Here is a 112752-nt window from a genome sequence, read left to right on the forward strand (position 1 = left end):
ACGCAGCACCTGAACCAAATTCTTGTAACCCAGCTCCGATGCGGCGCCACGCCGATCCAACTCGGCGATTTTCTGCATCACCGCAGATTCGCGAACCCGGATTTCCGTCACCTCCGCGACGACACTGCGCAGCAGCTCGTCGGCGGACAGAAGTCGGGTTTCGCTCACGTGTTCCACTCTACCGCAAGATCACAAAACAATAACGACCCAAGGTGAACACAATCGAGTGAACCGAGCCGAACACCAATCCCAACGTGGCAAACCGGTAATGACGCAAGCCAACCAACCCAACCACGCACGCTTGCGATTGGGGCTTGACTTTGGGTGCGAGGTGCTACCTTTTTCGGATCGGGCGGGTGCGAAGCATCCGACCTTTTCCGCCCGACCAGCGCCTCGCAAGGGCCCCGAAGTCAAGCCCCAACGCAATCGTCGCGAAGCGGCGATGACGCAACCAAAGCCCGTCCGGCCACCCACGCAACCACGCTGGAACGCAACCAATCCGCAAAGCGCGACCAACCCCGCCGGAACCGCCGCCAGCCCACGCAACCGACCCGCACCCCGGTGGCGAACATCGGCAACATGGCCGAGACCTCGTCGAGCGTGGCCCGTTGCGCTTCGGTCAGCGTCACGTCCAACGCACCCAGGTTCATCTCGAACTGGTCGAACCTTCGGACACCGATCACGATCGAACTGACGCCCGGCCGTCCGGCTCAGCCAGGACAACGCCACCTGGGACGCGGGTACCCCTAGCTCCGCGGCCACCGCGTTGAGCGCGTCGATCAGTCACGGCGATGAACCCGACGCGCTCCGCCGGCAGAACGCATCCATCGTCCAGAAGTGACCAAGCCCTTGACGAACGGTGCCGCGAAGATCGGCACCACGGACGTGAGCTGCCGCAGCAGCGACTCAGGACACCAGCGACGTGCGCGACAGCAGGTCGATGGCCGCGTAGACGTGCCGCAACGTCGGCGCCGGCACGCGGGTCAGCGAGGCGATCTCCACCACCGCGCCGATGATCGCGTCGATCTCCAGCCGTTTGCCGGCTTCCAGGTCCTGCAGCATCGACGTCTTGTGGTGCCCGACCCTGCGGGCGCCGTCGATGCGCTTGTCGATCGAGATCTGCGGGTCGCAGCCGGCCGCACGGGCGATGGTCAGCGTTTCGGCCATCATCTGCGCGACGAGCGAGCGGCTGTCCGTGTGCTCGCAGATCTCCACCATCGTCGCGCGGGTCAGTGCGCTCAACGGGTTGAACGCCACGTTGCCCATCAGCTTGATCCAGATGTCCTCGCGGACGTCCTTCTCCACCGGGCACTTCAGCCCGCCCGCGATCATCGCCTCGCTCAGCGCCACGCACCGCGGCGAGATCGACCGGTCCGGCTCCCCGATGGAGAACCGCGTGCCTTCCAGGTGCCGGATCACGCCCGGCGACTCGATCTCGGTCGAGCAGTAGACGACACACCCGATCGCCCGTTCCATCGGCAGCACGGCCGTGACCGAGCCGCCGGGGTCGACGGCCTCGATCCGCTGGCCCTCCAGGGGATGGCCGGTGAGACCGTGGAAGTACCACCACGGAATCCCGTTCTGCGCGGCGATCACGGCGGTGGAAGGACCCAGCAGAGGCGCCAGCAGATCACCCGACGACGCGTACGAGTACGCCTTCAGGCCGAGGAAGACGTAGTCGACCTCACCCACTTCGGCGGGATCGTCCGTCGCATGTGGATGCGCGGTGAAGTCACCACGAGGACTCAGCACCCGCACGCCGTGCGCCCGCATCGCGGCGAGATGGGCTCCACGTGCGATCAGGTGGACCTCCACGCCCGCACGATGCAACGCCGCACCGACGTAGGCACCGATCGCCCCAGCTCCGAGAACAGCGATCTTCATGTCACGCCCCGCTCGTTTCAGGATTGCATACAGTATACGGACAACATGACCAAAGCTCCAGAAGTGCTTTTTGCATACCAAAAGCTGTATTCTGTCTGACATGACCTCTTTGCCCAGTGGCCGCCGAGCCGGCAAGGGCTCCCTCAGCGCCGCGGCGAGCCGCCGGGTCGAACGGCCCGCACCGCTGCGCCAGGCCGTCTACGACGCCCTGCTCGAGCTCATCGTCAACCGCACCCTCGCCCCCGGCCAGCACCTGGTCGAGGCCGAACTCGCCGAGTACCTCGGCGTGAGCCGCCAGCCGGTGCGCGAGGCCCTGCAGCGGCTCCAGACCGACGGGTGGGTCGACCTGCGCCCAGCCCAGGGCGCCTTCGTGCACACGCCGACCGAGGAGGAGGCCGACCAGCTGCTCGCGGTGCGCAGCGTGCTGGAGACCTACTCGGCCAAGCTCGCCGCCGAGCACGCCACCGCGCAGGACGTGAAGCAGCTCAAGAAGCTGCAGAAGGCCGGCGAGGACGCGTTGGCCGCCGCCGACGTGGAACGCCTGGTCCAGGCGAACGCCAACCTGCACGCGGCCGTTGCGGCGATCGGCCGCAACAAGGTCCTGTCCGAGATGATCGGGCTGGTCGACCGGCGGGTGCGCTGGTACTACACCCCGATCGCCCGCCCGCGCAGCCGAGACTCGTGGAACGAACACGCTGAGCTGATCGCGGCCATCTCCGACGGTGACGCAGAGCGAGCAGGCGAGGTCATGCACCGGCACGCGGAGCAGACGCGGCAGACCTACCACGACCGGAAGACGCCGGAGAACGCCACCGAGGGTAGCTAGCCCATTACGCTCAGATCACCCGAAATCGGTCATTTGGTGCCGCACGGGTGATCCGCGACACGATGGTCGTGGATTGCATACAAAACGCAGTATGCTGAATTTCGGCAGGGATGAGGTCAACGAGGACCCGCAGTGGGTACCCAGTGGAACGAACCCCAGCCGCAACCCTGCTACTCCCGTGCGACAGTGCTTGTCAGGCTTCTGCGCGCCCTGGGAGCGACCATCGACAGGAGGAAACCCATGTCCCGCTTGAAGAACTTCGCGCGCTCTCTGACCCAGCCGCGCGCCGGATTCTCCGCCGACGGCCGCCCGCTCGGCCTCGGCCTGGCCACCGCGCTGAACGAGCAGCACAAGGACGCCGAGGCCGTCGCGGCCGTGGCCAAGACGCTGCGCCCAGGTTTTGAGGGCAAGGACGCCGAGGGCCACACCATTCACGGCTGAGTGTCCTTCACCGGAGCGTCATCGCTGCGCTGCACGATCTCCGCACCCTCCACAGCGGACTGGGCGGCCCGCTTGGAGGTGTGCAGGCTCCACACCGTGGTGATGGCGAGCGTCACCACGATCACCCCGAGCGACACCGTGATCGGGATCTCCGGAGCCCATGTGACACCGTGGTGGTGCAGCGCCTCGAAGATGAGCTTGAGCCCGATGAACGCGAGCACCACCGCGAGGCCCTTGCTCAGGTGCACCAGGCGATCGAGCAGGCCGCCCACCAGGAAGAACAGCTGGCGCAGGCCCATCAGCGCGAACGCGTTGGCGGTCAGCACCAGGTAGGGCTCCTTGGTGAGCCCGAAGATGGCCGGGATCGAGTCCACCGCGAACAGCAGGTCCGTGGTGCCGACCGCGACCATGACGATCAGCATCGGCGTCACCACCCGGCGACCGTCGATGCGCGTCGTCAACGCCGCACCGTGGTAGGTCGTGGTCGCCGGCACGACCTTCTTCACCGCGCGCAACGCGGCGTTCTCGGAGAACTCGGCCTCTTCGGTTTCCTCCTGGCGCAACAACTTCCACGCCGTCCAGATGAGGAAGGCGCCGAAGAGGTAGAACAGCCAGTCGAACCGCGCGATCGCCTGGGCACCCAGTGCGATGAACACGGCTCGCAGCAACAACGCCAGGATGATGCCGACGATGAGCACCTTTTGCCGGTACTCCCGCGGCACCGCGAACCTGGCCATGATGAGCACGAACACGAACAGGTTGTCGACGCTCAGCGAGTACTCGGTGATCCAGCCGGCGAAGAACTCACCGCCGTGACCGGGCCCGGCCAGCACCGTGACGCCGAGTCCGAAGAGGACGGCCAGGCCGACGTAGAACAGCACCCAGTACAACGACTCGCGGAACGACGGCTCGTGCGGTTTCCGGGCGACCAAGTAGAAGTCGAACGCGATCACGAGCGCGATACCGCCCATGGTCGCGATCCACACCCAGACAGGAAGATCCAGCATTCTCGCTCCTCCGGCGGAAGGTCAGCGGGACGTGGTGGCAGCAGAGGTGCGCATGCGCAGCGCGATGCGCTCGTGCAGCCACAGGAAGCCGATCGCCCAGCCCATGCTCACGAGTCCTTGGTAGGCGAGGAAACCGGCCAGGTCCGAGGGCAGCCGGACCTGGCCGGTGAGCACCAGGCTCACGGCGATCTCGTGGATCAGCCTGGCCAGTGGGAACCCGACGAGCCAGAACAGCGCGACAGGGGCGAACCGCCCGCGTGGCAGCAGGCCCGACGCCACGAGCAGACCGAGAGTGCCGCCGAGCAGGCCCAGCGGCACACCGAGCGCGAGCATCGTGACCAACGCCCACGAGAGGGGCTGGCCGACCAAGGCCGCCAGCCCGCCCGCAACCACACCGGCGGCGAGCCCCACGGCCGCACCGGGCAGTGTTTCTTTCCACTGGGCTTCTCGGATGTCCATCAGTCCACCACGACGCCGAAGCGGATCAGGCTGTAGAACAGCATGCCGAGGTAGAACACGGCACCCAGCCCCACGACGATGTTCGTGATCAGCTTGGGCCGGATGGGTTTGGGCAGCATCCGGTTGTTCACGAGCAGCAACACCACGCAGTAGGCACCCATCGCGAACGTGGACAGGAACGCCAGGACGTCGAGGATGGCGCCCGGTCCCTTGGCCGGTCCCCACAGCAGGATGACGATGCCGAAGGTGATGACACCCCACAGGAATCCCGCGTAGAGGCGCGACATCCCGAACCGCTTCGCGCCGCGCACGAAGTGGTAGGTCATGTCGGCCTGGCCGCGGGAGAACGAGTCGAACAGACCCAGGGTGGCGTTCAGTCCGATCAACGCGATGAACCCGAGGAACACCGCGCCCAGCACGGGACCGCCCGCTGACGCGAAGGCGTCCGACATGCCGTTGAGCGCCGCTTCCCGTTCGCCGGACTCGATCAGCGCCTTGACGTTCGGGCTCTCCCGGTTCGCCGCCTGGGCGAGCACCGTGAACGAGATCGTGACCAGCATCGTGATGCCCCAGAAGAGCAGCAGCGCGTCGAACGTGACCCAGCGCCGCCAGCCCTTCCACTTCGCCATCTCGGTGGGGTCCGAGGTGTCGAACATGAAGCCCCGGCTGGGCATCTCCTCTTCCTTGCCCGCGTGCCGCAGACCGCGCACCTTGGGGATGTGCGAGCCCATGCCGGCACCGCTGTCCCGCAGGTGCAGCGTGTACCACATCTGCTGCATGCCGGACGGGCCCGCGAACGCGATCGAGCCGACGATGACCGGGAACCACGTGGCCGACAGGGCGTCGGCGGGCAGGTAGCCGAACTGGAACATGCCGGTCACCGTGGTGACCAGGTCCTGCCACGTGCCGACCATCGCCGCCACGACCGCGGTGCTGACGACGAGCAGTCCGATGAGGATGGACAGCAGGTTCTCCAGCAGGTTGTAGATGACCTTGGCCAGGCTGAACAGGATGCCGACCAGGACCAGGCCGACGCAGGCCGACACCGTCCACGGTATGCCGGTGATCCGCTCGAGCGCCGCCGCGCCCGCGGAGAGGTGGCCGGGCCAGATGTAGACGGCCATCGCCACGATGAAGAAGAACCACATGATCGGCTTGAACACGCGTGCCGCGCCGAAGAAGATGCTCTCGCCCGTCGCCATGGCGTAGCGGGCCATCTCCAGCATGACGACGGCCTGCAGGGTCACGCCGATCAGGAAGAGCCACCGGATGTCCGGCCCGAAGAGCAGCACGAGCCGGGGCCACATGTAGGCCTCGCCCATGCCCACGCCGAGTGCCACCAGGAAGACGGTGGGGCCCAGCAGGTGGATCGACGGTGGCGCGTCGGGCAGTTTCCTGATGGGCATCGCTTCCAGCCTGCCCGCGGGCCAGACACGCTCCTTCTCAGGTGGTGCTGACACTTCTGTGCGGGCGACCAGATTTGGATCATCCACGGTTAACAACCTCCAGAGGACCGGCTGTCTTCGTTGACCTCCCTGGCGGGTTCGCGACCGTGGGCGTGTCACGGTCGCGGACGGGCCATCTCTCCCTTACAAGATCTCGCTGCTAACCGAGCAGCCCGGCGGCCCTTGCCCACCGATACTTGGCGCCCAATACAGCGACAGGTTTCTCCGTTGTGTACGGATACGCAACTACCCCGTTCCGGTACAGGTACTCGCTGGCCTCCTCCACCTGGACGTCGCCGGCGAGCGATGCGACAACAGGTTTGTGGATGCCGTTCGCCCGGTACTCCTCCACCACGTCGACCACGAGCTTCGCGAACACCATCGGTGGCGTGACGATGGTGTGCCAGTAGCCCAGGATCAACGAGTGGATGCGCTCGTCGGCAAGGCCGAGCGCGATCGTGTTCCGGTACGTCGAAGGCGGTTCCCCGCCGGTGATGTCGACCGGGTTGCCGGCCGCGCCGAACGGCGGGATGAACTTCCGGAACGCCGCGTCCAGATCGTCCGGAATGGTCATGAGCGACAACCCGTTGTCCACACAGGCGTCCGAGAGCAGCACGCCCGAGCCGCCCGCGCCCGTGATGATGACGACGTTCTCGCCCTTGGGCGTGGCCAGCAGCGGGATGCCGCGCGCGTACTCCAGCAGGTCGTTCAGGCCGGGTGCGCGGATCACGCCGCTCTGCTTGAGGATGTCGTCGTAGACCCGGTCGTTGCCGGCCAGTGCGCCGGTGTGCGAACTGGCCGCCTTGGCGCCCTGGTCGGTTCGTCCGGCTTTCAGCACCACGACCGGTTTGCGAGTCGACACCCGCTTCGCCGTCTCCGCGAAGGAACGACCGTCCTTGAGGTCTTCCAGGTGCATCGCGACGAGCTGGGTGTTCGGGTCCTGCTCGAAGAACGTCAGCAGGTCGTCCTCGTCGATGTCGGCCTTGTTGCCCACGCCCACGATCGCGCTGACGCCCATGCCCGCGGAACGGCTGAATCCGAGGATCGCCATACCGATTCCGCCACTCTGCGACGACAGCGCGACGCCGCCCTTGACGTCGTACGGCGTGCAGAACGTCGCCGAGAGGTTCTCCGGCGTGTAGTAGTAGCCGTAGATGTTCGGGCCGAGGATGCGCACGCCGTGCTTGCGCGCGATCGCGACGATCTCCTCCTGCAGCTCGACGTTGCCCGTCTCGCCGAACCCGGAGGGGATCATGATCGCGCCGGCGACGCCCTTCTTGCCGACCTCTTCCAACGCCGCCGGGACGAACTTGGCCGGGATGGCGAACACCGCGACGTCGACGTCTCCTGGCACGTCGCCGATGCCGGCGAAGGCTTTCCTCTCCAAGATCTCGTCCGCCTTGGGGTTGATCGGGTAGATCTCGCCCTGGAACCCGCCGTTGACGAGGTTCTTCATCACCGAGTTGCCGATCTTGCCCTCTTCGTTCGAGGCACCGATCACGGCGACGGCGGCCGGCTTCATGATCCGGTTCATCGCGGTCAGGATCTCGTCCTGCGTGAACCGGTGCGGTTCCTTGGCCGCGTTCTCGTCCACCAGGATCCGCACGTCGACAGCGGTGGCACCGGAAGGAGTCGCCAGCACGGGGTTGAGGTCGACCTCGGCCAGCTGCGGGAAGTCCGTGACCAGATCCGACACCCGGTGGATCAGGTCGGCGAGCTTCGCAGCGTCAACTCCTTGCGCGCCACGGACTCCGCGCAGGATCTCGGCGGCCGCGATGCCGTTGACCATCGACAGCGCCTCGGACTCGCTCGTCGGTGCCAGGCGGAACGTGACGTCCTTGAGCACCTCGACCAGGATGCCGCCGAGGCCGAACGCGACGATCTTGCCGAACGTCTCGTCCGTCACCGCGCCCACGATGACCTCGTGGACCTCGTTCCCGGTCGGCAGCTGCTGCTGGACCTGGACCCCGGTGATCTCGGCGTCCGCCTTGTAGTTGCGGGCGTTGTTGATGATCGTGCGATAGCCCTCGGCGACCTCACCCGAGTTCTTCAACCCGACGAGGACACCGCCGGCCTCGGTCTTGTGCAGGATGTCCGGTGAAACGATCTTGAGCACGACCGGGTAGCCGATCTCCTCGGCGAACGCTACGGCGCCCTCCGACGACTTCGCCAGCGCCTCGGCCGGGGTCGCGATCCCGTAGGCGTCGCAGACCCGCTTGCCCTCCGGTGCGGTGAGCGACGACCGTCCCTCCGCCCGCACCTTCGCGAGTGCGTTCTCGACCGCGGCGCGGTCGTAGCCGTTGTCCGGCATGAGATTTCGTCTCCCTAGCGAATCAGATGACGCCGGCGGTGCGGAGCTCGGCGAGTCGTTCGGTGCTGTAGCCCAGTGCGCCGAGCACTTCGTCGTTGTGCTCACCGAGCAACGGCGGACGCTGCACCTCGGTGACCGAGTCGGAGAGCTTGAGCGGGTTGCCGACCGTCTTGAACGTGCCGCGCTCGGGGTGGTCGACCTCGACGACGGTGCCCAGCTGCGCCAGGGTCTCGTCCTCGATGATCTCCTTTGTGGACAGGATGGGACCGCACGGGATGTTGTGGGCGTTGAGCTTGTCCATCACCTCCCACTTGGTGTGCTTCTCCGTCCACTCCTCGATCAGCGCGAACGCCTTGTCCAGCTTGGACAACCGGACCTCCGGCGTGGCCCAGGCCGGGTCCTCGGCGAGCTCCGGCTTGCCGATCAGCTCGGTCAGCGGCTTCCAGCCGGGCGGTTGGATGATCACGTAGATGTAGTCGTTGGGGCCGCCGGGGGCACAGCGCACCGCCCAGCCGGGCTGGCCACCACCGGATGCGTTGCCGGAGCGGGGAACCTCGTCCCCGAACTGCTCGTTCGGGTACTCCCCCAGCGGCCCGTGGGTGAGTCGCTGCTGATCGCGCAGCTTCACCCGGCACAGGTTGAGCACGGCGTCCTGCATCGCGACCTGGACGCGCTGCCCGCGCCCGGTGTTCGTCCGCTGGTACAGCGCGGCCAGGATCGCGGCCACCAGGTGGATTCCGGTACCGGAGTCGCCGATCTGCGCGCCGGTGGCGAGCGGCGGTCCGTCCTCGAACCCGGTGGTGCTCATCGAGCCGCCCATGGCCTGCGCGATCACCTCGTAGGCCTTGAAGTCGGCGTAGCGGCCGGGCCCGAAGCCCTTGATGGACGCGTAGATCAGCCCGGGGTTGAGCTCGTGGAGCTTCTCCCACGGGTAGCCGAACCGTTCGACGACACCAGGGCCGAAGTTCTCGACGAGGACGTCGACGTCACCGACGAGCTTCTCGAAGACCTCTTTGCCTTCCGGGGCCTTCATGTTGAGCGTGATGCTCCGCTTGTTGCAGTTGAGCATCGTGAAGTAGAGACTGTCCACTTCGGGCAGATCACGCAGCTGGCCGCGGGTGATGTCACCACGTCCCGGCGTCTCCAGCTTGATGACGTCCGCACCCAGCCAGGCGAGCAGCTGGGTCGACGACGGTCCGGACTGCACGTGCGTCATGTCGAGGACTTTGACGCCCTCCAGGGCCTTGGTCTGAGTTTTACCCATTTTGGTCAAGCTCACCTACTTGTACATCGTCTGGTTCATGGTTCCGGGCGCGTACACGTCGGGGTCGATCCACACGTTGATCAGCGAGGGCTTGCCGGACTCGCGGGCGCGTTGCAGCGCCGGGCCGATGTCCTTGGGGTCGCGCACTTCCTCGCCGTAGCCGCCGAGCATCTTGGCGAACTGGTCGTACTTCACGTCGCCGAGCGTGTTGCCGACGCGCTCGCGCTCGAGGCCGTACTTGGCGGCCTGGCCGTAGCGGATCTGGTTCATGGACGAGTTGTTGCCGACGATGCCGACGAACGGCAGGTTGTAGCGGACGAGCGTCTCGAAGTCCCAGCCGGTGAGGCTGAACGCGCCGTCACCGAACAGCGCCACGACCTCCTTGTCCGGCCGCGCGAGCTTCGCGGCGAGCACGAACGGAATGCCGACGCCGAGTGTCCCGAGTGGACCGGGGTCCATCCAGTGGCCGGGCGACTTGGGCTGCACGACCTGGCCGGAGAACGTGACGACGTCGCCGCCGTCGCCGATGTAGATGGAGTCCTCGGTGAGGAAGTCGTTGATCTCGCTCACCAGGCGGTACGGGTGGATCGGCATGTCGTCGGAGCGCAGGTGCTCCAGGCGCTTCTGCCGGGCCTTCTCCTCGACCGCCTGCAGCTCCTCCAGCCACACCTTGCGGCCCATCGCGCCGTTGTCCTCACGGCCGGACGCGGCCTGCGCGACGCTGGAGAGCACCAGGTCCGCGTCGCCGACGATGCCGAGGTCGACGTCGCGGTTCTTGCCGACCGTGCGGTAGTCGAGGTCGATCTGCACGACCGTCGCGTTCGCGGAAAGCCTGCGACCGTAACCCATCCGGAAGTCGAACGGGGTGCCGACGATGACGATCACGTCGGCGTTGTCGAAGGCGTACCGGCGCGACAGCTGGAAGTGGTGCGGGTCGCCGGGCGGCAGGGTGCCGCGCCCCGCGCCGTTCATGTAGGCCGGGATGTTCAACGTCCGCACGAGCTCGATGGCCGAGTCCGTGGCGCGCGTCGTCCACACCTGGCTGCCCAGCAGGATCGCGGGCTTCTTGGCGTGCACCAACAGGTCTGCGAGCTTCTCGATGTCCCTCGGGTCACCGGCGCTGCGCGTGGAGGCGCGGTAGTGGCCGGCCTGCGGGATGCGGGCCGTGCTGAGGGGCACCTTGGCGTCCAGGACGTCGCGCGGGATCTCCAGGAACGACGGACCGGGCGCGCCGGCGTTGGCCTCGCGGAACGCCATCGACACCATGTCCGCGATGCGGGCGGTGTGCGGGACGTTCGCGGCGAACTTGGTGATCGGCGTCATCATGTCGACGTGCGGGAGGTCCTGCAGCGAGCCCATCTTGTGCTGGCTCAACGCACCCTGGCCGCCGATGAGCAGCATCGGGCTCTCCGCGCGGAAGGCGTTGGCGACGCCTGTGACGGCGTCGGTGGTGCCCGGCCCCGCGGTCACCACGGCGCAACCGGGCTTGCCGGTGATGCGTGCGTAGCCGTCTGCGGCGTGCGCGGCTACTTGTTCGTGTCGTACGTCGACGACGGCGATGCCCTCGTCCACGCAGCCGTCGTAGATGTCGATGATGTGTCCACCGCACAGCGTGAAGATGGTGTCGACGCCCTCAGCCTTGAGCGCTTTGGCGACCAAATGGCCCCCAGAGATCGACTCCGGCTCCGCGGAACTCGTCATCGGCGATCAGCCCCTTAGCGCTCGACTGTAGATTGCATACCGTATGAGGTAGGCATATCGTTACTCCGCTACCAACCGGATGTCCATAGATGGCCGCAAGTTTTCGGCGAGAGGACGCAGACGGTGGATCTTTTCGAACATGAGGCGCGGGACCTCTTCGAGCGGTACGGAGTGCCCGTCCCTCGCGGTTTCGTGGCCGGCACTCCTGAATCCGCGCGCGAGGCCGCCGCGAAACTGGGCGGCACGGTCGTCGTGAAGGCTCAGGTGAAGACCGGCGGACGCGGCAAGGCGGGCGGCATCAAGCTCGCTTCGTCGCCCGACGAAGCTTTCGCCGCGGCCGAGGCCGTCCTGGGGATGGACATCAAGGGCCACACCGTGCACAAGGTGCTGGTGACCGAGGCGAGCGAGATCGCGGAGGAGTACTACCTCTCGTTTCTGCTTGATCGTGCCAACAGGACGTTCATCGCCATGGCGTCGGCCACCGGTGGCATGGAAATCGAAGAGATGGCGCACTCGATCACTCGAATGCCAGCTTCGGCCTTCGGCGCAGCAGCGGTGTTCTCACCGTCGATCGCCGCCGAAGTGAACGCCGTCGCTTCCGCTTTGTGGAAGGTGTTCGTTTCCGAGGACGCCACGCTCGTCGAAGTGAACCCGTTGGCGCTCACCAAATCCGGCAAGATCGTCGCGTTGGACGGCAAGGTGACGCTGGACGACAACGCGTCTTTCCGGCATTCCCGCACCGATTCAGGCGCGGAGGGTGACCCGCTGGAGGTGCGGGCCGCCGAGAAGGGCCTCAACTACGTCAAGCTCGACGGCACGGTCGGCGTCATCGGCAACGGCGCGGGCCTCGTCATGTCCACATTGGACGTCGTGGCGCTGGCCGGTGCCGCGCCCGCGAACTTCCTCGACATCGGCGGCGGCGCCTCGGCCCAAGTGATGGCCGACGGACTCGACGTCATCCTCTCCGACCCGTCGGTGCGCAGCGTGTTCGTGAACGTGTTCGGCGGCATCACCGCGTGCGACGCGGTGGCCAACGGAATCGTGCAAGCGCTCGGGCTGCTCGGCGACCGCGCCGACAAGCCGCTGGTCGTGCGGCTCGACGGCAACAACGCCGAAGCAGGGCACCGCATCCTCGACGAAGCACGACACCCGCTGATCACCGTGGCGCACACGATGGACGACGCGGCCGGCCGGGCCGCCGCGCTCGCCGGCGCCGGTAAGGAGTCCTGATGGCGATCTTCCTCGACGAACACAGCCGCGTGGTCGTGCAGGGCATGACCGGGTCGGAGGGCTCCAAGCACACCCGCCGCATGCTCGCGGCCGGCACCCAGGTCGTCGGCGGTGTGAACGCGCGCAAGGCCGGCACGTCAGCGGGGTTCGACGACGTCACGCTCCCCGTGTTCGGCACGGTCGCCGAGGCGATGGAGCAGACCGGCGCGAACGTGTCGGTGCTCTTCGTCCCGCCCGCGTTCACCGGCGATGCCGTCATCGAGGCCGTGGACGCCGGCATCGGCCTGGCCGTCGTGATCACCGAGGGCGTACCGGTCCACGACACAGCACGGTTCTGGGCGCACGCCCAAGGCAAGTCGACGCGGATCATCGGGCCGAACTGTCCCGGCATCATCAGTCCCGGCAAGTCGAACGCGGGCATCATCCCCGCCGACATCACCAAACCGGGCTCGATCGGGCTGGTGTCGAAGTCGGGAACCCTCACCTACCAGCTGATGCACGAGCTGAAGGACTTCGGGTTCACCACGTGCGTCGGCATCGGCGGCGACCCGATCGTCGGCACCACGCACATCGACGCGATCACGGCGTTCGAGGCCGATCCGGAGACCGAGCTGATCGTGATGATCGGCGAGATCGGTGGGGACGCTGAGGAACGGGCGGCGGAGTACGTGCGGGAGCACGTGTCCAAGCCCGTGGTCGGCTATGTCGCGGGCTTCACCGCGCCCGAGGGCAAGACGATGGGCCACGCGGGCGCCATCGTCTCGGGGTCCTCGGGCACGGCGGAGGCCAAGAAGCTGGCCATGGAGTCGGTCGGGATCAAGGTCGGCAAGACGCCGTCCGAGACCGCTGCCCTGGCCAGGGCGATCCTGACCAGCTGACCGGCACGGGAAAACGCGCCGGGGTGCGGCCTTTCCAGGCCACACCCCGGTCGGTCAGGTGGGTCAGCCGCGCACCGGCTTCGCGTAGTCGCCACCGATCTGGAAGCTGGTCACCGAGTCCGGGTTCACCGAGACCCATTCCGCGTCCAGACCGCCTTCCTTGACGTCGAGCGCGTCACCGCGCAGCACGGCGATCCGGTCGCCGTCCAGCTGGAACCTGTCCACGCCGCCGGCAAGGTGCACGATTCCGGCGTCCAGGTCGCCCTCCTTCGCCCACAGGTCGCCACCCTCCGCGTAGGCGATGCGGTCGGTGTCCAGGTGGAACGCCGTCACCGAGTCCGCGTTCACGGTGACCCAGCCCGGACCGAGGTCGCCTTCCTTCACCAGCAACGCTCCCCCGGTCGTCTGCACCGCAACGCGGTCGCCGGAGAGCTGGTACGCCACGACGTCGTCCTCCTGGTGGAACGACTCCTCGTCGAGCGGCCCCTCCTGCGCCCACAGGGCGGTGCCCTCGCGGTACGCGATGCGCGCGCCGTGCAGCTGGAAGTCGGTCACGCCCTGCGCGATGTCGATCCAGCCGGGACCGAGGTCGCCTTCCTTGACCTGCAACACGTCGTCCGTGTTCAGCACGCCGACCCGGTCGCCCTCGATCTGGAAGGACTTCACGGCCGCGTCCTGGTGCACCATCTCGCCGTTGACATCCCCCTCGATGACGTAGAGGTCCTGCCCCTCGGTGAACGCGATGCGGTCACCGTCGAGCTCGAAGTCGGTCACCGAGTCGGGGTTGACCGTGTGCCAGCCGGGGCCGAGGTCGCCCGCCTTGACGAGCAAGGCACCGTCGTTGGTCAGCACGCCGACCCGGTCACCCTCCATCTGGTACTTCTTGACGTTTCCCTCCTGGAACTCCGGGGCGGCCTCCAGTTCACCGTCCATCGCCCACAGGTCTCCACCCTCGGTGTAGGCGATCCGGTCCGCACCCGGTGCCGGCTGGGACGACGTGCCACCGTGGAACAGGCGGGCCGCGCCGTAGTAGCCGCGGTTGGCGACGGAGGAGACCTTCACGACCTGGTTGAAGGTCGGCGCTTCCACCATCCACCCCTGGCCCAGGTACATGGCCGTGTGCCCGAGGTCGTTCTGCGGGTTGGTGCCGAAGAAGAGCAGGTCCCCCGGCAGCAGCGGGTCGAGGCCCTCCGCGGCGTAGAACCGGTCCACCACCCGGGAGTTGGGCCACTGGGTGTACGTGGTGCCGTTGATGATGTCCTCGCCGGTCGCGAGGTAGTAGGCGTACCGGGTGAGCCCGGAGCAGTCGAGGCCGCCACCGGACGGGCCGGGCTGGGGCCCGTGACCGCCACCCCAGACGTACGGGGTGCCGAGCTGGTCGCACGCCGCCTCGACCGCGGCCACGGCCTCGGGAGCCGCGCCCTCGGCCAGCACACCGCACTCCGGCGCCGCCTGCGCCGCGGGAGCTGCGGCCAGGTTGAGGGCCGCGGTGCCGAGGCCCACGGTGGCCGCGACAACAAGCCGGGCGAACTTCGATCTCACGTTCTTGGTGTCCATTGTGCTCAGTCCTCGGTGTGGGTCAGTTGCAGATGACGGCGCCGGGCAGCTCGCCGCCGTTGAAGTAGCGGAGCGCGGCTGCGAAGTCGTTGCAGCGCTGGGCATCCCGGTGAGGGGTGGGCTGGTAGCCGATGCCGCGGTTGACCTTGCCCATGTTCAGCTCGTCGGCCCAGGTGTTCATGGCCGGACGGGCGACGGTCCAGTACCAGCGGGCGATCGGGGCGCTGTACTCCAGCCACGCGGCCGCGTCCGGGTTCGCGATGAGGTCGTAGCCGACGAACTGGCCCGCCGGGCGGTAGTTGAAGTCGTTGGTCAGCTGGATGTAGCCGCGCCCCTTGTAGCGCTCGGGGTTCAGCATCTCGTGGCGGTCGTAGCGGAAGCCGCTCTCGTTGCGCAGCGTCGCGAGGAACGCGGCCTTGCGCGCCGGGGTGGTGATGCCGCCGTCGGCCATGGCCTGGTTGAGGCTCGGCAGGCCCTCCCTGATCGTGGCCTCCTCCGGCAGGAAGCCGTAGATGGCCGTGAGGTCCTCGAACGTCACGTCCTCACCGGCCGCGAACGGCGCGGCTTGGAGCTGCACACCCGTGGCGCTGTCCTCGTCGAGAGTCATCCAGCCGGGGCCCAGGTCGCCTTCCTTGACCAGGAGCTGACCGTCCTTGACGACGGCGACGCGGTCGGCGTTCAGGTCGAACGCGGTGATGCCCTCCTCCTGCACGAACGACTCGGCGTCCAGTTCGCCTTCCTGCGCCCACAGCACGTCGCCCTCGACGTACGCGATGCGGTCACCGTCCAGCTTGAAGTCGGTGACGTTGTTCGCGCTCACGGTCAACCAGCCGGGCTCCAGGTCACCGCCCTTGACGAGCAGCTCACCGTTGTTCAGCAACGCGCCGACCCGGTCGGCCTCCAGCTGGAACTTCTTGACGTCCGAGTCCTGGTGCACCGACGGCGCGTCCAGCGGACCTTCCTGCGCCCACAGGTCGGTTCCCTCGGTGTAGGCGATCCGGTCGTCGTGCAGCTGGAAGCCGGTGACGTTGTTCTCGCTCACCGTCAGCCAGCCGGGACCGAGGTCGCCCTCCTTGACCAGCAGGTGGTCGTCGGTCGTGATGATGCCGACGCGGTCACCGTCGATCTGGAACTTCTTGACGTTGTCCGCCTGGTGCACGATCTCGCCGCCCAGGCCGTCCTCGACGACGTAGAGGTCCGGTCCCTCGGTGAACGCGATGCGGCCGTCGCGGATCTGGAAGTCCGTCACCGAGTCCGCGTTGACCGTGTGCCAGCCAGGCCCGAGGTCCCCCTCTTTGGCGAGCAACGACCCGTCGTCCTTCAGAATCGCGACCCGGTCGCCGTCGAGCTGGAACTTCTTGACGCCGTTGTCCTGGTACTCCCACTCGGCGTCCATGTCCCCCTCCTTGACGAAGAGGGCGTCACCTTCGAGCACCGCGATGCGGTCGCCTTGCGGACCGTCCGCCATCGCCTGCGGCAGCGGCACCGCGGCCAACAGGCCGGCACCGACGGTCGCCGCCAGCACCAGTCGCAGGGATCTGGACATCGTGAATCTCCGTTCAGCTCAACGAGTTCTTGTTGAACCGAGACTGCCGACCGCCGATGACGCTGCCTTGACGCCGTGACGACTCCCGGCGTCATCGGGAGAAGAAGTCCGCGCACAGCAAAAGGTCGTGAGTGGACAGTCCACTCACGACCTTTACGCACCGCGATCTTCAGGGTTTGACTCGGCTTGCCAGCTCCCCTTCGAGCCACCCCAGCACACCGGGCATCGCCGACTCGATCATGCGGAGCACCTCGGAGAAGTCCTCCGGGCCGCCGTAGAACGGGTCGGGGACGCAGAAGTCCTCGACCACCTCCGGGTCGAACGTGCGGAGCAACCGCACGGCCGCCGTGTCCGCGACCAGCCTGCGCAACGTCCTGGCGTGGCCGGAGTCCATGGCCAGCAACAGGTTCGCGTTCAGGTGGTCGGGACCCAGCGGCGTGGCGACGTGCCCGGTCGGGTAGCCGGCGGCGGTGAGCACCGCGGTCGCGCGCCGATCCGCGGGCTCACCCGCCTGCCACAACCCCGTGCCCGCACTGGTGATGCGCACCCGGTCCTGCAGACCGGCCTGCACGAGGTGTTTCCTGGCGACAAGCGCGGCCATCGGCGAGCGGCAGGTGTTGGTGCTGGAGACGAAGCTGACGTGCACGTGGATCACCTGCTAGTGGTGTGGCCCGGAACGTTGCCGGGGTAATTCGCGGTCAGACGGGTGCATCGTGGTGCCGCCCCGCGTCCTCGTACTGGTTGTACGGGGGCGGTGCCGCGAGGCGCCCTGCTGAGCGCCGATGATTACCCCGTCCACGTTCTGGGTCACGCCGCTAGCTGAGCAAGCCCTCGCACGCCGTCAGCACGATGCTCTCGGTGCTGTCCGGCGACGCGGGGTGGGTTCCAGGCGGCGAGGGGCGGAACGGTGACGGCCACCCGTACGCGAGCTGGCCGCTGCCGTACCCGGCGATCCAGTTGTCCCCCTGGTTCCATCCCGCCTCGTACCCGAGGTGGATGCCCTCACCGGCCCACAGCAGCTGGTCGGACGGCACGTAGCACTGAACCTCGTTGGCGTACCCCATGATCCACAGGTTCCCGGTGCCGATCTGCTCGGCGTACTCCTTGATCAGCACGTGGTAGATGCCGACCACCTCGTGCGCCAGGGCCAGAATGGTCAGCCCCGAGCCGAACTTCCAGCACTGGATGGGCATCGGCACGTTGGACTCCAGCGTGCCGTTGTCGATCTTTTCGATCATGATCCGGGCGTGCCGGAGCTCGGCGTAGCCGTCCCAGCCCGGCGTGTTCGGGCCGTGCGTGCGCTCGACGTACTTCTGGCGCAGGACGGCGACGTTGTCGGGGTCGTCGTTGTCGATCCAGAACGGCAGGGTCACCTCGATCAGCTCCGTCCTGATCGGACCGGTCACCGGGTCGAACTGACCGTTCTCGACGAGGTCGACCACGGCGTCGGCGAGTCTCGCACCGAGGACGGCGGGCTGGTCGACGTTGTTGTCGTGGTACGCCTCCTGGTCGCCCGCGGTGCCGAGGAAGAAGAACGCCATCGCACCGAGCCGCTGCTCGATGAACTCCGCGGCGGCACCGCAGTACTCGCTGTCGAAGACGTTGTCCCGCTTGCGGCACACGGGATGCGCGGCGGCACCGAACAGAATGCACAGCAGCGTGTCGTCGGACGCCGCCCGCACCGTGAGCACCGGCACGACGTCGATCACCTCCGGCAGCCCGCAGCGGTTGTTCCCGATGTCCGCCGTGGTCTCGGCATAGGCCAGCTTCGCGGGGATCGGGGCCTCCTCGACGGTCCGCTTGACCAGCTCGACCACCAGGCCGATGAACATCCACGTGCTGTTGTTGATCGCGTCGACGTCGGCCGGCGCGAGGCCCATGATGACGACCGGGTCGGGGTGGGTGTCGCCGATGAACGGCCCCGAGTGGGTGTGGCTGGAGACGATCATGAAGTCGCTGTCGCCCACCAGGCCGAGCTCGTCGACCACCCGGCGCCGGATCTCCAGGTGCACGTCCCGCGGGATGCTCACCACGTCGAGCCGCAGGATGACGTTCTTCGACCCGCCGTCGTGGATGGCGAGGCAGTGCGCGGTGAGCGGGCGGTGCGGGACGTGGTTGACGTTGGGGTCGGGGCTGGCACCGCGTGGATCCCAGCCGTAGCCGCCCATCCAGAGACTGCCCCAGCCCTTGCTGACCTGTGGCGTGATGTCCAGGTGGTTGTAGGCGACGGCGTACCCGTCCGCCGCGGCGAAGGCCGCCGGTGCGTCACCGAAGACCTTGCTGGTGAACACCGCGGTCGCGGCGAGCAGGCCGCCCCGCAGGATGTCGCGGCGAGTGACTTCAGGCATGGTGATACTCCCCAATGTGTCCTGAGTGGAACGTCAGACCGGGTCGCCGGCGAGCTCGGCGGCGATCCGGGAGGCCACCACGTGCGGGTCGCCGCTGGGCGTGGTGGTGTGCAGCTCCTGTTGCCGGCTCCACGCGTCACCGCGGGTGTGCCAGTCGGAGAAGTCCGGCTCGACGCCGGAGGAGATGGTGCTGGGCAACGCGTTCAGGAAACGCACCCAGCGAGGCTTGTAGTAGCCGCTGAGCAGGCCGTGCCAGTCGCGGTTGGCGTACTCGTGCAGGGACGGCGCGGCGTCGATGCTCCAGATGGTGAGCATCGAGCGGGCGTTCCACTCGAGGATCGCACGTTCGTCGGCGTCCGAGCCCCACGCCTTGGCCTGCTCCAGCCACGGGCCGAGCAGCCAGTGCCGGTCGGTGGCGAGGATCTCCTCGGTGAGGTCGAGCGCGCGCAGGAAGCGCTGCGAGTGGTGCAGCACCGCATCGCGGTCCTTGTCCTGGTAAGCCTCCAGGATGCGGGTGCGCAGCTGCCTGCCCCGGTTCGCCAGCACCTGGCGGGTGACGTCGACGAGGTCGTACCGGTACGTCGGCAGGCTGCGCACGGCCGGTGCGACCTTCAGCATTTCCGGCAACGCCGGCATGAAGGCGTCCATGTCGTAACGCGGCCGGTCAGGTCCGAAGTTGGACGCCGAGCTGTCCGGGTTCAGCGTCGGCAGCATCGCGAACGGAGTCTCATGTGGACCTTCGCCGGTCGAGTGCCCGCTCGCGGCGAAGGAGTACGCGGTGTGCAGCAGGATTCGCCACGCCTCGGCGGCGTGCGGGTCGTCCGTGCCGTAGCGGCGGCGGGCGTAGGCGAGCACCCACGGCTCCAGGTCGACCGGGTCGCGGCGCCACGTCATCTCGCCGAGCAGGTCGGCGACTACGGGGTTGTTGTACGTGCCCTCCTGCACCCACGCGGTGCCGGCCAGGCGCTGCCGTTCCGGGGACCTGCGCACGTCCGGCAGGGTGCGGCCGGGCTCGACGAGGTTGCCGAACACGCCGAGCCTGCCGCCGAAGTTCCCGATCGTGCCCCAGCACCACGGCACACCCCAGTAGGCGTCGGTGTCCTGCCACTTGCGGCTGTCGTCGGAGTCGAGGTCGAGCACGATCACGCGCTTCTCGTCGACCGCGTTGAGCACGTCCAGCTGGGGGTTGTCCTGCCAGCCCTGCATCAGCCAGATCGCCCCCGGCACGGCGCGGTCGAGCTCGTTCTGCACGGCGACGGCGGCCTCACCGAGGTTCGCCCCGTCCAGGTAGCCGGGCAGCTCCTCCGTGCCGACCTCGTGGAACAGGTCACCGGAGTAGTGCGTCGTGGTGCCGAAGTGCTCGGACTGCGCCCGGTAGAAGCGTTGCGCCACCTCGGGATAGAGCGCCTCGGTGGTGTCCAGCCAGTAGGGCCGGGGGTGGCCCGCGTAGTCGTGCTGCGCCGGGATGTGCGTGTCCGGGTGGAGGTCGGCGAACGCCTGGTCCGGCACCTGCCCGGTGAACATCGGAAAGACCGGCGTGATGCCGAGCTCGCGCATCCGGCCGACGATCTTGCGGCCCAGCGCGACGCGGCGTTCGAGCAGTCCGACGCTGACCGGGCCGCTGAACCCGGACGCGTCCTCGTCGTAGCCGGTGATCTCGCCGTACCACTGCCACGGCTGGTGCGCGGGCTGCGCGATCCATTGGCGCACAGCCAGTTCGTCCATGCCGAAGTCCTGGAACGTGTCGTACCAGACGATCTCCTGGCCGATCAGCGCGAGCGCCCGGTTGGTGCCGCTCGCCGCGAGGAGGTCGAGCTCGCGCTCCCACTCGCTCCAGGTCCACCACGGACTGGTGTAGCCGAAAACCGTGAAGTTGTAGGCGTAGCGCTCGGCCAGCTCGGTGGACTGGCGGATGACAGCGCTGGGCGCGGGCAGGGTCGGAGGGAGCGCGACCCTGTCCGCGTTCGTGGAGAGGTGACCGTTCGCGACGTGCTTCAACCACCAGTGGAACGCCGACAGCGTGGCCACGGGGCTGGTGCCCGCCAAGGTGATGGCGCCTGGCGCGCCGCCGATCTCGAACGCGTCCGTCTCCCCCGTCCTCGGGGTGAGCTGACGCAGCGTGAACTGGTCCGCGGACCGGCCGAGGAGACGGGCGATCGCGGCGCGCACCGCCGGGGTGTCCGCAGGCACCACGGCCGACGCCACCCCGCGCACGCCGGTCGCGAGGAACGCGGTGGCGGCGGTGCCGAGCACGAAGTTGCGTCGCGAGAAGGTGCGCATTCCGGTTCCTGTCGTCAACGAGATCCTGCTGGTGACGACTCTGATCGCACGCGATGACGTCCTATTGACGTGCCGTTGACGCCAGCACGTCAAGCACCCTCATCGCTCGCTTCTGCCCCAGCTCGTCACCCGCCTCGCGCGCCGACTCCAGCGCCTTGACAACGTGCTGACCAGCGGATTCCCGCTCCTCCAAGGCCAGCTCGACCTCGGCGAGCGCGACCAGCGCCTGCGTCTCCCGCAACCGGAAACCGGTGCTTTCCGCGAGTGCCAGCGCCTGCCGGGCGAACGCCAGCGCGTCATCGGCGGCGCCGAGCACGCGCAGATCGGCGCTCAGCCCGATCAGCGCGGTGATCTCGCCCTGCCGGTAGCCGGCGTTGCGGCTGAGGGTCAGCGCGGTGGTGTGCTTGGTCCGGGCGTCAGCCGGGTTGCCGCCGCGCAGCTCGATGGACGCGAGGGTGTTCAGCGCGTCCGCCTCGTAGCGCAGGTTCCTGGTCTCCTGGGCCAGCGCCAGTGCCTGGCGGCAGTGCTCGACGGCCTGGTCGAGGTCGCCGGCCTCGCGGTGGGTGGCGGCCAGGTTCTGCAGCACTTCGGCCTCGTCGTGCCGTGACTGCAGCCGCCGGTAGACGGCGAGCGCGGCACGGTGGTGGCCGAACGCCTCGTCGATGCGGCCTTTGCGCAGGCACACGCCGCCCAGGTTGTTGCGGGCGGTCGCCTCGGTGTGCGTGAGCCCCCACCTGGCGGTCAGCTCCAGCGCCTCGGCCAGATGGGTCTCCGCGAGGTCCAGCTCGGCGCTCTCCAGGTGCATCGCCCCCAGGTTGACCAGCGCGGCTGCCTCGATGTGGGGCTCGCCGAGCTCCCTGGCCACCTCCAGCGCCCGCGTGGAGTGGTCGACGGCCTGCTTCAGGTCGCCCAGCTCGAGGTGGACGATGCCGAGGTTGCTCAGCGCGACGCTCTCGCCGCGCCGTTCGCCGACGGCCTCGTGACCGTCGAGTGCCCTGGTCAGGTCCGCGATCGCGGCCGGGTAGTCGCCACGGCTCCAGTGCAGCGTGCCGCGGCTGTTGTGCAGCCAGGCGCGGACGATGTGCTCCCCCGCTCGTTCCGCCGCCAGCAGAGCGGTGGTGGTCACGGTCATCAGGTCCACGTCGAGGCGCCGGGAGTGCAGGTAACCGCGGACGGCGTCGGTCAGGTGCCAGGAGAACTCGGGCGCGACCGCGACCGCCTGCTCGATGGCGGCCACCAGGTTCGCCCGTTCCGCCTGGAACCAGGCCGCGGCCTCCTCGTCGTCGGACAGGTGCGGCACCGCCGGCGGAGTGCTCGGAGCCGGTCTCTCCAGCCTCGCCAGGGTCGGGTTGAGCAGCTTGGCCGAGACGTCCGCGGTGTGCAGGTAGTGCTCGTACAGCCGCCGCAACGCCTGCTCGCGGATCGGCGGCTCGTCCTCCTCCAGGGCGATCGTGACCGCGTACAGGCGCAGCAGGTCGTGGAACTGGTACCGGCGCGGCTCGTACTGCTGGACCAGGCTCGCCGCGGCGAGCTGCTCGACCAGCCGGGTCGCCTCGCCGAACGAGGTGTTCAGCAGCGCCGCGGCCGTCGGCACGGTGAAGTCCGCGCCCGGTGCCGGCCCGAGCAGCCGGAACAGCCGGCGCGCCTCGGGTTTGAGCGCCCGGTACGACGGCACGAACGCACCCCGCACGGCCGCCGTCTCGTCACCCTCCACCGCGAGCGCCGCGAGCCGGTCGTCCTGCCGCAGCTCGGCGACGTAGTCCGCGACATCCGCCCGCGGCCTGCCGGACAGGTTCGCCGCGGCGATGCGCAACGCCAGCGGCAGTCGCCCGCACAGCTCGGTCAGCTCCGCGCAGTCGTCCTCCTCGACCGCCGCGATCCTGGCGATCAACGCCCGCGCCTCGCGTTCGGACAGCACGTCCAGCGGGATCCGCCGGGCACCCTGCAACGCGGTCAGGCCGCGCAGCTCGCTGCGGCTCGTCACCAGCACCGCGCAGCCCGGTTCCGCCGGCAGCAGCCCGCGCACCTGGTCCGCGTCCGCGGCGTTGTCCAGCAGCATCAGCACCCGCTTGCCGGTGAGCAGGGTCTGGAAGACGACCTCCTGCTCGTCCTGCTCCAGCGGGATCTGCTCGGCGGGCAGGCCGAGCGCGCGCAGGAGGTAGCGCTGGGCCTGCGAGACGGTCATGGTCTGCTCGGTCGAGTAGCCGAGCAGGTTGACGTGCAGCACGCCGTCCGGGAACTCGGGCCGCAGCCGGTGCGCCAGGTGCACCGCGAGCGCGGACTTGCCGACCCCGGGCGGTCCGGAGAGGACGACGATCGGCGCGGCCGTGGTGTTCTTCGTGCTGAGCAGCCCGGCGGCCGCGGCGATCTGCTCGGCCCGCCCGACGAAGTCGCCGATGTCCGGGGGCACGGTCGTGCGCAGGGGCGCCCTGGCCGGTGCCTGTTGGGCAGGAATGGCCAGCGAGGGGTCGTCGCGCAGGATCGCCTCGTGCAGCCGCCGCAGTTGCTCACCTGGCCGGAGCCCGAGATCCTCGGCGAGCAGCACGTCGAGGTCGCGGTAGACCTGCAACGCGTCCGCCTGCCTGCTGCACCGGTACAACGCCAGCATGAGGTCGGCCCAGAACCGCTCCCGGAACGGGTGCTCGCTGGTCAGCGTGCGCAGCTCGCCGATCACCTCGCCGTGTGCCCCCAGCTCCAGGTCGGCCTGGATGCGCAGCTCCAGCGCCACGAGCCGCTGTTCCTCCAGCGCGGGCACGGCGTCGCGGTGCAACGCGTCCGACGGCACGTCCGCGAGCGCCGGCCCCCGCCACAACCCGAGTGCCCGGTGCAGCAACGCCGACCGCTCGCGCGCCTCGCCGGTGCGCCGCGCCTGCGCGACGAGCCCGGCGAACCGCACGTGGTCGACCAGGGCCGGGTCGGCGTTCAGCAGGTAGCCGCCGTGCCTGGTGACCACGGCCTGCGGATCGCCGAGCGCCTGCCGCAACCGCATCACGTACGCCTGGCAGGTGCTCCGGGCGCCGGTCGGCGGGTCGTCGTTCCACAGGCTGGTGACCAGCTGGTCCACCGACACGACCTCGCCTGCCTGCAGCACCAGCGTCGCCAGCACGATCCGGTGCTTCGCCGCCGACAGCGTCAGCGGGACGCCCTCGCGGCGCACTTCCAGCGGCCCCAGGGTGCCGAACGCCCACTCGTCCATCCCAAGTCCTTCCCCCAGGACTCAGGATATTGCTGAACACGGCGAGCTCGGTCAACCGCTCCCGCCGTGCTCCAGGCGACCAGGCGATCCCGACCGGGTGACGTACAGGGGCTGTCGTCCAAAGTGGACGACAGCCGGTAGCCGTTCGGTCTCGGTCAGCAGGCCGATGTCATCTCGCCGGCGAAGCTGCCGTCGGCAGCTTCGCCTGCCCGCCCTGCGCCTGTTCGCCGATGACCGACATGGCCTGCTTCACGATCTTGAGCACTGCCTGCGCGCCCTCGACGAGCTTGATCAGGTTCTCGCCACTGGCCAGCAGCTCGCCCAGCTTCGCCGCGATCTGCGTGCCGCACTCGACGGCGATCTGCACGCACTGCGGGATCGCCACGGCGATGCTCTGCCCGAACGTCGCCGGTGCCGCGGCGATCGCCTGGGTCATGATCGGCACGATCTTGCCGACCGCCTCGGTGATCAGCCGGGTGACCTCGGCGACGACCTGTGCCACCACCTGGCCCGCCTTGATCAGCGCCGACGCGTTGGTCAGCGCGGTCTCCGCGACGGACAGCACGCCGTCGACGAGTTCCTTGCCGGTCTTGGCGTAGTCCTCGGCGCTCTGGCCGGACCAGTCACTGGTCTCGCTGCTCGCCTTGCCCTGGTAGTCCTGGGCGAGCGCGGTCGCGGCCTGGCCGGCCTTCTCGAACTCGCCCGCGCCCTGCTGGACGCCGTCCGGGTTGCCCTTGAGCTGGTTCAGCGGCTCTTCCAGGAACGAGATCATCGGCGTGAGGAAGCCGACGCCCGCACTGTCCAAGGCCTGCAACGGTTTCCCGTTCGAGCCCAACTCTCCGATGTCGGCCTTGGGAGTGGCGGCGAGGTCCCGCGACAACCACTCGTCGCCTGCGATGGCGTTCGTGGTGGTGCGGAGCTCGTTGAGCAGCGCGTTGATCGTGCCCGCGTCGGTCGTCGTGGTCATCGGCCGGCTCCAACCACCGCGGCGGCGTTGTCGTCATCGGTGCGCTGGTACAGGTCAGCCGTCCGCCGCATGCCTTCGCCCACCTTGTCCATTGTGGACGCGACGTGCGCGAAGGCGTTGAGGGTCTCCCCCATCGCGCTGCTCAGGCCGCCCGTGAGGAACTGGGCGAACGAGCCGAGCGAGCCCTGGCCGAGCTGGTCGGGCAGTTGGGTGCCCGTGGCGGACAGCTGGTCGGCGTATCCGGAGAGCGTTGCGGCGTGCTTGCGCAGCTGCTCGTGGTCGGCGGTGAACGTCATCGCACGGCCTCCGGCATGTGCGAGGTGATCTGGTGCAACGCGTCGCTTTCGCCGAGGTAGTTCGCCATCACCTCGGCCATGCGCGCGCTCGCGAGCCGTTGTGCTTCCCGTGCGGTGCTGACGATCAGCACCGCGAGCGTGTCGACGTCGAGCTTGCGTGCCGCCGGCGTCAACGCGACATCGCCGAGCACACCGCCCGCGTTGACCGTCACGGTGACCTCACCGCGTGGCGAGGTCGCGCTCGCCCCGACCTCGGCGAGGCTCGCGCTGGCACTTCGAGCGCTGTACGCCACCCGCTCCAGGCGTTCCTGGTAGTCCGCCAGCCACTGCGCTGGATCCACTTCTCCCCCTCTTCTAGGCTCGCGCCGTTGCGGCGAGCTCACCAATCGCGCGAACCAGGTCGTTGTGCCGCATGGGGTTCACGCTGACCCAGCCGTCACTGCTCACGTCGACCCTGACCCGGCCGCCCGCACTGTCCAACCAGGACACTTCCCGCCGTTCGCCGCCCCTGATCACCCCGGCCTGGCCCTGTCCGGTGACCTCCAGGTCGTGCGCCACGCCGGGCGGCAGCGTCAGCGGCATGATCTGCGCGGCCTTCAGCTGAGGCACCAGCTGCACGAGCTCGTCGGCCAGCGCCTCGGCCTCGACGTGCGTCACCCGGACCGTGCTGTCGGACTGCGTGCACACCAGTGCGTCGTTGCCGTAGACCATTGCCACGGCGCCAGTTCCAGGCACGACGAGGTCCACCACGGCGGTGTGCTCGTGCAGTGCCGTGACGAGTTCTTGTGCCATGCCGACCGGTCCGTGCGCTTCGGCCAGTCCGCGCGCCTGCAGCCCGTGCCCCGCCTCGGCGAGGAGGTGCGCGCGTTCGCTCGCCCGCGTGCCGAACGACGGCACCCGCAACGGGAACGGCCAGCGCACCCCGGCGTGCGTGGCGAGCAGGTCCATCTCCACCAGGTCGAAGGCGATCACCGGACCGCCTTGCGCGCCTGCTCGGCGTCGGTCTGGGTGTAGGTGGCCTTGATGTCCGCGAGCATCTGCTGGAACGCTCGCACCTCGCGTTCGGCTTCTTTGACCTCGTCCGCCAGTCCCGACCCGGCTGCCTTGAGCCGTTTCGACAGGTCCTGGGCGGGCGGCGCGGTGCCGAGCAACGGCTGCCGCTCGGCCAACCTGCTCGCGGTGGTCACCAGGTCGCCGGTCAGCTCGGCGAGCCTGGTCAGGGTCTTGATCCGGTCCTGCAGCTGGTCCGGTGCGACCTCGTAGCCGGTCACTGCTCCTCCCCGATGACTGCGGGCGACACCCGGTCGTCCACCACGAACAGGCCGTGGTCGAGAGTGGGCATCTGGTTCTCGTGCTCCTGGTCTTCGTCCTTGCGCGCGCCGCCCGCTCCCGGCGCCATCCCCGCGCCTTGTGCCGCCGACCGCGGTTCAGCGATCGATGCGCCGGTCACGAGCGGGGCGAAGGCCGGCCCGGTCATGACGCCGGTGCGCATGCCAGGAGTCAGCTGCTGACTGACCGGGGTGGCGGCACCGATGACCGCGCCGCGAGCCGCTCCTGACCCACCAACCAGCCGCTGCCACGGCACGCCGCCTGAACTGGGCGTCTTCACCGGCGGGGCGGCCACGCGGGCTGGTGGTGGGGCCGCCTGCGGGATGGTGCCGCGGGCGTCGTCGATCAGGCGGCCGCTGCCGTTGAGCCTCGACTCGTAGGTCTGCATGGCTCGGACGGCGTCGGCTTTCTGCTGGTCAGCCGCAGCGGCGCCGAAGTAGAAGTAGAAACCCGGCTGGGTCGGAGCACTCGGCAGCGCCATGGGAGCCGGTGCGCTCGGCAACGCGAACGGCGCTGCCGGCATTTGCGGAGCCGTGGGCAAGCCCGCGAACGCCGGCATCGTCGTCCCGTCCGGCGCCGGCATCGCAGCCCGCGCCGCCGCCAGCGCGTCCGCCGCGTCCTGCGCCGCCTTCTGCCCCGCCGCCGAGAACTCGCTGATCTTCTCGACCCGCTCGGCCAGCTTCGCGAGCCGAGCCGCGGCCTCCTCCGCCGCCGCGCCGTGCCACCCCTCGAGCAACGCGGCCCGTTGTTCCCGCAACACCTCAGCGTGCGTGTCCAGCGCCGCGCGGTGGCGCGTCCACCCCTCGGCGACCGTGCTCACGTCCGCGACGTCTGCGTCCTGCCACAGCATCCGGTGCAGCTCTTCATGGCTGTACGCCTCCCAGTTGATCCCGTCCACGCCGAAAACGATCACGGCTGGGCCGAACGAGAGGCCAGGCCAGACGACCGGCCACTTATGGCCGGTCGGTCTGATCAGCGCAAACGCGCGAAGTATTCCTGCAACCGGGCGTGCCGGAATTGATAGACGGCCCCGGCCCGCCTGAGCACGCCACGGCGGTACGCGTCGTCCAGGAACGCCGACAGACGCCACGGCAGCCGTCCGGTCAACGGCAGCCACACCCGTGCGAACACGACCCACTGCCCCCACGCGGTCAGGCTCAGCACGTACGCCAGCCCGCCCCCGATGCCGCCGACGAGCCCGAGCGCCAACGCCGTCGTCGGACTCCACACGACCTCGAACCGCAACGCCGTCAGCCCGCCCGCGACGACCCCGGTGGCCGCCGCGACGAACACCGCGAACACCGGCACGAAGAACGCCACCAGCTCGATCACGTGCCGGCGGTTGGCCTCGAGCAGGTCGACCGGGCTGCCCGCCGACCGCACGTCGAGCGGTGCCTCCAGCGCCGCCACCAGCCCGAAGACCAGCGCGGCGCCGAACCCGAACACCAGCCCGAACACCCCGACGTCGACCAGCACGCCCGCCGTCATCTCAAACCCAGGCGTGACCACCCAGAACGCCGCCGCCCGCGCCACCCCGTACGCGGCACCGACCCCTCCGCCGAACGCGAGCCCGAGCAGTCCCCGCGACCACACCTTCGCGTCGATCCGCCCTCTCAGCCGGATCCGCGTGCGCACAGGTTCGAGCGGCGCACCCCTCACGACGTACGAGTTCGCGAGCCCAAAGAACAACCCGGTGACAAGGCCGATCATCACCGCGAACAACAACCCTCTGACCGTCAGCGCCCCCACGACGAACGCCTCGACCACGAAGTCCGCGAGCCCGACCGCGGTCCCGACGGCGAGCCCGGTCACCTTCGCCGAGGTGCCGAACCGCCACCACGCCACGTCGTGCGTGCCGAGCCTGGTCAGGTGCTCGGCGAGGTAGCCGAGCCACGGCTGCACGCGCTCGGCCTCGGCCCCGTACACCGCGGGCACGAAGCTGCCGAGCAGATGCCGTTCGATCGCATCGGCTTCGTGGAACCGCAACAGCTCGGCGGGGTCGTGGTCCGGTGTGTCGCTGTAGATCCTCCGGGCAAGCGCGACCATCAACGGCGTCGTGAGCACCTTCGCGAGCGCACCGCCGTTGCGGATCTCGTCGAGCACGGGCGTCCACACGTTCTTGCGCGTGGTGCGCGGTAAATAGTCCGCGAGGTCGTCGACCGTCAGGTCCTGCAGCACCACCGCAGCAGCAGACGTCAACACGTCCGTGCCCTCTACTGCGTCCCGGTACTCGTCCACTCGGCTCGTGAGCAGCAACGGCAGAGTGGTGGTGTTCAACGCGTTGAGCGCCGGCCGGTGCAGCCCGGCCGCGATCTCGTCGAACCCGTCCAGCACCGGCAACACCCGCTGCGCGTCCACCAACGCCGACGCCAACGTCCCGCCGCTGGGCCCCGGCGCCACGAGGAACGGGTGGTCTCTGATCAGCTGCTCGGCCATCCAGTCGCGCAGCCCGATCCGTTCCGGATGCCACGACCCGAGCCCGAAGATCACCGGCACCGGGCCCTGGTCCTTGACCAGGTCGAGCACGAACCGCGTGGTCAGCACCGTCTTGCCGGACCCCGCTCGCCCGAGCACGACGAGGCGGCGTGACCCGACCTTGCGGTAGACCTCGACGACCTGGTCGAGCCGGTTCGCGAGGTCGACCTCACCGCCGATGTTGCGCCAGCTGTCCTGCAGGTCCGCGGGCGCGCCCTCCCACCGCACCGGCAACGGCACGGGGTCGTGGATCTGCCGTTGCTCCTCCTCGCGCCGCCACCGGGCCTCGACGGCGACTTTCAACGTCTCCGCGGCCTCGGCCAGCGGGTCGAATCGAAGAGTTTCCACTTGGGCGGGCTCGTCGCGTCCGGCAGCGGCGAACAACTCAGCGCGTTCGGCCCCGGTCAGCTCCAGCGCGTCGGCCAACGACCGCACGGTGCCCATACGTGGATCGGTGCGCTCGCCCGTCTCCAGCCCGCGCACGGTCCTGATGCCCACAGCCGCGCGCTGGGCGAGCGCTTCCTGGCTCAGTCCCGCCCGCTGCCGCCACTGCCGCAACAGCACGCCGAACTGACCCACCACGCCCCCTTCGTTGATCCACACCTTAGCTGGCACCGACCGTGGCCTGAGGGGAAGATCGAAAGGGTGCTGACCCAGTGGCTCCACACCGTCCCACCGCTACTGGTCTACGTCGTCGTTGGCCTGGTCGTCGGCCTCGAAAGCATGGGAATCCCGTTGCCGGGCGAGATAGTCCTGGTCGCCGCAGCACTCATGGCCTCACACCACGACGGCGTCTCCCCGCTGATCGTCGGTGCCGCGGCCTCGGCGGGCGCGATCATCGGCGACAGCGTCGGGTACGCGCTGGGCAAGCGGTTCGGCCCGCGCATGTTCTCCTGGGCGGGCGACAAGTTCCCCAAGCACTTCAGCGCGGACCGGATCGGCCGCGCCCAGGCGCTGTTCACCCGCTACGGCGCCTGGGCGGTGTTCTTCGGCCGGTTCGTGGCGTTGCTGCGGATCCTGTCCGGACCGCTCGCCGCCACGATGGGCATGCACTACGGGAAGTTCCTGCTGGCCAACGCGGCTGGCGGCATCGCGTGGGCCGGTGGCACGACGGCGGCGGTCTACTTCGTCGGCGAGGCGGCCGAGCACTACCTCGCCGAGTTCTCCTGGATCGCGCTGCTCGTCGTGCTGCTCGCGGTGATCGGGTTCAGCGTCCGAGCCCGGCTCCGCCGTTCACCCCGATGACCTGCGCCGTGATGTGCCCGGCCTCCGGTGAGGTCAGGAACGCCACCGCGGCCGCGACGTCCGCCGGTGTGCCGGCGCGCCCGTTCGCCGGGTTGCCGACGAGCTTCTTGCGCCGCTCCTCTGACAGAGTGCCGCCGAAGAACTCGGTGTCCTCGATGACACCGGGCGAGACCACGTTGACGGTGATCCCGCGGCCGCCCAGCGCGAACGCCAGATCAGCCGTCCACGCCTCGACCGCCGCCTTCGCCGCGCCGTAGGCACCCGAGCCGCGCCGGCCCGCGATCGAACCGAGCGTCACCACCCGCGCGTTGTCCGCCAGTCGCGGCTCCAGTGCCGTCGTGACGAGGACCGCGCTGATCACGTTGGACTCGTAGTTCGCGAACCAGAGGTTCCGCACGTCCGCCAGGTTCTCCGGCGCGGGCAGTCGCCGCGTCATGTTGCCGCCCGCGTTGTTCACGAGCACGTCCACAGAGGACGGCAGATCGCTGAGCGCCGCCTCCACCGCGTCCGGATCGGCCGCGTCGAACACCACCGCCCGCGCGCCGATCTCCTCCGCCGCCGCCTTGAGGACGTCCTCCCGGCGCCCCGTGACCACCACGTCGAGGCCCTGCTCCACGAGCCTGGCCGCCACCGCCTTGCCGATGCCCGTGCCGCCGCCGGTCACCACTGCTGTTCGCGTCATGCGATCTTTGATAACAGCCGAATACCCGCAGGTCGATCGGCCTGTCAGCCGATACCGGTTCACGTCTGTGACTAGGCTGTTCACACCACCGCACTGGGGAGAAAAACCAATGGCAACACACGTACTAGAGACCAATCAGGCAGCCATCACGTACGACGTCGAGGGCGAGGGCCGCCCGTTGATGATGATCGGCCAGCCCATGGACGCGAGCGGCTTCACCGCCCTCAGAGCACAGTTCCCGGACCGCAAGGTGATCACCTACGACCCGCGCGGCCTCGGTCGCAGCACGCGTTCGGACGGCCGCACCGACAACACGCCGGAAACGCAGGCCGCGGACGTGCACGCGGTCATCCAGGCGGTCGGCGGGCCGGTCGACCTGTTCGCGTCCAGCGGCGGCGCGGTCACGGCGCTGGAGCTCGTCGCGAGCTACCCGGACGACGTGGTCACGCTCGTCGCGCACGAGCCGCCGATCATCGACGTGCTGCCCGACGCGGCGGCCGCCCGGCGCGCGCGCAACGGGTTCATGGACGCGTACCAGGCCAAGGGCTGGGGCGCGGGCATGGCCGCGTTCATGCAGATGAGCTCGTGGCAGGGCGAGTACACCGACGAGTACTTCGCCCTGCCCGCACCGGATCCCGCGCAGTTCGGCATGCCGGCCGAGGACGACGGCAAGCGCGACGACCCGTTGCTCGGCACCTCCTCGCTCGCCATCACCGACTACTACCCGCGGGTCGACGCCCTGCGCGCGGCCTCCACGCGGGTCGTGCTCGCCGTCGGTGAGGAGACGGGCAACGCGTTCACCGCGCGCACGGCGGTCCACACCGCGAAGCTGCTCGGCCAGGAAGCCGTCGTGTTCCCGAGCCACCACGGCGGGTTCATGGGCGGCGAGTTCGGGTGGGCGGGCAAGCCGGAGGAGTTCGGCGTCAAGCTGCGCGAAGTGCTCGGCTGAGGATCACGTCGGCGGCGCGCACAGCACCGCCACCCGCGTCGATGGCGGCACGCATCCGGTCGAGGTTGGACCGGATCGTGTCGCTGGACGCGACCCGTTCGACCGCCGCACGCAACTCGGTGTGGTCGTCGACCCGTTCGCCCAGCCCGAGCTCGGCCACGCGGTCGGCGTTGGCGGACTGCTCCGGCGTCTGCGGCACGATCACCAGCGGCACGCCCTGGTGCAGGGCCTCCATCGTGGAGTTCATCCCGCCGTGGCTGATGAACACGTTGGCGTGCTTCAACACCGCGGGCTGCGGGAACCACGTCCGCACGTCGAAGTTCGCCGGAGCCTCGACGTCACGCGCGTTCATCGCCACGTGCCAGGTGCCGTCAGCGAACTGGTCGATGCACGCCCGGTAGAAAGCGGCGTCGCTCAGCACCGAGCCGAGCGAGACGTACAGCAGCGGCAGGTCGGTCCGGCGCGGCGACCACTCCTGCGCGAGCCTGCTCCCGAGCACCGGGCCGACGAAGTGGAACGTCTCGTCGAAGGTCTCGCCGTACGGCTGGAACTCCCGTGGCAGGAACACCACGCTGCACTCCTCCGGTGCCTCGACCGTGCTCCACGGATCGAGCTCCACGCCGTGTTCCGCCGCGAACCGTGCGGTGTCGTCGGTGAGATACCGGTCCAGGTCGACGTCCATCACCTTGTGGTGCTCGTTGGACGCGGTGTGCGGCATGGTGCGCACGGCCGGGATGCCGTACTTGCGCGCTACCAGCCGCGCGGGCCAGTTCGTCGCGTCGTAGCAGATCAGGTCGGGCCGGACGGTCTGGCAGCGGTCGAGCAGCACGGGGTAGGTCGCGCTCATCGCCTTGAAGTAGTGCTGGAACCACTCGTCGATCGGGTTGGGGCTGGTCGGCCGGAAGTCCGGCAGGGCGGGCAGTTCGACCCACCGCGCACCCGCCGCGATCACTGCTTCCGCGTGTTCGGCGCCGGTCGCGTAGTCGACCTCGGCGCCGCGCCGGACGAGTTCCTCGACCACCGCGAGAGTCGGTGTGACATGGCCATGTCCTGCGAGCGTGACGAAGAGAATCCCCATTTCCCCGATCTTGCCGAACAGGGTCAACCGCATTTCTCGGGTAGCGTGATGTTGATCAACCTGGGGAGGCTTGATGGCACCGCGGATCGTCGATGCGGGACAGGTACGGCTGTGGAGCGAGGAACTCGGTGACCAGGAGGGTGCGCCGATCTTCCTGATCATGGGCGCCAACGCGTCCGCGATGGGGTGGCCGGACGAGTTCGTCGGCCTGCTGCTCGACGGCGGGCACCGGGTGATCCGGTACGACCACCGCGACACCGGGCAGTCGACAACGGTCGCGGACGCCACCTACGACTTCGCTGACCTCACTCAGGACGCGCTGGCGGTGTTGGACGCACACGGTGTGGACAGCGCGCACGTCGTCGGGGTGTCGATGGGCGGTCTCATCGGTCAACTGCTGGCCGTGGACCACCCCGAACGGGTGCGCACGCTCACCCTCGCCCTCACCGGCGCCCTCGACATGGGGTCCACGGAGGAAGCGCCGGACCACGGCGAGCGCATCAGCCGGATGATCGCGCTGGCCGAGCCGGGTGCGGACGAACAGTCCGAACTGGACCGTCGCGTGGCGCTCTGGCGGGAGTTGCACGGCGACGTGCTGCCGTTCAACGCCGCCGAGTACCGGCGGCTGGAGGAACGTGCCATCGCGCACGCGGGCACGTTCCTCCCGGCGACCGGACATGTGCGGCTGGGCGCCTCGACGTTGCCGCATGGCGCTGATGACCTGCGCGAGGTCGACACGCCGACGCTGATCCTGCAGGGCAGCGAGGACCCGTTCTACCCGCTCGGTTTCGGCCGCCACCTGGCCGGACTGCTGCCGAACGCGCGGCTGCGGGAGTTGGAGGGCCTCGGTCACAGCATCCCGGCCGTGATGCACTCCGTGCTGGCCGAGGCGATCCTCGACCACGTCCGCGAGCACTAGCGCAGAAAAGCCTCGATCACCTCGGCCACGCGCAGGCCGCTGTCGAAGTTCGCCAGGTCGCGCGGGTGCTCTCCCCGCACGGCCTGCGCGAACAACGTGAGCCGCGAGTAGTCCGAACCGGTCTGCCGCAACGGCACCGGCACCCACGGACCACCGTCCGAAGTGGACAAGTCGGCCCACTGGTCGAGGCGCAGCGAACGTTCGGTGCCCCACACCGTCCACTCGTAGACCTCGGGTCCGGCGAGCCCGGAGAACGCCGACACGTGCACCGGCACGCCGCTCCCCCGCAGCACGCCGCGTGCCGCCACCTCGGCGGCGCCGGCCTCGGGGAAGTCCGCCGACACCGACTCCACGGTCAGCGGTCCGAGCAGCCGGTCCGTGAGGTAGATGAAGTGCGACAACACCTCGCGCACGAACCCGCCCTGCTCGCCGTGCGCGAGCCACGCCGCCTCTGCCTGGAACGCCCGCGGCCAGCGCGGGAACTGCAGCCTGATCTCCACGCCCCGCAGCGCGCCCAGCTCGAGCAGCTGCCGTTCGATCTCGATCGTCGCCACCATGTCCGACAGCGCGAAGTTCACGGCGTTCGGCCGTCCCTGCGCGGCTTCGGCCATCGCCCGCGCCTCGTCGAGGCCGACGGCGAGCGGCTTCTCGCAGAACACCGCCTTGCCGGCCGCGAACGCCTTGAGCGCGAGCGCGGCGTGCGTCGCGGGCGGGGTCGCGATGTACACCGCGTCCACATCGGACAGCACGTCGTCGAGTGAGGTGACGACGGGGACGTCGAGCGTGCGGGGTGCGACGTCGACGCCCGCGACCACGGTGTAGCCGGGGTGCGCCTGCGCCGCCGTCAGCATCCGGGTGCCCATGGCGCCCAGGCCGACGACGGCGAGGCGAATCGGATCAGCGATCATGGCCCTATTCTGCAGGTGCCCAGGCTCGCGACAGCTTGACCCGCGCACCGGTCTGCAGCAACGACCCGGTGTAGAGCCGCGAGGCGACCAGCAGGATCACCACGACGGTCGCCGCGAGGATGCTGAGCGAGAGCAGCGCCTCCCACGGCTCGGCCTGTTGGGCGAACATCCGCACCGGCATCGCCACGCCCGCCGTGAACGGCACGAACGACAGCACGGCGAGCACCGCCGGGTTCTCGAAGAAGAACTGCACGCCGAAGTACGGGCCCATCACCGCGAGCATCACGAGGCCCATGGTCGAGCCGAGGTCCTCCTGCCGGCTGACGAGTGCGCCCGCGACCGCCCACATCGACGAGATCAGCACGAACCCGAGCATCAGGAACGGCACGAACCACCCCAGCGCGGGCACCACCACGGCGAGCAGCTCGGCCTGGCCGGCGACCCGCAGCGCGATCGGGGCTGTCAGCGCCAACACGAGCACCTGGCCCAGCGTGAGAATCGTGTGGCCGAGGATCTTGCCCGCGAGCAGCGCCCGCACCGGCACCGTCGACACCAGGATCTCCACGATCCTGGTCTGCTTCTCGGTCACGGTGCTCTGCGCGATCGCCGCGCCACCCATGCCGAACATCAGGAACAGCATTCCGAACACGAACACCGTGATGAACCGCTGGTCCGAGGTCACAGCCGAGGGGTCCAGCAACTCCACCGGCGGCGAGGCGACGAGCTGCCGGATGACGTCGTTGGGCGGGTCGTTCAGGGCGAGGACCTTGACACCGCTGCCGTCCGGGACGATCGCGGCCTCGACGTCGTCGGAGCGGACCAGGTCCGCGGCTGCCTGGACGTCGGCGACCTCACGGACGTCGAGCTGTTTGCCTTGCACCACCTGCACGGCCGAGCCGACCGCCGCGACCTTGGGGTCGTCACCGCCGAAGACCGTGGGCAGCACCGTGAGCGCGAACAACCCGGCGATCGTCGCGAGGAACCCGACCCAGAAGCCCTTGGAGGTGAGGAAGGTCTTCATCTCGCGTTCGGCGACGAGCCAGGTCGCCTGGGAGAAACTCGCTCGCGCCATGTCAGATCACTTCCTTGAAGATCTCGTCGAGCGTGGGGACGACCGGCGTGAACGAGCGGACCTCACCGCGTTTCACCGCTTCGGCGAGCACCTGCTGCGGTTCGGCCTCGAAGACGGCACGCGGCCCGTCGAGGTCGATGATCGTCACGCCGGGCACGTCGCGGACCCAGCCCGCGTCCTCCGCAACCACGATCTCGTAACGGGCGGTGGCGTGGCGGGTGCGCAGCTCCTCACGTGAGCCGCCGGCCGCGATCCGTCCTTTTGAGATGATCACGACGTCGTCGCAGAGCCGTTCCACGATCGCCAGCTGGTGGCTCGAGAACAGCACCGGCACGCCGCTCGCGGCCCGTTTGCGCAGCACGTCGAGCACCGTCTCGACGGCGATCGGGTCGAGGCCGGAGAACGGCTCGTCCAGGATCAGCACATCGGGGTCGTGCACCAGCGCGGCCGCGATCTGCACGCGCTGCTGGTTGCCGAGCGACAGCTGCTCCAGCCGGTCGTTCGCACGCCCGGTCAGCTCCAGGTCGTCGAGCAGCTGGTCGGTGTTGCGCTGCGCGACCGTCCTTTCGACACCGTGCAGCCGCCCGAGCCAGGTGATCTGCTCACGCACCTTCATCTTCGGATAGAGGCCGCGTTCTTCCGGCATGTAACCGAAGTGCGGCCGGTTCTGCGGCGTGATCTCCACGTCGTTCCAGCTCACCGAGCCCCCGTGCGCGGCGAGCACCCCCAGCACGATCCGCATCGTCGTCGTCTTGCCGGACCCGTTGGCGCCCAGGAAGCCCGTCATCCGGCCGGGCCGCACGTCGAAGCTCACCTCGTCGAGCACCCGATGATCGCCGAAGCTCCGGCTGATCCCCCTCACAGTCAACATGCCGGGAACGTTATGCGGTTCGTGCCAAGATCGCGTCCGCCGCGGGGCATCCTCCTCGCGGAGGACGCTGTTCGGCCTAGTGCCGTGGCCGTCAGCCTTTGCCCCGTGTTCGACGCTCAGACGGGTGCATCGTGGTGCCGGCCCCACGTCCTCATCCTGGTTGGCTGTGGGCGTGGGGCCGGTGCCGCGAGGCGCCCTGCTGAGCGTCGAAGACGCGGCGAAGGTTGGCGGTCACGGCACTAGCGCGCTCCGGCCGTGACGCCGAGGCGGTGGCCTCCCGTGTAGACGTTCATCGACGTGCCGCGCAGGAACCCGACGAGCGTCACGCCCATCTCCTCGGCCAGGTCGGCGGCGAGCGACGACGGCGCGGACACCGCCGTGAGCACCGGAATCCCGGCCATCACCGCCTTCTGCACCAGCTCGAACGACGCCCGCCCGCTGACCATCAGCACGGTGCCGGTGAGCGGCAGCCGGCCGGTGCGGGTGGCCCAGCCGACGACCTTGTCCACCGCGTTGTGCCGGCCGACGTCCTCCCTGAGGCACAGCAGGTTGCCGTTCGCGTCGAACAGCCCGGCCGCGTGCAGGCCGCCCGTGCGGTCGAAGACCCGTTGCGCGGCACGGAGTTTGGTCGGGAACTCGGTGATCGTCTTCGGGTCGAGCCGGATCGGGTCGGCCGCCACCTGCCAGGTCGCGGTGGTGCGCACGGCGTCCAGGCTCGCCTTGCCGCACAGCCCGCAGCTCGACGTGGTGTAGAAGTTGCGCTCGATCGACGGGTCCGGCGGTGCGACGCCGTCCGCGAGGCCGACGTCCAGCACGTTGTAGGTGTTGCCGCCGTCGGCCGTGGCGCCCGCGCAGTAGCGGATGCTCGTGATGTCGGACGGGTTGCGCACCACCCCTTCGCTGACCAGGAAGCCCGCCGCGAGGTCGAAGTCGTCACCCGGCGTGCGCATGGTCACGGCGAGCGACTTGCCGCGGACGCGGATCTCCAGCGGTTCCTCGACCGCCAGCGTGTCCGGCCGCGCGGTGGCCGCGTCGTCCACCAGCCGCACCACGCGCCGCCTGCTCGTCACTCGTCCCACGACTGGCCTCCTTGCAGATCGCGACGCACTCGTCCAGCAGCCGCCGCAACATCTCGTCGCCGCGCATCGCCCGCACGGCCCTGGTCACGACCCAGTCGCGCGGCCACCACCGCGGCGCGACGATTCCGGCCCGTTGCACGCAGTGCGCGACCAGCCGTTGGGTTGGTCCCTGCTCCGTGCCGATCACGGTGGTCGCGAACGGCAACAGCCTGCGTCGACCCTCCTCAGTGGACTGATCGTTGACGCACCGCGCCACACACGCCAGCACGGGGTGCACGCAGGCGGGCCGGTCCGACCACACCTCGCCCGCGAGCACCGACGTGAGCTCCATCAGACAACAACCTTCGGCCGGCGTGTGGTGCCAGCCCTTCGCGAGCTTCGGCACTCGGCTCACAGCCGCGGCCTTCCCGGCTGCGACAGGTGCCTCGTGAGCACGGCGCCCGCCAGCCCGAGCACGCCGGCCGCGACGAACGCGAACGCGGGCCCCTGGGACGCGAGCACGACGGCCGCGATGAGCGCACCCGCCGCCTTCGCCGTGTAGAGCACGCCGAAGTTCTGCGCCCCGTTCGTCTCGCCGAAGTACTCCCTGGTGACGCCCACCAGCAACGAGTAGCAGCACCCGGTGCCGAGGCCCGCGAGCGTCGCGCCGACGAGCAGCCCCGTGACGTTCTGGGAGTACAGCAACACGAACTGCGCCACGCCTCCGGTGGCGAGGGTCCAGACGAGCGCCTTCCTGCGCCCGATCCTGTCCGAGATCCACCCGACCAGCACCCGTCCGGTACCCGTGGCCGCCGCCAGCGTGGCCAACGCAATTGCGCCAAGCGTGTTGTCTCCCACGAACAGCGGCAGATAAGCCAGGTCGTACAGCGACACGGCCGCCGCGAACGCCACACCGCCGTACAGCCACCAGAACGTGCCGCACCGCATCGCTTCGTGCGTCCGGAACTCCTTGAGCGCCGCCCGGTTCGGCACCCGCGCCCGGTCCAACGCCCACTCGCGCGGCGGGATGTGCGGCGGCCACCAGTGCTCAGGCGGATCCTTCAGCAACGTGCCGGTGACGGCCAGGACGACCGTGATCACGATCGCTGCCTGCGTGAGGAACCCGCTGAGGTTGCCGAGGAGCATCCCGGCGGCCAGCACGAACGGCACAGACCCGTACGCGAACGCTCCGCTGACGAACGCGACCTTCCTGGTGACGCGCTCGGGATACCACCGGACGATCGTGCCGAGGCAGGTCGCGTACACCAGCCCGGCCCCGATGCCACCGAGCACGGCGTACCCCACGAGCTGGCCCTGCCCGAGCGTGCAGAACCCGGCACCGGTGAGCACCGCGCCGATCCACATGGCCCCGGCGGGCGTCAGTCTCTTCTGCTGCCGCAGCCAGGCCGCCGGAAACGCCGTGCCAGCCTGGCACACCGTCCACAACGCCAGCGCCCAGAACAGCTCCGGCACGCTCCACCGGTCTTGCAGGTGCGGGATCAACGCGCCAAAGCCGTACTGCCCGATGCCGGCCGCGAGCATCGCCGCCCAAGCCGCCCACAACACCGTGCGACGCGACCGCCCCGACACCTCGACGTCGGTCTCCCCCACCCGGTAGAGCCTGCCGACGTGATCACGTACGTAGGTCGCGACTGGCATGCCCTTCACCCCGTCCCGGAGATTGCATACAGTATGAAGTAGGCTATACCACGGAGGCGCCGATGAACATGCCCTGGGATCTCGCCCGCCAGACGGCCCGGTCAGCGGCCAAGCCGCTCGAGGCCGTCGAGGTTTCGCTGACCGAGGGGTTGGGTCTCGCGCTCGCCTCCGGGGTGCGGGCGCTGGCCAGTCAGCCGACCTGCGACACCTCGGCCATGGACGGCTACGCGGTCGCCGGGGCTGGGCCTTGGGTGGTCGTGGGGCGGGTGGCCGCCGGAGATCCGGTGCCTCGCGTGCGGTTGGGAGCGGGCGAGGCGTTCGGGGTGGCTACCGGGGCGCCGGTGCCGGACGGGTCCGACGCAGTGATCCCCGTCGAGTTCTGTTCAGTGGACGACACGCTGTTGAAAGGCGAAGCCGTCACCGGCAAACACATCCGTCGCCGTGGCGAAGACTGGTCGGCAGGCGACGAACTCATCCCCGCCGGCTCCCAGATCACCCCCACCGTCCTCGGCCTGGCCGCAGGAGCAGGCCACGACACCCTCCTGGTTCACCGCCGTCCCCGAGCAGCCGTGGTCGTGACCGGCGACGAACTCCTCTACCAGGGCCCACCCCGCCCAGGCCGAGTCCGCGACGCCATCGGCCCGATGCTCCCCGGCCTCCTCACGGGAGCCGACCTCGACACCACCCACCTGCACGACGACCCGGACGCCCTGACCAACGTCCTCACGTCAACCCGAGCCGACGTCCTCGTCACCTGCGGCGCCACCTCGGTAGGCCCAGCGGACCACCTCCGCCGCGTGCTCACATCCCTCGACGCCGAAATCCTGGTCAGCGGCGTGGCCTGCCGCCCAGGCCACCCGATGCTGCTGGCCGTCCTCCCCGACGGCCGCTGCGTGGTCGGCCTGCCGGGCAACCCCTTCGCCGCCCTGGCCGCAGTCCTGACGCTGCTCCAACCACTCCTCGGCGCCCTCGCCGGCCACACCGTCCGCCCGCCGATCACCGCTCAGCTGAAAGAAGTCAACGCGCACCCCACTGACACGCGACTCGTCCCGGTGACCAGAACCGGCAACCAGGCCATCCCCGTAGGCCACGACCGCCCCGGATCCCTGTGGGGCGCCGCCAAAGCCGACGCACTCGCAGTAGTCCCGCCCGACCACGCCGGAGAAGTCGAGCTGCTCACTTACGAGACCGCCAACTGACCTTCGCCGAGCCCGGCGCAGGCGCGTCCTTCACCACCGTCCGCACCGGCAACCCGAGAAACGAGCTGAACCGCGAAACGTGCGCCGCGAGCCGATCAACGTCAAACCCCGGCAACGGCCGCAACTCCACGTCCACCGAGGTCTTCTTCAGAACCCGCCGCCACAGCCCGGCGATCTGCCCGTCCTCGATCAAAGTCGCGTAGAACATCCCGTTGTAAGTGGAGATCGGAATCTCGCCGTACCGCCCGAAGAACGCGGAACGGTCCTTGTACCCGATCACCAACTCGTCATAGGCAGGCAGCAGAAACGCCCCGGAGCCCGGCGAGAGATCAGGAGGCAGCCAGTACTCCTTGCCATCAAACGCCTCGCACACCAACGAACCCTGCACGGCCTCCAACCCACGAGAAGCCTCACGCACCCCGATCCCGCACCAGTTGGCGAAATCCGCCAAGGTAGCCGGACCGTGACTGGCGAAGAACCGAGAAGCCAGCACGGCCAACGCCTCGTCGCCGGACAACGAACGCTGATGCGGCGCCCATTCCGAGAGCAGCACGAACGTCTGCTCCTTGCCCCGCGGCGGCCCCGGCACCACCAGACCCTCCTGCGCCAGGTGGATGAACGTGAAGTAGCTCTGCTGCCGGTCGTCCGGAATGCCGACCGAGGCCATCAACGCGATCATCTCGCGCCGCGTCAGGCACCCGCCGCCCGTCAGCGCCGAAACGAAAGTCTTGCGCGCCAACGACATCAGCTCGGGCGTCATGTGATGGTACCGCCAGGCCTTGGGCGTCAACCGAGCCAGGTCGCGCGCGCCGAACAAGCTCAGCATCCACCCGACGTCCTCCGCCAGGACGTAGTGGATCGTGCCGCGCATCAGCCAGGTCCGCACCACCCGCCCGGACTGCAAAGCCTCCTCGACGTCCGCCGCCCCACCGGAGACCGTGCGCAAGCCCAACGCCCACAGCGACTGGCCGTAGTCCTGGCCCTGCACGGCGCCCAGACGACGAACGACGTCCTCAACCGAACCGAACTGCCCGATGCGCTGGTTGCCGAGGCGGAGTGCCGCGATGTCCATCAGCCCAGTCTGGGCGACGGCACTCCAGCCCCGCTCAAGCGGGCCAGCAGCCGGTGTAGCCCTCGGCCAGGAACCGCGACCCCGCCTCCGACCCGACGACCGACCGCAGTTCGCCCAGCTGCCGCCGCACGTCGAAGTCCGACGAGCCGGGCAACGCGTGCAACATCGTCGTCATCCAGTACGAGAAGTGCTGTGCCTTCCACACCCGGTCCAACGCCCGCGGCCCGTACTCGTCCAACGCGTCGCTGTCGTTCTTCAACAGCGCCCGCGAGATCAGCTCAGCCAGCACGCGCACGTCCGCCAGCGCCAGGTTGAGGCCCTTCGCACCGGTCGGCGGCACCGTGTGCGCGGCGTCGCCGGCGAGCAGCAACTGGCCGTGACGCATCGGTTCCGCGACGAACGACCGGAACCGCAGCACCGTCTTCTCGGTGATCGGCCCCTCGTTCAGCGTGAAGCCGTCCGGCCCGGCCACCCTGGTCTGCAGCTCCTCCCAGATCCGGTCGTCCGACCACTCGGCGGGATCGGCCGACGGGTCGCACTGGAAGTACATGCGCTGGTGCGTCTCGGTCCGCTGGCTGATCAACGCGAACCCGCGCGGCGAGTGCGCGTAGACCAGCTCGGGCGCGCTGCGCGGTGCCTCGGTGATGATCCCGAACCACGCGAACGGGTACTCCCGGAAACTGTGCGTGCGCACGGCTTCCGGCACTTCAGCGCGGCAGATCGACCGCGACCCGTCCGCACCGACGAGCAGGTCGCAGTGCACCTCCTGCCGGACGCCGTCGCTGTCGACGAACCGGATCGTCGGCCCGGACAGGTCGACCGACGTGTCGCTGACGCCGAACCGCACGTCGCCGCCGTCCCGCGCACGAGCGTTGGCCAGGTCGACGAACACGTCGGTCTGCGGGTACAGCCACACCGATTCGCCCACCAGCGCCCGGAAGTCGACTCGATGGCTCTCGCCGCCGAACCGCAGGTCGATGCCCTCGTGCGGATGTCCGTCGCGCAGCACCCGGTCGGACACCCCGGTGTCGACGAGCAACCGGGCGCTGTCCGCCTCCAGGATGCCCGCGCGGACCGTGTTCTCGATCTCCACGCGCGTCCGGTGGTCGACCACGATGCTGTCGATCCCGTTGAGCGACAACAGGTGCGAGAGCATCAGCCCGGCCGGTCCACCGCCGACGATGCCGACCTGGGTCCGCGTCACACTTCCTCCTTCAGGACCTGCCGCGCCACCGCGAACGCGTGGTTCGCCGCAGGCACACCGCAGTAGATGGCGCTCTGCATGATCACCTCACCGATCTCCGGCACGCTCAGCCCGTTCCGCAGCGCCGCCGCGACGTGCAGCTTCAGCTCGTCCCAGTGCCCCAGCGCGATCAACGCCGTCAACGTCATCGCACTGCGCGTCCGCCGGTCCAGGCCGGGCCGCGTCCAGATCTCGCCCCACGCGTAGCGCGTGATGAAGTCCTGGAAGTCCGCCGTGAACTCGTCCGGTGCCGCCCGGTCCACGTGCGCGTCCCCGAGCACCTCACGCCGAACCCTCATGCCGTCGTCGTAGGACACCGCATCTCCTCAAGCACCCGAACCAGCACCGCCGCGACCGCAGCCGGATTTTCCGCCGGCGGCAGATGCCCGCACCCGGCCAGCACCTCGTCGGCTCCCGCCGGTGACACCACGACGTCGTGCTCCCCCACCAACACCCGCAACGGCCGCACCGCCGGACCGGCCTCGAACTGCCCCAACGCCTCGCAGGCCAACGCGTACGACTCCTGGTCCGCGTCGGCGAGCGCCCGCAGCAACGCCCCGGCCACCCGCGGCGCCCGCTCCACGAACCCCGGCGCGAACCACCGCTGCGCCGATCCCTCGACCATCACCGGCGTCCCGGCCCTGCGCACCAACGCGGCGCGCTCGCGCCACATCTCGGGCACTCCGATCCGCGGCGCCGCCCCGATGGACACGACCGACTCGAACGGGCACTCACGTCGCGTGGCCAGCTCGAACCCGACCGCCCCGCCGAACGACACCCCGGCGTACGCAACCCGCCGCCCGCCCGCCAAGGATTCGACCCGTGAGCTCAGCTCGTCGGCGATGTCCGGCACGGTGAACGGCCCGGCGGCGGGCGCTCCGGAGCCGTGGCCGGGCAGGTCCCAGCCGATCACCTCGTACTCGCCGGACAGCACGATCGCGCAGTCCCGCCACAGCAACGCAACCGACGTGCCGAGCGAGGGACCGACCACCAGAAGCTGCTCGGAGAACTCCGATCCGGCCAGGCGCGTCAGGCTCAACTCCACGGTCATCTTCCCTCCCAACGCTTCAGCACGACGTCCACAAAGGACTCCGCCGCACCCAGGTACCCGGCCGGGTCCGTTCCGCCACCCTGCTCCGCCAACAACTCCCCGGCGGCATCGGCAGCCCGCCGTGCCATCACGTCCGCGTGCACCTCGAGTCCCTCTACAAGCTCGGCCGCCTGCGAAGCCGCCACCACCGCCAGTTCCAGCAGCGACCGCAACGCCGGCCACTCCGCGTGCCAGGCCCCGTCCGGTCGCTCGTCCACCGCCCGCGCCGAACACAGGTGCAGCTGCGCGCCCAGTTGCGGAGCTTGCAGCGCAGCACTGTTCACCAGCACCGACAACACCGGGTTCCGCTTGTGCGGCATGGTCGACGACCCGCCACGGCCGGCCACGGCCCCTTCGCGCACCTCACCGATCTCCGGCCGCCCCAACGTCAGCACATCCGCCGCCAGCACGCCGAGCGCTGAGCACGCCCGCACCAACGCGTCCCCAAGACGCGTCACCGGCGCCCGATACGTGTGCCAGGGCAGCCCCGGCCACACCAGCCCCAGATGCCCGGCAAACGCCGAAGCTGCCGCGATCGGATCGCCGGCGACCTTGGACAACGTTCCCGCCGCACCACCGCACTGCACCGGCAGAGACACGTCGTCGAGTTCGTCCAGCGCGTCCAGCACCCCGACCAACCACCGGGCAGCCTTCAACCCGAACGTGATCGGCACCGCGAACTGCGTCAACGTCCGCCCGGCCATGACACTCGCCCGGTGCTCGTCAGCCAGCCGCGCCAGCGCCGAACCAACGCGTTCCAAGTCCGCGGAGACCTGCGTCAACACCCCGCGCGCCAACAACATCAGCGCGGTGTCGAGCACGTCCTGACTCGTCAGTCCAGTGTGGACAGGACCGGAGACCTGAGCGCGCAACGCCGAGACCAACGGCAGCACCGGGTTGCCGGCAGCCTCGATCTCGACGGGGTCCAAGGCCGGCACCCATGACCCCAACGAGACCGGCGTGCCCAGCACCCGAGCCCACGCGACCTCGACGTCCAGCATCGCCCGGACCAGTGCGGTGTCATCCACCAGTCCGGCAGCGCGATACGACCCGGGTAGCACGATCACATCCGCGGGAACGTGAAGAAAGGCGTCTCGGAGGGGCCCTGCAGGTGGATGTCGAACCGCAACCGCCCGTCGTCCTCGCGCGAGGCCACCAACCCGTCGCGAGCACCCTCGGCCCCAGGCAGGTAGATCCGCGTGAACAACCGGTCGAGCAGCCCTCGCGCGAACACCGTCACCGCGAAGAACGGCAGCCCCGGCTCGACCGTGCTGAACCAGTAGTGCCCGGACGAGTCGGTGCAGCACCGGCCCCACCCGGTGAACCCGGCCCCGCGGCGCCGCAGCGACCCGCCGACAGCCGGCACCACACCGGACGCGTCCGCCTGCCGGATCTCGATCATCGCGTCCGGCACGGGTGTGCCTTCGCCGTCGTACACGTGCCCGTGCAGCACCACGGATCCAGCCGACCCGAACGGCACCAGCTCGGCGTCACCGGGATACGCCAGCGCGTGGTGGAAGAACGGCCCAACGGTCTGGCCCGGCGTGGCTTCAGTCATCGGACGGCTCCAGGTAGGTCGCGTGGCTGCCGGTCAACACGATGTCCCACCGGTACCCGAGCAGCCACTCGTGCTCGGACTGGGAGTGGTCGTAGGAAGCGATCAGCCGGGCTCGCGCGGCGGGGTCGGTGATCGACTGCGCGATCGGGTCCAGCGCCAGCAACTGGTCACCGGGGAAGTACATCTGCGTGATCAGCCGTTGTGTGAAGTCGGTGCCGAACAGCGAGAAGTGGATGTGCGCGGGCCGCCACGCGTTGTGGTGGTTGCGCCACGGATACGGGCCCGGCTTGATCGATGTGAACGAATACCAACCGTGGTCGTCGGTCAGACACCGCCCGACCCCCGTGAAGAACGGGTCCAGTGGCGCCGGGTGCTGGTCGCCCTGGTGCGAGTAGCGGCCGGCCGCGTTGGCCTGCCAGATCTCGACGAGCTGCCGCCGCACCGGGCGCCCGTCGCCGTCCAGCACCCGGCCGTGCACGCGGATGCGTTCGCCGATGGGCTCGCCACCGCGCTGGATGGTCAGGTCGGACTCGACGGGAGCGACGTCGGAGTGGCCGAACACCGGGGCGAGCAGTTCGGCTCCCTCCGGGTCGACCAGCTGCAGCTCCTTGGTCGGGTGGCGCAACAGGGTGCTGCGGTACGGCGGGAAGTCCAGCAGCGGCGCACCCGTCGGTGAGTCGGCCTGGATCTTCGCGATCTCGTCGCTGATCTCGTGCTGGCTGGTCGTCACGGGAGCAAACGCTAGGGACGCGAGCCGGGCCCCGTCGACGGTAGGCTTCCGCTGAGTGGAAGGAAGCCGCAATGGCGGGGAACACCTCGGTGCCGGGAGCGACGGTGGTCGCGCGCACCATCGCGTTGCTGGCCGCGTTCGACGAGGAGCACCCCAGGCTCACCCTCACCGAGCTGAGCCAGCGCGCCGACCTGCCGCTCACCACCACGCACCGCCTGGTGAACGAGCTGACCAAGGCAGGAGCGTTAACGCGAACATCGAGCGGCTACGTCGTCGGCCAACGGCTCTGGCAGCTGGGCACGCTCGCGCCCGTGCAGACCGACCTGCGCCGCCTGGCGTCACCGTTCCTGCACGACTTCTACGCGGGCACGCTCGCCACCGTGCACCTCGGCGTCCGCGACAAGCTCAAGGTCCTCTACCTCGACCGCGTCTCGGGCCAGCGCTCGGTGCCCGTCGTCAGCGACATCGGCTCCCACCTGCCGCTGCACGCCACCGGCGTCGGCAAGGTCCTGCTCGCCCACGCGCCCGAGGCGGTGCGCCGGGAGGCGATGAAGTCGCTCGACCGCATCACCCCGTACACGATCACCCAGCCCGCACAGCTCAAGGCACAGCTCGACCGGGTGCTCACCGACGGCTACGCCACCACCTACGAGGAGATGTCCATCGGCGGATGCAGCGTCGCGGTCCCGATCTGGCAGGACGAGACCGTCGTCGCGGCGCTCGGGGTCGTGGTGCCGTCCCTGAAGCGCGACAAGGTGCGCCTGGTCTCGGGCCTGCGGGTCGCGGCGCACGGCATCGGGCGCAGCCTCTCCAGCCGCCGATCCGGCACGCGGTGAGCACTCGCAGGCGAACTGATCATCTGATCGTGCAGGTCGCGCCGTTCAGCGTGAACGAGGCCGGCACGTTGTTGGCGCCTTTGACCGTGCCGTTGAACCCGAGCGCCACCGAGCCGTCGGGCACGATCAGCGCGGTGTAGCCGGCGTTGGTCACGCTCACATCCGCGCCGGACTGGGACACCACGCCGTTCCACAGGTGCGACACGGTCTGCCCGTCGGCGAAGCGCCAGCGCAACGTCCAGCCGTTGACCAGGGCGCGACTGACGTTGCGCACGGTCACCTCGGCCTGGAACGCACCCGGCCACTGCCTCTTCACCCGGTAGGTGACAACGCACGGCGGCGAGGGCGGCGCCGGCGGTGTCGTGGCCGAAGGACGAGGAGCGGAGACGGACGGCGGGGGTGGCGGTGGCGGTGGCGGGGGTGGCGGCGGGGGTGGTGGCGCCGGCGGAGTCGAGGTTGTGCAGTCCCGCCCCCACATCCCGAGCTTTTCCTTCGACGCCTTGGATTCCGCGTCCACCAGCGGGCCGCCGTCGACGCCGGTGGCGCGCAGGATGCCGTTCTTGACGGCCAGCAACGCGTAGTCGACGCCGTCCTCGAGCAACAGCGTCACCTCGCCGGGCGTGATGCTGCCGACCAGGACGTCCTTGTCCAGCAACGTCTTCTTGGCGAACTCCACCGCCAGGGCAGCCGCGCAGGACGACGGCTCTGCCAGCAGCGAGATGCGGGCGCGGGCACCGTTCGCGAGCTCGACGGTGCGGCCGTCGATGACGGCACGCACCTTGGTCGTGGCCCCGTTCTCGATCGGCGGCGCGGAGGACTGCGGTGCTGGCGAGGGCGTGCCGCCCTGCTCGGCCGTGCAGGCGGCGGTGAGCAGGGTCAACAGCACCAAGAAGTGGTTCCGTGCTGCCATTGCGCAAACCTATCGCCGGTGGCCGTCCGCGCAATCGGCTGTTCGGCGTTGATCAACTCGGGCGTTCAGCGGCCTGGCTGATCCAAGCCCCCCGCGGCGAGGTGATCTGTGCGAACGTCAACGGGCCACAGTTGCGCGGATGGTTCCCTGCCGTTCACCGGCTCGTGGTGATCAACAGAAATGATCACGACATCCAGGTTCCCTGCCTATGGAGGTCTGAAGTGCACACCCTGCAACCGCACTGGACGCGTCGCCTGCTCGCCGCCCTCGCCATCGTCGCGGCCGTACTCGGCGCGACCACGGTCGTCGCACCCGCGGCGGACGCCACCGTCTACGACTCCTGCACGCAGTCCCGCTGTTCGGCGGCGCGCACCGCCAACTCGACGTGGAAGTCGATGGGCTACCCCGGCTCGCGCGGCTGGTACACGTGGCCCGCCGGCCGGTACAACTTCGCCGGCGGCACGTTCTTCAACCGCGAGGGCCAGCTCCCGACCGGCTACGACTACCAGGAGTTCGACGTCTACCCGCGCGCTCGCGGTGCCGCCCGTGACGCGTACCGGATCGTCGTGAACATGGACACCGGCGTGACCTACTTCTCGCCCAACCACTACAGCGACTTCTACCGCCTGTAGCGCGTCACCGGGCGCTGCGGTCGATCCACGACCGCAGCGCCGACCAGGTGCCCGAGGTCGACGGATCAGAGGTCGCCCAGCACGTCCAGGACGCGCTTCAGCGAGCTCTCCCGGGTTTCGACGGCCGAGTCGAGCACCAGGTGGTCTTCCTCCCACGGCTCCCACAGCCCGCGCATCCGCTCGACGTGCTGCCACGGAACCGTTGCGTGCCAACCAGGAATGCCCCGTGACCGGCCTTCGACCCGTTCGCGGTGCAGGCGTTCGTCCGAGCAGACGCACTCGACGCCGACGAACACGCCACCGAGCCGTTCGGTGAGCTCACGCCACTGTGCACGAGTTTCACGGGTGTGCCCGGCCACGTCGACGATCACGTCGATCCCCAGCTGGAGGTGCCTGGCCGCCGCGGCGGTGAGCTGGAGGTCCACCACCTCGACCGCGTTCTCGTCGGTGATCGCGCGCGCCAGCACCAGCGACCCCAGCATCCAGTCCATCGAGAAGATCGGTGTGCGGAGGTGCCGGGCGAGCGACTCCGCGAGCGTGCTCTTCCCCGTGCCCGGAATCCCCGCGACCAGCACGAGCCTGGGGCGCTCCGTCGTCGGTTCCAGGTTCAGGTAGTGGTCCATGCCCCTACCTAAACATCGATGTGCGCCCCCATGATCACTGTTCGCTCTCGGGGCAATCCGAAGTGCTCGGCGGCGTCCGCGGTGATGTACGACGTGGCGACGAACAGCCGCTTGCGCCAGCCGGCCATCGTCGGCGCCTTGCCGCGCTGCAGCTCGATCTTCGACAGGAAGTACCGCGCCTGCCGCAGGTTCAGCTCGCCCTCGGTCTGGTCGGGCTCCAGCAACGCCAGCGCCGCCGGCACGTCCGGCGTCTCCATGTAGCCGAAGCGCGCGCTCACGTGGATGATCCCGTCGTCCGCGTACCCGAGCTCGTCGACCTCAATCCGGCGATCCAGCGGCACGCGCGGCACCGAGGGCTCCGACGATCACCGCCAGCCGGACGGAGTCGTGTGCGAGCTGCTGCCGATCATCCACGTTCCGCACGATAACCCCAGGACAGAGGTACCGCTGACCGAGAACCTTTGACATACCCATACCCCCCTAGGGTATAAATGTGTCGAGCCCACCGCTCCCCCGGCATCACCAGCCGGCCGCGCGGTGGCCGGAGAAGGAGCGAGACATGCACGGCTACGCCGAGAACAAGGACGCCCACCTGCGCCGCCTCCGCCGGATCGAGGGGCAGGTCCGCGGCTTGCAGCGGATGATCGAGAACGACGAGTACTGCATCGACGTGCTCACCCAGATCTCCGCGGCCACCAGGGCGTTGCAGGCGGTCTCACTGGGGCTGCTCGACGAGCACCTCAAGCACTGCGTGAGCCAGGCCATCAGCGAGGGCGGCACCGCGGCCGACGCGAAGATCGCGGAAGCCAGCGACGCCATCGCCCGCCTGGTCCGTTCCTGACCCGTGAGGAGACAGACCATGAACGAGTCCGTGCACACCGTCAACGGCATGACCTGTGGCCACTGCGTCAGCTCGGTGACCGAGGAGGTCGGCCGGATCAGCGGCGTCAGCGACGTGCGCGTCGACCTGCCGACCGGCCGGGTCACGATCACCAGCACCGCACCGGTCGCGCTGGCCGACGTGCGGGCCGCGGTCACCGAAGCCGGCTACGAGCTGGCGGGCTGAGCGATGAGGACCGGGTACAAGGTCGCCCTGTACGGCGTGGCGCTGGCCGTGATCTTCGGCGGCACCTGGGCAGTGGGTGCCGCCGCCGGACCCACGCCGACGCAAGAAGCACCGATGGCGCACACCGAGCCGCACAACGAACCCAAGGCCGAACCGGGCAGGCTCCCACCTGGACTGTCCGTTTCGGACAACGGCTACACGTTGCAGCTGCAGGAGCCGCTCGGCTTCTACATCAACGGACCGGACGGCAAGCCCGTCACCGAGTTCGCCGTGGAGCACGAGAAGCGCCTGCACCTGATCGTCGTCCGCCGCGACGGGTCGAACTTCCGGCACGTGCACCCGGAGATGGCACCGGACGGCAAGTGGTCGGTGCCGCTGAAGCTCGAGGAGGCGGGCAGCTACCGGGTGTTCGCCGACTTCAAGCCGGAGGACGGGCCGAAGACCACGCTCGGCGCCGACGTCCAGGTCGCGGGCGACTACCGGCCGCGGCAGCACCCGAACAGCCGCACGTTCACCGTCGACGGCTACGAGGTAACCCTCAACGGTGAGCTCAGTGTCGGCACCGCGTCGACCGTCACGATCGCCATCAGCAAGAACGGCGCACCGGTGACGGACCTGCAGAACTACCTGGGCGCGAAGGGACACCTGGTCGCGCTGCGGTCGGCCGACCTCGCGTATCTGCACGTGCACCCCGAGGAGAGCGCGGAGGTGAAGTTCGCGGTCGAGGTGCCGACGGCCGGGACCTACCGCCTGTTCCTGGACTTCCAGCACGAGGGCAAGGTCCGCACCGCCGAGTTCACGCTCTCGACGGCCGGCATCACGACCCCGGCCGCGCCGCAAACCCAGCCGCAGCCGCACGAGGAAGGAGAAGGTCATGGCCACTGAAGCCACTTCTGGCACGATCGAGATCTCGATCGGCGGCATGACCTGCGCTTCGTGCGCCGCGCGGATCGAGCGCAAGCTGAACAAGCTGGACGGCGTCGAGGCGTCGGTCAACTACGCGACCGAGAAGGCCCGCATCAGCTACGCCGGTGACCTCACGCCCGCCGACTTCGTGAAGGTCGTCGAGGACACCGGTTACACCGCCGAACTCCCCCGGGCGCAGGAGGAACCGGCCGCCGAGGACGACCCGACGAAGACGTTGCGGCAGCGGCTGATCACGGCCACCGTGCTGGCCGTGCCGGTGATCGCGCTCGCGATGATCCCGGCGCTGCAGTTCACGTACTGGCAGTGGTTGTCGCTCGCACTCGCCGGGCCGGTCGTCACCTACGCCGCGTGGCCGTTCCACAAGGCCGCGTGGACGAACCTGCGGCACGGCGCCGCCACGATGGACACGCTGATCTCCCTCGGCGTCGGCGCGGCGTTCCTGTGGTCGCTGTACGCGCTGTTCCTGGGCACCGCCGGCACGCCGGGCATGACGCACGGGTTCACGTTCACCATCGAGCGGATGGCCGGGACCGGCAACATCTACCTCGAGGTCGCGGCGGGCGTCACGATGTTCATCCTGGCCGGCCGCTACTTCGAGGCGCGGTCCAAGCGCCGCGCGGGAGCCGCTCTCAAGGCACTGCTCGAACTCGGCGCCAAGGACGTGGCCGTGCTCCGGGATGGCCGCGAGGTGCGGCTCCCCACGAACGACCTGCGCGTCGGCGACAAGTTCGTCGTGCGGCCCGGCGAGAAGATCGCCACCGACGGCGTGATCGAGGAAGGCAGCTCGGCGGTCGACGCGAGCATGCTCACCGGCGAGTCGGTGCCGGTCGAGGTCGGCGTGGGCGACTCGGTCGTCGGCGCCACGGTCAACGCGGGCGGCAGGCTCGTCGTGCGGGCCACCCGGATCGGCTCGGACACCCAGCTCGCGCAGATGGCTCGGCTGGTCGAGGAGGCGCAGAACGGCAAGGCCGAGGTGCAGCGCCTCGCCGACCGGATCTCCGCGGTGTTCGTACCGATCGTGATCGCCCTCGCCGTCGGTACGCTGGGCTTCTGGCTGGGCACCGGCAACGGCGCGGGCGCGGCGTTCACGGCCGCGGTCGCCGTGCTGATCATCGCCTGCCCGTGTGCGCTGGGCCTGGCCACGCCGACCGCACTGCTCGTCGGCACCGGCCGCGGCGCCCAGTTGGGCATCCTGATCAAGGGCCCGGAAGTGCTGGAGTCCACCCGTCGCGTCGACACCGTCGTGCTGGACAAGACCGGCACCGTCACCACGGGCCAGATGAGTCTTGTCAGCGTTCACACTGCGGAAGACGAGGCCGAGGTCCTGAAGCTGGCCGGTGCGCTGGAGCACGCCTCCGAGCACCCGATCGCCAAGGCCATCGCCAGGGCGGCGGGCGAGGTGCCGGCCGTCGAGGACTTCCAGAACGTCGAGGGACTCGGTGTGCAGGGCGTCGTCGACGGACACGCGGTGCTCGTCGGCCGGGAGAAGCTGCTCAACGACTGGAGCGTCCAGCTCGACCCGGCGCTGACCGAGGCCAAGGAAGCGGCGGAACAGCAGGGCCGCACGGCGGTGCTGGTCGCGTGGGACGGCAAGGCCCGCGGCGTGCTCGTCGTCGCGGACACCGTCAAGCCCACCTCGAAGGAAGCGATCGCGGGCCTGCGCGAGCTCGGGCTGCGTCCGGTGCTGCTGACCGGCGACAACGAGGCAGCGGCTCGCACCGTGGCCGCCGAGGTCGGCATCGACGAGGTCATCGCCGAGGTCCTGCCCGCGGACAAGGTCGACGTCGTGAAGCGGCTGCAGGACGAGGGCCGTGTCGTGGCGATGGTCGGCGACGGCGTGAACGACGCCGCCGCGCTCGCCCAGGCCGACCTGGGTCTGGCCATGGGCACGGGCACGGACGTGGCAATCGAGGCGAGCGACCTCACGCTCGTGCGCGGTGACCTCAACGCCGCCGTGGACGCGATCCGGCTGTCGAGGCGCACGCTCACAACGATCAAGGGCAACCTGTTCTGGGCGTTCGCCTACAACGTCGCGGCGCTGCCGTTGGCCGCGCTCGGCCTGCTCAACCCGATGATCGCCGGCGCCGCGATGGCGTTCTCCTCGGTGTTCGTCGTCACCAACAGCCTGCGCCTGCGGGCGTTCCGCTGACACGGCCCTCACGGGTGGTTTCGTAGCCTCGGCACATCAGTTCCCGATCCACAGGAGCAGGTGTGCCGAGGTTTGCGCTGGTCACAGCGTTGTTGTTCGCGCTGACCGCGTGTTCCTCGACCCCGCCGACGCCCACGCCGGCACCCACGTCGAGCAGTGCGCAGCCACCGGCCGAGCAGCAGGTCCACGTGTCGATCGGCGACTCCTACGCCACAGGTCTCGGACCAGGCGGCACCAGTGCGAGCTTCGCCCGGATCGTGGCCGAGAAGTCCGGCCGGAAGCTGATCAACCTCGCCTGCAACGGCGCCACCTCCGCCGACCTCGCCACGAAGCCCGCGTGCGGACCGGACGCCGGCGGCAAGACCCAGCTCGACGCCGCAGTCGGGGCGGTGCGCGGCCGGAAGGCGGGCCTGGTCACGGTGGTGATCGGTGGCAACGACCTGGCGCCGTGCGCGATCTCCCAGGACCCGCTGCATTGCGCGACCACGACCGTCGCCGGCGTCAGGAACAACGTCGCCGCCGCGCTCGCCGAGCTGCGGGAGGCCGCGCCGGACGTGCAGATCGTCGGGCTGACCTATCCCGACGTGTTCCTCGGCGCGTGGGTGAACCCGTCGTTCCCCAACGGCAAGAACATCGCCCAGCTGTCGGTCCCGATGTTCCAGGACTTCAACGGCACGATCGCGGCCGTGTACGCGAAGTTCGGCGCGAAGTTCGCCGACGTCACGAACACGACCGGCGGCTACGCCGCCTTGACCGAGCTGACGCAGGACCCGAAGTACGGCCAGATCCCCACCTCGGTCGCCAAGGTGTGCACGCTCACCTACTTCTGCGACCGCACCGACGTGCACCCGACGCCCGCGGGTCACCAGGCGATCGCGGACACCGTCCTCGCCGCGAGCCGCTGAGATGCCAAGGCTCCCCCTGCTCGCAGCGCTGGTCCTGGCGTTGGCCGCGTGCACCTCGCCCGGTGTGGATTCCGCCGGCGTTGAGAACGCTCACCAGCGGACGTACGTGTCGATCGGCGACTCCTACGCGACGGGCTACGGCCCGGAAGGCACCGGTGCGAGCTTCGCCCAGATCGTGGCCGAACGGCAGGGGCTGAAGCTGGTCAACGTCGCCTGCAACGGCGCCACCTCCGCCGACCTGCTCTCCCAGCCCGCGTGCGGGCCCGAGGACGACAGCAGGACACAGGTCGACGCGACCGTCGACGCGTTGCGCACCGGCAACGTCGACCTGGTCACCGTCGTGATCGGCAGCAACGACCTGCTGGAGCCGTGCGCGGTGGCCGAGAACCCGGCCGAGTGCGCGGCCGCCGCGGCCGGCGACACCAAGGTCAACATCTCCGCCATGCTCACGAAGCTGCGCGAAGCGGCGCCACACGTGCAGATCGTCGGACTGTCCTACCCGGACGTGTTCCTCGGCGCCTGGGTGAACCGGGAGTTCCCGAACGGCGAGGACGTCGCCCGCACGTCGGTCACGTTGTACGAGGACTTCAACAGCCAGATCGCCGCCGAGTACGCCAGGTTCGGCGCGAGGTACGTCGACGTCACCAGGACGACCGGCGGCTACCGAACGCTGACGGACCTGACCGAGGACGCCAGGTACGGCCAGATCCCGGCCTCGGTCGCCGAGGTGTGCACGCTCACGTACTACTGCGACCGCGGCGACGTGCACCCGACTCCAGCAGGGCACCAGGCGATCGCGGACGCGGTCATCGCCGCGAGTCGCTGAAACGCAATGGGTCGTTGAACTCGGCCAGCACTGTCGTCCCCTCCCCCTCCGGCGACCGCACCGTGAGCCGCCCGCCCAACGCGGCCACCCGGTCCTCCAGCCCGCGCAGCCCTGACGCACCACCCATGCCGTTATCGCTCACATCGACCGTGACCAGCCCGTCGACGCACCGCACCTCGATCCGCACCTCGCGCGCCCGAGAGTGCTTGGCCGCGTTGGTGAGCGCCTCCGCGACCACGAAGTAGCAGGTCCGTTCCGCGACAGGCGAAAGCCGCTCCTCCGGTACACCGACGAGCACCGCCGGTACCGCGGACCGTTCCACGAGCGACAGCAACGCCGGACCGAGCCCGGCATCCGTCAACAGCACCGGATAGATGCCACGAGCGAGCTCACGCAGCTCGTCCAACGCCCTGGCCAGCTCCTCGCGTGCGGCGGCCAGCAGTTCGGGCGAGTTCTCCGCCAATCGCAACGTGAGCAGCACCGACACCAACCGCTGCTGCGCGCCGTCGTGGAGATCGCGTTCGACCTGGCGGCGTGCGTCGTCAGCCGCATCCACGAGGCGTTGCGCCCGCAGCTCGTTCTGCAGAGCCAAAGCCGCACTCGCCGCGACCGCCCGCACGAACCCGGGATCCAGCGCGGGATCGTGCACGAGCGCCGCCAGCCGCGTCCCGCCTGCCTCGAGATAGGTCACACCCCGCGTGGTCGACGCCACCTCGCCGTAGACGATCTCCAGCGACGGGTCGTGCAACGTGCGCGCCAACACCGACCGCAGGTCGTCCGGCAGCCCGGCCCCCAGCGAGACGGCCAGGTCCCCGACCGCCGACTGGTCCAGCCGCGCCCGCAGCAGCCCGTAGAGCAACGCCAGCGGCCACCCGACCAGCACCACCTCGGTGGACCACTGCAACGCCACCTGCACGGCCGACGGCAACCCGAGCAACGCCGCCAGGTACGTCACGACCACGGTCAGCCCGATCGCCGCGGCACCCCACACGACCGGCCCGAGATCGCGCCGGGCCACGCTGCCCGACCGCAGCCAGCGCGTGATCATCCGGGCCGACAGTGCGCAGAACAGCACGATCGCGCTGATCATCACAACCACGGCGACGGCCGGCACGCGGGGCGACGAGACCTCGCGGATCACCACGATGTTCTGCGGCCCGTCCACCGGCGAGACCAGCACATAGCCGACGTTGACCGGCACTGTCAGCAAATAGGCAACGCTGACAACTACGCGCTGCCAACGACTTGTGATGCGTCCGGTCGGATAGGTCACCAGGAGATGCCCCAGCACCGCCAGGTAGAACGTTTTGAAAGCGATCCCTATGAAGAACGCGACATCGTTCTCGATCGCCCCGGCCAGCCGCACGAACCAGGCCAGCCCGACCGCGATCATCAACTGCCCGGAGAAGCTGTCCGGGCGCCGGTCCGCCGCCTCGACGCCCGCGCCGATGAACGACAGCCCCACCGCGAGGTTGAGCACGACCGCGGGCACCGACACCTCGTAGCCGCCCCAGACCAGCGCGGCCAGCGCGAGGAACCCGGTGCCCAGCCAGAGGACTCTCATCGGCGCAGGTAGGCGAGCACGGCCAGCACGCGCCGGTTGTCGTCGGGTCCCTGCTGCAGCCCGAGCTTGGTGAACACCGACCGCACGTACGCCTCGACGGTCTTGGGGCTGAGGAACAACCGCTCGCAGATCGCCTGGTTCGACCGTCCCTCGGCCATCACGGCGAGCACCTCGCGTTCCCGTTCCGACAACGTCTCCAGCGGGTCGTCGACCCGCCGTCGTCCGACCAGCGTCGCCACCACGCCGGGATCGATCACCAGCCCGCCCGCCGCGACCCTGCGCACCGCGTCGGAGAGTTCGGCGAGGTCGGCCACCCGGTCCTTGAGCAGGTACCCGGCCCCGCGCGCGTCCGCGTCCAGCAACTGCAGCGCGTAGTGCGGCTCGACGTGCGCCGACAGCACCAGCACGCCGATCGCGGGGTAGGTCGTGCGGATCTCCCGCGCCGCATCGAGGCCCTCGGTGGTGAAGCCCGGTGGCATCCGGATGTCCACGACCACCACGTCCGGCGGGTCGGCGTGCACCCGAGCCAGGAGCTCGGCCGCGTCGCCGACCTTCGCCACCACCTCGAACCCCGCATCCGTGAGCAACCGCGCCACACCCTCGCGGAACAACGCCGCGTCGTCAGCCAGTGCCACCCGCATGGGCCGATGCAACCACGTGCGCGACCTTTCGGCGCCGCCACATGAACAACAGGACCGCGTTCAACACGACGAGTCCAGCCGCGGCCGGGTAGAAGAGCTGCATCGCGGCCTGGAAGTCGCTGATCGCGAACGACCACGCGATCTTGAACAACCCACCGGCGTTGATCGCGACCAGCGCCCAGGCCATCGACCGCCGCCACAACGCGGCGGTCAGCCCTCCCAGGAACAACGGCACGACAAGAGCCATCGCGATCTTCGCTGGGGTCCACTCTCCCAGCAGGTACTCGCGCTCGGCGGCGAGGAACTCGATCGCTCCCGGCGTCGGGTGCTCCGGCGCGGGGAACCACGCCATGCTCGTCGCCAGCGCGACCAGCGTCAGCCCGATGCCCCACCAGCTGCGCTTGTAGCTGAAGTACGCGAACGGCAGCAGGAACAGCGGCCGGATGTACCAGCTGAGCTCGTTGTGATGCCGTGCCCACGCCCACGAGGCAACCTCGTTCAGCCACTCCATCGTCTTCTCCTTTCGAGTGGCTTTCAGAGTTCGCGTTCTCAAGCGCCGGAACTACGAGGGCATCCCGTGAACTCCGGGCAGGGTTATCCCCGTATTACCCGAAAGCCTCTGTCGGTCGGCGGCGCCGGCTGACAGGCTCTGGAACCGTTGCCGCAGCGAGGATGTGTTCGATGACAGTGCTCCCGCAAAGCATGGACGTCCTGCACCGGCTCAACGACGCCGTGGACGGGTTCCTGCGCAGTGAGAAGGAGTTCAACCTCACCGATCCCGCCACGCACATGCTGGTCGGGGGCCGCTTCCGCACGCTCGGCACGCAGATCGGCGCCAGTGTGCTCGCGGGCGTGCCGGACGAGGACATCGCCGCGATCGTCCAGCCAGCCAGGTCCGCATGTGCACGTTCACCTTTCATGCGCAGCGAGGAGGAGTGGACCCGCGGCTACCCGAGCGACTTCCGGCTCGTGGAGCACGTCCTGGCCCAGGCCAACGGCGCCGCGCCGGGCACCCTCGCCTGGCACGTCGAGACCAGCCTGCAGAGCTCGGCGATCACCCAGCAGCAGCGCAACCGGGTGATGCACCAGGCCCGCCTGATCAGCGACGTGCTGACCGCACCGCGCAACGGCCCGCGCTCGGTGCTGCTGATCGCCTCGGGAGCCGCGCCCGACCTGCGGAGCATCCCGCCGGGCATCGTCCGCCCCGGCGACCGGTTCGTGCTGACCGACGTCGACCCGGACGCGCTGGCACTGGCCCAGAAGCGGCTCGGCCTGCTCAACGACTTCACCACCGCGGTGCCCGGCAACATCTTCCGCGCGCTCGGCCCGTTGGCGGAGCTCGGGCCGTTCGACCTCGTGCTCGTCAACGGCCTCTACGACTACCTCAACGACCGCGCGGCCGTCCGCCTGACGGAGGCCGTGCTGACCAGGCTCTGCCGGCCGGGTGGCACGTTCTACTTCTCCTGCACCGCGGTCGGGAACCCGTTCCGGTGGCCGCTGGAGTACCTCATGGAGTGGCAGGTGATCGAACGCGACGAGGCCGCCGTGCGTGCGCTGCTGCCGGGCTGCGACGTTTCGGTGGGCGTCGACCCGACCGGGCTCGCGTTGCTCACGCACGTCCGGACTCGTCGGTGAAGCCTTTCACCAGGAGCCAGACCGCGAGCACCATCTCGTTGATCGCCAGCGGCACGAAGAAGGAGCTGGCCTGTGTTTGTGTGAGGACGTCGAGCAGCACGAGCACCGCACCGGTCAGATAGGGCACCACGGCGACGAGGGCCCACACGGAGATCCAGCGCGGCACGAGCCGAGACCGGAAGAGCAGGACGTTCAGCAGCACGACGCTCACGCAGAAGTAGATGGCGCTGGCGTGGCCCCACAGCTCATCTGCTTTTAGGTGAGCGATCGGTGCGATGGCGGTCATCAGGAAGACGACTTCCAACGTTCTGGCGACGACGTACCCCATCGCGGCGCCTTCGCCGTGTTGTTTGAGGACGGGGAACAGCGTCGGTGCGATGAACACGATGGCCACGGCCATGAGGAACACGCACAGCCCGCGGGTTGTGCCTTGTGTGGCGGCGCTGACCACTCCTGAGGCCGTGGCGATGATGAAGAGGGAACCGGTGATCCGTGCTGTCATGGCCGTGAGGTTGGCTCGCGTCGGTGTGCGGCCGGTGTGCGTGTGGTGTGTGAGAATTCGCCGGTGCGGATCGGTTTGCTCGGTGGTGTCCGCGCCACCACCGACGACGGCTCGCTGGTCGACCTCGGGTCGCCCAGGTCGCAGGTCGTGCTGGCCGCGCTGGCCCTGTCTGCTGGGGCGCCGGTGCCGGAGTCCCGGCTGATCGACCTCGTGTGGGGTGATTCGCCGCCTTCCTCGGCCAAGGCGTTGCAGTGGCACGTCGCACAGCTGCGGAAGTCGCTTGGCGCTGATGCCATCGCACGGGTCGGTGCGGCCTATCGGCTCGATGTGCCGACTGATGTGGCACGGTTTCGCTCTATTTTGCGGGCTGGGGATTTTGCCGCGGCGCTGTCGGAGTGGGGTGGCGTGCCGCTGGCCGGGCTGGAGGCGCCTGGGTTGGCGTCGGCCGTCGCGGGGCTCACCGAGGAGTGGCTGGGCGCGGTCGAGATGGACTTCTCTCGTCGCGTGTCTGCTGATCCGCGCGCGGTTGTTGGTGAGCTGTCGTCGTTCGTGGCGGACTATCCGACTCGTGAGCAGTTGGCGGCGTTGTTGATGACGGCGCTCTATCGGGCTGGTCGGCAGGCCGACGCTCTCGCGGTGTACCAACGGGTTCGTGCGCACCTTGTTGGCGAGCTCGGGGTTGAGCCCGGGCTGGAGCTGCGTGCGGTGGAGCAACAGGTGCTTGCGCACGCCCCGGTTCCGGCTGCGGTGCTGATCGGGCGTGATGCCGATCTTGTGGCCGTTGCGGAGGCGTTGCGGCGATCTGCTGTGGTCACGTTGGTGGGGCCGGGCGGGATCGGGAAGACGCGGCTGGCTTCTGCGTTCGACGGGGTGTTCGTGTCGCTGGCGGAGATCTCGTCTTCGGACGATGTGCCGCGGGCCGTTGCGGATGCGTTGGGGATCGTTGAGCGGCCCGGACTTTCCGTGGCGCAGGCGGTGGTGTTGGCTCGGCCGTCGTTGTTGGTGTTGGACAACTGCGAGCACGTGTTGGACGGCGCTGCGGCGTTTGCTGCTGCTGTGTGTTCTTCGGTGCAGGTGTTGGCTACTTCGCGCGAACGACTGTCCGTTGCTGACGAGCAGGTTGTTGTTGTGGAGCCGTTGGATGCGGCTTCGAGCGTCGAGCTGTTTGACCTGCGTGCGCGCGCTGCTGACCCCTCATATTCGCCGGACGGGTCTGTTGCTGCGTTGTGCGATCGGCTTGATGGGATTCCGCTGGCGATTGAGCTGGCTGCTGCGCGGGTGCGGAGTCATCGGCCTGCGGAGTTGCTCACTCGGCTGGACATCGGGGTTCGGCGGACCGGCGCGGCGCGGCATCGGACGGTGCAGGCTGCGGTGCAGTGGTCTTACGACCTGTTGTCGGCGGCTGAACGTGCGTTGTTCTGCCGGCTTTCGGTGTTCGCGGCGCCGTTCGACCTGAGTGCGGTGGCTGAGGACCGTGTGCTCGGGGATCTGGTCGAGCGGTCGATGGTGGCTGTTGGTGATGGACCGTTCGGGCGGCGGTTCCGGTTGCTGGAACCGTTGCGGGAGTTCGCTTCCGCGCAGGTGTTTGATCGTTCCTCGGCGTTGGCGCTGCACGCGGACTGGTGTTTGCGGCAGGTGATGGCTGTGGGTGCGCTGCTGGCCGGGCCTCGCGAGGTCGAGGGGGTCGGGCGACTCGCGGAGTTGTGGCCGAACCTGCGGGCCGCTGTCCTGTGGGCTTTCGAGTCGGGCGACCTGCGGCTGGCGGATGCGCTGGTCCGACCGGTGGTGACGGAACTTCCGCTGCGGGGGCGGCGGGAGATCGGGGACTGGGCCGAGCGGATCCTGGCCATGGGTGACCGCCAGTCAGGGCTCCTGCTCCCTATGGCAACGCACCACACACACGACACCCGCCGGGTTCCCCCAAAATCAACACTAGCGGATGGGTCTGACAGTGCTGGTGGCGTCGATCCGGTCCTACGGGCGTTCTGGCTGGTGTGGGTCGCCGAGCGAAACATCCAGAGTTCCAGCCCCGCCCCCCTGCCCGACGCGCTCGACCATCCACTCAGCCGGTATGCGCGGGCCTATGCGTCCGGCGACGGACAGCAGCTCGCGGAGTCGCTGCCGGCAGCACTGTCCTCACTGGACGATCCACACCTCAAGGCGTTCCTCGGGTTGATGCCCGCCGGCACGCTCCTCGGAATCGGGCACTTCGCGCAGGTCGACCAGCAGGTCGGCGAGCTGGTCGAGCGGTATCGCGAGTTCGGGCCACCCACCCTGCTGCACTGGGCGTTGCAGACCCTGGGCTACAGCGCGATGTTCCAGGGACGTGATCCGGATCCGTTCTTCGACGAGGCCGCGGACGTCGAGCTGCCGCCGGGCACGTTGTCCGCCAACAAGACGACCGAGGCGCGCCGGGCGTTTCGGCGAGGAGACCGGGACAAGGCGTTCGAGTTGCTCGCGGCGCACATCGACGAGCTGCTGGAGACCGGCAACGTCGTGGCGGCCAGCGTCGTGGCGGTCGAGTTCATCGCGATCGCCAAGGCCACCATGCGCGAGGAAGCGACGCGGGTACTCGGTTATTTGAAGCACGCCAACGACTTCGGAGCGCTAGCGGCTGAGCGACTCGTCACGGACATCACCACGACGGCACCGGGCATGGACGACCGCGCGGCGTTGCGCTACATGCGGGCAGCGCTCAGCGCAGACCGTGCGCGATCCGGGTCACGAAGGCCACCAGCCGGTCAGGGGTGAACTTCTCCGGGTCGGTCAGGACGAGCCGGCCCGACATCTCGGCGAGGGCGAGCATCGCGTGGCCCAGGAGGTCCGCGTCGAGGTCGTCGAGGCCGCCCAGCTCCTTCAGGCCGAGCGCCGCGAGATCCTCGATCTGGGCCAGGACGCCCGCGCGCACCAGTTCGACCTGGGCGCGGAACTCGTGCGGCGTGCCCTCTGGCGGGAGGAGCACCAGGCGCCAGCGGTCCGGGGCCTCGACGACGGCGTGCACGAAGACGCGCACGGCGTCGGCGAAGGCGTCGTCCGGGGAGCGGGTGGCGAAGTCGGTCGGGAGGGCGGCGATGACCTGCTCGGTGGCTCGGGCCGCCTCGCGCTCCAACAGGGCGCTGATCAGCTCGGCGCGGTTGGCGAAGAGGTCGTAGAGGACGGGTTTGGTCACCTGGGCCTGTTTGGCGACGGATTCCATCGTCACCGTGTCGAAGCCTGCCGGAATCAGGCTCAGGGCGGCGTCCAGCAGCTGCTCGCGGCGCTGTTCGGGCGGCAGGCGGCGAGCGTACTTCCGGCGCGTTGTGCTCACGGGTCCATATTGCTACGGTGGCGTAGCTTTCACAAAGCTACGCGGGCGTAGTAATTGGCGGAGGTATGCGATGGAGCCGGACAACCTCGTTCTGCAACCGCGTGACGTGCAGTTCGACTGGTCGACCCTGCCGATGCACTGGGTCCCGGACGAGCCGGTGGCCACGCACGTCATGAACGTCCTGCACCTGCTGTTGCCGGAGGGCGAGCGGTGGTTCGTCCGGACGTTCCAGCAGGCCGTGCCGCTGATCAGGGACGACACGCTGCGCGAGGACGTGCTCGGGTTCATCGGGCAGGAGGCGATGCACGCCGAGGCGCACAGCGAGGTGCTCGACCACCTGCTCGCGAACGGGCTGGACCCGCGGCCGTTCACGCGGCAGATGGAGCACGTGTTCCGGCGGATCCTCGGGCCGAAGCCGGGCCTGAGCGAGGAGCAGGCGCGCGAGCAGCTCATCGAGCGGGTCGCGATCGTGGCGGCCGTCGAGCACTTCACGGCGTATCTGGGCGACTGGTTGCTGAACGCCGACGCGCTCGACCGGGCCGGCATCCACCCGGTGATGCTCGACCTGCTGCGCTGGCACGCCGCCGAGGAGGTCGAGCACCGCAGCGTCGCGTACGACCTGATGTGCCACCTCGACCGCCGGTACGTGCGGCGCGCGCGGACGATGCTGCTGGTCGCGCCGGTGCTGTTCTGGCTGTGGGTCCGCGGCGCGGTGTTCATGGTGCGCGCGGACAAGACCACCAAGGTGCGACTGACCTGGCGTGAGGCGATGCGGGCCGGGCGGCGGGGGTTGCTGCCGAAGCTGTCGGAGATCTTCCGGGCGTTCCTGCGGTACTTCCACCCGGCCTACCACCCGAAGCAGGAAGGGTCGACGGCACAGGCCGTTGCTTGTCTGGCGTCGTCACCGGCAGCCAGGGAGGCGCACTGATGCTGGGTAGCGCGATGTGGGGCGGAGCTTCGAGCCCTCTCACGCCGCACGAAGAGGCGGCCCGATGCTGCAGAGTCTGACTCGGTTCGGCGAGCTGTACGACCGCGCCGTCACCCGGTTCGGCGGCCGCGCGCGTCCCGGAACAGCCCGGGATGCCTTGTGGCTCAACGTTGTCGAACGCTCACAAGTAGCGGACGACGTCGTCAGCCTCCGGTGCGGCGGCACCGCCCTCCCCGCCTGGCAGCCCGGCTGCCACCTCGACCTGCACCTGCCCAGCGGCCTGCGGCGTCAGTACTCCCTGTGCGGCGACCCGGCCGACCCCACCTACCGGATCGCCGTCCGCACTGTCGGCGCCGGATCACGCGAGGTGCAGGCGTTGCAGGTCGGCGACCGGATCCAGGTGCGCGGCCCGCGCAACGCGTTCCCGTTCGCCGGCATCGGGCCGGTGGTGTTCGTGGCGGGCGGTATCGGGATCACGCCGATCCTGCCCATGGTCCACGCGGCCGCCAAGGCGGGCCTGGACTGGCGGCTCGTCTACTGCGGGCGGTCGACGAAAGCCATGCCGTTCCTCGACGAACTGCCGATCGGCCGGGTCGACATCAGGATCGGACGCGGCGGGCCACTCCTCCGCGACGCGCACCCGAACGGCGCGGTCTACTGCTGCGGCCCGTCGTCGATGCTCGGACAGGTCCGCTCCGAGTTCGCATCGCGCTGGCTGCACTTCGAACGCTTCCGCCCGCCACCGATCGTCGACGGCCGGCCGTTCACGGTCGAACTGCGGCGCAGCGGGGTATCCCTGGAGGTGCCCGCCGACCGGTCGGCCCTCGACGTGATCAGGGACTTCTGGCCGTCGGTCGCCTACTCGTGCCGGCGGGGGTTCTGCGGCACGTGCGACGTGGGCGGCGTGCGGATCTGCGTGGACCGGCCGGCCGGTGACCGACTCGTGTTGGAGGAACTGTGAAGGTGCGTTCCGGAGAAGTCGAACTGGCCGTGCAGGTGCGCGGCGAACAAGGGCCGACCGTGGTCCTGGTGCACGGATACCCGGACACGCACGTCGTGTGGGACCGCGTGGCAGCGTTGCTGGAGAAGGACTTCCGGGTCGTCACCTACGACGTGCGCGGTGCCGGCGACTCGACGCCGCCATCCGCTGAGGACGGTTATCGGCTGGAGCACCTCGCGCAGGACCTGTTCGCGGTGATCGACGCGGTCAGCCCGGACGAGCCGGTGCACCTCGTCGGCCACGACTGGGGCTCGATCCAGGCCTGGGAGGCCGTGACCACGCCCGGCGCGCGGATCGCCACGTTCACCTCGATCTCCGGGCCGTGCCTCGACCACATGGGCCACTGGTCGCGGAAGGGCTTGTCGATCGCTCACATCCGGCAGTTCCTGAGGTCCTGGTACATCGGCGCGTTCCACCTGCCGGTCGTCGCGCCGCTGTTCTGGCGTCTCTACCTCGGCCCGCGCTGGGGAGGCGTGCTGAAGCGGCTCGAAGGCGTCGAGGCAACGCCCGCGCGCACGATCACCAGGGACGCCGTGCGCGGAATCTCGTTGTACCGGGCCAACATCCGCCAGGTCATGCGTTCGCCGCGGCACCGCACGGCACCCATGCCGGTCCAGGTCGTCCAGCCGACGCGCGACCGCTACGTCCGCACCGAGCCGCTCGACCTGGAGCGCTGGGTACCGGCACTGCGGCGCCGCAAGATCGCGGCGGGGCACTGGGCACCGTTGAGCCACCCGCACCAGCTCGCCCGCATGATCAGCGAGTTCGTGCAGGACTCCACTCCCCCGCGCGAGCTCGTGGTGATCACCGGTGGCGGCAGCGGCATCGGCCGGGCGACCGCGGTGGCGTTCGCCGAAGCGGGCGCGAAGGTCGTCGTGTCCGATGTGGACTTCGCGGCGGCCAAGGAGACCGCGGAGATCGTCGGCGGCCACGCGTACGAGGTCGACGTGCGCTCAGAAGAAGCGGTGCGGACGTGGGCGCAGCAGGTCGCCGAGGAGCACGGTGTGCCGGATGTTGTCGTTAACAACGCTGGTATAGGCCACTCCGGGTCGTTCCTGTCGACCTCGACGGAGCAGTGGCAGCGGGTGCTGGACGTCAACCTGTGGGGTGTCGTGCACGGCTGCCGCGCGTTCGGCGAACTGATGGTCGAACGCGGCGAGGGCGGTCACATCGTGAACCTGTCCTCGGCGGCGGCCTACCTGCCGTCGAAGATCCTCTCCGCATACGCGACCAGCAAGGCCGCGGTGTTCATGCTCTCGGACTGCCTGCGGGCCGAGCTCGCGCCGCACGCGATCGGCGTGAGCGCGATCTGCCCGGGACTCGTGAACACGAACATCACGGCCACCACGACGTTCTCCGGCGTCAGCGCCGAGGAACAGCGCCGCAAGCAGGCCCGCGCGTCCCGCATCTACGCCAAACGCGGCTTCGGCCCCGAGGGCGTGGCCGGCGAGATCGTGCGCGCGGTTCGCCGCAACCGGCCGGTGGTGCCGGTGACGGTCGAGGCGAAGGCGGCACGTCTCGCGAGCCGGGTCGCACCAGGTCTGCTGCGCACGTTCGCCAAGCTGGACGTCGGCTGACTCGCCAGCCGAGTCGCAGCCGGCGTGCCGAGCTCGTCCGTCCATCTAGACCTCGGTTGGTTCGCCACCGAAAGCAGCGGCGAGCCGGAGCCAGGGCGCGGCCTCCTCCGGCCGTCCCTGCCGCTCCAGCGTGCGCCCGAGCAGCAGGTGCGCGTAGTGCTCGACCGGATTGCGGTCCACGATCACCCGCAGCCGCGCCTCTGCCTTGCCCAGCTGGGCCGAGTGGTAGTAGGCGCGGGCCAGCAGCAGCCAGAGGTCCGTCTGGAACGGCACTTCCTCGACGACCTCCGCGAGCAGCCGCGCGGCCTTGACGTAGTCGCAGGCCTCGAACAGCAGTTGTGCGCGTTCCCACTTGTCCGCCGCGGTCTCCACGTGGCCTGTGTCGAACAACCGCGTCGCGGTGACCCAGCGATCTTCCGCCACCTGACCGAAGTCGTACATGTCGAACCTCCCTTCCGGACGCCTACAACGCCGCCCGCCGGGAGGTATTCCCGGCGCGCTACCAGCCCTCGTCGCGCATGATCGGCCGGTCCGTCTCCTCCTCGCGTCTCGGTACCTCCGCGCGATCTCGCGCAGAGCGCCGGCCGCGAGCCGCACGTTCTCGCTGTTGTCCGCGGCCAGGCGCTTCATGAACTCGGCCGTGATCCGGAACTCGGTGCCGACCTGGTCGAACAGGTACCTGCCACCGGGTCCGTGGGCGTCACCGCTGAGAAAGGCGTCGTTCTCCTTCTCCAGCGCACCCACGAGCCACCCGTGCACCGAGTCGAGCGAACCCGCGACATCCGACTCCAGCGTCTTCGCGGCATCGACGAGGTTCGTCACTTCGACGGCGAATCGATCCATGGCTGCAAACCAGCGCCAACCGGCAGATCAACTCCGGCGATCAGCGGAAAGAGGCACGAACCGGTGGTCCTGCCAGATCCGCCGCGACTCCTCCTCCGGATACGCGGTCACCAGGTCCTCCACGTCGAACACCCGCGTCAGGCGTTCCGCGGAGTAAGCGGGCCAGCCCGGCTCACCGGTCGCCGCGAACCCCGTCCACGCCGCGCGCATCCGGGCGGACACCTCCGCCGCCACCGGCGTGAGCTCGCCGAGCACCGCGGCCGCCTGCCCGCGGTCGAGGTTGCCGAAGACCAGCGGCACGTCCACCCCGTGGCACGCGCGGAACACCTCGGTCGGCTCCCAGGCCACCACGTAGACGTGCACCCGGCCGCCCGCCGCCACCTGAGCCTCCGCGAGGTGCAGCGACGGCATCCGGAACAACCAGTCCGAGCACACCAGCTCGAACAGCTCCTCCGGCGCCAGGTCCGGATAGGCGAGGCCGGGCGCGAACACCTCCAGCGCCGTCGACGCCTGCTCCGGCGTCACGCTGCCGGCCAGACCCTCGATCACCGACAACAGCCGCTGCTCGTGGCGCGTGTGCCCGACGATCAGCTCGACGTCCCGCGCCGACCCCTGAGCCACCGCCTGCCACGGCGCGACCGGCAGCACGTCACCGTCCACGACCGGGGCGAACGGGATCTGCTTGTGCGCGGCCTGGCCCCAGCGGTCGGCGAACTGACCGATCTTGGCCATCACCTCGTCACCGGCGATCGGCAGCATCGCGGGCTCCACAGTGGACAGGTCCGCGACCGTCGCGCGCAGCCCCAGCTCGGCAGCGCACGTCGCGGCGATGTCGGCGGCCAGCTCCGGTGTGAAGAACGTGCCGGGCACGCTGCTCGCGATCGCCCGGTGGAACAACCCCGCCGCCCGCGGCATGGCCAGCAGGGCCGCGACCGAGCCACCGCCGGCCGACTGCCCGAAGACCGTCACGCGCGCCGGATCCCCGCCGAACGCGCGGATGTTGTCGCGCACCCACTCCAGCGCCGCGACCTGGTCCAGCAGGCCGCGGTTCGCGGGCGCGCCCTCGATCTGCGCGAAACCCTCGATCCCGACGCGGTAGTTGAACGTCGCCAGCACTACGCCGTCCAGCGCCAGCCGCGTGCCGTCGTACTCGGGCAGGCCGGACATGCCGACCGTGTAGGCACCACCCTGGATCCACACCATGACCGGCAGATCACCTGCCACGTCGGGCGACCAGACGTTCACCGTCAGCCAGTCGTCACCGGCCACACCCATGCCGTCCATGCCGAAGAACCCGGCCTGCGGTGGCGGCGGCCCGAACGCCACCGCCTCTCGCACACCGTCCCACGCGGCTGCCGGTCGGGGCGCGGCGAACCGCAGAGCACCAACCGGGGGCGCGGCGAACGGGATGCCGCGAAAGACCGCGACGCCCGATTCCACAGTGCCCCGAAGCAATCCGCCGCTGACCCGAACCTCGACCATGGGCGGAGATGATCGCCGCCGCGGTCCCGCAACGCCAGGGAATTAAGCCGTCACGACCACCTTCGCCCGCGCGTGCTCCGACTCCACGTGCCGGATCGCGTCGGGCACGTCGGTCAGCGGATAGGTCCGCTCGATCACCGGCACCAGCCGCCCCGACTCGGCGAGCTCCCGCAACGCGGCCAGGTTCTCCTTGCTGGGCTTGGCTTCCAGCACCACGAGCCGCTGCCGGGCGAACGGTCCCAGCACCTTGCCCTGGATGATCAACCGGTACGGGCCGAACAGCGCACCACCCGTGAAGCTGCCGCCGCCGGACAACACCAGCACGCCGTCCGGGGTGAGGACGCTGCGCAACGAGCTCATCGACCGGTTCCCCACGAGGTCGAAGATCAGGTCGTAGCGCTCGGAGCCCTGCGTGAAGTCCTCGGACCGGTAGTCGATGACGTGATCCGCGCCCACCGCACGCACCTGCTCGACGTTGCGCGTGCTGCACACCCCGGTCACGATCGCCTTGCGCGCCTTGGCGATCTGCACGGCCATCAACCCGACGCCGCCGGACGCGCCGTTGATCAGCACCCGCTGCCCCGCTTGCAGGTCGCTCAGCCCCATCCACGCGGTGTTGCCCGCCAGCGGCAGCGTCGCCGCCTGCTCGAACGTCAGGTTCGACGGCTTGTGCTCCACCAGCTGCGCCGGCACCCGGACGTACTCGGCGAAGGACCCCTCGACCTCGCCGAACACCTCGTCGCCCACCTGCAGCAACCCGCTCACGCCCGGTCCGACCGCCTCGATCACGCCAGCGAAGTCGAGACCGCGGATCCGCGTCTTGGGCCCGCGCATCCCCAGGAACAGCCGCGCGAAGTACGGGTCACCGCGCATGATGTGCCAGTCGGCGGCGTTCACCGACGACGCCCGCACCCGTACCAGCACCTCGCCCTCCGCCGGCACCGGCCGTTCGACCTCTCTGAGCTCCAACACGTCCGCCGAGCCGTACCTGTCCTGGACGATCGCCTTCATTGCGGCCTCCCTCGCTTGCCGCAGAAGGTAAGCCGCGCCAACGCTTTCCCACATCAGGGACGACCCCTAGGGCGACCACCCGATGTCTGCGGACAAAGCGCGCGGAACGCCAGTTCGGACGGCGTTCCGCGCAGCGCTTGTGCCAGTTCCGGGACCTCCCGCGCAAACTAGCGCGGCAGCTCCTCGCCCGTCTGCTCCTTGACGAGGTACTCGGCGTACCAGTCGGGCCAGTTCTCGTCGTACTCGCCGCCGTTGCGCTTCTCGTGCTCCCCGTGAGCCAACGCGGCGCGGCGCAACGCCGAAGACAGATCGGCGATCGACGCGTAGGACGTGTCGTCGGCGTCGACGCGACCGGGCAGGCGGGTCGTGACCTCCTGCAGGATCCACGTGTTGCCGTCCGGGTCGGCGAACTCGGCGCGCGAGAAGTAGCTGCGGCGCTCCGGGTCCACGCCCTCGACAGGACCGTCCGGGCCGCCGTGGTAGATCGGGCCGACCTTGATGCCGGCGGCGAGCAGGGCCTCGTGCGTCTCGACGAGGTCCGACACGATCAGGAAGTGCCGGCCGGAACCGGGTGCCGCGGTCGTGACGCCCTCGCCGAAGTGGATGGACGCGTTGGAGCCGTACGGGGTGAACTGCACGACCCACGGCGGGGTGACGTCGAGGCGCCAGCCCAGCCGGCTGTAGAACTCCTTGGCGCGCTCGACATCCGTGACTCCGATGACGGTCACTTCGAGCTTCATGTCGATTTCTGTCAGGTTCTTCATTTCGCTACTTCCTTTGCCAGATCGCGGAGGCCGTTGAGGAAGGCCTCGGAGAAGGTGGGGAACGGCTGGATGACGTCGAGCAGCAACGACAGCGGGAGCTTCGCGCGAATCGCGAGGGTGGCCTGCTGGAGCCACTCGCCTGCCTCGGGTCCGACGGCGTAGGCGCCCGTGAGGACTTGGCCATCGGAGACGAGGGTCAGGAATCCGGGTCGCGTGGCGTACTCACGGGTGTAGGTGGCCGTGCGCGCGACGCCGGACAGGTGGGCGGTTGCGGTGTACTTTCCTTCTGCCGCACCGACTGCGGCGACCTCCGGAGAGGTGAACACGACCCGCGGGACGGCGGTGTAGTCGACCTTGGCGTCGTGGCCGAGGATGTTCGCGGCGGCCACGCGGCCCTGGTACTTGCCGACGTGGGTCAGGTTCCACTGACCGGTCACATCGCCGACCGCCCACAGACCCACGCCGAAGTTCATCGCGTCGTCGGTGGCGATGCCCTGCGGATTCGGTTCGACGCCAACGGTTTCGAGCCCGATGCCCTCGACTCGCGGCCGCCTTCCGGTGGCGACGAGAATCTTGTCGCCGCGCAGCTGGGCGCCGTCCGGGAGGTCGAGCACGTACTCGTCGCCGTCTTTGGACGCAGCTGTGGCGTGCACGCCGAGGTGCAGTTCGACGCCATCCGCGGCCAACGCCTCGCTGAGCGCGCGCCCGGCCGCTTCCGGTTCCCGTGGCAGCAGCCGGTCAGCACCCTCGACCAGGGCAACTGACGAGCCGAGCCCCCGGAACGCCTGCGCCATCTCGACACCCACCGGTCCGCCGCCGAGGATCAGCAGCCTGCCGGGGATCTCCTTGACACCGGTGGCCTCGCGGTTCGTCCAGACGTCCAGCTCACGCAGACCCGGAATGGGCGGGATGAAGGCGGATGAGCCCGTGGCGACGACGATGTGGTCGGTCGTGTAGACCTGATCGCCCACCGCGACCCGGTGCGGGCCGTCGATCCGGCCCTCGCCGCGCAGCACGTCGATCCCGGCTTCCCGAGCCCACTTCTCGCCGCCCGCGTCGTCGTAGGACGACACCATGAAGTCACGCCACTCCAGCACCGCCTCGGCGTCGACCTTCCCGGTGATCGCCTCACGGGCACCGGGCACGTCCCGCGCGGCCGCCACGGCCTCGCCGGGACGCAGCAGCGTCTTGGACGGGATGCACGCCCAGAACGAGCATTCACCCCCGAGCAGCTCGCGCTCCACGATCGCCACGCGGAGCCCGCCGTCGGCGACGGCGGCGGCGAAGTGCTCGCCGGGTGACCCGCCGCCGATGACGATGACGTCGTACTGGTTCATCACACCCGTCCCGGAAGCCGCGTCGTGACCTCCTGCAGCACCCAGCCGTTGCCGTCGGGGTCGCTGAACGAGAGGTACGACCCGTAGCTCGTGCGGCCGGGCGCCAGGCCGTCGACCCGCCCGACGGTGCCCGCGTGGTGGAAGATGCCGGTCTTGTCGTGGAAGATCTCGCTGACCTCGACGCCTCGACCGACCAGGTCCTCGCGGGCGGCCACGACGTCGTCGACGATCAGGTGCAGTCCCTCGGCGCTGCCCGGCTCCGCGTCGGTCACGCCGCTGCCGAAGATGATCGACGCGGGCGAGCCGGGCGGGGTGAACTGGGTGAGGCGGTAGCCCTCGTCGTCGGCGAACTCGGCGTCCTGACGCCAGCCGAGCGTCTTGTAGAAGTGGATCGCCCGGTCGATGTCGCTCACCGGGATCACGGCCACCTCGAACTTGTAGTCCATTTCAGCTCCTTCGTCGTTTCCGATGACACGAGATTGCTCGCGCCAGGGACCCCTTCGAACCCGTCGAACACCCTGGTGACCCCCTGGCCCGTAGGCTCGGGCCCGTGTCGGACGATCTCCTGGGCAGACGCACTGAGGGCGAGACGCTGGATCGCTTGTTGACGCAGGCCAAGTCGGGTGCCGGCCAGGTGCTGGTGCTGCGCGGCGAGGCCGGTGTCGGCAAGACAGCGCTGCTCGACCACGTGTCGGCACGCGCCACGGGGTTCCGGGTCACCAGGGCCGCCGGTGTGGAGGCGGAGAGCGCGTTCCCGTACGCCGGGCTGCACCAGCTGTGCGTGCCGTTCCTCGACCGGCTGGACAAGCTGCCCGCACCGCAGCGCGAGGCGCTCGGCACCGCGTTCGGCATGGCCGCCGGGCCGCGACCGACGCGGTTCATGGTCGGCCTGGCGGTGCTGACGCTGCTCGCCGAGGTCGCCGACGAGCAGCCGCTGGTGTGTCTGGTCGACGACGCGCAGTGGCTCGACTCGATGTCGTCCGCGGTGCTCGGGTTCGTGGCCCGCAGGCTGCTGGCGGAACGGATCGCGCTCGTCTTCGTGCTGCGCGAGGGCAACGACTACCTCGACGGGCTGCCGGAGCTGTTCGTGCGGGGCCTGGACGACGCGGACGCCCGCGCGTTGCTGGAGTCGGTGATCAAGGGGCCGGTGGACGGCCGGGTGCGCGACCGGATCGTCGCCGAGGCCCGCGGCAACCCGCTCGCCCTGCTGGAGCTGCCGCGCGAGGCGGCCGACGGGCTGGATCCCGGGCCGCTGACCAGCCGGATCGAGCAGAGCTTCGTCCGGCAGATCGAACCGCTGCCGTTCGACACGCGCTTGTTGTTGCTGACTGCCGCCGCCGAACCGCTCGGTGACGCGACCCTGCTGTGGCGCGCGGCCGGCCTGCTCGGGCTCGGCGCGGACCCGGCGGCCGCGGCGGTGGGCACCGGGCTGATCGAGTTCGGCGCGCGGGTCCAGTTCCGGCATCCGCTGGTGCGGTCCGCGGTGTACCGGTCGGCGGCCGCGGTGGACCGGCAGCGCGTGCACCGAGCCTTGGCCGACGTGACCGACCCGGCGATCGACCCGGACCGCCGCGCGTGGCACCGGGCCCAGGGCACCACCTCACCGGACGAGGAGGTGGCCGCCGACCTCTCGAACACGGCGTCACGCGCCCAGGCCCGTGGCGGTTTGCTGGCCGCGGCGGCGTTCCTCGAACAGGCCGCCGTGCTCACCCCGGAACCCGGCCGCCGGGCCGACCGCGAACTGGCGGCGGCACGGGCCAAGCGCGACGCGGGTGCGTTGGACGCGTCGTTGCGGCTGCTGTCGGCGGTCGAAGCCGGTCCGCCGGACGACCGCCGCAGCGCCGAGATCGAGCACCTGCGCGGGCACATCGCGTTCGACCAGCGCCGCGTCGCCGAAGCCGCGCCCCTGCTGTTCAGCGCGGCCCGCCGGCTCACCCCGTTCGACCCCGACCTGGCCCGCGAGACCCACCTCGAGGCGCTGTCCGCGGCGATCTGGGCGGGCTCCCCGTTGGCGGAAGCGGCTTTGAGCGCTCCCCCGCCGCGCACGCCGCCGTGCGCGATCGACCTCGTGCTCGACGCGTTGACGACCCGCATCACCGCGGGCCACGCGGCAGCCGTGCCGCACATGACCCGCGCCCTGGACGAGGTGCGCGCGCTGAAAGTCGGTGCCGACGACATCAGCCGCCTGCCGTGGCTCTTCGGTTACCGCGCGGGCGGCATCGTCGCAACGGAGCTGTGGGACTTCGAGACGCGCCGCGCGTTCGCCCAGCAACAGGTCCGCCTCGCCCGCGACGCCGGTGCCCTCGTGCAGCTGCAGTTCGCGCTGAACTTCCTGGCGGACAACGAACTCCTCGCGGGTGAACCGGCGGCCGCGCAGGCGTTGATCGAGGAGGACCGGCGGATCTCCGAGGTCACCGGCACCCCGCCGGTCGGCTACGCGGTGCTGCTGCAGGCCGCCTACCGCGGTGAGGACCTCGCAACCGCGACCGCACGGGGCGCCCGGCTCGAAGGCCAGGGCAGGCTCGCCACCATCGCCGACTGGACCAGCGCGATCCTCCACAACGGACTGGGCCGCCACGACCTCGCCCGCGACGCCGCTGTCCGCGTGTTCGAGGAGGACTCACTCGTCTACAGCGGCCTGATCACCGCGGAACTGGCAGAAGCCGCGTCCCGCACCGGTGACACCGCACTGGTCGCCGAGGCGCTGCGGCGTTCGTCGGCCTGGGTCGACACCGACTGGTCCCTGGGCGTCAAGGCACGGCTGCGCGCGTTGAACGGCGACACCGCGGCGTTCTCCGAGTCGATCGTCTTCTTCGCCCGCACGGCTTTGCGCGGCGAACTGGCCCGCGCCCACCTGCTGTACGGCGAGTGGCTGCGCCGGGAAGGCCAACGCGTCGAGGCACGCGACCACCTGCGCACGGCCCACGAGATGCTTCTGGCCGCAGGCATGACCACGTTCGCTGACCGCGCACACCGCGAACTCCAGGCCACCGGCGAAACCGCCCGCAAGCGCACCGCCGAACCGACCGACGAGCTGACCGCGCAGGAATACCAGATCGCCCGGCTCGCCCGCGAGGGGTACTCGAACCCGGAGATCGGCACTCGCCTGTTCATCAGTCCGCGCACCGTGGAATGGCACCTGCGCAAGGTGTTCGGCAAGCTCGGCGTGACGTCGCGGAGGCAGCTCCGCGACGCCTCGTTCTAGCCGACGCTCAGGGCGTCCAGCGGTAGGCCCACTCGTCCGGCCACGAGCCGTCGTGGCCGACCATCACGCCGTCGCTGTTGATACCGGAAGGCTGGTACTCCCAGCCCCCGTCGACGACGGGGAGCTCGGTCATCTCACCGGTCGCACTCCAGCGGACCGGGCGAAAGCCGATGTCGGCGTCCTGAACGGTGCCGAGGACCACACCGGAGTCGTTGATCGCGCTGCCGTCGCTCTGGACCTGAACGGACGCGCCGAGGTCCGTGATGGTGCCGTCCGGATTCCAGCGCACCGCACGGGAGTGCCCGGTCACCGGCTCGACGAATCCGGTCACCGCGCCGTGCCGGTTCACCGACCGGGCGATCGAGCGTTTGGTGCCGCTGGGCAGCGGCAGCAGAGTGATCGTGCCGTCGGGGTTCCAGCGAACGGCCCGGTTGTCGCTCTGCGCCACGAGGTTGAACGCGTTGCCGACGGCGAACCCGTTCCCGGACGCGCCGCCGAGCGAGGTCTGGGTGTAGCCGGCGGGCACCGTCAGCGCGGCTGGCACGCCGTTCAGGTCCCACCGGAGCGCGCGGCGCTTGCCGTTGGAGGACTCCCAGGCTTCGCCGTAGACCAAGCCCTCGTCGTCGACGCCCATCGAGTACACGTGGGAGTAGCCGGTCATCTGGCCGAGGATCCGGTAGGTGCCGTCGAGGTCGTACCGGATCACGCGGGCCGGATCGCCGAGCGTCCTCTCGCCGATGCCCACGATCACGCCGGCGTTGTTGATCGCCGTCGCCTCCAGGTACTCCAGGTCGGCAGGACCACCGAGGTCCGTGATCGCACCGTCGGGGTTCCACTTGACCGCGCGGACGTGTCCTTGAGTCCCCGACCGTCCCACCGCGGTACCTGCGTCGTTGATGGCGTTCGCGATGTTGAACGACTTGGGCGTCAAGCCCTTGAGCACTGTGACGGTCGACTCCGCCTGCGCCGGTGCGGCGACTGCGAGCGCGGTCAGAACCGCAGCGGCCACGACCGTGCCGAGTCTTCGAGTCATTCCATTCCCCCAGGACTAGTAGGTCGAACGGCGACACAGTAGATGAGCACGCTCACCTGGTGGAGCGAATTCTCAGCAACGTGGCGAACACGATCGCGAGGATCAGCGCGCTCGACACGGTCAGCGCCGCCCAGCCCGCGACCTGCCAGCCCGTGAAGTGCAGGCCGGCGGCGTACCGGATGCCGATGTTGCCGAGCACCGCGATCGGGAACGTGAACACCCAGTACTGCGTGCTGAACGGCAACCGCAGGTAGTCGCGCAGGAAGAACAGCTGCACGAGCAGCATGAACAGAGTGACGCCGCCCAAAGCGGTCTGCAGGTCGTCGACGGCGCCTCGGGTGATCGCGAACCAGGCGACGCTCGCGGTACCGGGCGGCGAGAGCAGGATCGACAGGACGGGCTTGAACGGCAGCGGGAGCTCCGAGCCGAAGAACAGGCGCGAGGTGATCACCGCGCCGAGCAGGAGCCAGAAGAAGATGCCGATGCCGAACACCGCGACGGCCGCGCCGTGGGCGTTAACGCTCACAAAGCCGATGGCCGCGATGAACGCGCCCGCGGTGACCGGGAGGAAGTAGCCGGGGTGCATGGCGTCCTGGTCCAGCGGGTGTTTGAGCCAGTGCGCGAACAGGGCCGCGGCGTTCACGGCCAGGCCCAGCACGGCGATCCAGATCAGCCACGGGGCCGCGGAGCCCAGGACTGGTGCGTAGTGGGCGATGAGCAGGACTGCGATCACCGGGAGGTAGGCGGTGAGCGGGCCGAGCAACGGGTGCCGCAGGTCGAGGTGGAAGCCGGCGCCCGGCCGGAACGTGCCGGCGAGGTAGGTGAGCGTGAACACCGCGAAGATCAGGGTCGCGGCGCCGAACGCCACCGACGCGGGCCAGCCCGGCGCGCCCAGCAGCTGGGCGGCGGCGGTCCAGGCGCCGCCCAGGCCGGCGAGGCCCAGCGGGATGGAGAACAGGCTGATCGGAAGCGCCCAGCTCGGGGCTTTCACGGGTGCAAGAGTCGTTGTCATGCTGACAAAGGTCCGCCAGGTGCACCCTTGCTCGCGCCAGGGGAACACACTGGTAAGCCATTCGACGACGGGCACGGCCGGCGTCCCACATTGTGATTTTGCCCCGGACACCGACGTTTCCCATTCCCGCCGCAAGAAAGTCGTCCGCTTGGTGAGATGAACAGATTTTCAAGGCGTGCGAACTAGATCTGACTGTTCGCCGCCCAGCATGGTGAGTGGCATGACAGCGCAACTCTCCCGAACGATCACCGTCCACCGACTGGGAGCGCACATCGGTGCGCGCATCGACGGCGTCCACCTGAGCGGCGATCTGCCGGCGGACACCGTGGCCGAGATCAGGTCGGCCTTGCTGGCGCACAAGGTGGTGTTCTTCTCCGGACAGCAGCACCTCGACGACGCGGGGCAGCTCGCGTTCGCCCGCCTGCTCGGCCGGCCGACGCTGGCCCACCCGACCGTCCGCGGCCAGGAGCACGAGCAGGTGCTGGCCATCGACTCCGAGCACGGCAAGGCCAACAGCTGGCACACCGACGTCACGTTCGTCGACCGGGTGCCCGCGATCAGCGTCCTGCGCGCGATCGAACTGCCCCCGTACGGCGGTAACACGGTGTGGGCCAACACCGTGCAGGCCTACCGCGATCTGCCGGAAGCGTTGCGCGCCTTGGTCGACCGGCTGTGGGCGGTGCACACCAACCTCTACGACTACGCGGGCGAGGTGGACGCGACCAGGATCGGCGGCATCGACGTCAAGGAGCAGGCCTACCACGACGAGTTCCGGTCCCACGTGTTCGAGACCGAACACCCGTTGGTGCGCGTGCACCCGGAGACCGGCGAGCGCGCGTTGTTGCTGGGGCACTTCGTGAAGCGGATCGTCGGCCTCACGACGACCGAGTCGCAGGCCGCCTTCCAGTTGCTGCAACAGCGAATCACCAGGCTGGAGAACACCGTGCGCTGGCAGTGGTCCGCCGGCGACATCGCGATCTGGGACAACCGCGCCACCCAGCACTACGGCGTCGCCGACTACGACGACCAGCGCCGCCGGCTGCACCGGGTCACCATCGCCGGCGACGTTCCGGTGAGCGTCGACGGCGTGGCCAGCACTCCGGTCACCGGCGACGCGGCGCACTTCTCCGCGCTGTGAGGTGTCGGCACCACAGTGGACGGACTTCGCACCCGTCCACTGTGGACGCCTTCAGTTGCCGGCGGCCAGCCAGTCCCGCAGGCTGGTCGCCTGCAGCTGCGCGCCCGCGTTCGGCACGAGCTGCTTGCCGGTCAACAAGGTGCCGAAGTACTTGGCCTGCGGGTCGCTCACGACCTCGCGCTCGTCGTTGCGCTGGGTCAGCACCGTGCGGATCCACCCGTCCATGGTGAACTCCTCCGGCCCGCCGATCTCCTGCACGCCGTTGATCGGACCGGTCGCCGCAGTCCTGCCGACCACCGCCGCGACGTCCGAGGCCGCGATCGGCTGCACACCGCCGTGCGGCAGGTGCACGACGCCGTCGACGGTCGCCGAGTTCGCGATGGCACCCGCGAACTCGAAGAACTGGGTCGCGCGGATGATCGAGTACGGCAGTTCGGCCTCGGTGATGAGCTTCTCCTGCGCCACCTTCGCGCGCAGGTAGCCGGAGTCGGGCAGCTCGTCCGTGCCGACGATCGACAGCGCGACGTAGTGACCGACGCCGGCTTCCTTGGCGGCCTCAGTCAGGTTCGTCGTGGCCGTGGTGAAGAAGTTCATGACGTCGTCGTCAGCGAACGACGGCGAGTTCGACACGTCGACGAGCACGTCGGCGCCCTGCAGAACCTCCTTGACGCCTTCGCCGGTCACCGTGTTCACGCCGCTGTTCGGGGACGCGGCAACGGCGTCGTGGCCGTGCTCACCGAGCCGCTTGACGACCTGGCTGCCGATCAACCCCGTACCGCCGATGACAACGATCCTCATGGGTCCGTCCCTCTCGTGAGCCCGCCCGCTGCGGGTGTTCACGAGCTAAGACCGGACAGCACTCGCGGTTGTGACAGGCCTACCGGAACGCGGTGAGCTTCTCGGGGTTGAGCAGCCACATCAGCTGGTCGACACCTGCCGCCGTGGCGGTCAGGGTGATCACCGCGTAGGTGTTGCCGTCCTTGCGCAACCGGATCGCGGACAGGCCGTTCACCTCCACGTAGTCGGCCTCGGCACCGGCCCAGAACGACGGCGCCCAACCCGAGACGATCTTCGCAAGGCTTGCCGCACCGAACAGCGGACGACCGGCCGCCCGGATCGCGCCGTTGCTGTCGGAGTAGCTGACCACGTCCTCGGCGAACAGCTTCTCGAGTCCGGCCAGGTCACCGGCCTGCGCCGCCGCCACGAACGCCTCCAGCAGCTTGCGCTGGTCGGCCCGTTCGACGGGGGCCTTCCGCTCGTCGGCGAGGTGCTTGCGCGCCCGGCTGACCAGCTGCCTGGTCGCGACCTCGCTGGTCTGCACGATCTCGGCGATCTCGCGGTACGGGTAGTCGAACGCCTCGCGCAGCACGTACGCGGCCCGCTCGGTCGGCGTGAGCTTCTCCAGCAGCAGCAACACCGCCAGCTCCAGCACGGCGCCCTGCTCGGCACCCACCTGCGGGTCGGCGGACGTGTCGATCGGCTCGGGCAGCCACGGTCCGACGTAGGTCTCCCTGCGGGCGCGCGCCGTCTGCGACTCGTTGATCGCGAGCCGGGTGATCGCCGTCGCCAGGTAGGCCTCGGGGTTGAGCACCGACGCGCGGTCCGCAAGCTGCCAGCGCACCCACACCTCCTGCACGAGGTCCTCGGCGTCGGCCACGCTGCCGGTCATGCGGTACGCGATGCCGAACAGCCTCGGCCTGGCCGCCGCGAACGCCGACTCGGCCTGCTCCAGCTGGGTCATCGGACCGCTCCCCTCTTCCCGCTGCCACGTTAGCGCTCACACGGGCCTTGAGCGGTGTGGCGCCCCGCACTACATGCCCGTGGCGCCCCGCACTACAGGCCGCCGGACACGTCCACGACCGCACCGGCCACATAGGACGATCGTGGGGACAGCAACATCGCCACGATCGGCGCGACCTCCTCGGGTGAGCCGAACCTGCCCAGCGGAATGCCCCGGCGGCGGGCTTCTTCCGCTTCCCACGCGGCGAAGTCCAGCGACGTGCCTGACCACTCGTGCTTGACGTGCTGACGTTCGGTGCGGATCGCGCCCAGGTTGACCGTGTTGACCCGGATCCGGGGTGCGAGCGCTCTCACCAGCATCGCGGCCAACGACGCCGTCGCCGAACGTGCGGCGCTGACCGCCGCCATCTCAAGGTCCGGCGCCCGTGCGGTGACGCCGTTCAGCACCACGACAGCGCCCTCGGTCATGAGTTCGGCGGCAGGTTCGACCAGGTTGAGCACGCTCGCCAGCTTCACGTCGCACTGCTCGCGCCACACCTCCGGCGGCGTGTCCAGCACTCCCCCGACCGCGCCCGCGCCGGCGTTCGCGACCACGCCGTCGAGCCCGCCGAACGTCTCGGAAACCTCCGCCACGAACTCGCGCATCCACCCGCGGTCCCGCACGTCGCCGACGCGCGCCAGCACCTCCGGTCCCCACCCCGGCTCGCTGCGCGCACACGTCGCCACCCGCGCACCCTCGTCGAGCAGCAACGACACGATCGCCCGCCCAATGCCCCGGCTGCCGCCCGTGACGACGTACCGGCGTCCCGCCAATCCCAGGTCCACGAGATCATCCTGGTGAAAGACTGGCCGGGTGACCACCGAACGTCCCAGCCCACCACTGCAGGCAGGCGAACGCGAGACCCTGCGCGCGTTCCTCGACTTCCACCGCGCCACCCTCGCGATGAAGTGCGAAGGCCTGTCCGACGACGACCTGCGCCGCCGCTCGATGCCCCCGTCCACGCTCACGTTGCTCGGCCTCGTCCGGCACATGGCGGAGGTGGAGCGCACGTGGTTCCGCAAGGTCATCGACGGCGAGGACATCCCGCTGGTGTGGTCGGAAGACAACGACTACCAGGTGGCCTACGACGCGTCGAAGTCGAGCAGGTCCGACGCGTTCGCGGCCTGGCAGACCGAGGTCGAGCACGCGCGCCGGATCGAGCGCGCGGCCGAGTCGCTCGACGTCCTCGGCTACCAGCCGCGGTGGTCGGAGCAGGTGTCGCTGCGGCTCGTCATGCACCACCTGTGCCACGAGTACGCCCGCCACAACGGCCACGCGGACTTCCTGCGCGAGGGCATCGACGGCGTCACCGGGGCGTAGAACCGGCCGCGGCGGGCGGCATGTCCGCCTGGGCCAGCGTGATGCCGCGGTCCGGCACCACGCCGAAATGCGTGATCTGCCGGCCGGCACCGAGCTCGGTGATCCAGTTCGCCGCCGTCCGCAACCGCCCGTACGGCAGGTCCATCAGGTGGTAGCCGCGCGTCACGGCCTTCGCCGGCAGGCTCGTCAACGGCACGCCCAACGGGTTCGCGACCGCCTGCCACCCGCCGAGGTCGACCACGAACCCCAGGTCCTTGTGCTTGTACTCGCGCGCCGTCCCGTGGCCGAGCGACGCCGCGATGTTGAGCGCCGCGACCCGGCCCTGGCGTTCGGCGTGCTGCGCGGTCATGGCGGTGATCTCGCCCGGCCGCACGAGGTCCGGCACCGCGGCCGCGTCACCGGCCGCCCACACGTGCTCGCACACCTTCAGGTGGGTGTCGGTGTCGATCCGGCCCTGCGTTGACGGCATGTTCAACGTGCTGACCAGCGGATCCGGCCGCACACCAACACACCACACGACCGTGCGCGTCTGGATCTCGGTGCCGTCGGAGAGCCGCGCGCAGGTGTCGGTCATCTCCTCGAGGCTGGTCTCGAGCTTGACCTCGGCGCCGCGCTTCAGCAGGACTTTGTGCGTCGGCCCGGACAACCGCGGATCCAGGCCCGGCAGCACGCGTGGCGCGATGTCGACGAGGATCCAACGCGGCTGCACGTCTCTGAGGCCCGGCAGGTGCTTCCATGCGTCCTGAGTCAGCAATTGCGTCTGCGCGAGGACCTCGGTGCCCGTGTATCCGGCGCCCACCACCACGAACGTGCAGCGCGCACGCCGTTCCTCGGGATCGTCGGACTGGTCGGCCAGTTCGAGCTGCCGCAGCACGTGGTCACGCAGGTGGATGGCCTCGGCGACGGTGCGGAAGCCCTTCGCGTGCTCGGCGACACCGGGGATCGACAGCAGCCGGGTGACGCTGCCGGACGTGATCAGCAACCGGTCGTAGGACATCTCGAACGAGCGCCCTTCGACGTCCATGACCTCGACCGTCTTGGAGGCGAGCGAGATCCCGGTCGCCGCGCCCAGCACCAGCTTGGTGCGCTTCAACGTGTTGCGCAGCGGCACCGCGACCCGGCGCGGGTCCAGCACCCCGCCGGACACCTCGGGCAGCAGCGGGATGTAGAGCATGTAGTCGGCCGGGTTGATCGCGACCAGTTCGGCCGCGTCCTCCGGCAGCTTGCGTTCGAGCTTGCGCAGACAGTGGAACCCGGCGAACCCGGTACCGATCACCAGGACCCGCGGCCGAGCGGACATGCGTCCTCCCAGGGCTGTTAGCGCCGCGCCGAGTACCCCAGATCGGCGCTGATCCGCGCCGCGGCGTCGAGCAGCAATGGCACCACATCCCGCCGGATCGCCTCAACCGACGATCGCCCGACGGAGGTGGAGGACGCGAGCGCCGCCACCACCTCGCCGGACCGGTCGCGGACCGGCACGGACACCGAGAGCAGGCCGATCTCCAGCTCCTCCGCCACGATCGACCACCCGTCGTCGCGAACCCGCTGCAGGACTTCGCGGAACGCGTCGGCGTCGGTGACCGTGTGCTTGGTCAGCTCGGGCAGCCCGCCCTCGATGATCTCGTCGACGACCGGGTCCGGTGCCCACGCGAGCAGCACCCGTCCCATCGACGACGCGAACGCCGGGATCCTCGTGCCGATCGACACGTTGATGCTCATGATCCGCCGCACCGGCACGCGCGCGACGTACACCGCGTCGCGTCCGTCCAGCTCCGCGAGCGACGCCGACTCGGCGGTCTTCGCCGACAAGTCCAGCAGATGCGGCTGCGCGATCTCGATCATCGCGCGCGACGCCGAGTAGTGCTGGCCGATGCTCAGCACCCGAGGCGTCAACGACCACCTGCTGCCCTCGTTCCGCACGTACCCGAGTCGTTGCAGGGTGAGGAGGATCCTGCGCACGGCCGGGCGCGACAGACCGGTGGCGGCGGCCAGTTCCGCGAGGTTCGGGTTGGTCCGGTCCTCGTCGAACGCGAGCAGCACGGCGAACCCGCGCTCGATGCTCTGGATGAAGTCGCGCTCGTCCGTGGCCATCGCCTCATCCTTCCGCGGTTGACAGTTCAACGAAGCGGGTGCACGCTGCATATAATCGCAAAGCGTACACGTTGTACGCATAGCGTACAGGAGGAGATGACTCGACCACGGTGACGACGGGTATTCCAAGCCCCACCGCCGCCATCGCGGCCTTCACCAGGAGGTGACCGTTGCTCTTCCACGTGCGCATGGACGTTGCACTGCCCCACGACCTCGACCCCAACCGTCGAGCCGAGCTCATCGCCGCCCAGCAGGACCGGGTGCTGGAGCTGCAGAAACTCGGTGTGTGGCCGCACCTGTGGCGGGTCGTCGGGCTGGACAGCAACATCAGCATCTTCGACGTGCCGTCCAACGACGAGCTGCACGCGTTCCTCTCGTCGTTACCGCTGTGGGAGTTCATGCGGGTCGAGGTGACGCCACTGGCGACGCACCCCTCCGATCTCGCGGCCCAACCCTGACAAGGAGAGTTCATGCGTGACGCCGTCATCTGCGAACCCATCAGAACACCGGTGGGCCGCTACAACGGTGCCCTGAAGGAGCGCACGGCCCAGGAGCTCGGTGCGGTCGTCGTCCAGGAGCTGATGCGCCGCACCGGGCTCGATCCGTCCTCAGTGGACGATCTGGTCCTCGGCCACTGCTACCCGACGATGGACGCTCCGGCGATCGGCCGCGTCGTCGCGCTGGACGCGGGTCTCGGCGTCGGCGTGCCGGGTGTGCAGCTGGACCGCCGGTGCGGTTCCGGTCTGCAGGCCGTGCTCAACGCGGCGATGGCGGTGCAGACGGGCGCTCAGGACCTCGTGCTCGCGGGTGGCGTCGAAAGCATGTCGAACGCCGGTGTGGACGCGCTGGCCCGCGGCCGGGTGACGGCCGGTGGCGCCAACTTCCCGGTGCCGGGCGGAATGCTGGAGACCGCCGAGAACCTGCGCCGCGAGTACGGGATTTCCCGGTCCGAGCAGGATGAACTGGCGTTGCGCAGCCACGAACGTGCTGTCGCCGCTCAGGCTTCTGGCCGGTTCTCTGACGAGCTGGTGCCCGTTGGGGACTTCGTGGCGGACGAGCACCCGAGGCCGGGTTCTTCCGTGGAGAAGCTGGCGTCGTTGAAGACCGTCATGGACGTCGAGGGCGCCACGGTGACCGCGGGCAACGCCAGTGGGCAGAACGACGGCGCCGCGGTCTGCGTCGTCACGCACCCCGCGTTGGCCGCCTCGCTGGGCTTGCGCCCGTTGGCACGCCTGGTCTCGTGGGCTTCGGCAGGTGTTGAACCCTCACGGATGGGCATCGGGCCGGTGCCGTCGTCCGCGCGGGCGTTGCAGAACGCCGGTCTGAAGCTGGACGACATGGACCTGATCGAGCTGAACGAGGCGTTCGCCGCGCAGGTGCTCGCGGTGACTCGCGAATGGGGTCTCACCGACTTCGAACGGCTCAACGTCAACGGTTCCGGCATCGCGCTCGGCCATCCCGTCGGCGCTACCGGTGCGCGGATTCTCGCGACGATGTTGCGCGAGCTGGAGCGGCGTGACGGCAGGTATGCGTTGGAAACCATGTGCATCGGTGGCGGGCAGGGGCTCGCGGCGGTCTTCGAGAGGATGTCATGAACAAGGTCGCGGCTTCTGCCGCCGAGGCCGTGTCCGATGTGGACGATGGTGCCACCATTTCGGTCGGCGGCTTCGGGCTCTGTGGCGTGCCCAAAGTGCTCATCAACGCCCTGTACGACAGGGGTGTCGGCTCGCTCGGCATCGTGTCGAACAACTGCGGCGCGATGGACCAGGGCCTCGCGGTGTTGCTGTCGGCGGGCCGGATCGCCCGCGTCACCGGCTCGTACATCGGTGGGAACAAGGAGTTCGCCCGCCAGTACCTCGCGGGCGAGATCGAGCTCGAGCTGATCCCCCAGGGCACCCTGGCCGAACGGCTGCGCGCCGGTGGCACCGGCATTCCCGCCTTCTACACGCCCGCGGGCGTCGGCACGCTGGTCGCGGACGGCGGGCTGCCGTGGCGCTACCACCCGGACGGCACGGTCGCGATCGCCTCGCCGCCCAAGGAGGTCCGCGAGTTCGACGGCCGCGAGTACGTGCTGGAGCACAGCATCCGCACGGACTTCGCTCTCGTGCGAGCCGCGAAAGCCGACCGGTTCGGCAACCTGGTGTTCGAGAAGTCGGCCCGCAACTTCAACCCGCTCGCCGCGATGGCCGGCCGGGTCGCGATCGCCGAGGCCGAGGAGCTCGTCGACATGATCGACCCCGACGAGGTGCACCTGCCCGGCATCTTCGTGCAACGGGTCGTGGAGCTGTCGCCGGAGCAGGTTTCCGACAAGAGCGTGGAGTTCAGGACGGTGCGCCATGTGGAGTCGTGACGAGATGGCCGCCCGAGCGGCCCAGGAGCTGCGCGACGGCGAGTACGTCAACCTCGGCATCGGCGTGCCGACGCTGATCCCGAACCACCTGCCACCGGGCGTCGAGGTGGTGCTGGAGTCCGAGAACGGCATCCTCGGCGTCGGTCCCTACCCTGACGACTCCGACGTCGATCCCGACCTGATCAACGCGGGCAAGGAGACCGTGACCGTCCTGCCGGGAGCGTCGTTCTTCGACTCGGCGCTGTCGTTCGGCATGATCCGCGGCGGCCACGTCGACGTGGCGGTGCTGGGCGCGATGCAGGTGTCGGCGGCCGGCGACCTCGCGAACTGGGCCGTGCCGGGCAAACTCGTCACCGGCATCGGCGGCGCCATGGACCTCGTGCACGGCGCCCGCCGGGTGATCGTCGTGATGACCCACACCGCCAAGGACGGCACGCCGAAGCTGGTCGAGTCGTGCACGCTTCCGTTGACCGGCAAGGCGTGCGTGGACCGCGTGATCACCGACCTGGGCGTGTTCGACGTGACGCCGGACGGTCTGCGGCTCGTCGAACTCGCGCCGGGCGTGGACGAAACGACGGTGCGCCAAAGCACTGCCGCACCGCTGGTGGCGTGATCCTCACGGTCGCGGCGGGAGTGATGCCGTGGCGCACGCCGTTCCCGGCGTGGACTCCCGCGGCGAACTCCCGGACGAGCCGGACGAGCCATCCCATGAGCTGATCCTTTCGCTGGGCCGCACCGCCGCCCCGAGCAGACCGACGGCGGCACAGGCGAGAAACGCGGTGAGGTGGCCGGCGTGGTCGATGACCGCGCCGGTCAGCGGCGCGCCTGCGGCCTGCCCCACGGCGATCATCAGGAAGGACGTGCCGATGCCCGTGGCCGGCCGGTCCGGGTGGATCCTCGTGCTCCACACCAGGACCAGCCCGGTCTGGGCGATGTAGGACGCGCCGAACAACGCGGCGGCGGCGAGGGCGAGTGCCACGGTGGCGGGCCACAGTGCGAGTGCCGCGGTCGTCGCGGAGAGCAGGACGAGCACGAGGGTCCACGCGGTGCGCAGGCCGATGCTGCCGGTCAGGTGACCGCTGAACGCGCCGAGCATCCCGGCGAGGCCGATCAGCGACCACATGATCGTGGCGACGGCCGGGCCGGCCTGGACCACGTCGCGGCCGAACGTCCACACGGCCGAACTGGCCAGCCCCAGCAGGAACGCCGCGACGAGCAAGGTCGCAGCACCGGGAGGGAACAACGAACCGGACTCCGCGCGCTCACCACCTCGACCGCGCGGGGTCGTGCCGATGATCCACCAGGTGACGGCCGCGGACAGCACCGCGAACGTCGCCCATGCGAACCGCCAGTCGTTCAGCAGCACCATCGCGATCGGGGCGGACAGCAGCACCCCGACGCCGGTGCCCGCGTTCACCACCGACTGCGCCCGGTCCTGCCGGGATCGGTCGACGGCACGGGCGATCGCCTCGGCCAACGGCGGCGAGGCGAGGCCCGTGCTCGACCCCGCGACCAGGATCCCCACGGCGAGCATCACGCCGTTGACCGACACTGCGATCATCGCCGTCCCGACCGCCGCGAGCACGCCCGCACTCGCCGCCACTACCCGTGGCCCACAGCGGTTGGTCAGCACGAATCCGGCCGTGATGGCGATTCCGTAACCGACGTAGCTGCCGGCGCCGATCATGCCGAGCAACGTGGCGTCGAGCGCGAACTGCCGCTGGAACACCGGCGCGAAGAGGCCGTAGGCGAATCGTGCGAAGCCGTAGCAGACACCGATGAGTGCCGTGCCCGCGCAGATCAGCGAAACGTTCCTCTTGTCCACGATCCTCCGCTCGCTAGAACGTTGGTTCTAGTCCTACGATAGCTCCATGAGCCGTTCCGCGCGAGATCGCATCCTCACGGCAGCCGACGAGCTGTTCTACGGCGACGGCATCGCGGCCACGGGCATCGACGCCGTGGTGGACCGGGCCGGAGTCGCGCTCGGCACGGTCTACAACAACTTCGGCGGCAAGGACGGCCTGGTCGAGGCCTATCTGCGGCGGCGCGACCACCTGTGGCGGGCGGCGTGGGAACGAGCGGCCGCCAACGCCGCGACACCACGCGAGCGGGTGCTTTCCGTGTTCGACGCGCTGTTGGAGTGGTACCACGACCAGCGCGCGGACCAGGGCTGCGCGCAGGTTGCCGGCCTGGTGCAACTGCCGGCGGGACACCCGGCCGTCGCGGTCGCACGCACCCACAAAGAGCACCTGGTCCGCCGACTGACCGAACTCGCGGCGGGACTGACCGGCGTGCGCGAGGTCGTCGAGGACGTCGCGATGATCTACGAGGGAGTGCTCGTCCGGATGCTGCTCGGCTCGTCGCCGGAGGAAGCGATCCCCCGTGCCAGAAAACTGGCTGAAATCGCGATTGCCGCTCGATGTGAAACGGACGTTCTACCCAACTGACCCGGCTATTTACCGCTGACTAACCGTTCAGCGCCACCGTGGGGCCATGCGCAAAGTCATGTTCATCCTGCCCGCGGTGGCGCTGTCCGTGCTGGCGTCGGCCGGCGTCGCCCAGGCCGAGCAGGCACCTGGCTGCTCGTCGACCGTGCAGATCGGCTCCACCGGCCACGTGAAGAAGGGCAGCACCATCATCGCGTCGGTGAAGCAGTTCAAGGGCTGCGGCAAGAACTGGGCCTACACCTACGTGTGGGACTCGTACGCGAACCAGCCCGGCGGCTTCAGCTCCAGCGCCGCGATGGTCGTCAACGGCGACCGCGACTTCGACAGCAACGTCAACGGCCGCAACAAGCAGCACGTGTGGTCCAAGGGCACCAACTCGCTCTCCGACTGCACCAGGGCGTACGGCGAGGTCTGGGGCGACGGCAACGTTTACTGGGGACAGACCGACAAGCGCTGCTAGGTGCCGCTGATCATCCTAGTGTTGCGGCATGGGGATTCGCTTGTCGGTGCTGGACACCTCGCCGATCGTCCAGGGCTCGACACCGCGAGAGGCGCTGCACAACACGGCGGATCTCGCGGAGCTGGCGGAAGAGCTGGGGTTTCACCGGTACTGGGTGCCGGAGCACCACGGCATGCGCGGGGTCGCCAGCTCCGCACCGGCCGTGCTCGTCGGCCACCTGGCAACGCTCACATCGCGCCTGCGCATCGGTTCCGGTGGCGTGCTGCTGCCGAACCACCCGCCGCTCGTGGTGGCCGAGCAGTTCGGCACGCTCGCGGCGCTGCATCCTGACCGGATCGATCTTGGGGTGGGGCGGGCGCCAGGTGGAACGCCTGGGGTCGTGTCTTCGTTGCGCCGCACTTCGGCGCCGTACCGAACGCAGCTGGAAGAGCTACAGGCGTTGCTCGATCCGGCGGACACCGTTGCGGTGCCGGTGAAGGGCGGCAACGTGCCGGAGCTGTGGTTGCTCGGCTCGTCGCCCAGCACCGCTGAACTGGCTGCTTCTTTGGGGATGCCGTTCGCGTTCGCGCGGCATCTCAGCCCGGACCAGACGTGCAAGGCCGATCTGGTGAGCGTCTCGGTGATCGCCGCGGACTCCGACGAGCGGGCCGAGTGGCTGGCCGGGCCGATCCGGACGAAGGTGCGCAGCCGCGCGGAAGGCAACCGGATCCTGTTGCCCAGCCCGGAGGACGCGGCCGCGCACCCCAACCCCGACGACGGCCGCGTGCTGGTCGGCGGGCCGGCGGCGATCACGCGTCGGCTCCAGGCGGTGCTCGACGAGACCGGCACCGAGGAGCTGATGATCACCACGCCGATCTACCACCACGCGGACCGTCGGCGCAGCTACGAGGTGGTGGCGGCGATCGCGGCCGACCTCAGGCCCGCTGGGCCCGCAGGTACAGCGGCGCGGTTGCCTTCCAGCTGAACTGCGGTCCCCCGAGGTGTCGCACGCCCTCGCCCGGCGGAACCCACCGGCCGGCCGCGTCCAGGTGGAAGCTCTGGATGTTCACGCCCACCACCGCATCGCCGCTGATCCGCGGGCCGCCACTGGACCCGCCGCCCATGTCGCACGGGACGCCCCACATGTTGTCCTCGGGGAACTCGGGATGCCCGGGATTGCGCGCCGGCGTGCCCCAGCACTGCGCGAGCCGCTGACCGGTGAACTCCGGCCTGCCCTGATGCGCCGGCTGACCGGCCGCCCGCGGGTACCCGTACTCGTGCGCCGGACGATCACCCGGCCTGCCGAACGCGATGTTCTCGCTCACGTCGGACGACCGGTCCAGCACCAGGAACGCCTGGTCGTACTCGCTCTGCTGGTCGTCAGTGAGCCACGTCCGGTGCACCACGACCTTGCGCACCACGAACTCGCCGAACGGCCGCGTGCCGTCCCGGAATCCCGGCACGAAGAACAGCTTCGTGTGCCACCGCGGGTCCTGGCCGATGAGGTTCGCCGTGTGCACGCAATGCCCGCCGGTCACCGCGGTGCGCCTGTTAGCGCTCACCACCACGGTGGCGGTGCAGCTCGCGTCCTCTCCGTCGCGATCGACGAAGAACAGCCGCCCGATGGTCTTGCTGATCGGCGCAGGCGCACCGTCTGGACCGTCAACGGGCGGCACACCCGGTGTCGAGGGTCCGGTCGGCATCGCCGCGATCCGCTCCGCCGTCCAGTAGGCCGCGACGCCGTCGGGGTTGAGATCGTGCACAACAACGTCGCCGGAGGACGCTGCCGCCACGCCCGGCACTCCGAGCAACAGCAGGACAACCACGCCGAGTATTCGCATGCGGCAGACCGTGGCAGCCAGTTGTGAGGATCTTGTGCGGATGGAGTCCGCATCCCGTGCCGCGGCCGCGCGAGTGACTATGTTGCGACGCATGGGCAGGTGCGTGCTGGTGGCCGAGGACAACGTGATGCAGGCCGACATGCTCGGGAGATACCTGCGCCAGGAGGGCTACCAGGTGCGGATCGTCCACGACGGACGGGCCGCGCTCGACGAGGTCCGCCGCAACCCGCCCGACCTGCTGATCCTCGACGTGATGATGCCCGGTGTGGACGGCCTGAACGTGGTGCGGGTGCTGCGCAACGAGTCCAACCTCCCGGTCCTCATGCTCACCGCCAAGTCCACAGAGGACGATCTGCTGCACGGCCTCGACCTTGGCGCCGACGACTACGTCACCAAGCCGTACAGCCCGCGCGAGCTGATGGCCAGGGTGCGCACGCTGCTCAGGCGCGTGCATCGCACCGCCGCCGCCATGAGCATCGCGCTCGGCGACCTCGAGATCGACCCCGACCGGTACGAGGTGAGCGTGCGCGGTGAAGGCGTCGAGTGCACCGCGTCGGAGTTCCGGATCCTGCACACCATGGCGGCGAGCCCCGGCCGGGTGTTCAGCCGCGGGCAGCTGCTCAGCGCCGTGCACGGGCTGGACGGCTACATCACCGAACGCACCATCGACGCGCACGTCATGAACCTGCGCAAGAAGATCGAAGCCCAGCCGCGCAGACCCGCCTACCTGCTGACCGTGCACGGCGTCGGCTACAAGCTGGTGGACGGTTCCGGTGCATAGCGTCCTGGCACGGCTGCTGGCCGCGTCGGTGCTCGTCGCCATCTGCTCGATCACCGCGACCGCCTGGCTCGCCGCGCAGAGCACGTCCACGTCGATCAAGCAGGAGCTCGGCGCCGCGCTGGCCGGTGACGCCGCCACCTACCGCGCGCTGATCACGTTCGCCGTCGAGCACCGTGCCTGGGACGGCGTCACGCTGCCGCCCAGCAACCGCCGCCTGATCCTCACCACGCCCGACCGCAAGGTCATCGCCGACACCGGCACGAACCTCGACCCGAGCCAGCTGCCGGCCGTCCCGTCCGCGGTGATCAACCCGCTGGAGCTCGACCTGGTCCAGGCCCAGGACGCGCCGGCCGACCGGATCGACCCGCGGCTCGCCGGCCCGTTCCGGCTCAGCGACCGGGAGAAGGGCAGCCTTGCGGAGGACTGGCAGCTCTACACGCTCCGGTGCATCGGTCCGGCAGCCGTCGAGGAAATGCGCACAACCCCTTGGGGCCGCCCGATTGTGAGCGTGAACAGAATCTCGCCCGGACCGACGACCGCGGGCTGCATCGCTGCCGAAGAGCGGTTGAGCACGCTCACCAGCACCGAGTCCGCCGCGTTCAACCAGCTGGCTGACCTCGTCGACGACTGCCTGCGGCAACGCGGTCTGCCAGCCGAGCGGATCACGATGAACGCGTCCTGGCAGCCCACCTCGTCCGATGCCGAATGCCTTGCCGGCGCCCGCCGCACCCAGCTGCAGCCTCATGTCGCTCCGCCCGCGCTGCTGTTCGTCACCGACGCCGCCGGCCGGACCACCCAGGCGACCGTCGTCCGGTTCGACGTGGGCCGGGTCGTGCTGGTCGCTGCGATCGTGCTGGTCTTGACCGTCGGCGTCAGCGTGGTCGTGGCCCTGCGGATGACCAGGCCGTTGCGCACGCTCACCGCCGCTGCCGAACGCATGCAGCACGGCGCCGACGCCCAGGTCGACATCCGGTCCCGCAGCGAGATCGGCCAGCTCGCGCGGGCGTTCAACGACATGGCCGCGCACCGCGCCCGCACCGACGCTCAGCGCAAGGCCATGACCAGCGACATCTCCCACGAGTTGCGCAACCCGCTCGGCACGATCCGCAGCTGGCTCGAAGGCGCGCGCGACGGCGTCGTCGAGCTAGACCGCACCACGTTGACCGCACTGCTCGACGAGGCCTTGGTGTTGCAGCACCTCATCGACGACCTCCAGGACCTCGCCCTCGCCGACGCCGGCGAACTGCGGCTCCACCTCTCGCCGGTCGACTTGCGCGAGTTGTTCGACCAACTCGTCGCCGCGCATCCGTCGCTGATCGCTTCGGGCGACGGCGTGGTGCACGCGGATCCCGTTCGCCTGCGCCAAATTCTCACCAACCTGGTCACGAACGCGCTGCGCTACACGCCGTCCGACGGCACAGTTCGCTTGTGGACGGACGGTCGGCGGATCACCGTGAACGACACCGGTTCCGGGATCGCGGCTGCAGACCTGCCGCACGTGTTCGACCGGTTCTGGCGCGCTGATCGCTCCCGCACCCGCGACACCGGCGGCAGCGGGCTGGGCCTGGCGATCGTGCACGCCCTGGTGAGCGCTCACGGCGGCACGATCACCGTCGACAGCACCGTCGGGAGCGGCACCACGTTCACGATCACGCTCCCCAGCCAGAAGAACCCAACACGCTGAGCGCACATCTTCCGCACAACCGCTCGGCAGCATCGCCGCCATGAACCCCAGACTGTTGATCGGCGCTGCCGTGCTGCTGCTCTCCGCGTGCGGCCAAGCCGCGCCTGCTTCCAACGTCGCTTCGCTCCAGTCGTCCGCACCACCTTCGTCGGCCGCAGTCCCGACAGACGCCGAGCAGCCACGCCTGCGCATGGACATGACCGAGGAGGAGAAGAAGCGCCTGTACGACGCGCACACCGCCTGCCTCGCCGAGAAGGACCCCAACGCCACCGGCACCGGTGCCGGCCCGGCCGGTCGCCGCCAGTACAGCGACGAGGCGTGGAAGGCCTGCGCGAAGAAGTGGCCGCTGCCGCCGTGGGAGATGGACTCGAGCAACCCGACGTTCAAGGACAACTGGCACAAGAACGTCCAGTGCCTCAACAGCCGCGGCATGAAGGTGATCGAGACCGAGCCCGGCAGCTGGACCTACGACGGCGAGCAGACCCTGCCGCCCGACGAGCGCCAGAAGATCGAGCAGGAGTGCGAGCAGGAGGTCTTCGGCGGAGGGCACAGGTGAAGACCTGGATCATCGCAGCGGTGGTCGCACTGGCCCTGGTCAGCGGCGTGTTAGCGCTGACATTGACCCGTCGCGCCCCTGCCCAGTCCTCCCCACCTCCGGCACCCCGGACCGTCGCGGTGGTGAAGACCGACCTGACCGACGTCCGCGAGTTCAAGGCCACCCTCGGCTTCGGCGCCTCCCAACAGGTCACCGGCCGCCGCCCAGGCACCCTGACGTTCTTGCCCGCCCCAGGTGCCGCCATCGACCGCGGCCAAGCTCTGTACAAAGTGGACAATCGTCCGGTGTGGCTGTTCTTCGGCGACACCCCGTTGTGGCGCAAGCTCGACGCCGCGGGCGTGAAGGGCCCGGACGTGAAGCTCGTGAAGGACAACCTGGCAGCGCTCGGCTACGAACTCGGCGGTGCTCCGGACGAACTCACGCCCGCCACGATCGACGCGGTGAAGCGCTGGCAAAAGGCCGACGAGGTCGATGCCAGCGGCGTGATCGAGCCGGGCGATGTCGTTGTCCTGCCCGGAAAAGTCCGCATCGAGTCCGTCACCGCGAAGCTCGCGGCACCAGGCGAGGGCCCACTGCTGACCGTCACCGCCACGGACAAGGCCGTCGCCGCTTCAGCCGACGCCCGCCAGGCCGAAGTGTTCAAAAAGGACCTTCGAGTCGCAGTCGTCCTCCCCAACGGCGCCGAGACCGCCGGCACCGTGCGATCCGTCAGCACGGACGTCAAGGCCGAGAAGAACGCCAACGGCGAGGAAACCCCGACGATCGCCGTCGACATCGGCCTCGACACCGAAGCCGGCTCGTTCGACTCGGGCCCGGTCCGCGTCCGCCTGACCAGCACGGCCCGCCAAGGCGTCCTGGCCGTCCCCGTGACCGCTCTCCTGGCACTACGCGAAGGCGGCTACGCCGTCCAAACCGCCGCCGGCCAACTCGTCCCGGTGAAGACCGGCCTGTTCGCCGGCGGCCTGGTCGAGATCAGTGGCGGTGGGGTTGTTGAAGGCATGCAGGTGGTGACGACGTCATGACACCAGTCCTGGAGCTTGTCGACGCCGTCAAGGAGTACGCCGGCGGCATCCGCGCCCTCGACGGCGTCTCCCTGACCCTGCACGCAGGCGAAGCCGTAGCGATCGTCGGCCCGTCCGGCTCGGGCAAGTCGACGCTGCTCAATCTGCTGGGCACGCTGGACCGCCCGTCCACCGGCACGCTGCTGCTGGACGGCCACGACATCGCAACCCTCTCCGACCGCCAACTGTCGGCGTTGCGCGGTCGCCGGATCGGGTTCGTGTTCCAGCAGTTCCACCTGGCAGACGGACTGACCGCACTGGACAACGTGGCAACCGGCCTGCTCTACGCGGGCACACCACGCAAACGGCGCACGGCGATGGCAGCAGAAGCGTTGGAGCGAGTGGGACTGGGCCACCGCCTGAAGCACCGGCCACACGAACTGTCAGGCGGCGAACGCCAGCGCGTCGCAATCGCCCGCGCGGTGGTGAACCGCCCCGCCCTGCTGCTGGCCGACGAGCCGACCGGCGCGTTGGACACCGCGACCGGGACGGCGGTGCTGGACCTGTTGCTGGACCTGCACCGCGAGGGGACGACGCTCGCGGTGATCACGCACGACCGGGAGGTGGCGGCTCGACTGCCGCGCCAGGTGGAGATCAGGGACGGCCGCATCCGGGCGGAGGTGCCGGCGTGACCACCACGCGGCTGCCGCACCCGGCTGAAGCCGACCGCGAGCACGTCAAACCCGCGCGGCTGAGCCCCACCGATCTTCTCCTCCTGGGCCTGTCCGCGCTCCGCACCCGCCCCCTCAGAGCCGTCCTCTCCGCCCTGGGCATCTCCATCGGCATCGCCACCCTGGTCGTGGTCACCGGCATCCCAGCTTCCAGCCGCACCGCCCTGATGGAGGAGTTCGCCGCCCTCGGCACCAACCTCCTCAGAGCCGAAGCGGCCACCGGCACCAACGACGAACCCGCCTCTCTCCCACCCGACTCGCTCGCGATGGCCGAACGCATCGGCCCCACCGAGAAAGTCAGCGCGGTGGCCAACACCCACGCCGTGGTCCGCCGCTCCGACCGCATCCCGGACGCCGAAACGTCCGGCCTGACCGTCCTCGCGACCAAGCTGAACCTCCTCGACACCCTCAACGGCCGGGTCCGCCTGGGAGCCTTCCTCAACCAGGCCACCGAAAACTTCCCGACAGTCGTGCTCGGCAACATCGCCGCGACCCGCCTCGGCATCACCGCCCCCGACACCCAGGTCCGCGTCAACGACACCTGGTTCACGGTGATCGGCATCCTCGCCCCGCTCCCGCTGGCCCCGGAGATCGAACGATCCGCACTCATCGGCTGGAACGCCGCCAAAGACGTGGGCTTCGACGACCGCCCCACCGTGCTCTACCTGAGGGCCCAAGAGGCAGCGATCGGCGACGTCAGAGCAGTCCTGCCCCCGACCGTCCACCCGCAGAACCCGAGCCAGGTCCGGGTCAGCCGCCCGTCTGACGCCCTGACGGCCAAACGCCTCACCGAGAACACGTTCTCCGCGCTGATGCTCGGCCTGGCCGCGGTAGCGCTGCTGGTCGGCGGCATCGGGGTCGCGAACACGATGGTGATCTCCGTGCTGGAACGCAAACGCGAGATCGGTCTGAGACGAGCGCTGGGCGCCAACCGCGGCCAGGTCAGGACCCAGTTCCTGACCGAGTCGGTCGTGCTGTGCCTGCTCGGCGGTGTCGCGGGCGTGACGCTAGGAGCAGCCGCAACAGCCGGATACGCCGCCGCACACGCCTGGCCTGCGGTGATCCCGCTCGGCACGGTCGCGGCAGGCCTTGCAGCGGCCGTCCTGACCGGCGTGATCGCGGGCGTCTACCCGGCGGTCCGGGCGGCGCGGCTCACCCCCGCGGAGGCACTCGCCGCGCCGTGAGAAACCGGGCGTGCTCGAATGTCGAGTTCCAGAGGCCTCGTTCGTCCTCGGAACGACGACTGGAGGACACGCATGCACTACATGTTTTTGATCTACAACTGCGAGGACCGGCCCAAGCCCGGCGATCCGCGGTTCGACGAGCTCCTCGGGCGGGTCAACGCGTTCGCCGACGAGTGCCGCCGCCGGGGCGTCTACGTGGCCGGGCATCCGCTGAAGCCCGTCAGCACCGCCACGACCGTGCGCGTGAAAGAGGGCAAGGCGATGCTCACGGACGGGCCGTTCGCCGAGACGCACGAGCACCTCGGCGGGTACTACCTGCTCAACTGCCGTGACCTCGACGAGGCACTGGAGCTCGCCGAGATGTGCCCGCAGGCACAGTACGGCAGCACGGTCGAGGTGCGCCCGGTCGACCGCATCCCCGGCCTGAACCACGGACTGGAATGAGCGACCTCGCCTCGGCCGCGGTCGAACGGGTGTACCGCGAGCACCGGTCCCGGATGCTCGCGGCACTCGTGCGGGCGCTCGGCGACTTCGAGCTGGCCGAGGACGCGCTGCAGGAAGCGTGTTCGCAGGCGTTGCGCAAATGGCCACGTTCACAAGTGCCGGACGACCCGTTCGCCTGGCTGCTCACGGTCGCCCGCAACCGCGCGCTCGACCGGCTCCGGCACGCCCAGATGGCCCGCACCAAGCTCCCGGCGCCGCCAGAGCCGGTCACGATGACCGACAAACAGCTCGCCGACCTGGGCGACGAACGGCTCAGCCTGATCTTCACCTGCTGCCACCCCGCCCTCAACGAAGAGGCGCGGTTAGCGCTAACACTGCAAGCGGTGGCGGGATTCACGGCAGCGCAGATCGCGCGGACGTTCCTCGTCGCCGAGCCCGCGCTCGCTCAACGCCTGGTCCGGGCCAAGCGCAAGATCCGCGACGCCGGCATCACCTTCGAGGTGCCGGCCGACCACCTGCTGCCCGAACGGCTGCAGGGCGTCCTCGCGGTCATCTACCTGATCTTCACCAGGGGCTACACGACCGCGGACGCCGATCTGCGCCAGGAAGCACTGCGACTGGGCAAGCTCGTCGCCACCCTCATGCCCGACGAACCTGAAGCGCACGGGCTCGTGGCGTTGCTGCTGCTGCACAACTCGCGCAGCGCCGCCCGCATGACGACCAACGGCGACGTCGTGCTGCTGGAAGACCAAGACCGCACGTTGTGGAACGTCGACGAGATCTCCGAGGGCATGACGTTGCTCGACCGCGCGCTGCGGTTCGGCGCACCCGGCCCGTACGTGCTGCACGCCGCCATCGCCGCCCTGCATGTGCAAGACCCGGTCGACTGGACGCGCGTCGCCGCCCTCTACGCCGAACTCCTCGCCACCGCACCGACTCCGGTGGTCGAGCTCAACCACGCCGTCGCCGTCGCGATGACCGACGGACCCGAGGCAGGGCTCAAGCTGATCGACGGCATCACCGGGCTGGACGACTACCACCTGCTGCACTCCGCCCGCGCCGACCTGCTGCGCCGCCTGGACCGGCGCGACGAAGCCGTTGCCGCGTACCGGCTCGCCCACGAGCTGGCGGTCAGCCCTGCCGATCGCCGGTTCCTCGCCGGACGCCTGCGTTCCCTGGAGGTTCCCTGATGCGTCTCACGGTCCTCGACCGCGACCACCGCCTGCCCGCCCGCCTGTTCTTCGGCTTCACGCAGCTGGTGTCGCGGGTGCCGATGTCGGACGTGCCCAAAACCCTGTTGTACCGCCCGGACTTCTTCGGCGCGGTGTTCCTGGACCTGACGGCGAAGGCGATGCGCGGGCCGTCGTTCTGGACGGCCGGCGAACGCGAGCACCTGGCGAAGGCCACCTCCGAACGCCTGCGGTGCCCGTTCTGCGTCGTCACGCACACCGAGCTGATCCAGCTCGCCGGCGATCCCGCACCGCTGCGGCCGGAACTCCTGGCCGCAGAGGCCTTTCTCGGCGACCTGACACCGCCGGACCTGCCGCGCGAAGCGGCGGTGGACGCGCTCAACGTCGACCTCATCTTCCAGGTGGTGAACCGGCTCGCCAACACGTTCGACTTCCAGCTGCTGCCCGGCCAGCTCGAGTCGGGAACCCGCTCGCTGCACCGGTTCGGCTACCGCTTCCCGCGCTTCCTCACCGGTCCGGGCGAAGGCACCCTCGCCGAGCTCCGCCGCGCAGTGCTGGAAGCCCCTGCGCACACATCTCCGGAACTCCGCCAAGCCGCTGCGACCGGTGACGCCTGGGGCAATTACGCGGCAACGGTTCGCACGGCCTCCTACCGCATCACCGACGACGACATCGCCGGTTTGAAGCAGAACCACACCGAGGACGAGATCTTCGAAGTGACCGTCGCAGCCGCCGTTGGCGCTGCTCTGGACCACTACGAAAGCGCTCGGAAAATTCTCGGAGACTGATGTCGAGTTCCGCCGTGCTCGCTCGTCCTTCGCTCACAGGCACGACAACCGAAGGAGCGATCGAGATGTCCGGACAGGTCAACTGGTTCGAGCTGCCCGCAGAGGACACGGCGCGGGCACGGGCGTTCTTCGCCGGCGTGTTCGGCTGGGAGACGAGCCCGATGGGCGAGGACTACCACGTGGTCACCAACGGCGCGGCGGGCGCGATCGCCGTCAAGGACGCCCAGCTCACCCAGCCGCGCATCTACTTCCACAGCACGGACATCGACGCGTCCGTGCGCAAGGTCGCCGAGCTCGGCGGCAAGCACGACGACGTGCAGACCGTGCCGGACGTCGGCCGCATCGCCCACTGCTGGGACGACCAGGGCACGGCGTTCAGCCTGTACGAGCCGCAGAGCTGACGTTCCGAGTGGCCCGCCGATCCCAGGCGGGCCACTCAACAATCTCCCCCCGAACCGCGTCTAGTCGCTGTACAGCGGCGATCCCTACGCTGGATCGACTACTTCCTGGGGGAAATCATGGAGCACTTCCGACCCGTGCGCGGGTTAGGTCTCGCGGCGTCCGTTCTCGTCGGCCTCGTCGCGGTCGGCAGCATTGCGGCCGCCGCGGTCGACTGGGTGACCTACACGGCCGTGCGGGACTACCGAAACGGCACCGCGTCCGCGCAAGAGCTCGACTCGGCCGACAAGCTCAGCGTCGTGGTCAACACGCCGCTTGCGTTGCTGCTGCTGGTGACCGGCGTCGTGTTCATCATGTGGGTGTACAGCGCGCGCATCAACGCCGAGCGCCTGACTCCCGCGAACGAGCACCGCCGCAGCCGCGTGTGGGTGTGGCTGGGCTGGTTCGTCCCGGTCGTGAACTTCTGGTTCCCCAAGCAGGTCATCGACGACATCTGGCGCGCCAGTGACCCCGCGCAGCAGGGCGTGCCGTTGCAGCAACGGGCGAAGAACAGGCTGACCACGCTGTGGTGGACCGCGTTCGTCCTGATGTGGCTCCTCGAACGCGCCTACCTGCGCTCCTACAGCGGCGACGTGATGACGACCGACTCGTTCCGCAACGTCGCGATCCTCTCGCTCCTCTCCGCGATCGCCGGTGCCGTGGCCGCGTTCTTCGTCGTGCAGGTGGTGCAACGCATCTCCGACTTCCAACACACGCCGCTCCCCGTTCAGTCCTCTTCGGACTGAGGTCCGGACGGGCTACCATGCAGGGCATGTCAGACGTCGGCGTGCTCTCCGCGCACCTGCTCTCGGCCTTCCAGAAGGAACTCTTCACCCGCCTCGCCGAGGTCGGCCACGAGCACCTGCGCCCACGCCACGGCGCGATCATGGCCTACATCTCCGCCGACGGCACCCGCGCGAGCGAGCTGTCCGAGCGCTCCGGCCAGCACAAGCAGGTCGTGGGCACCCTGATCGACGAGCTGGAGCGCCTCGGCTACGTCGCCCGCCGGCCAGACCCGGCGGACCGGCGGGCGAAACTGGTCGTGCCCACCGAACTGGGCCGCGACCAGATGGTCCAGGCAGCGAGGATCATCAAGGACATCGAGACCGGGTTCGCCCGCCAGGTCGGCCGCGAGCGGTTCGCGGCGTTCAAGGAGGTCTTCGCGGAGATCGCTAGCCGACCGTGATCTCCGCGCGGTGCGCCGCGAGAAAGTCCTTGAGCGACAACCAGCTCGGCACGATCTCCCGGGTCAGCGCGGCGTCCCGGCGGCTCAGGATGTGCTCGGGGAACTCCGCGTAGTACTGGAACATGTTGCCCAGCTCCACCGCCGCCGGGAACCCGAGCGCCCGGAAGTCGTTGTGCGACATGGGCTCGTACTCGACAGCCTCCCCGAGCACCTCGCCGAACACCCGCGCCACCTCGTCCCCGGTGAGGTGCTCGGCACCCAGCCCGATCGTGTGCCCGATGGTCTCCGACGGCCGCTTGAACACGCTCACCACCGCCTTGCCGATGTCCTCGCCGGCGATCCCGGAGATCTTGCTCTCCCCCATCGGCAACGACAGCCTGAGCACACCGTCCGCACCACGACGCGGCGCCAGGTCACGCAGCAAGTTGTTCCAGTAGAACGACATCCGCACATACGTCGTTGGCAGCCCGGCTTCCTCGAACAACGCGTCCGCCTCGCCACCCTTCACGTCGAAGTGCGGCACCTTGTACTTCTCGTCCAACGTCGGCATCCGATCGTCGTCCAACGAGATGACCTCGCGGGTGTCCTCCAACGTCGACCACACGACGTGCCGCAGCCCCTCAGCCGCCTCGACGAGGTTGCCGACCTCCTCCAGCTCCTTGGCCGCCGACAGATGCGTGAAGAACGGCGTCACCAGGTAAGCCCCGTACGCCCCGTCGAACGCCTTCCGCAGGCTGTCTGCGTCGTAGAGGTCCGCCGCCACGACCTCGGCCCCCAACTCCGCCAAGGCCTTCGCGCCGGCCGAGTCGACCGAGCGGGTGAGCGCGCGCACCGCGAACTCCCCGTCGGCCAGCAACGCCCGCGCCACCGCACCGCCCTGCACACCGGTAGCGCCCACCACAGCCACGATCTTCTGCTCGCTCATGCCTCCACCATATAGTCACCTATTAGTGACTATCAAGATGAGTGACCACATCGTTTGGATGTAACCCCTGCCACATGCCTGGCGATAGGCGTTCCAGTCGCCCAGCGGAGGTAACGGATGTCGCGCCCAGCCCTGTTCTCCTACGAAGGCGCACTTAGGGTCCTGGGCAAGTACGACCGACCGTGGCTCGACGCGACCGACACCTTCCTCGGCGTCGGCATCCTCGTGGGCGGCGCGATCGAGCCGAACGTCCTCGACCTCGTGGACCCCAAGAACGAGGCCACCGCCTGCGTGCGCAAGATCCTCGACGGCGTCACCGACAAGCTCACCGGCCTGTCCGGCAAGTACCGCCAGGAACTCATCGCCGCAGCGCACACGATCATCGCCGTCACCGCGGTCTTCGACGCCTACCGCGAGGAGATCGGCAAGAAGGACTTCGCCGCGCTCGAGATCACCGACCGCGAGAAGTTCCGCATCTTCAACGTCGCGCCGCCGGACAAGAAGAAGGAAGCCTCCGCCCTGCCCGGCCTGACGTCTATCGACGTGCCCGCGCCAGGCCCCACCCGCGGCTTCCACGAGAACCTGAACGGCGACCTCGACACCTTCTTCGGCCGGGCGACCCTGGACGTCTGCCAGTTCATCGTCACCGGGCTCGCGGCAGCTCCGCGACGCCTGGAGACCGTCGAGTTCACCCAAGCAGTGAAGGACCGAGCGCGCGCCTCGTACACCGACCAGTACGTCCGCCTCGCCGCGACGGTCCCCGAGTTCGAGATCTGGTTCATGCTCGGAGAACACGCCGCAACCCGGGCGACACTCGCCGACACCCGAACCGAGTCGCTGGAACTGTTCTCCCGCCTGCTGTCACTGCTGTCCGCCGGCAAGCCGACCCCGCGCCATGAGTACCGCGGGGAGCTCAGCACTCATGCCAAGGCGATCCTGAGCGAAACACTGCTCAGGCCGTACAGCGACACGTCGTCCATCGACGCGGTGTTCCCGACCGTTGAGGACGGGTTCGTGACACCGGGCTACCGGCACACGATCTACCGCGAAGGCGAGACGCGTCCGGCCTCCCACGGCTGGTGGAGGAAAAACACCAACCCTCGCCAGGACCTCAACCCTTTCCTCGCGGCGTACCTGGCCGACGACGAAAGCACGAAGCTTCCGCTGCTGGTGCTGGGAAATCCGGGTGCCGGCAAGTCACTGCTCATGGAGGTCATGGCCGCACGGCTGCCCGCGGAGAAGTTCGCGGTGGTCCGGGTGCAACTCCGCGCGGTACGTGCGGGGGATCGCGTCCACGAACAGATTGCCACGGCGCTGTACGAGACCCTGCACAAGCGAGTCGAGTGGGGCCAAGTGGCCGCTGAATGCGAAAAGGGCGTCACACCCGTGATCCTGCTGGACGGCCTGGACGAACTGATCCAAGCCAGCGGCGTGCACCAGTCGACGTATCTGCGGCTGGTGCAGGAGTTCCAGGCCACGCAAGCCAAAGGCGGACATCCCACAGTAGTCGTGGTCAGCTCGCGGGTGCTCGTCGCCGACCGGGCCAGCATCCCCGACGGCGTGTCGATCGTGAAGCTGGAAGAGTTCGACGACGAGCGCATCGACCGGTGGCTGGCAGCGTGGAACAACGCCAACGCGACCACGTTCGGATTCACCCCGGTCAGCCGCGACTCACTCGGCTCACACCTCGAACTCGCCCGGCAACCGCTCCTGCTGCTGATGCTGGTCATCTACGCCGCGGATCCCACCACCTCGCGGCTCAACGACCAGAACCTCTCCGATGCAGAGCTGTACCGGCGTCTCATCGACCGGTTCGTGGTGCGGCAGGTCAGGAAGAAGAGCGCGCCGCTACCCGAGAAAGCCGTCGAGGATCGCGTCGCGGACAGCTGGTGGCGGCTGGGCATCGCGGCCTTCGCGATGTTCAACCGCGGGCATCAGTACGTGACTGCGACCGAGCTCAACCGGGATCTCGCCGCTTTCGAAACGCCCGAACCACGGCTGACCACATCGCTGGACACCCCGGTGGAGGGCGCCGATCGGACGGTGGAGGACTTCTTCTTCGTCCACTCACCGAAGTTCAGGGACGAGTCGCAGCCGGACCGGCGCACCTACGAGTTCCTCCACGCCACCTTCGGCGAGTACCTGATCGCCGACATGACGATCAAGAGGCTCACCGAGCTGGTCACGAGGCGCGGCTGGCGATCGTCCAACCCGAACCAGCGGACCGCACCACCGGACGACCCCGAGCTGTACTCGTTGATCTCGCACCAGGTGTTCGTCAAACGCCGGCCGATCATCGAGTTCGCCGGCGGGTTGTTCGACGCACTGCCGGCTGACGAACAGAACGGCGTGCTAGACGTGCTCGACGACCTCATCCGATCGTTCCACGACCGCGCCCTGAACGCGCCATATCCGGGCTACGCCCCAGCACCGATCACCGTTGTCTCCCGCATCGCCGCCTACTCGGCCAACCTCGTCTGTTTGCGTGTGCTGCTGCGGGAACACGCGACCGTGCCGATCAACGGATTGTTCGGACACCACGACGATTCGGCACTGGCCGGCTGGCGCTCGACTGTCAACCTGTGGAAGTCCGGCCTGGATCCCGAAAGCTGGAACGAGCTCCTCGAAGAGATCACGCTGGACAAGGGCGAGACCTGGCACATCGTCTACCAGGACGCACCTGATCAGTACCTCTTCAGGGAGGCAAGACTTACCGGCAATCCTTCCCTCGAAGGAGTTCTCCGCGCCGGCGAGCCGTTCCACTCCGATGATGTCAGCCAGGATCGGCGGGACCAGACCTTGATCTCGAACCTGTCCTACTGGATCGTGAACGTGGCCGGAACCGGCCGAACAGGTCGCGCCATGCCCTCGGACGTGAACGCACTCGCCAACCTGCTGGCGGCACCGGAGAACGGCGCCCGCATGAGCGGCAGAACGCGATTCATCGCGGTGACGGCGCTCTCCCGAGAAGCACCTAGAATGCCGCGTCGTGTCGTGGAGCGCGCACTGATCGACTTCGGTCCGCACACGCCTGCCAACTACCAGCACTCGTCAACGCCGGCGTTCGAACTGATCTCGATCATGTGCGCGCACCCTGACCTGGCCGCACGCGACGTTCTCCCGAACGCTGAGCTGCGCGCGCTGTTCCAGGCAGACCCGCTCGCCGCGACTGCATCACTGGCGTTGCTGTGGAAGACGCTGAACTCCGGCGACAGCCGGATCGACGACCAGTTCCGCGCCTTCGCCGAACTGGTGGAAGAAGCCGCGGCACCGCACGCCGAAAACATCTCCTTCTTGCCGGTCGAGGTTTTCGAGTACCTGTCCGAACCCCGCACGACTGAGCCCACCCTCGACCCGTCACTGCTCGGTTCACTCCAGGACATCGTCTCGGTCGCCAGTGACGAGGTCGGGGCGCAGATCATGCTGAAGTTGATCAACCGGTTCCAGCAGCAATGCAATCCGTCCGACATCGGACGCTTCGCCTTCGCCTATCTCGAGAGCAGGACCGCGGACGCTTGCGAGGCGGACGAAGAAGCCCTGTCGATGCTGCGGCAGGTCGCCGAGCAACGTGATTAGGCGCCGAAGCGACTGCGGGCCTCCTCGATCTCGCTCAAGTAGCGCGTGGTCCAGTCGCACATCGCGTCCACCGTCGCCCGCAACGCCTGTCCAGGCTCGGTGAGCGTGTACTCGACCCGCGGCGGAACGGTCGGATGCACATCGCGCACCACCAGCCCGTTGCGCTCCAAAAGCCGCAGGTTCTGGGTCAGCATCTTGTGGCTGATCCCGTCGACCTCGACCTTCAGCTCGGTGAACCGCTTCGTCGAGTCGCCGATCGTCTCGATGATCAGCAACGCCCACTTGTTCGCGATGTCCGAGAAGATCTCGCGCGCCAGTGAATCCGCGCGGGCCAGATCCCCGCTGAGCTGCTTGCTCACCAAAAGGTTCCTCACTCACGAAAAAGTGCGTTCTTCCAGGTCGGCACACACTCTCCTACGGTTACCGAGTAACCACAAGAGAGGAAGACAAGTGCCCATCACGTTCATCGACCCCGAAGGCCTGCCCGCCATCGACGTCTACCACCAGGTGGCCGTCGCGACCGGCACCAAGACCATCTACGTGGCCGGCCAGGTCGCCTGGGACGCCGAGCCGGACCTCGCCGCCCAAACAGAGCAGGCCTATGTGAGCGTTCACACCGCGCTCAAGGCCGCCGGGGCGTCGCTCAAGGACCTCGTGAAGATCACCGTCTACGTCGTGGACTGGACGCCGGACAAGATGCCGGACCTGCTCAAGGGCATTGAGAACGCGCTCAACGCGGTCGGCGAGACCGCGAAGCCGCCCGCGACGCTCATCGGTGTGCAGGCGCTGGACGTGCCCGAGCACCTGGTCGAGATCGAGGCCGTCGCGGTCATCTGATTTACCGGCGGCTAACCGGCACGACGAAAGCTCCTCGCAGAACGAGAGGAGCGCCATGCGCAAGATCCTGGCCGCCGGAGCAGTCGCTGCGGCAGTCGCGACGCTGACGACCGGCACCGCACAGGCCGAGTCGAACCAGTACTGCGGCAGCGTCACGCAGATCGGGTCGACGGCCTACGTGATGAACTACGACGAGACCGTCGCGTCGGTGAAGCAGTTCAAGGGCTGTGGCAAGAACTTCTCCTACATCTACGTGTGGGACTCGTGGATCGCCCGCGCGGGCAGGGACTTCACCCTCCGCACGCACATCTACACCCGCGACAACAACTCGCACGGGTACAAGACGGGTGCGCGGGGGCAGCGGGAACTGTGGGGTGGCCCCGCGGACACGATCGACAGGTGCACTCGTGCGCACGGCGAGGTGGACGGGAGCAGCTACTTCCTGTTCGCCAAGACCAGCGAGCGCTGCTGAGTCTCAGCAGAACTCCACGAGGCCGTCGATCACGCGGAACGACATGGTGGTGCGCCCGGCCGGACTGTGCCGGTCGGGCCCGTACTCCGGCAGCCGCTTCTTGGGCACGCGAACACTCGTGTCGTCGGCCCGGACGTGCTGTGCGCACGTGCATCCGTGGTCGAGCGGAGTCGGGCACGCGAAGGCGGAGCGCAGGCGGTCGACGTCGGCGGTGACGAGAATCGCCGACCAGACCATGACGTCGTCCTCTTCGCCGAACACCACGAAGTCGTCGTAGTCGAACGAGCGAAGCTCGCCTACGTCGCAGGCGGCGCAGAACAGGACCCGTGAGTAGTTGTGCTGGCGCTCCCACGGGCCGCGCTCGCGGATGCCGATGACCAATTCCTGCTCGCCGTGGCAGATCAGGCAGTTGTCAGACGGCGTGTGCCATTTGCTCATCGGCGCAGGGAAATCAGCAAAGCCACCGCCGCCCACAACGCGACCAGCGCCGAAACGACGAGCTGGTTGAGCCAAACGGCCCAAATGCCGCCATCGGCCTCCCGCAACGCCACGATCACCAGCCACAGCGCCAGCGCGATCGTGATCGGTTGCGCCAGCGGCACGTCCAACGGCGCCATGGCCCGCACCATGCCGAGCAGCATGAGCACGACGGCCAGCCCCATCGACCACCAGTAGGGCCGGAAAGCGTGTGTGGACGCGCTGAAGTGCAGGACCGGTGGCGCGGCGATCAGCCACACGCCGGCCAGGAAGGCGGCGACACCGGCCCTGCTCTCGACAGTCCGTCCGTGAATGTCCCCCACGCGAGTAATTCTCACCTCCGGACGACTCCGAGGGAACACCTCATTCGTTCCGGTACGCCTTCATGTTGCGCAACAACAGGTAGGTGTCCTGCAACTGAGCGGAGTCGCCGAGCGACCGGTAGATGCCCCACTTCGGATGCGCCTGGTCACCGCCGAGCCACGTGTCGAAGCCGGACCGCGACGCGTTGACCACGGTGGTGCCGCCGTCCTTCAGCGAATAACGCAGGCTGCCCGAGTCAGCGACCTTGATCTCGATCTCGACGTCGATCCACTTGTTGCGCAGCGGCGCGAGCGGGGTGCTGCCGAGTTTCGCCTGTCCCGCACCGAAGAGCCGCATCTCGACCGTCTCGGTGGAACCGGAGCGGAACAGCGACATCGTGACCACGGGCGAGGCGACCGCGGTGTGCTTGACCTGGAAGATGTGCGTGAAGCTCGTGGTGCCCTTCAACGAGCTGGGGATGTACATCTGGTAGTTGAAACGCCAGGTCTCGCCCTTCTTCATGTCGTGGCGCGTGCTGCCCGTCTGGATCGCGCGCACTTCCTGGCGTTGCCGGTCGGAACCGTCCCGATCGGACTTGTGCATCACGAACCGGTACTGGCCATCGCTCTCGGCGAAGATGTGCGTGGCGGACGGGTGCGAGTTGGCGCGGTCGTCCTCGATGCCGACGAACGACTTCAGCCCGGCGGTCCCTGCCCACTTCTGCACGAACGCCAGAGCTCCGATGTCAGCCGAGGCGACACCGGGCACCAACGGGATCGCCGCGATGGCGAGTGCCCCTCGCATTGCCGTGCGGCGGTTGAACAACTCCATCAGGGTTCCTCCTCGAACCAAAGTTCGAGGCGGCGGTAAGCACCACGATCTGCGACAAAGCTCCGACGTGTCAAGTGCCCGGTTTTGTGGAGGATCCGTGCAGATCCGGTGAAGGTGTTGCGGCGGAAGGAGAACCGCCGGGTTGGTCGGTTCTACGGTCAGGCATGGACACCGTGGACGTGCTCGTCGTCGGGGCCGGCCTGGCCGGGCTCAACACCGCCCGCCTGCTCGCGGACGCAGGGCTCGACGTGGCCGTGTGCGAACGCCGGACCAGCCTCGACACCGGCATCCGCACGACCGGGATCTTCGTCCGGCGCACGCTCACCGACTACGAGCTGCCGCACCTCGGCCCGGCGGTCCGGCGCGTGCTGCTCTACCCGCCGTCGCTCAGGGAGCCGGTCGAGCTTGTTAGCGCTCACGACGAGTTCCGCGTCGGTGACATGGCGGGGATCTACGCGCAGGCAGTGAAGGACGCCGAACGCGCCGGTGCCCAGGTCAACCTCAACGCGGGCTATCCGCACAAGGCCACGAAAGCCCGGTTCACGATCGGCGCGGACGGCGCCCGCTCCACGGTCGCCAAGCAGCTCGGCCTCGACGTCAACCGGCGGCTGATCACCGGCATCGAGGAGGTCTACCCGATCAGGACCGGCTCGACGCCGACGTTCCACTGCGTCGTCGACCCGCGGCTCGCACCGGGCTACATCGCGTGGGTCATCGACGACGGCGAGCACGCGCACGTCGGGCTGGCCGGGCGCGCCGACCGATTCCCCGCGCCGCTCCCCCAGCTGCTCCAACGGTTCCGCGACAGCTTCCCGACCCCGACGCCCACCGGTCCGGTCAAACGCCGTGGCGGGCCGATTCCGGTCGGCGGACTGCTGCGGAAGATCGTGTCGCCGCAGGGCCTGCTGGTCGGCGACGCGGCGGGCGCGGTCTCCCCGCTCACCGCCGGCGGACTGGACCCGTGCCTGCGGATGTCCGAGCTCGCCGCCTCGGTCACGTTCGACTACCTGCGCAGCGGCAACAAGTACGTCCTCGAGCACTACGATGCGGCCGCGCTGCGCCGTCGTTACCGCATCCGGTCCGCGATGAGGCGGGGCCTGTCGCTGGTCCGCGAGCCGGGCCTGGCCGAGTTGGCGTTCACCGGACTGCGCACGCCGGCCGGGAAGGCCGTGGCCAAGCGGATCCTGTTCACCTAGATTCAGCGGCCCGCTTCAGGGCGGCGTTCTCGGCCTGCATGCCGTCCCGCATCGCCTTGCCCATGAAGTGGTCGGCTCCCCCGGACAGGATGCCGTCGATCAACAGCTCGTTGGACACCAGCACGGTCCCGTCGGGCTGCGTTGTGAGCGTTCGACAACGCTGGCCGTAGACGAACCACGCGTTCCAGCCGGCGTCCTTCCAGCAGAACCGCCTGCCCGGCACGCCGTTGAGCACGGTGTGCTTCGCGGCCATGGTGACCGAGCCGAGGACGACGTCGACCTTCACCTCATCCCCCGGCGAGGTGCCGCCCGCCGCCCTGGTCACCCACGGGTTCCAGCTCGCGTAACCGGGGAAGTCGGTGAGCAGCCCGTAGATCCGCTCCTGGGACGCCGCGACGACCGTGTCGACCCGGTAGACCACCGAGTGCTCGCCGGGCTCTCGCGGGTCCAACGGGGAACCGCTCGCCAGCACCGCGAGTACCAGACCGGCTGCCAACACGTGATCACCTCGAGAAGAAGGTCCACCGGGACGCAGACGTGAAGAAAGTACGCGTTTGCGTCCCGGTGGACATCGGCCGATCAGGCGGTCAGCAGCCGCAGCCCGTAAACACGCAGAATCTCGTTGACGGGCTGGAACCAGGTGCGGCCGCCGCCGGAGCAGTTGCCGTACCCGCCGGACGTCACGCCCTGCGCCTGGTCACCGGTGATGAACGAGCCACCGGAGTCGCCGGGCTCCGCGCAGACTGACGTGCCGACCATCTCGTAGACCGCGCCCTGCTGGTAGTTGACGGTCTCGTTGCGGCCCTGGATCACGCCGCAGTGCCAGTGCGTGGTCGAGCCGGAGCGGCACACCGAGGTGCCGGGCGGGGCCTCCCACGAGCCGCGCACCAGGGCGTCGCTCACCTGGCCCCAGCCGAGCACGACCGGCACGTTCCACCAGCCGCCACCGGTGCGGACCCAGCCGTAGTCGTTGGTGGGGAAGGAGGAGCCGACGAACTCGCCCTGCCACGACCGGTCCCAGCCGTAGACGTTCCAGGCGCCGACGTTGCAGTGCCCGGCGGTGACGTAGCCGCCGTGCACGGAGAACCCGATCGAGCAGCGGACGTTGCCCGTGTAGAACGGGTCGCCGCCCACAGTGCCCGCCGCGAACGGTTGCGGCCGCTGGACACCTGAGGTGTTAACGACAACATCCTTGGGCAGCCCCGAAACGTCGGCGCCCGGCACTGCGTCGACCACCACGACGCCGCGCTGAACGTCGACCCGCCACCCGGCGACGTCCTTGGACACCGCACCGGCCTTCGACAGTCTGTCGATGCCGTTCTTCACCGCGTTCAACGATGCCAGGCTCTTCGTCCGAAGCACCGGCTCAGCACCCTTGGCGCGCACGGCATCGACCTTCGCCGGGTCGGTCACCGCGACGACCAGCTTGCCGTCGGCGAACCAGCTGCCGCCGTACGCGTCGGCGGCGGCTTCCTGGGCGGCCGGCGCGATCTTCAGCGCCACCTTCTCCTGGCGGATCCTGGTCAGCGCCTCGGCGGTGCTGATCCCGAAGTCGCGGCTCATGGCGTCGACGACTTCGGCAGAAGCCGCCGCAGCAGGGATTGTGATCGTGCTCAACACGATCGCGGACACGGAAACTACGCGTAGCAGCATGGTTTTCTCCTACGGTGCCCAAGGTGAGCCCACGGCCCAGCTCACGTCTTGGCTGTACGAGGCAGGGTTGTCGTACGTGTGCGCGCCGCCGTTCGAGGCGACCCAGACCTCCTCTGCGTAGTGGCGGATGTTGGTGCCGAGCTCGTTGACCGACTCCAGCCGCACGCCGTCGTTGCCCGGCTGGGCGCAGAACGTGGCGTCGCGGCGGAACAGGTCGGTGTTGTCGTTCACGTTGAGACGGACGCGGAAGTCCGCGTGCCGCAGGAACTGGCCGGGCAGGTTGCGGGACTCGAGCGAGTAGCAGGTCGGGTCGGCGAGCCCGCGCCTGATCACGAACGTCGAGTCGCCCTTCAGCAGGCCGTCGCTCGTGCTGGTGACGACGTCCGTGCGCGCCAAGCCGTCGCGGTGTCGCAGGTAGCGGTCCGTGAAGCCGGGTGTGGTCACCCGGAACGACCTGGCCTGGTCGAGCGGGAGGTCCGCGCCGCTGCGCCACAACGCGACACCGACCGCCCACGTGGTGTCCGCGGCGAAGGAGTTCGCGGTGTCCCAAGGGTTCAGGCCTCCGCTGCGCGCCAAGTACACGTTCTCGTTGAAGTGCCTGATGAACGAGCCGCGCAGGTTGTATGACTCCAACGCGGTGCCACCGGCACCTTCCCGCGCGCAGAACGTTGCGTCGGCGGCATTCGGGTTCGGTGCGATGCCGATGCGTGAGCCGGCGTGGCGCAGGAATTGTCCGGCGAAGTTGCGTGACTCGAACGACAGACAGGAAGCATCCGCGAGACCTGGCCGCACGAAGAACGTCCCGTCCAAGCGGTCGAGATCGGAACCGGGGACGTCCGTGCGCGTCAGGCTGTCGCGATGCCGCAGATAGCGGTTCGTGTAGCCGTTCGTGGTGACACGCAACGAGACCACGTCATCCGGTCCGACCGCGGTGCCACGCGCGATCGCCAGCACCTTCTGGTTGATGTCGCGCACGCGCGCCTCGGTCATCTTCAGCACGCGGCGGTCGTAGGTGTAGAAGCCGTTGACCTCGTTCTCGACGTCGTACGGCTCGGTGTAGACCGACGCGGAAAGCCCGCGGGTGTGCACCATCCGCGCGACCTGTTTCGTGATCTCCTCGTACCGCTTGGTCAGCGACTGCTCGTCCGGATACAGGGCGCCGTAAGCGAATCCCTTGCCCGGCTCGTACTCGTGGCCGACCACCCGCCGGCCAAGGCCGCCGAACTCGCCGAGCACCGCGACCCGGTTCGCGTCGGGTTGCCGGGTGGCCGTCGAGATCTGGTACGCGTGGTCGTCGATCACGTCGCCGTTGCCCGGGTCGGGGTCCGACACGCAGCAGTTGGAGCCCGAGTTGTGGTTGATCAGCCTGGTGTTGTCGATGCCGCGGACCAGGTTCACGATCCGGCCCGCGTCGTACTCGCCCCAGCCCTCGTTGAACGGCACCCACTGCACGATCGACGTGATGCCCTTGAGCTGGTCGAGCATTCTGCGCAGCTCGGACTCGAAGTTGGCGTGGCCGTTCGGAACCTCGTCGACCGCGTCGAGCGACGGCATGTCCTGCCAGACGAGCAGCCCGAGCCGGTCGGCGTGGTGGAACCAGCGCGC

At 69.2% G+C, this 112752-nt stretch carries 114 protein-coding genes (1 of these 114 cut by a window edge); 47 read left to right on the plus strand and 67 right to left on the minus strand.

Going from position 1 to position 112752, the window contains the following annotated elements:
• Positions 1 to 410: 410 nt before the first annotated feature.
• Positions 411 to 683: a hypothetical protein gene (locus DI276_RS24435; RefSeq protein ID WP_112267159.1), complete on the minus strand. Its 273-nt coding sequence runs from the start codon at positions 681 to 683 to the stop codon at positions 411 to 413.
• Positions 684 to 906: 223 nt separating this feature from the next.
• Positions 907 to 1884 (minus strand): 2-dehydropantoate 2-reductase, encoded by a 978-nt coding sequence (locus tag DI276_RS24440; protein ID WP_112267161.1) that lies wholly within the window; start codon positions 1882 to 1884, stop codon positions 907 to 909.
• Between the two features lie 100 nt (positions 1885 to 1984).
• On the opposite strand from DI276_RS24440, the gene DI276_RS24445 reads away from it, so the two are divergent.
• Complete coding sequence (locus DI276_RS24445) at positions 1985 to 2710, plus strand: GntR family transcriptional regulator (protein WP_112267163.1); 726 nt, start codon at positions 1985 to 1987, stop codon at positions 2708 to 2710.
• 240 nt (positions 2711 to 2950) lie between these two features.
• The gene (locus DI276_RS24450; RefSeq protein WP_112267165.1) at positions 2951 to 3151 is read left to right on the plus strand and encodes a hypothetical protein; all 201 of its coding nucleotides are present in this window, start codon (positions 2951 to 2953) and stop codon (positions 3149 to 3151) included.
• On the opposite strand, the gene DI276_RS24455 is transcribed toward DI276_RS24450, so the two are convergent.
• The 6 genes from DI276_RS24455 to DI276_RS24480 form a co-directional block, all read right to left on the minus strand.
• Positions 3142 to 4155 (minus strand): TerC family protein, encoded by a 1014-nt coding sequence (locus DI276_RS24455; RefSeq protein WP_198680887.1) that lies wholly within the window; start codon positions 4153 to 4155, stop codon positions 3142 to 3144. The genes DI276_RS24450 and DI276_RS24455 overlap by 10 nt on opposite strands.
• Positions 4156 to 4179: 24 nt before the next feature.
• Positions 4180 to 4617, minus strand: coding sequence for a hypothetical protein (locus tag DI276_RS24460; RefSeq protein ID WP_112267169.1), 438 nt, complete (start codon positions 4615 to 4617; stop codon positions 4180 to 4182).
• The gene (locus DI276_RS24465) at positions 4617 to 6023 is read right to left on the minus strand and encodes an Nramp family divalent metal transporter (RefSeq protein ID WP_112267171.1); all 1407 of its coding nucleotides are present in this window, start codon (positions 6021 to 6023) and stop codon (positions 4617 to 4619) included. The genes DI276_RS24460 and DI276_RS24465 overlap by 1 nt, the downstream gene beginning before the upstream one ends.
• A gap of 199 nt (positions 6024 to 6222) precedes the next feature.
• Positions 6223 to 8373, minus strand: coding sequence for an acetate--CoA ligase family protein (locus DI276_RS24470; RefSeq protein WP_112267173.1), 2151 nt, complete (start codon positions 8371 to 8373; stop codon positions 6223 to 6225).
• Positions 8374 to 8395: 22 nt separating this feature from the next.
• Positions 8396 to 9637, minus strand: coding sequence for a formyl-CoA transferase (gene frc, locus DI276_RS24475; RefSeq protein ID WP_112267175.1), 1242 nt, complete (start codon positions 9635 to 9637; stop codon positions 8396 to 8398).
• 15 nt (positions 9638 to 9652) lie between these two features.
• Positions 9653 to 11338 carry a thiamine pyrophosphate-binding protein gene (locus DI276_RS24480; protein ID WP_112267179.1) on the minus strand — a complete coding sequence of 562 codons (1686 nt, stop codon included), beginning with the start codon at positions 11336 to 11338 and terminating at the stop codon, positions 9653 to 9655.
• Between the two features lie 123 nt (positions 11339 to 11461).
• On the opposite strand from DI276_RS24480, the gene sucC reads away from it, so the two are divergent.
• Together sucC and sucD are read left to right on the plus strand one after the other, a co-directional pair.
• Entirely contained in the window at positions 11462 to 12568 is a 1107-nt protein-coding gene (sucC, locus tag DI276_RS24485) for an ADP-forming succinate--CoA ligase subunit beta (protein ID WP_112267181.1), read from the plus strand.
• Positions 12568 to 13446 carry a succinate--CoA ligase subunit alpha gene (sucD, locus tag DI276_RS24490; RefSeq protein WP_112267184.1) on the plus strand — a complete coding sequence of 293 codons (879 nt, stop codon included), beginning with the start codon at positions 12568 to 12570 and terminating at the stop codon, positions 13444 to 13446. The genes sucC and sucD overlap by 1 nt, the downstream gene beginning before the upstream one ends.
• A gap of 63 nt (positions 13447 to 13509) precedes the next feature.
• Here sucD and DI276_RS24495 read toward each other — a convergent pair whose 3' ends face one another.
• The 13 genes from DI276_RS24495 to DI276_RS24555 all read right to left on the minus strand — a co-directional run bounded on the left by DI276_RS24495 (position 13510) and on the right by DI276_RS24555 (position 30019).
• Complete coding sequence (locus DI276_RS24495) at positions 13510 to 15003, minus strand: NlpC/P60 family protein (protein ID WP_112267186.1); 1494 nt, start codon at positions 15001 to 15003, stop codon at positions 13510 to 13512.
• Positions 15004 to 15025: 22 nt separating this feature from the next.
• Positions 15026 to 16549, minus strand: coding sequence for a glycoside hydrolase family 19 protein (locus tag DI276_RS24500; protein ID WP_112267188.1), 1524 nt, complete (start codon positions 16547 to 16549; stop codon positions 15026 to 15028).
• 169 nt (positions 16550 to 16718) lie between these two features.
• On the minus strand, positions 16719 to 17195 hold the full coding sequence (locus DI276_RS24505) for a low molecular weight protein-tyrosine-phosphatase (protein WP_112267695.1): 477 nt from the start codon (positions 17193 to 17195) through the stop codon (positions 16719 to 16721).
• 169 nt (positions 17196 to 17364) lie between these two features.
• Positions 17365 to 18897: a hypothetical protein gene (locus DI276_RS24510; RefSeq protein WP_112267190.1), complete on the minus strand. Its 1533-nt coding sequence runs from the start codon at positions 18895 to 18897 to the stop codon at positions 17365 to 17367.
• Positions 18898 to 18930: 33 nt separating this feature from the next.
• Positions 18931 to 21177, minus strand: coding sequence for an alpha-N-acetylglucosaminidase (locus DI276_RS24515; protein WP_112267192.1), 2247 nt, complete (start codon positions 21175 to 21177; stop codon positions 18931 to 18933).
• A 61-nt stretch (positions 21178 to 21238) separates the two neighbouring features.
• Positions 21239 to 24373, minus strand: a complete 3135-nt coding sequence (locus tag DI276_RS24520; protein ID WP_112267194.1) for an AfsR/SARP family transcriptional regulator — start codon at positions 24371 to 24373, stop codon at positions 21239 to 21241.
• A gap of 169 nt (positions 24374 to 24542) precedes the next feature.
• Positions 24543 to 25340: a hypothetical protein gene (locus DI276_RS24525; protein WP_112267196.1), complete on the minus strand. Its 798-nt coding sequence runs from the start codon at positions 25338 to 25340 to the stop codon at positions 24543 to 24545.
• Positions 25337 to 25636, minus strand: coding sequence for a type VII secretion target (locus DI276_RS24530; RefSeq protein WP_112267198.1), 300 nt, complete (start codon positions 25634 to 25636; stop codon positions 25337 to 25339). The genes DI276_RS24525 and DI276_RS24530 overlap by 4 nt, the downstream gene beginning before the upstream one ends.
• Positions 25633 to 25977 carry a YbaB/EbfC family nucleoid-associated protein gene (locus DI276_RS24535; RefSeq protein WP_112267200.1) on the minus strand — a complete coding sequence of 115 codons (345 nt, stop codon included), beginning with the start codon at positions 25975 to 25977 and terminating at the stop codon, positions 25633 to 25635. Before DI276_RS24535 ends, DI276_RS24530 begins: the two co-directional genes overlap by 4 nt.
• A 13-nt stretch (positions 25978 to 25990) precedes the next feature.
• Positions 25991 to 26608: an ESX secretion-associated protein EspG gene (locus tag DI276_RS24540; RefSeq protein ID WP_232836875.1), complete on the minus strand. Its 618-nt coding sequence runs from the start codon at positions 26606 to 26608 to the stop codon at positions 25991 to 25993.
• Entirely contained in the window at positions 26605 to 26907 is a 303-nt protein-coding gene (locus DI276_RS24545; protein WP_112267202.1) for a hypothetical protein, read from the minus strand. The genes DI276_RS24540 and DI276_RS24545 overlap by 4 nt, the downstream gene beginning before the upstream one ends.
• The gene (locus DI276_RS50180) at positions 26904 to 27863 is read right to left on the minus strand and encodes a hypothetical protein (RefSeq protein WP_157984908.1); all 960 of its coding nucleotides are present in this window, start codon (positions 27861 to 27863) and stop codon (positions 26904 to 26906) included. The genes DI276_RS24545 and DI276_RS50180 overlap by 4 nt, the downstream gene beginning before the upstream one ends.
• A gap of 74 nt (positions 27864 to 27937) precedes the next feature.
• Positions 27938 to 30019: an XRE family transcriptional regulator gene (locus DI276_RS24555; RefSeq protein WP_332874708.1), complete on the minus strand. Its 2082-nt coding sequence runs from the start codon at positions 30017 to 30019 to the stop codon at positions 27938 to 27940.
• Positions 30020 to 30085: 66 nt separating this feature from the next.
• Here DI276_RS24555 and DI276_RS24560 point away from each other — a divergent pair, with 66 nt between their 5' ends.
• Complete coding sequence (locus tag DI276_RS24560) at positions 30086 to 30685, plus strand: DedA family protein (protein WP_232836876.1); 600 nt, start codon at positions 30086 to 30088, stop codon at positions 30683 to 30685.
• On the opposite strand, the gene DI276_RS24565 is transcribed toward DI276_RS24560, so the two are convergent.
• A complete protein-coding gene (locus DI276_RS24565) occupies positions 30648 to 31367 on the minus strand; it encodes an SDR family NAD(P)-dependent oxidoreductase (protein ID WP_112267204.1) in 720 nt (239 codons plus the stop codon). The genes DI276_RS24560 and DI276_RS24565 overlap by 38 nt on opposite strands.
• Before the next feature lie 109 nt (positions 31368 to 31476).
• Here DI276_RS24565 and DI276_RS24570 point away from each other — a divergent pair, with 109 nt between their 5' ends.
• Positions 31477 to 32316 (plus strand): alpha/beta fold hydrolase, encoded by an 840-nt coding sequence (locus tag DI276_RS24570; RefSeq protein ID WP_112267206.1) that lies wholly within the window; start codon positions 31477 to 31479, stop codon positions 32314 to 32316.
• Here DI276_RS24570 and DI276_RS24575 read toward each other — a convergent pair.
• Positions 32291 to 33427, minus strand: coding sequence for a macrolide family glycosyltransferase (locus DI276_RS24575; protein ID WP_198680861.1), 1137 nt, complete (start codon positions 33425 to 33427; stop codon positions 32291 to 32293). The genes DI276_RS24570 and DI276_RS24575 overlap by 26 nt on opposite strands.
• A 40-nt stretch (positions 33428 to 33467) precedes the next feature.
• Between DI276_RS24575 and DI276_RS24580 the strand changes: the two genes are divergently transcribed.
• Positions 33468 to 34313, plus strand: a complete 846-nt coding sequence (locus DI276_RS24580; protein WP_112267208.1) for an alpha/beta fold hydrolase — start codon at positions 33468 to 33470, stop codon at positions 34311 to 34313.
• On the opposite strand, the gene DI276_RS24585 is transcribed toward DI276_RS24580, so the two are convergent.
• The 6 genes from DI276_RS24585 to DI276_RS24610 all read right to left on the minus strand — a co-directional run bounded on the left by DI276_RS24585 (position 34310) and on the right by DI276_RS24610 (position 39881).
• Positions 34310 to 35221 (minus strand): Gfo/Idh/MocA family protein, encoded by a 912-nt coding sequence (locus DI276_RS24585; RefSeq protein ID WP_112267210.1) that lies wholly within the window; start codon positions 35219 to 35221, stop codon positions 34310 to 34312. The two genes, DI276_RS24580 and DI276_RS24585, sit on opposite strands and share 4 nt — an antisense overlap.
• A gap of 4 nt (positions 35222 to 35225) precedes the next feature.
• Entirely contained in the window at positions 35226 to 36293 is a 1068-nt protein-coding gene (locus tag DI276_RS24590) for an ABC transporter permease (RefSeq protein ID WP_112267212.1), read from the minus strand.
• Position 36294: 1 nt separating this feature from the next.
• A complete protein-coding gene (locus tag DI276_RS24595) occupies positions 36295 to 37164 on the minus strand; it encodes an ABC transporter ATP-binding protein (protein WP_112267214.1) in 870 nt (289 codons plus the stop codon).
• A 239-nt stretch (positions 37165 to 37403) separates the two neighbouring features.
• On the minus strand, positions 37404 to 38216 hold the full coding sequence (gene fdhD, locus DI276_RS24600; protein WP_269814301.1) for a formate dehydrogenase accessory sulfurtransferase FdhD: 813 nt from the start codon (positions 38214 to 38216) through the stop codon (positions 37404 to 37406).
• The gene (locus DI276_RS52315) at positions 38098 to 38637 is read right to left on the minus strand and encodes a hypothetical protein (RefSeq protein WP_232836877.1); all 540 of its coding nucleotides are present in this window, start codon (positions 38635 to 38637) and stop codon (positions 38098 to 38100) included. Before DI276_RS52315 ends, fdhD begins: the two co-directional genes overlap by 119 nt.
• Positions 38634 to 39881, minus strand: a complete 1248-nt coding sequence (locus tag DI276_RS24610; protein WP_112267219.1) for an MFS transporter — start codon at positions 39879 to 39881, stop codon at positions 38634 to 38636. Before DI276_RS24610 ends, DI276_RS52315 begins: the two co-directional genes overlap by 4 nt.
• A 62-nt stretch (positions 39882 to 39943) precedes the next feature.
• Between DI276_RS24610 and DI276_RS24615 the strand changes: the two genes are divergently transcribed.
• Positions 39944 to 41080, plus strand: coding sequence for a molybdopterin molybdotransferase MoeA (locus DI276_RS24615; RefSeq protein ID WP_112267221.1), 1137 nt, complete (start codon positions 39944 to 39946; stop codon positions 41078 to 41080).
• Here DI276_RS24615 and DI276_RS24620 read toward each other — a convergent pair.
• From DI276_RS24620 to pcaH, 7 genes are read right to left on the minus strand one after another with little or no spacing between them, the layout of a single operon-like run.
• A complete protein-coding gene (locus tag DI276_RS24620) occupies positions 41058 to 42152 on the minus strand; it encodes a winged helix DNA-binding domain-containing protein (RefSeq protein ID WP_112267223.1) in 1095 nt (364 codons plus the stop codon). The two genes, DI276_RS24615 and DI276_RS24620, sit on opposite strands and share 23 nt — an antisense overlap.
• A 34-nt stretch (positions 42153 to 42186) precedes the next feature.
• A complete protein-coding gene (locus tag DI276_RS24625; RefSeq protein WP_269814295.1) occupies positions 42187 to 43356 on the minus strand; it encodes a 4-hydroxybenzoate 3-monooxygenase in 1170 nt (389 codons plus the stop codon).
• Positions 43353 to 43694 (minus strand): carboxymuconolactone decarboxylase family protein, encoded by a 342-nt coding sequence (locus DI276_RS24630; RefSeq protein WP_112267707.1) that lies wholly within the window; start codon positions 43692 to 43694, stop codon positions 43353 to 43355. The genes DI276_RS24625 and DI276_RS24630 overlap by 4 nt, the downstream gene beginning before the upstream one ends.
• Positions 43691 to 44446, minus strand: coding sequence for an alpha/beta fold hydrolase (locus tag DI276_RS24635; protein ID WP_112267225.1), 756 nt, complete (start codon positions 44444 to 44446; stop codon positions 43691 to 43693). Before DI276_RS24635 ends, DI276_RS24630 begins: the two co-directional genes overlap by 4 nt.
• The gene (locus DI276_RS24640; protein ID WP_232836878.1) at positions 44443 to 45513 is read right to left on the minus strand and encodes a lyase family protein; all 1071 of its coding nucleotides are present in this window, start codon (positions 45511 to 45513) and stop codon (positions 44443 to 44445) included. Before DI276_RS24640 ends, DI276_RS24635 begins: the two co-directional genes overlap by 4 nt.
• A 35-nt stretch (positions 45514 to 45548) precedes the next feature.
• Positions 45549 to 46043 carry a protocatechuate 3,4-dioxygenase subunit alpha gene (gene pcaG / locus DI276_RS24645; RefSeq protein ID WP_112267227.1) on the minus strand — a complete coding sequence of 165 codons (495 nt, stop codon included), beginning with the start codon at positions 46041 to 46043 and terminating at the stop codon, positions 45549 to 45551.
• Positions 46036 to 46773 (minus strand): protocatechuate 3,4-dioxygenase subunit beta, encoded by a 738-nt coding sequence (gene pcaH / locus DI276_RS24650; RefSeq protein WP_112267238.1) that lies wholly within the window; start codon positions 46771 to 46773, stop codon positions 46036 to 46038. The genes pcaG and pcaH overlap by 8 nt, the downstream gene beginning before the upstream one ends.
• Positions 46774 to 46844: 71 nt before the next feature.
• Here pcaH and DI276_RS24655 point away from each other — a divergent pair, with 71 nt between their 5' ends.
• Positions 46845 to 47609, plus strand: coding sequence for an IclR family transcriptional regulator (locus DI276_RS24655; RefSeq protein WP_112267240.1), 765 nt, complete (start codon positions 46845 to 46847; stop codon positions 47607 to 47609).
• Positions 47610 to 47628: 19 nt separating this feature from the next.
• On the opposite strand, the gene DI276_RS51220 is transcribed toward DI276_RS24655, so the two are convergent.
• On the minus strand, positions 47629 to 48519 hold the full coding sequence (locus DI276_RS51220; RefSeq protein WP_198680862.1) for a cellulose binding domain-containing protein: 891 nt from the start codon (positions 48517 to 48519) through the stop codon (positions 47629 to 47631).
• Positions 48520 to 48740: 221 nt separating this feature from the next.
• On the opposite strand from DI276_RS51220, the gene DI276_RS24665 reads away from it, so the two are divergent.
• A complete protein-coding gene (locus DI276_RS24665; protein ID WP_112267242.1) occupies positions 48741 to 49151 on the plus strand; it encodes a ribonuclease domain-containing protein in 411 nt (136 codons plus the stop codon).
• Positions 49152 to 49216: 65 nt separating this feature from the next.
• On the opposite strand, the gene DI276_RS24670 is transcribed toward DI276_RS24665, so the two are convergent.
• Positions 49217 to 49774: an AAA family ATPase gene (locus DI276_RS24670; protein WP_112267244.1), complete on the minus strand. Its 558-nt coding sequence runs from the start codon at positions 49772 to 49774 to the stop codon at positions 49217 to 49219.
• Positions 49775 to 49782: 8 nt separating this feature from the next.
• Entirely contained in the window at positions 49783 to 50115 is a 333-nt protein-coding gene (locus DI276_RS24675) for a KUP/HAK/KT family potassium transporter (RefSeq protein ID WP_232836879.1), read from the minus strand.
• Between the two features lie 218 nt (positions 50116 to 50333).
• On the opposite strand from DI276_RS24675, the gene DI276_RS24680 reads away from it, so the two are divergent.
• The 6 genes from DI276_RS24680 to DI276_RS24705 all read left to right on the plus strand — a co-directional run bounded on the left by DI276_RS24680 (position 50334) and on the right by DI276_RS24705 (position 55647).
• Positions 50334 to 50615, plus strand: a complete 282-nt coding sequence (locus DI276_RS24680; protein ID WP_045310143.1) for a metal-sensitive transcriptional regulator — start codon at positions 50334 to 50336, stop codon at positions 50613 to 50615.
• 18 nt (positions 50616 to 50633) lie between these two features.
• Positions 50634 to 50840 carry a heavy-metal-associated domain-containing protein gene (locus tag DI276_RS24685; protein ID WP_112267246.1) on the plus strand — a complete coding sequence of 69 codons (207 nt, stop codon included), beginning with the start codon at positions 50634 to 50636 and terminating at the stop codon, positions 50838 to 50840.
• Positions 50841 to 50843: 3 nt separating this feature from the next.
• Positions 50844 to 51725, plus strand: coding sequence for a hypothetical protein (locus DI276_RS24690; protein WP_112267248.1), 882 nt, complete (start codon positions 50844 to 50846; stop codon positions 51723 to 51725).
• Positions 51715 to 53916 carry a heavy metal translocating P-type ATPase gene (locus tag DI276_RS24695; protein ID WP_112267250.1) on the plus strand — a complete coding sequence of 734 codons (2202 nt, stop codon included), beginning with the start codon at positions 51715 to 51717 and terminating at the stop codon, positions 53914 to 53916. Before DI276_RS24690 ends, DI276_RS24695 begins: the two co-directional genes overlap by 11 nt.
• 62 nt (positions 53917 to 53978) lie before the next feature.
• A complete protein-coding gene (locus tag DI276_RS24700) occupies positions 53979 to 54821 on the plus strand; it encodes an SGNH/GDSL hydrolase family protein (protein WP_157984909.1) in 843 nt (280 codons plus the stop codon).
• Position 54822: 1 nt separating this feature from the next.
• Positions 54823 to 55647, plus strand: a complete 825-nt coding sequence (locus tag DI276_RS24705; RefSeq protein WP_112267254.1) for an SGNH/GDSL hydrolase family protein — start codon at positions 54823 to 54825, stop codon at positions 55645 to 55647.
• Here DI276_RS24705 and DI276_RS24710 read toward each other — a convergent pair.
• From DI276_RS24710 to DI276_RS24720, 3 genes are read right to left on the minus strand one after another with little or no spacing between them, the layout of a single operon-like run.
• Positions 55628 to 57211, minus strand: a complete 1584-nt coding sequence (locus DI276_RS24710; RefSeq protein ID WP_112267256.1) for a sensor histidine kinase — start codon at positions 57209 to 57211, stop codon at positions 55628 to 55630. The genes DI276_RS24705 and DI276_RS24710 overlap by 20 nt on opposite strands.
• Complete coding sequence (locus DI276_RS24715) at positions 57208 to 57852, minus strand: response regulator transcription factor (RefSeq protein WP_112267258.1); 645 nt, start codon at positions 57850 to 57852, stop codon at positions 57208 to 57210. Before DI276_RS24715 ends, DI276_RS24710 begins: the two co-directional genes overlap by 4 nt.
• On the minus strand, positions 57833 to 58363 hold the full coding sequence (locus DI276_RS24720; RefSeq protein WP_112267261.1) for a hypothetical protein: 531 nt from the start codon (positions 58361 to 58363) through the stop codon (positions 57833 to 57835). Before DI276_RS24720 ends, DI276_RS24715 begins: the two co-directional genes overlap by 20 nt.
• Positions 58364 to 58533: 170 nt before the next feature.
• On the opposite strand from DI276_RS24720, the gene DI276_RS24725 reads away from it, so the two are divergent.
• Complete coding sequence (locus DI276_RS24725; protein WP_157984910.1) at positions 58534 to 59487, plus strand: class I SAM-dependent methyltransferase; 954 nt, start codon at positions 58534 to 58536, stop codon at positions 59485 to 59487.
• Here DI276_RS24725 and DI276_RS24730 read toward each other — a convergent pair.
• Positions 59462 to 59989 (minus strand): DUF4386 domain-containing protein, encoded by a 528-nt coding sequence (locus DI276_RS24730; RefSeq protein WP_112267265.1) that lies wholly within the window; start codon positions 59987 to 59989, stop codon positions 59462 to 59464. The genes DI276_RS24725 and DI276_RS24730 overlap by 26 nt on opposite strands.
• Before the next feature lie 63 nt (positions 59990 to 60052).
• Here DI276_RS24730 and DI276_RS24735 point away from each other — a divergent pair, with 63 nt between their 5' ends.
• Entirely contained in the window at positions 60053 to 62740 is a 2688-nt protein-coding gene (locus DI276_RS24735; RefSeq protein ID WP_198680863.1) for a BTAD domain-containing putative transcriptional regulator, read from the plus strand.
• Here the strand turns inward: DI276_RS24735 and DI276_RS24740 are convergent.
• A complete protein-coding gene (locus DI276_RS24740; protein ID WP_112267269.1) occupies positions 62685 to 63296 on the minus strand; it encodes a TetR/AcrR family transcriptional regulator in 612 nt (203 codons plus the stop codon). The two genes, DI276_RS24735 and DI276_RS24740, sit on opposite strands and share 56 nt — an antisense overlap.
• 70 nt (positions 63297 to 63366) lie before the next feature.
• Here DI276_RS24740 and DI276_RS24745 point away from each other — a divergent pair, with 70 nt between their 5' ends.
• From DI276_RS24745 to DI276_RS24755, 3 genes are all read left to right on the plus strand, one after another.
• Positions 63367 to 64224 (plus strand): metal-dependent hydrolase, encoded by an 858-nt coding sequence (locus DI276_RS24745; RefSeq protein ID WP_112267271.1) that lies wholly within the window; start codon positions 63367 to 63369, stop codon positions 64222 to 64224.
• A 64-nt stretch (positions 64225 to 64288) separates the two neighbouring features.
• The gene (locus DI276_RS24750; protein ID WP_112267275.1) at positions 64289 to 65185 is read left to right on the plus strand and encodes a PDR/VanB family oxidoreductase; all 897 of its coding nucleotides are present in this window, start codon (positions 64289 to 64291) and stop codon (positions 65183 to 65185) included.
• A 2-nt stretch (positions 65186 to 65187) separates the two neighbouring features.
• Entirely contained in the window at positions 65188 to 66801 is a 1614-nt protein-coding gene (locus DI276_RS24755) for an SDR family oxidoreductase (protein WP_198680864.1), read from the plus strand.
• A 45-nt stretch (positions 66802 to 66846) separates the two neighbouring features.
• Here DI276_RS24755 and DI276_RS52320 read toward each other — a convergent pair whose 3' ends face one another.
• The 6 genes from DI276_RS52320 to DI276_RS24785 all read right to left on the minus strand — a co-directional run bounded on the left by DI276_RS52320 (position 66847) and on the right by DI276_RS24785 (position 72684).
• The gene (locus DI276_RS52320) at positions 66847 to 67644 is read right to left on the minus strand and encodes a tetratricopeptide repeat protein (protein ID WP_232836880.1); all 798 of its coding nucleotides are present in this window, start codon (positions 67642 to 67644) and stop codon (positions 66847 to 66849) included.
• A 27-nt stretch (positions 67645 to 67671) separates the two neighbouring features.
• Positions 67672 to 69126, minus strand: a complete 1455-nt coding sequence (locus DI276_RS24765) for a carboxylesterase/lipase family protein (protein ID WP_112267281.1) — start codon at positions 69124 to 69126, stop codon at positions 67672 to 67674.
• Between the two features lie 42 nt (positions 69127 to 69168).
• Positions 69169 to 70137, minus strand: coding sequence for an NAD(P)-dependent alcohol dehydrogenase (locus DI276_RS24770; RefSeq protein WP_112267283.1), 969 nt, complete (start codon positions 70135 to 70137; stop codon positions 69169 to 69171).
• 167 nt (positions 70138 to 70304) lie between these two features.
• A complete protein-coding gene (locus DI276_RS24775) occupies positions 70305 to 70901 on the minus strand; it encodes a VOC family protein (protein WP_112267285.1) in 597 nt (198 codons plus the stop codon).
• Complete coding sequence (locus tag DI276_RS24780) at positions 70898 to 72238, minus strand: dihydrolipoyl dehydrogenase family protein (protein ID WP_112267287.1); 1341 nt, start codon at positions 72236 to 72238, stop codon at positions 70898 to 70900. The genes DI276_RS24775 and DI276_RS24780 overlap by 4 nt, the downstream gene beginning before the upstream one ends.
• Positions 72238 to 72684, minus strand: coding sequence for a VOC family protein (locus DI276_RS24785; RefSeq protein ID WP_112267289.1), 447 nt, complete (start codon positions 72682 to 72684; stop codon positions 72238 to 72240). The genes DI276_RS24780 and DI276_RS24785 overlap by 1 nt, the downstream gene beginning before the upstream one ends.
• A 104-nt stretch (positions 72685 to 72788) precedes the next feature.
• Here DI276_RS24785 and DI276_RS24790 point away from each other — a divergent pair, with 104 nt between their 5' ends.
• On the plus strand, positions 72789 to 75443 hold the full coding sequence (locus DI276_RS24790; RefSeq protein ID WP_112267291.1) for a helix-turn-helix transcriptional regulator: 2655 nt from the start codon (positions 72789 to 72791) through the stop codon (positions 75441 to 75443).
• A gap of 7 nt (positions 75444 to 75450) precedes the next feature.
• On the opposite strand, the gene DI276_RS24795 is transcribed toward DI276_RS24790, so the two are convergent.
• Both DI276_RS24795 and DI276_RS24800 read right to left on the minus strand, forming a co-directional pair.
• Positions 75451 to 76476 (minus strand): hypothetical protein, encoded by a 1026-nt coding sequence (locus tag DI276_RS24795; protein WP_157984911.1) that lies wholly within the window; start codon positions 76474 to 76476, stop codon positions 75451 to 75453.
• 52 nt (positions 76477 to 76528) lie between these two features.
• Positions 76529 to 77488, minus strand: coding sequence for an SLAC1 family transporter (locus DI276_RS24800; protein ID WP_112267295.1), 960 nt, complete (start codon positions 77486 to 77488; stop codon positions 76529 to 76531).
• A gap of 220 nt (positions 77489 to 77708) precedes the next feature.
• Here DI276_RS24800 and DI276_RS24805 point away from each other — a divergent pair, with 220 nt between their 5' ends.
• Positions 77709 to 78626 carry a TauD/TfdA dioxygenase family protein gene (locus DI276_RS24805; RefSeq protein WP_112267297.1) on the plus strand — a complete coding sequence of 306 codons (918 nt, stop codon included), beginning with the start codon at positions 77709 to 77711 and terminating at the stop codon, positions 78624 to 78626.
• Positions 78627 to 78677: 51 nt separating this feature from the next.
• Here DI276_RS24805 and DI276_RS24810 read toward each other — a convergent pair whose 3' ends face one another.
• The 3 genes from DI276_RS24810 to DI276_RS24820 form a co-directional block, all read right to left on the minus strand.
• Positions 78678 to 79424: an SDR family oxidoreductase gene (locus DI276_RS24810; RefSeq protein WP_112267299.1), complete on the minus strand. Its 747-nt coding sequence runs from the start codon at positions 79422 to 79424 to the stop codon at positions 78678 to 78680.
• A 79-nt stretch (positions 79425 to 79503) separates the two neighbouring features.
• Entirely contained in the window at positions 79504 to 80367 is an 864-nt protein-coding gene (locus DI276_RS24815; protein WP_112267301.1) for an RNA polymerase sigma-70 factor, read from the minus strand.
• A 92-nt stretch (positions 80368 to 80459) separates the two neighbouring features.
• Positions 80460 to 81191 carry an SDR family oxidoreductase gene (locus DI276_RS24820; protein ID WP_112267302.1) on the minus strand — a complete coding sequence of 244 codons (732 nt, stop codon included), beginning with the start codon at positions 81189 to 81191 and terminating at the stop codon, positions 80460 to 80462.
• 28 nt (positions 81192 to 81219) lie between these two features.
• Here DI276_RS24820 and DI276_RS24825 point away from each other — a divergent pair, with 28 nt between their 5' ends.
• Positions 81220 to 81726, plus strand: a complete 507-nt coding sequence (locus DI276_RS24825) for a DinB family protein (protein WP_112267304.1) — start codon at positions 81220 to 81222, stop codon at positions 81724 to 81726.
• Here DI276_RS24825 and DI276_RS24830 read toward each other — a convergent pair.
• Together DI276_RS24830 and DI276_RS24835 are read right to left on the minus strand one after the other, a co-directional pair.
• A complete protein-coding gene (locus DI276_RS24830; protein WP_112267306.1) occupies positions 81713 to 83026 on the minus strand; it encodes an NAD(P)/FAD-dependent oxidoreductase in 1314 nt (437 codons plus the stop codon). The two genes, DI276_RS24825 and DI276_RS24830, sit on opposite strands and share 14 nt — an antisense overlap.
• Before the next feature lie 17 nt (positions 83027 to 83043).
• Positions 83044 to 83817, minus strand: coding sequence for an IclR family transcriptional regulator domain-containing protein (locus tag DI276_RS24835; protein ID WP_112267308.1), 774 nt, complete (start codon positions 83815 to 83817; stop codon positions 83044 to 83046).
• A gap of 170 nt (positions 83818 to 83987) precedes the next feature.
• Between DI276_RS24835 and DI276_RS24840 the strand changes: the two genes are divergently transcribed.
• The 4 genes from DI276_RS24840 to DI276_RS24855 are packed head-to-tail and all read left to right on the plus strand — an operon-like array spanning position 83988 to position 86780.
• Positions 83988 to 84275, plus strand: a complete 288-nt coding sequence (locus DI276_RS24840; RefSeq protein WP_112267310.1) for a muconolactone Delta-isomerase — start codon at positions 83988 to 83990, stop codon at positions 84273 to 84275.
• 12 nt (positions 84276 to 84287) lie between these two features.
• A complete protein-coding gene (locus tag DI276_RS24845) occupies positions 84288 to 85412 on the plus strand; it encodes an acetyl-CoA C-acetyltransferase (protein WP_112267312.1) in 1125 nt (374 codons plus the stop codon).
• Complete coding sequence (locus DI276_RS24850; protein WP_112267314.1) at positions 85409 to 86167, plus strand: CoA transferase subunit A; 759 nt, start codon at positions 85409 to 85411, stop codon at positions 86165 to 86167. The genes DI276_RS24845 and DI276_RS24850 overlap by 4 nt, the downstream gene beginning before the upstream one ends.
• Complete coding sequence (locus DI276_RS24855; RefSeq protein ID WP_112267316.1) at positions 86154 to 86780, plus strand: CoA transferase subunit B; 627 nt, start codon at positions 86154 to 86156, stop codon at positions 86778 to 86780. Before DI276_RS24850 ends, DI276_RS24855 begins: the two co-directional genes overlap by 14 nt.
• A gap of 3 nt (positions 86781 to 86783) precedes the next feature.
• On the opposite strand, the gene DI276_RS24860 is transcribed toward DI276_RS24855, so the two are convergent.
• The gene (locus tag DI276_RS24860; RefSeq protein ID WP_112267318.1) at positions 86784 to 87992 is read right to left on the minus strand and encodes an MFS transporter; all 1209 of its coding nucleotides are present in this window, start codon (positions 87990 to 87992) and stop codon (positions 86784 to 86786) included.
• A gap of 46 nt (positions 87993 to 88038) precedes the next feature.
• Here DI276_RS24860 and DI276_RS24865 point away from each other — a divergent pair, with 46 nt between their 5' ends.
• The 3 genes from DI276_RS24865 to DI276_RS24875 are packed head-to-tail and all read left to right on the plus strand — an operon-like array spanning position 88039 to position 90038.
• Positions 88039 to 88614, plus strand: coding sequence for a TetR/AcrR family transcriptional regulator (locus DI276_RS24865; protein ID WP_112267320.1), 576 nt, complete (start codon positions 88039 to 88041; stop codon positions 88612 to 88614).
• Between the two features lie 46 nt (positions 88615 to 88660).
• Positions 88661 to 89074, plus strand: a complete 414-nt coding sequence (locus DI276_RS24870) for a hypothetical protein (protein ID WP_112267322.1) — start codon at positions 88661 to 88663, stop codon at positions 89072 to 89074.
• Between the two features lie 28 nt (positions 89075 to 89102).
• On the plus strand, positions 89103 to 90038 hold the full coding sequence (locus DI276_RS24875; protein ID WP_112267324.1) for an LLM class flavin-dependent oxidoreductase: 936 nt from the start codon (positions 89103 to 89105) through the stop codon (positions 90036 to 90038).
• Here DI276_RS24875 and DI276_RS24880 read toward each other — a convergent pair.
• Positions 89989 to 90894 carry a trypsin-like serine peptidase gene (locus tag DI276_RS24880; protein ID WP_232836881.1) on the minus strand — a complete coding sequence of 302 codons (906 nt, stop codon included), beginning with the start codon at positions 90892 to 90894 and terminating at the stop codon, positions 89989 to 89991. The two genes, DI276_RS24875 and DI276_RS24880, sit on opposite strands and share 50 nt — an antisense overlap.
• 91 nt (positions 90895 to 90985) lie before the next feature.
• Here DI276_RS24880 and DI276_RS24885 point away from each other — a divergent pair, with 91 nt between their 5' ends.
• The 12 genes from DI276_RS24885 to DI276_RS24935 all read left to right on the plus strand — a co-directional run bounded on the left by DI276_RS24885 (position 90986) and on the right by DI276_RS24935 (position 100877).
• A complete protein-coding gene (locus DI276_RS24885) occupies positions 90986 to 91675 on the plus strand; it encodes a response regulator transcription factor (protein WP_112267328.1) in 690 nt (229 codons plus the stop codon).
• On the plus strand, positions 91668 to 93359 hold the full coding sequence (locus tag DI276_RS24890; protein WP_112267330.1) for a sensor histidine kinase: 1692 nt from the start codon (positions 91668 to 91670) through the stop codon (positions 93357 to 93359). The genes DI276_RS24885 and DI276_RS24890 overlap by 8 nt, the downstream gene beginning before the upstream one ends.
• A 40-nt stretch (positions 93360 to 93399) precedes the next feature.
• The gene (locus DI276_RS50185) at positions 93400 to 93915 is read left to right on the plus strand and encodes a hypothetical protein (RefSeq protein WP_157984912.1); all 516 of its coding nucleotides are present in this window, start codon (positions 93400 to 93402) and stop codon (positions 93913 to 93915) included.
• Positions 93912 to 94937 (plus strand): peptidoglycan-binding protein, encoded by a 1026-nt coding sequence (locus DI276_RS24895; RefSeq protein WP_157984913.1) that lies wholly within the window; start codon positions 93912 to 93914, stop codon positions 94935 to 94937. The genes DI276_RS50185 and DI276_RS24895 overlap by 4 nt, the downstream gene beginning before the upstream one ends.
• On the plus strand, positions 94934 to 95608 hold the full coding sequence (locus tag DI276_RS24900) for an ABC transporter ATP-binding protein (RefSeq protein WP_112267334.1): 675 nt from the start codon (positions 94934 to 94936) through the stop codon (positions 95606 to 95608). The genes DI276_RS24895 and DI276_RS24900 overlap by 4 nt, the downstream gene beginning before the upstream one ends.
• A complete protein-coding gene (locus tag DI276_RS24905) occupies positions 95605 to 96831 on the plus strand; it encodes an ABC transporter permease (RefSeq protein WP_232836882.1) in 1227 nt (408 codons plus the stop codon). Before DI276_RS24900 ends, DI276_RS24905 begins: the two co-directional genes overlap by 4 nt.
• 72 nt (positions 96832 to 96903) lie before the next feature.
• Positions 96904 to 97275, plus strand: coding sequence for a YciI family protein (locus DI276_RS24910; protein WP_112267336.1), 372 nt, complete (start codon positions 96904 to 96906; stop codon positions 97273 to 97275).
• Entirely contained in the window at positions 97272 to 98465 is a 1194-nt protein-coding gene (locus tag DI276_RS24915) for an RNA polymerase sigma factor (RefSeq protein WP_112267338.1), read from the plus strand. Before DI276_RS24910 ends, DI276_RS24915 begins: the two co-directional genes overlap by 4 nt.
• Positions 98465 to 99253: a carboxymuconolactone decarboxylase family protein gene (locus DI276_RS24920; protein ID WP_112267340.1), complete on the plus strand. Its 789-nt coding sequence runs from the start codon at positions 98465 to 98467 to the stop codon at positions 99251 to 99253. The genes DI276_RS24915 and DI276_RS24920 overlap by 1 nt, the downstream gene beginning before the upstream one ends.
• A 65-nt stretch (positions 99254 to 99318) precedes the next feature.
• Positions 99319 to 99654, plus strand: a complete 336-nt coding sequence (locus DI276_RS24925) for a VOC family protein (protein WP_112267717.1) — start codon at positions 99319 to 99321, stop codon at positions 99652 to 99654.
• A 117-nt stretch (positions 99655 to 99771) separates the two neighbouring features.
• Positions 99772 to 100437, plus strand: coding sequence for a DUF4328 domain-containing protein (locus DI276_RS24930; RefSeq protein WP_112267342.1), 666 nt, complete (start codon positions 99772 to 99774; stop codon positions 100435 to 100437).
• A 26-nt stretch (positions 100438 to 100463) separates the two neighbouring features.
• Positions 100464 to 100877: a MarR family winged helix-turn-helix transcriptional regulator gene (locus DI276_RS24935; protein WP_269814297.1), complete on the plus strand. Its 414-nt coding sequence runs from the start codon at positions 100464 to 100466 to the stop codon at positions 100875 to 100877.
• Here DI276_RS24935 and DI276_RS24940 read toward each other — a convergent pair.
• The gene (locus DI276_RS24940) at positions 100864 to 101802 is read right to left on the minus strand and encodes an NmrA/HSCARG family protein (protein WP_112267346.1); all 939 of its coding nucleotides are present in this window, start codon (positions 101800 to 101802) and stop codon (positions 100864 to 100866) included. The two genes, DI276_RS24935 and DI276_RS24940, sit on opposite strands and share 14 nt — an antisense overlap.
• A gap of 117 nt (positions 101803 to 101919) precedes the next feature.
• On the opposite strand from DI276_RS24940, the gene DI276_RS24945 reads away from it, so the two are divergent.
• The gene (locus DI276_RS24945; RefSeq protein WP_112267348.1) at positions 101920 to 105378 is read left to right on the plus strand and encodes an NACHT N-terminal helical domain 7-containing protein; all 3459 of its coding nucleotides are present in this window, start codon (positions 101920 to 101922) and stop codon (positions 105376 to 105378) included.
• Here DI276_RS24945 and DI276_RS24950 read toward each other — a convergent pair.
• Positions 105375 to 105740, minus strand: a complete 366-nt coding sequence (locus DI276_RS24950) for a winged helix-turn-helix transcriptional regulator (protein WP_112267350.1) — start codon at positions 105738 to 105740, stop codon at positions 105375 to 105377. The genes DI276_RS24945 and DI276_RS24950 overlap by 4 nt on opposite strands.
• A gap of 88 nt (positions 105741 to 105828) precedes the next feature.
• Here DI276_RS24950 and DI276_RS24955 point away from each other — a divergent pair, with 88 nt between their 5' ends.
• Both DI276_RS24955 and DI276_RS24960 read left to right on the plus strand, forming a co-directional pair.
• Positions 105829 to 106215, plus strand: coding sequence for a RidA family protein (locus DI276_RS24955; protein ID WP_112267352.1), 387 nt, complete (start codon positions 105829 to 105831; stop codon positions 106213 to 106215).
• Between the two features lie 55 nt (positions 106216 to 106270).
• Complete coding sequence (locus DI276_RS24960; RefSeq protein WP_112267354.1) at positions 106271 to 106687, plus strand: hypothetical protein; 417 nt, start codon at positions 106271 to 106273, stop codon at positions 106685 to 106687.
• Between the two features lie 3 nt (positions 106688 to 106690).
• On the opposite strand, the gene DI276_RS24965 is transcribed toward DI276_RS24960, so the two are convergent.
• The 3 genes from DI276_RS24965 to DI276_RS24975 are packed head-to-tail and all read right to left on the minus strand — an operon-like array spanning position 106691 to position 108298.
• Entirely contained in the window at positions 106691 to 107125 is a 435-nt protein-coding gene (locus tag DI276_RS24965) for a hypothetical protein (protein ID WP_112267356.1), read from the minus strand.
• The gene (locus DI276_RS24970) at positions 107122 to 107487 is read right to left on the minus strand and encodes a hypothetical protein (RefSeq protein WP_112267358.1); all 366 of its coding nucleotides are present in this window, start codon (positions 107485 to 107487) and stop codon (positions 107122 to 107124) included. The genes DI276_RS24965 and DI276_RS24970 overlap by 4 nt, the downstream gene beginning before the upstream one ends.
• A 40-nt stretch (positions 107488 to 107527) precedes the next feature.
• Complete coding sequence (locus DI276_RS24975; RefSeq protein ID WP_112267360.1) at positions 107528 to 108298, minus strand: heparin lyase I family protein; 771 nt, start codon at positions 108296 to 108298, stop codon at positions 107528 to 107530.
• 164 nt (positions 108299 to 108462) lie between these two features.
• On the opposite strand from DI276_RS24975, the gene DI276_RS24980 reads away from it, so the two are divergent.
• Positions 108463 to 109494 (plus strand): FAD-dependent oxidoreductase, encoded by a 1032-nt coding sequence (locus DI276_RS24980; protein ID WP_112267362.1) that lies wholly within the window; start codon positions 108463 to 108465, stop codon positions 109492 to 109494.
• On the opposite strand, the gene DI276_RS24985 is transcribed toward DI276_RS24980, so the two are convergent.
• The 3 genes from DI276_RS24985 to DI276_RS24995 all read right to left on the minus strand — a co-directional run.
• Positions 109487 to 109993 carry an SRPBCC family protein gene (locus DI276_RS24985; RefSeq protein ID WP_157984914.1) on the minus strand — a complete coding sequence of 169 codons (507 nt, stop codon included), beginning with the start codon at positions 109991 to 109993 and terminating at the stop codon, positions 109487 to 109489. The two genes, DI276_RS24980 and DI276_RS24985, sit on opposite strands and share 8 nt — an antisense overlap.
• Positions 109994 to 110073: 80 nt before the next feature.
• Positions 110074 to 111147 (minus strand): S1 family peptidase, encoded by a 1074-nt coding sequence (locus tag DI276_RS24990; RefSeq protein WP_112267367.1) that lies wholly within the window; start codon positions 111145 to 111147, stop codon positions 110074 to 110076.
• Between the two features lie 9 nt (positions 111148 to 111156).
• Positions 111157 to 112752: the 3' portion of an AbfB domain-containing protein gene (locus DI276_RS24995; RefSeq protein ID WP_112267369.1), read on the minus strand. It continues 1113 nt past the right edge of the window; only the last 1596 of its 2709 coding nucleotides appear in the window; the start codon falls outside the window, past its right edge; the stop codon is at positions 111157 to 111159.

It is taken from the genome of Lentzea terrae, assembly GCF_003265345.1.
In the GTDB taxonomy this organism is placed as follows: domain Bacteria; phylum Actinomycetota; class Actinomycetes; order Mycobacteriales; family Pseudonocardiaceae; genus Lentzea; species Lentzea terrae.

Coding starts and splice junctions, on each gene's coding strand:
- DI276_RS24445 (WP_112267163.1), top strand. CDS start 1,985: ATGACCTCTTTGCCCAGTGGCCGCCGAGCCGGCAAGGGCTCCCTCAGC.
- DI276_RS24780 (WP_112267287.1), bottom strand. CDS start 72,238: ATGAACCAGTACGACGTCATCGTCATCGGCGGCGGGTCACCCGGCGAG.
- DI276_RS24885 (WP_112267328.1), top strand. CDS start 90,986: ATGGGCAGGTGCGTGCTGGTGGCCGAGGACAACGTGATGCAGGCCGAC.
- DI276_RS24880 (WP_232836881.1), bottom strand. CDS start 90,894: ATGCGAATACTCGGCGTGGTTGTCCTGCTGTTGCTCGGAGTGCCGGGC.
- DI276_RS24765 (WP_112267281.1), bottom strand. CDS start 69,126: ATGGTCGAGGTTCGGGTCAGCGGCGGATTGCTTCGGGGCACTGTGGAA.
- DI276_RS24865 (WP_112267320.1), top strand. CDS start 88,039: ATGAGCCGTTCCGCGCGAGATCGCATCCTCACGGCAGCCGACGAGCTG.
- DI276_RS24980 (WP_112267362.1), top strand. CDS start 108,463: ATGGACACCGTGGACGTGCTCGTCGTCGGGGCCGGCCTGGCCGGGCTC.
- DI276_RS24470 (WP_112267173.1), bottom strand. CDS start 8,373: ATGCCGGACAACGGCTACGACCGCGCCGCGGTCGAGAACGCACTCGCG.
- DI276_RS24690 (WP_112267248.1), top strand. CDS start 50,844: ATGAGGACCGGGTACAAGGTCGCCCTGTACGGCGTGGCGCTGGCCGTG.
- DI276_RS24770 (WP_112267283.1), bottom strand. CDS start 70,137: ATGAAGGCGATCGTCCAGGACAGGTACGGCTCGGCGGACGTGTTGGAG.
- DI276_RS24630 (WP_112267707.1), bottom strand. CDS start 43,694: ATGAGGGTTCGGCGTGAGGTGCTCGGGGACGCGCACGTGGACCGGGCG.
- DI276_RS24725 (WP_157984910.1), top strand. CDS start 58,534: ATGACAGTGCTCCCGCAAAGCATGGACGTCCTGCACCGGCTCAACGAC.
- DI276_RS24815 (WP_112267301.1), bottom strand. CDS start 80,367: ATGACCCAGCTGGAGCAGGCCGAGTCGGCGTTCGCGGCGGCCAGGCCG.
- DI276_RS24720 (WP_112267261.1), bottom strand. CDS start 58,363: ATGGAGTGGCTGAACGAGGTTGCCTCGTGGGCGTGGGCACGGCATCAC.
- DI276_RS24460 (WP_112267169.1), bottom strand. CDS start 4,617: ATGGACATCCGAGAAGCCCAGTGGAAAGAAACACTGCCCGGTGCGGCC.
- DI276_RS24845 (WP_112267312.1), top strand. CDS start 84,288: ATGCGTGACGCCGTCATCTGCGAACCCATCAGAACACCGGTGGGCCGC.
- DI276_RS24695 (WP_112267250.1), top strand. CDS start 51,715: ATGGCCACTGAAGCCACTTCTGGCACGATCGAGATCTCGATCGGCGGC.
- DI276_RS24930 (WP_112267342.1), top strand. CDS start 99,772: ATGGAGCACTTCCGACCCGTGCGCGGGTTAGGTCTCGCGGCGTCCGTT.
- DI276_RS24510 (WP_112267190.1), bottom strand. CDS start 18,897: ATGCCTGAAGTCACTCGCCGCGACATCCTGCGGGGCGGCCTGCTCGCC.
- DI276_RS24960 (WP_112267354.1), top strand. CDS start 106,271: ATGCGCAAGATCCTGGCCGCCGGAGCAGTCGCTGCGGCAGTCGCGACG.
- DI276_RS24515 (WP_112267192.1), bottom strand. CDS start 21,177: ATGCGCACCTTCTCGCGACGCAACTTCGTGCTCGGCACCGCCGCCACC.
- DI276_RS24710 (WP_112267256.1), bottom strand. CDS start 57,211: ATGAGAGTCCTCTGGCTGGGCACCGGGTTCCTCGCGCTGGCCGCGCTG.
- DI276_RS24910 (WP_112267336.1), top strand. CDS start 96,904: ATGCACTACATGTTTTTGATCTACAACTGCGAGGACCGGCCCAAGCCC.
- DI276_RS24440 (WP_112267161.1), bottom strand. CDS start 1,884: ATGAAGATCGCTGTTCTCGGAGCTGGGGCGATCGGTGCCTACGTCGGT.
- DI276_RS24920 (WP_112267340.1), top strand. CDS start 98,465: ATGCGTCTCACGGTCCTCGACCGCGACCACCGCCTGCCCGCCCGCCTG.
- DI276_RS24810 (WP_112267299.1), bottom strand. CDS start 79,424: ATGAGGATCGTTGTCATCGGCGGTACGGGGTTGATCGGCAGCCAGGTC.
- DI276_RS50185 (WP_157984912.1), top strand. CDS start 93,400: ATGAACCCCAGACTGTTGATCGGCGCTGCCGTGCTGCTGCTCTCCGCG.
- DI276_RS24620 (WP_112267223.1), bottom strand. CDS start 42,152: ATGGACATCGCGGCACTCCGCCTCGGCAACCAGCGCATCGGGCAGTTC.
- DI276_RS24750 (WP_112267275.1), top strand. CDS start 64,289: ATGCTGCAGAGTCTGACTCGGTTCGGCGAGCTGTACGACCGCGCCGTC.
- DI276_RS24875 (WP_112267324.1), top strand. CDS start 89,103: ATGGGGATTCGCTTGTCGGTGCTGGACACCTCGCCGATCGTCCAGGGC.
- DI276_RS24945 (WP_112267348.1), top strand. CDS start 101,920: ATGTCGCGCCCAGCCCTGTTCTCCTACGAAGGCGCACTTAGGGTCCTG.
- DI276_RS24935 (WP_269814297.1), top strand. CDS start 100,464: ATGTCAGACGTCGGCGTGCTCTCCGCGCACCTGCTCTCGGCCTTCCAG.
- DI276_RS24495 (WP_112267186.1), bottom strand. CDS start 15,003: ATGGACACCAAGAACGTGAGATCGAAGTTCGCCCGGCTTGTTGTCGCG.
- DI276_RS24965 (WP_112267356.1), bottom strand. CDS start 107,125: ATGAGCAAATGGCACACGCCGTCTGACAACTGCCTGATCTGCCACGGC.
- DI276_RS24850 (WP_112267314.1), top strand. CDS start 85,409: ATGAACAAGGTCGCGGCTTCTGCCGCCGAGGCCGTGTCCGATGTGGAC.
- DI276_RS24590 (WP_112267212.1), bottom strand. CDS start 36,293: ATGGCGCGAGCGAGTTTCTCCCAGGCGACCTGGCTCGTCGCCGAACGC.
- DI276_RS51220 (WP_198680862.1), bottom strand. CDS start 48,519: ATGGCAGCACGGAACCACTTCTTGGTGCTGTTGACCCTGCTCACCGCC.
- frc (WP_112267175.1), bottom strand. CDS start 9,637: ATGGGTAAAACTCAGACCAAGGCCCTGGAGGGCGTCAAAGTCCTCGAC.
- DI276_RS24500 (WP_112267188.1), bottom strand. CDS start 16,549: ATGTCCAGATCCCTGCGACTGGTGCTGGCGGCGACCGTCGGTGCCGGC.
- DI276_RS24530 (WP_112267198.1), bottom strand. CDS start 25,636: ATGACGTTCACCGCCGACCACGAGCAGCTGCGCAAGCACGCCGCAACG.
- DI276_RS24805 (WP_112267297.1), top strand. CDS start 77,709: ATGACAGCGCAACTCTCCCGAACGATCACCGTCCACCGACTGGGAGCG.
- DI276_RS24745 (WP_112267271.1), top strand. CDS start 63,367: ATGGAGCCGGACAACCTCGTTCTGCAACCGCGTGACGTGCAGTTCGAC.
- DI276_RS24565 (WP_112267204.1), bottom strand. CDS start 31,367: ATGACGCGAACAGCAGTGGTGACCGGCGGCGGCACGGGCATCGGCAAG.
- DI276_RS24685 (WP_112267246.1), top strand. CDS start 50,634: ATGAACGAGTCCGTGCACACCGTCAACGGCATGACCTGTGGCCACTGC.
- sucD (WP_112267184.1), top strand. CDS start 12,568: ATGGCGATCTTCCTCGACGAACACAGCCGCGTGGTCGTGCAGGGCATG.
- DI276_RS24450 (WP_112267165.1), top strand. CDS start 2,951: ATGTCCCGCTTGAAGAACTTCGCGCGCTCTCTGACCCAGCCGCGCGCC.
- DI276_RS24975 (WP_112267360.1), bottom strand. CDS start 108,298: ATGGAGTTGTTCAACCGCCGCACGGCAATGCGAGGGGCACTCGCCATC.
- DI276_RS24870 (WP_112267322.1), top strand. CDS start 88,661: ATGCGCAAAGTCATGTTCATCCTGCCCGCGGTGGCGCTGTCCGTGCTG.
- DI276_RS24595 (WP_112267214.1), bottom strand. CDS start 37,164: ATGTTGACTGTGAGGGGGATCAGCCGGAGCTTCGGCGATCATCGGGTG.
- DI276_RS24570 (WP_112267206.1), top strand. CDS start 31,477: ATGGCAACACACGTACTAGAGACCAATCAGGCAGCCATCACGTACGAC.
- DI276_RS24585 (WP_112267210.1), bottom strand. CDS start 35,221: ATGATCGCTGATCCGATTCGCCTCGCCGTCGTCGGCCTGGGCGCCATG.
- DI276_RS24915 (WP_112267338.1), top strand. CDS start 97,272: ATGAGCGACCTCGCCTCGGCCGCGGTCGAACGGGTGTACCGCGAGCAC.
- DI276_RS24795 (WP_157984911.1), bottom strand. CDS start 76,476: ATGACTCGAAGACTCGGCACGGTCGTGGCCGCTGCGGTTCTGACCGCG.
- DI276_RS24785 (WP_112267289.1), bottom strand. CDS start 72,684: ATGGACTACAAGTTCGAGGTGGCCGTGATCCCGGTGAGCGACATCGAC.
- DI276_RS24670 (WP_112267244.1), bottom strand. CDS start 49,774: ATGGACCACTACCTGAACCTGGAACCGACGACGGAGCGCCCCAGGCTC.
- DI276_RS24855 (WP_112267316.1), top strand. CDS start 86,154: ATGTGGAGTCGTGACGAGATGGCCGCCCGAGCGGCCCAGGAGCTGCGC.
- DI276_RS24925 (WP_112267717.1), top strand. CDS start 99,319: ATGTCCGGACAGGTCAACTGGTTCGAGCTGCCCGCAGAGGACACGGCG.
- DI276_RS24835 (WP_112267308.1), bottom strand. CDS start 83,817: ATGGCCACGGACGAGCGCGACTTCATCCAGAGCATCGAGCGCGGGTTC.
- DI276_RS24680 (WP_045310143.1), top strand. CDS start 50,334: ATGCACGGCTACGCCGAGAACAAGGACGCCCACCTGCGCCGCCTCCGC.
- DI276_RS24480 (WP_112267179.1), bottom strand. CDS start 11,338: ATGACGAGTTCCGCGGAGCCGGAGTCGATCTCTGGGGGCCATTTGGTC.
- DI276_RS24635 (WP_112267225.1), bottom strand. CDS start 44,446: ATGACCGTGGAGTTGAGCCTGACGCGCCTGGCCGGATCGGAGTTCTCC.
- DI276_RS24830 (WP_112267306.1), bottom strand. CDS start 83,026: ATGTCCGCTCGGCCGCGGGTCCTGGTGATCGGTACCGGGTTCGCCGGG.
- DI276_RS24615 (WP_112267221.1), top strand. CDS start 39,944: ATGAACATGCCCTGGGATCTCGCCCGCCAGACGGCCCGGTCAGCGGCC.
- DI276_RS24610 (WP_112267219.1), bottom strand. CDS start 39,881: ATGCCAGTCGCGACCTACGTACGTGATCACGTCGGCAGGCTCTACCGG.
- pcaG (WP_112267227.1), bottom strand. CDS start 46,043: ATGACTGAAGCCACGCCGGGCCAGACCGTTGGGCCGTTCTTCCACCAC.
- DI276_RS24525 (WP_112267196.1), bottom strand. CDS start 25,340: ATGACCACGACGACCGACGCGGGCACGATCAACGCGCTGCTCAACGAG.
- DI276_RS24940 (WP_112267346.1), bottom strand. CDS start 101,802: ATGAGCGAGCAGAAGATCGTGGCTGTGGTGGGCGCTACCGGTGTGCAG.
- DI276_RS24775 (WP_112267285.1), bottom strand. CDS start 70,901: ATGAAGAACCTGACAGAAATCGACATGAAGCTCGAAGTGACCGTCATC.
- DI276_RS24575 (WP_198680861.1), bottom strand. CDS start 33,427: ATGCGGTTGACCCTGTTCGGCAAGATCGGGGAAATGGGGATTCTCTTC.
- DI276_RS24520 (WP_112267194.1), bottom strand. CDS start 24,373: ATGGACGAGTGGGCGTTCGGCACCCTGGGGCCGCTGGAAGTGCGCCGC.
- DI276_RS24900 (WP_112267334.1), top strand. CDS start 94,934: ATGACACCAGTCCTGGAGCTTGTCGACGCCGTCAAGGAGTACGCCGGC.
- DI276_RS24990 (WP_112267367.1), bottom strand. CDS start 111,147: ATGCTGCTACGCGTAGTTTCCGTGTCCGCGATCGTGTTGAGCACGATC.
- DI276_RS24465 (WP_112267171.1), bottom strand. CDS start 6,023: ATGCCCATCAGGAAACTGCCCGACGCGCCACCGTCGATCCACCTGCTG.
- DI276_RS24715 (WP_112267258.1), bottom strand. CDS start 57,852: ATGCGGGTGGCACTGGCTGACGACGCGGCGTTGTTCCGCGAGGGTGTG.
- DI276_RS52320 (WP_232836880.1), bottom strand. CDS start 67,644: ATGGATCGATTCGCCGTCGAAGTGACGAACCTCGTCGATGCCGCGAAG.
- DI276_RS24580 (WP_112267208.1), top strand. CDS start 33,468: ATGGCACCGCGGATCGTCGATGCGGGACAGGTACGGCTGTGGAGCGAG.
- DI276_RS24705 (WP_112267254.1), top strand. CDS start 54,823: ATGCCAAGGCTCCCCCTGCTCGCAGCGCTGGTCCTGGCGTTGGCCGCG.
- DI276_RS24655 (WP_112267240.1), top strand. CDS start 46,845: ATGGCGGGGAACACCTCGGTGCCGGGAGCGACGGTGGTCGCGCGCACC.
- DI276_RS24730 (WP_112267265.1), bottom strand. CDS start 59,989: ATGACAGCACGGATCACCGGTTCCCTCTTCATCATCGCCACGGCCTCA.
- DI276_RS24800 (WP_112267295.1), bottom strand. CDS start 77,488: ATGACAACGACTCTTGCACCCGTGAAAGCCCCGAGCTGGGCGCTTCCG.